Raw genomic sequence first — 115343 nt, 5'->3', positions numbered from 1 at the left:
CTAAGCTCTTACCTGATGCGATTACATGGAGAGAATCTACTCGATCTTCCCAAGCGTGGAGAATTCGATGATCAAGCATTTGAGTCCTATATTTGTACTTGCCGCTACCATCTGTCTTGGTGGTGCGTCCTGTCACGACCAAAAAGAAGAGGATAATTTGCAAAACAAGCAAAGGATGGAGGGCAGCCCAGCTCGCACGGGAATGGGAATTATACCCCGACAACAAATTCAACCACGAACGAACAGAATGTAGTGTCGACGTATAGACTTGCGCATAGCGTGCGGTTGGCGCATACCCTCGATAATGGTTCGCAGTATCAAGGCGCCTCTTTGCTCTGGTCTTTCAATGTCTGCGCAGCCTCGGCTTTCGCCGCGTTGGCTTGAATGATCCACTGATAGGCTATGTAGTACTTGTAGATATTGCTGACGTAGGTAACCGTCTCCGCACCGATCTTCTCGGCGGCCACGTACTCAACATTGTGAAACCAGACGTTTGGATCCAGTCCACGAAGGGCGGCTTCTTTGCGAAGTTTCGAGATCCTTGCCCGCACCTGCATTGTAAGAGGCGAATGCGAACAAGGCCTTGTCCAGGTTGGTCATGGGTCCTTGCCATAATACTGGTCGATCATCCAACGCATGTACTTGATCCCGGCGTTAATGTTTGGCTCGACTTCAGCAATGTTGCCGACCCCGAGTTCCTTGCCGGTGGCGGGCATGACTTGCATGACGCCAATGGCCCCCACCTTGCTCTTGGCTGCCTGATTCAGTTGGGATTCTTGGCATCCCTGGGCGACCATCAGCAACCAGTCCACGTCATATTTGTCCCCGTACCGCTGAAAGTACTGAACCAATGCGATAAATTTCTTGCGTTCGGACTCGGAGACAGACGCCTTTACATATTTTTCGCTTCTAAAGAAACGCGTCAGGATCATGTTCCCGATGGCGGTTCCCTGACCGTGACGTGCAATGAAATCATTGGTGAAGGCCTGCGATCGAGCATCCCGTCGAGATCGCCAGTCCACGGTTTCATTGCGCTATCGGTCGAGAGGGTCAGTTGCTCACGTTGCGGTGACTCCGGGGGTGCCATTGCTTCGGTTGCGGCATAGCGCGGGCCGGTGAAAAGAGTGAATGCGAGCGCCGCAACGGAGTTGAAGATGAGCGCTGAGCGTGCGAAGGAATGAACCGTAAGGCGTCTGACCCAATCGCGGATTCCCAGCAGGGTCGGTGCTTCACACGTTGTTTTCGTCTGACTTGTTCCAGCGGCTCCATCCCGGACTTCAACCGTGCCAGGATGGCCAAGACCCTGCATCCGCAAGCACACGGAAAAGCTTAGTTCAGACTTGCCTGTCAGTGTCCGGTTTTACGGAAATAGGTTTGATGGGATAAAGCCGATCATCGAATTGACTCAAGCGCGGGTACTCAATCGACTCATCCGCATCGATGTTCTCCAGGCGCTGGCGATAGCTGAGCAAAAAATCTTGTCGAGCCTCAGCACTGATGTACGGCACATGCCAACTGATAAAAGGCCTCAGCACCTCCAGCCCGACATATGCCAGAGTCCCTCGCAAGAGCGGGCGCAACATGTCTTCCAGCGAACCATGGATCGCGCCCTCACCGAACATATGTTCCCGCCCGCCCAGTGTCACGGATACCAGAGCTTTTTTGCCGCTCAGGCCTCCCTGGTCGTAGAACCGTTTACCGCCATAGCAGATGCCGGACACCAATACCCGATCTATCCAGCCTTTGAGAATGGCCGGTGTCGAGAACCAGTAAATCGGAAAATTGAGGATCAGCAGGTCTGCCCATAACAACTTATCAAGCTCCTGCTGTATATCAGCGGCGAGGGTTTGTTCTTTGCTGTTCCGTCGCTGTTCGAGCGCGTAAACCAGATACTCGGGATTCTCTCTGATGGAGAAATCCTCGGCACTGGCCACCGGGTTCCAGTCCATCTGGTAAAGGTCGGATACCCGTACCTGATGCCCTTGGGCCTGCAAGGTCTCAACGGCCTGGTCGCGCAGCGCAGCGGTAAAGGATTTTGGCTCGGGATGGGCATGCACGATTAAAACGTTCATGGTAATTCCTTGATATTCAGATGGCGTGATACGTGCCGCATCAAAACTGATCGGCATTTAGGATGTACAGGCTTTCGCTACCGGCCTTCACAGAAGCGCTCAACGAGTGAATCCGCGGCAGCAGGCGAGCGAAATAGAACCGCGCAGTGCCCAGTTTGCTCGCGTAGAAATCGTCCTGGGTTTCCTTGCCCAGGGCCGCCTTGGCCATCAGTGCCCACATGTAGGCGTAAGCGACGTAACCGAAAGTCTGCAGGTACTCGACCGACGCCGCGCCGATTTCATTCGGGTTGGATTTGGCCCGATCCAGCAGCCATGCAGTCAGTTCGTCGAGGGTGGTGACGGCGTCATTCAGCGGCTTGGTGAACTCCGCCAGATCAGCGCTGGCGGTGGCGGTGAAGTGACGAATCTCGTCGGCAAACAGGTTGTAGAACGCCCCGCCGCTGCCGACGATCTTGCGCCCCACCAGGTCCAGCGCCTGGATGCCGTTGGTGCCTTCGTAGATCTGGGTGATGCGCACGTCGCGCACCAGTTGTTCCTGGCCCCACTCACGAATGTAACCGTGACCGCCGAACACTTGCTGGCCGTGCACGGTGGTTTCCAGCCCCAGGTCGGTCAGGAACGCCTTGGCCACTGGCGTCAGCAAGGCCACCAGATCTTCCGCGCGTTTGCGGGTGGTGGCGTCTTCGCTGAACTTGGCGGTGTCCAGCTGCATGGCCACGTAAGTCGAGAAGGCACGACCGCCTTCGTTCGAGGCTTTCATGGTCAGCAGCATGCGACGCACGTCCGGGTGGACGATGATCGGGTCAGCCACTTTGTCCTTGTTCTGCGCGCCGGTCGGTGAACGGCTTTGCAGACGATCGCGAGCGTATTCAACAGCGTTCTGATACGAGCGCTCGCCGGTGGCCAGGCCCTGGATACCGACACCCAAACGCTCGTAGTTCATCATGGTGAACATCGCCGCCAGGCCTTTGTTCGGCTCGCTGACCAGGTAACCCACAGCTTCGTCGAAGTTCATCACGCAGGTCGCGGACGCCTGGATACCCATCTTGTGTTCGATCGAACCGCAGTTGGCCGGGTTACGCGCACCCAGGCTGCCATCGGCATTGACCATGAACTTCGGCACCAGGAACAGCGAAATCCCTTTCGGCCCCGCTGGCGCGTCCGGCAGTTTGGCCAGCACCAGGTGAATGATGTTTTCGGTCAGGTCGTGCTCGCCGCCGGTGATGAAGATCTTGGTGCCGCTGACCTTATAGGAACCGTCGGCCTGAGGTTCGGCCTTGGTGCGGATGATGCCCAGGTCGGTGCCGGCGTGCGGCTCGGTCAGGCACATGGAACCAGCCCAGACACCGGCGTACATATTCGGCAGGTAGGCAGCCTTCAGTTCTTCGCTGGCGTGGGCGTTGATCGACAGACAAGCGCCTGCGGTCAGCATCGGATACAGACCGAACGACAGGCTGGCCGAGTTGACCATCTCTTCGACTTGAGCCGAAACCGCCTTGGGCATGCCCATGCCGCCGTAGGCTGGATCGCCACCGACGCCGACCCAGCCGCCTTCAGCATAAGTCTGATAAGCCTGTGGGAAACCTGCCGGAGTCGTGACGGCACCGTCCGCCCAGTGGCAACCTTCTTCGTCAGCCGCGCGGCTCAAAGGCGCGATGCTTTTGCTGGTGACCTTGCCGGCTTCTTCGAGAATGGCTTCGACAGTTTCCGCATCAACGGTCTCAGCCATTGCAGGCAACTCGGCCCAGAGTTTGGCGACCTCAAAAACTTCATTGAGGACGAAGCGCATATCGCGCAGGGGTGCTTTGTAGTCAGCCATGATGAAATCGCTCGCTTGGAGATTGGACATTACACATTCAGGATTCGCCAGTATCGACAGAGAAGGCTGCGGCTTGACCTTGCGGGACAACCGTTTCTTTGCTGCGTCGTTCACCGTTCAGAAGGAAGTACGACAGCGCCGGAATCAGGATCAGCGCCCCGAGCATGTTCCACAGGAACATGAAGGTCAGCAGGATGCCCATGTCGGCTTGGAACTTGATGGGCGACCACGTCCAGCAGATGACCCCGGCCGCCAAGGTAATACCGACGAGCCCAACCACCCGCCCGGTAAATGCCACTGCATTACGGTAGGCCTCCGATAGCGACAAACCCTGGCGTTGGTACTGCAGCTGTACGCTGAGCAAGTACAAGGCGTAGTCGACGCCGATCCCCACGCCCAAGGCGATCACCGGCAGGGTCGCGACCTTCACGCCGATGCCCATGACCACCATCAAGGCTTCGCAAAGAATCGAGGTCAGCACCAGCGGCAATAGCGCCACCAGCGTGGCGCGCCAGCTGCGGAAGGTGATCAGGCAGAACAGCGTCACCGCCAGATAGACGTACAGCAGCATGGTGCGGTTGGCCTCGCGCACCACGATATTGGTCGCGGCTTCAATTCCGGCGTTGCCGGCGGCCAGCAGGAACTGGCGATCGTCACTGCTGTTTTCCTTGGCGAACTGGTCGGCAATCGCCACCACCGCGTCGAGGGTTTCGGCCTTGTGATCCTTGAGGTAAGCGATCACCGGCATCAGCGAACAATCGGTGTTGAACAGCTCCGGAGCATTGACCGAGGCCTGTTGTGCGGCGTAGTTCAGCACGTCCTGATTGCGCTGGATGTTGTTCAGCTTGGGGTTGCCTTCGTAGGTGCCCGCGGTAATCTGGCGCACGGCGTTGACCAGTGACACGGTGGTCTGCACGCCCGGATGCTGTTGCAGCTTCCAGGCCAGTCGGTCGGCCAGCACCAGGGTCTTGTAGTTCAGGCAGCCTTCCGGCGAGGTCTTGATCATCACCGCGAACTGATCACTGGACAGCGCGTAATGGCTGGTGATGTAGGCGTTGTCGCGGTTGTAGCGCGAGTCCGCGCGCAGCTCCGGGGCACCGCTGTCGAGGTCACCGATTTTCAGTTGCAGGCTGACCACGAATCCACCGACACCCAGCATCAGCGCCACCAGCACGGTCCCGGTGGCCCATTTTCGCGTGGTGAAACGGTCGAGCAAATCCCACAGTTTGCCGAAGCCTTTGTGGTGTTCGGCGCGGTTGTCGATTTTCAGCGCACGCTCGGCAGCCTTGCGCCCGACGCCGATGTAGGACAGCGCTACGGGCATCAGCAACAGCGAAGTGAAGATCAGCACCGCGACACCGATGCTGGCAGTGATCGCCAGGTCCTGGATCACCGGAATATCGATCAGCATCAGCACGGCGAAGCCTACGGCGTCGGCCAACAGTGCGGTGACGCCAGCGATAAACAAACGGCGGAAGGTGTAGCGCGCGGCGATCAATTTGTGCGTGCCACGAGCGATGTCCTGCATGATGCCGTTCATCTTCTGCGCCGCGTGGGACACACCGATGGCGAAAATCAGGAACGGCACCAGCACCGAGTACGGATCGATGGCATAACCCAGCCAGGCAACAATACCCAGTTGCCAGACCACCGCGATCAACGAGCAGCCGACCACCAACAGGGTGCTGCGCACGCAACGGGTGTAGGCGTAGATGATCAGCAACGAGGTGATGACCGCGAGGCCGAAGAACATCATCACCTGAATCAAGCCATCGATCAGGTCGCCCATCAACTTGGCGAAACCGATCACCCGGACCTTGTACTGACCCGTACCCTCCTCCCCGGCCTTGTGTACGGCGCCGTTGGCGAACTCGAATTTGTCACGCAAGCGCTCTTCGAGCAGGCGGGAAAACTGGTGGTAATTGATGCTCTGGCCGGTGGCCGAGGTTTTGTCCAGCAGCGGCACGATCAGCATGCTCGACTTGAAATCACTGGCCACCAGGCTGCCGACGATGCCGGCACGGCTGATGTTCTGCCGCAGTTGTTCGATGTCCGATGGCGAGCCCTTATAGCTGTCCGGCATCACCGCGCCGCCTTGGAAGCCTTGCTCGGTGACTTCGGTCCAGCGCACGGCCGAACTCCACAGCGATTTCATCCAGGCGCGATCGACGCCCTGCATGAGGAACAGTTCGTCATTGACCTGCTTGAGAACCGTCAGGTAGTCCGGATCGAAAATATCGCCCTGGGTGTTCTCCACCACCACGCGCACCGTGTTGCCCAAACCTCGCAGCGACTGGCGGTTCTCCAGGTAGTTCTGGATGTAGGGCTGGCTCTGCGGAATCATTTTTTCGAAGCTGGGGCGCAGCTCCAGGCGTGTCACAGCCATGAAGCCCAGCACCACGGTGGCCAGCGCCATGAGCAGCATGAACAGCGGGCGATGGTTGAATACCAGTCGTTCCAGCAGATTGCCGGAGTGCCGGTCGAAGTCCGGCAGTTCGCGGATCACCGGCATGGTGTCTTGCTTCAAATTGCCCATGTCTGGGTACTCACTCTGATTCTTATAATTATTCGACGGACAGCGTACGCACACCGTGGCCGCCGACCAGCACCAGCGCACCATTGCCGGCCAATGCTGCACCGGCGACCGGCGTTTGCCCGGCCTGCGGCATCAATTGCAGCGCGGCATTGCCGCCTCGGCTCATGAGCATGTGCCCGGCCTGGGTGAACAGGCGGAAATGGCCATCGGCATCCAGCGTGGCAGCGGTGACGCTGACCTGTAGGCCGCTATCGAGCCGGGCCCAGCTCAGTCCGCCATCGGTGCTGCGAAACACATGCCCGCGCAGGCCATAGGTGAGTACTTCGCCAGGTTGGCCCACTACACCGAAAAAACTGCCTTGATAGGGTGTCGGCACGGCCGCGAAACGTTGGGCGTTGTCATCCCATTTGAGCAACAGGCCTTGCTCGCCGGCGATGTAGAGCGCATCGCCCGTGGAGGTGATGGCGTTGAGGTGAAACCCTTGCGGGTTGTCGGTGCGATCCTGGAACGGGACCCAGTGCTGGCCGCCATCCTCGGTACGCAAAATCAGGTTGAAAACCCCGACCGCATAACCGAGTTTGTCGTTGGCAAACCAGACGTCGAGAAACGGTTTGTCGGCGCCCTCCTCAATCCAACGTTGACCGTCGGCAGCCAACACGGCCCATTGTTCGTTGTCCGGTTCAGCCTCCGCCAGCGCGGTGTAATGCTTGAACATCAACTCGCCGATCTGGCGACCATCGAGTTGCCGGGTCCAGGAGGCGCCGGTATCGCTGCTGTGCACCACCACGCCATCGTTGCCCACCGCCCAGCCTTGAGTGGCGGTCGGAAAACTCACCGCCGTGAGATCCGAGCTGACCGGTACGGCGGCCTGCTGCCAGTGCTGTCCGGCGTCATCGGAATAAAGAATGTGGCCGCGCTGCCCTACTGTGACCAGACGATGCCCCGCCTGGGCAACACCCAGCAAGGGGCTGCTCGCTGCCAGTGCACTCGTCTGGGCCGGCAGATCCAGCACGTCCACGTAGATCGATGCCTGCGCGCCGCCCTGCAGCAACCCCAGCAGCATTCCCAGCACCAGTGGCGCGATCTTCTTGTTACAGGAGCCCATGTTGCGCCCTCTTGGCAAAAAGGCGCCGGGAGGTACGTACGTACCTCCCGGCGCAAAAACTGCTCGATCAACAATCGGCAGTAGCGACGAAGGTGTTAACGGATACCGGCACCTGCCAGCGATTCCGGTGCCCATTGGGTCTTGCTCAGTGCCTCGCTGTACTTGATACCGCCGTATGGGCCTGGGAAGCCGACGGCGCTGTAGGTGCCGCCGACCAGGTCGTAAATCAGATAAGGCGAGGCATCCGGCACCTGTTGGTCGTAGCTTTGGCTAAGGAAGCTGTAGACGCCGCGGTAAAGCTGGCCGTTGGCATCGTATTGGTCGGATGCCAGAGCGACCCAAGTGTCTTCATCCAGATAGAAGCGGCGCTTGGCGTAAATGTGCCGTGCCCCCGGTTTGAGCGTCGCCTCGACCACCCACACCCGATGTTTTTCCCAACGAACGAACTCGGGGGCCAAATGGTTGGGGGTCATTACCGGTTTCAAATCGCTCTGGTACGTCACACGGTAAGTGTTGTACGGAACGATCACTTCCTGTTTGCCCACCAGTTTCCAGTCAAAGCGATCCAGCGCACCGTTGAACACAAAGGAGTCGTCCCACGTTGAGGCCCCGGCGCTGCCCGGGTTAGGCGTGTCGTAGGCCAGGCTCGGTGCCAGTTTCACGCGGCGTTGCCCCGGCAGGTATTGCCAGCCACGGCGCGGTTGCACCAGCGGGTTGACCGAGTCGCGCAGCATCACAGCCTCACCGGCACGACGGGCCGGGCCGGTGAAGGTCAATTTGGTCTGGTAATAAGTGTCCGCGGCCGCCAGCTGTTTGGACAGGTCGTCATAGGCGGCGTAGTTGATCTGCGCGATACCGGTCGTGGCCAGACTGGCAACACCCGCGGAGTCGACGTTCCAGTTGTCATACTTGACCTGGAGATTGACGCCCTGGTAGCGCAGCAAGTGGTTCCAGATGGCTTCAGCGCCTGTCTTCGGGATCGGAAATGGAATGCCTGGCAGCGCATTTTCGATTGAGTTGCCGCCTTCGGTGGAGCGCGCCGCAGTGGCATTTTTTACTGTGTTGTCCAGCACGCCTTTAGGCAACGCGGCCGTGCGGTGGGTCGGGAACACCTCGACACGGAAGCTCGGATAACGCTTGACCAGTTCGGCGGTCACTGCGGTCAACTGGCCCTTGTATTGATCCACGTTCTTGCCATCGATCACCACCACTGGCTTTTCAGAAGCGAACGGATCGGGGCGCGATTTGTCGCCCGTCTTGAAGCTGGCCGGCGGGGTAGTCAAGCCACCCTGATAGGCAGGAATGGAACCGTCGGCATTACCGGCTTTTTCAGCGCCGACCTGGGTCAACTGAGCACCCAGTTTCGCCGCTTCCGAGGCATCGACAGCAGCGTGGGTTGGCCCGGCGAGGGCCATGGCCAGGGAAGCGGCCATCAGGGTATAGGCGAATTTCATCTTGGTGTTCTCCTGCTTTCGCGAGGCTGGGTGAATCAAAAGGTGGTTTTCAGGGTCAGGTAAAGCGCACCCCGATCCTCGGTGGCACCGGAACCGGAGGCCGAAGCCAGACCGCCCGCGTAGCAGGTGTAGCGCTGTGTACCGTCAAGGGCGTTAGGGGTCGAACCATCGTTTGCGCCGTCGTCGCAGTCAGTGGTTTTGCCGAAGGCGTCGACGTACTTGAGGTCGACGTAATACTTGTTGTAGATCGCAGCGCTCACCCCGACGGCGTAGTTGCCGGCATCTTCCGCGCCGCCTGCTACCACAGGTGAAACACCGTCGATACCCACGTTGACCGACATCGGAGCGCTCAGGTCCACACCGGGGAACACCTGGTACCAGGTCGGTGTGAAGTTGACGGCAATACCCCAGTTATCACGGGTGGGTTTGTCGATACCGCGATAGGTGTCTTCGCCCTTGTAGAGCGCCTTGTTTTTGCTATCGAGGCTCAGCAGATTGCTGTAGTACAGCTCGCCCAGCAGCGTGGCGGAATCGAACAGCGGCGTGTCGGCGATTGCCACCAGGCCATTGACGGTCCAGTGCAGCGTGTCGCCCGTGGCGGCCAGGCTGTCACCGTCCCGTGGCACATCGGTGATGACGCCGGTACCCGCGCTACGCGCCGGGAGCAAGCCAAGACCCGCCTGCAAGCCGCCAGGCCCCGGAGCACTGATGATCGCCGGAATACTGGCCAGCGGCATGTTGTGGCGAATGTTCAAATCACTGCCAACGCTGACCCCGCCCACTTCCTTGGACAGGCTCAGGCCGTAGATATCGATGTCATCGCCATAGGCGAATTCATAGGTGGCGGTGCTGATCGAGTTACGCAACCCCGCTACCCCGCCCACGCTGGTCAGGCCCCGAGTATCGAGGACCGCTTGCGGGAGAATGTCCGAGGTCTTGCGGTAGTACGCACTCAGCGTCCCGTCTAGCCATTCGGGCGACCATTTGAGCATCAGGCCCCAGTCACCGCGATTGTCCGGCGTGTAGTCATGTCCGCGCCGAACGGTGGTCAGGGTGCCATTCGGCCCCGCCAGCCCCGCGCCGCCGGTATGCCCCAGCAGGAACGACTGCGCACCGAAGCCGACCACGTCGGAACCGCTGTAGAACGTACCTGCCTCAGGCAGGCGAGCACCTTCCCAATCCAGGAAATACTGGGCGCCGAAGGTCAGTTCGGGAGTGAGGGTGAAGGTGCTGGAAATCTGATTGCGCGGAACGAACAGTTCCTTGGCTTCGGTACCGGGCGATGCCGCTGCCTTGGCGAGGTCGAGGGACGCCTGGCCATAGCTCAGCGAGTGCACCGGATTGAGTACCGTCTCGCCCCAGAACACGTTGTGCTGGCCTGCTTTGATACTGAGTTGGGAATCGTCGCCCACCTGGGTGTTGTAGAACACGAAGGCATCGAGGACTTCGCCGGACGGCCCGCTGTAGTAGCGCTGGGCATAGTTGCTCAGGTGCGGGCTGCCGAAAATGGCCGGCGCCGCCGGACGTCCGCCAAACCCGGAAATCGACGAGTATTCATCGTTGCCGTTTACGAACGGGTTGGAGTTCGAACCGGTATTGTCATAAGCCTTGTCGTACCAACTGGCGGTGCTGACACGAAAGCCGGTTTTGTTTTGGTAGATCACATCCAGTTCGGTCAGCAGGTCGACACGGTTGGTGATGTTGGTGCCGGCCTTGCGGAAGTTGTAATCACCGTCGTTGCTGTTGGGCGTCCCCAGAATGCGCCTGTCGGCACTCTCCGTACGCACGCCATAGTTGTACTTGACAGTGTTGTCGAAACGAATGGACCAGTCCTCGCTGCCCATATCCAACTCGACAGCGTGGGCGGCCGGCAGACTCGAGGCCAGGATAGCGGTGGCGAGCAGTTGGCGCCGCGCGCAGAGATTACGACTCTTCATCGGGTGATACACCTTTATTGTTTTTGTTGTGGCTTGCCGTCAGACCTGGCGGCTAACGACGGGTAAATGGGGTTCAGGCTTCGGATGGATAAGCGCTAGTCCCGGAACTCACTTTAAGAGCAGCGCTGTGATCGGGATTGACTTATCGGGGCATCGGTTTGACATTTCGGGACGTCCGACAGACCGTCCCGAAAACTCAGATGTAGGTGCCGCCACCGGCGTTGATGATCGAACCGACCAGGTAACACTCGTCCGACGCCAGGTGGGACACCAGCGCCGCGTACTCCTCGCCCTTGCCCAAACGCCCCAGCGGCATGACCTGTTTGAACACACTGAGTTGCTCGGGCGATTGCTGTTCCAGGTAGCGCTCGAAGGCTGGCGTCTGGACGCCACCCGGACAGATCGCATTGACCTGCACATTGGCGCCGGCGACCTCGTAGGCCACCGCACGGGTGAAGGCGATAACCGCACCTTTGGCTGCCGAGTAATGCGGGCTATGCGCGCCCATGGCGGAAATGCCAGCAATGCTGGCGATGTTGATGATCTTGCCGTAGCCCCGGGGCTCCATGCGCTGCAAGGCGGCGCGGGTGCAATAGAAAACGCCGTCGACGTTTACCGTCCAGAAGCGCTTCCATTCTGCATCGTCCATGTTGCGAGTGATCTCCAGCGACTGACGGGGCAGCGGTTGGGTCACCAGCGCGTAATGGCGCTTGCGTCGCTCGTCATCATGGGGTTTGTCCGGCACCAACGCAGCATTGTTGACGAGGATGTGCAGCGTGCCGAATCGCGCATCGATCCGGTCGAACATAGCGTTCACTTCAGCGCTCGATGAGACATCACATCGCACTGCCAGGCATTGCGCGCCCAGCTCCTCGATCATGCCGCGTGTGGTTTCAAGCGCCGCCTCGTTGATATCGCAAATCACCACATTGGACCCTTCGCTGGCCATGCGCAGGGCAATCGCCTGGCCCAACCCACCTGCACCACCGGTGATCAACGCAACTCGACCATTCATTTTCATGAGGCAACACTCCGTCTTATGGAAGACGCAGTGTCGCCCAACCTTGGGGCTTGAGCCTTGACCTGGCGGGACATCGACCGTTCAGGTGGATGAATCGTTGCCAGCCTGCTTGCTGCGGTTGCGCCATGCCCGTGGCGAACAACCGAATTCAGTGCAAAACCAGCGCGTAAACGACGTCGGAACCGCGTAACCGATCATCATGCCGACACGCTGCAGGGAATAATTTTTGTTTGCCATGTAATGCAAGGCGAGTTCGCGACGCACAGTGTTCAGAAGCTCGGAAAATGTGCGGCCGGCTTCATCGAGTTCTCGTTGCAGGGTTCGCACGCTGACGCCTTTGGCATAGGCAACCTGATTGATGGTGGCGCGCCCGACCGGCATCAGCAAATAGATTGCCTTGCGCACATCGAAAATCACCGAGTGCTCGCTGGCGTCTGCGATCGAGTCCATGAACTGGCGAGCGTAAACAGCCATCGCCGGGTCGGCCTGGGGATTGAGTTGATCAATATCCTCCGCGTCGCAAACGATGCCATCGAACTCGGCGTCGAACACCACCCGGCAACGAAAGAATCGCGTGTGCTCCTGCTGGCTTGCCGGGGCCTCATGGCTGAAATGAATGCTATGCGGATGCCATTGACTGCCCATCAGCGATTTGCACGTGCGGTGCAGGATGCCGATCGCCAGTTCGGCGGCTTGACGCTTGGGTACGCCCGCTTCGGCCATGATTTCGTCGCGGATCAGCACCGTGTTTCCCACCGTTTCCAGGTTCATGGCCAGTGTTCGGTTGAGCAGGTGTCGATACTCGATGCTGGTGAGCAGCATGTCGCGCAGTGTGCGCTGATGACTGAATAGCAAGCTGATGGCGCCGAGATCCGAGAGGCGTCGAGCCTCTGCCATGCGCAGGCCAAAGGCCGGGCAGGATGAGCGAGCCGCAGAGGACTCCAGCAGCTTGAGCGCCGCCTCCAGCGGCAGCATGCATTCCGGGTCGTTCAACATGACGGGAGTCAGGCCGACACCACGCAGCATCTCGCCCGGATTCAGGCCGAGGCTCTGGGCAACCTCCGTGTAGTTCTTGAGGGTTGCAGCCCGTACAAACGCGTCCATCGCACCTCCTCCCTTGATGTCGACTGCCTTCTTCGATGAAGCATGCAATCGATTATATGGGCACCGATTGAACACTGGTATTGGCACGTAATGAAAGGTTTTTGGCACGTGATGAGAGGTTTACATTCGCCGGCTGCCCCAAAGTACAAGCCATGCACCACCGATAACGACACCCTCAAAGCATAAAAACAACAACCGATTGGAGACATGCATGAACTTTCTTGACGGATCCCTGCACCCCGAAAATCAACAGAAACTCGTCATTACCGTTGCTCCCTACGCGCCTGAGTGGATGCCTTCGGACTTCCCGGAAGACATCCCCGTCACCATGGCCGAGCAGGTGCAGATGGCGGTCGACTGCTACAACGCCGGCGCCACTGTGCTTCACTTGCATGTACGCGAGCTGGATGGCAAGGGCTCCAAGCGACTGTCCAAGTTCAATGAACTGATCGCCGGTGTACGCGAGGCGGTACCGGACATGATCATTCAGGTCGGCGGCTCGATTTCCTTCGCTCCGGAAGATGACAGCGATGTCGCCAAATGGCTGTCCGATGACACACGTCACATGCTTGCCGAGCTGTCACCCAAACCGGATCAGGTGACGATCGCCATCAACAGCAACCAGATGAACATCGTCGAGCAGATGTGCGAAGCCGATCTTGCCGGCACCAGCATTGCCACGCCCGAGATCTATCGCGCCTACCGCGAAATGACCATTCCGGCCGGCCCTGAATGGGTCGAAGAGCACATCAAGCGACTCTCGGCCAGTGGCATTCAAACGCAATTTCAACTTGGCAACATCCCTTCGTTCGAAACGGTCGAGCGCATGATGCGCCGCGGTGTCTGCAATGTGCCGTTGGTCCTGACCTGGGTGGCGATTGGCGGCGGCTCTGATGCGCCCAACCTCTACAACCTGGCGAACTTCGTGCGTGCCTGCCCGGACGGCGCCGTGCTGACCCTGGAAACCGCCATGCTCAACGTCTTGCCGCTGAACGTAATGGCAATTGCCATGGGCATGCATGTGCGTTGCGGCACCGAGGACAACCTTTGGACTCAGGGCCGCGATCGCAAGATGAGCAATGTCGAGCAGATCGAGCAACTGGTGCGCATTTCCCGGGAAATGGGTCGCGAAGTTGCCAACGGCAAAGAGGCTCGCGAGATCTACAAGATCGGCACGTTCTACAAGGACGCTGATGAGACGCTGGCCGAGAACGGCTTCGCGCCTAACCGCAAAACCGGTCAGAAAGGTTTTACCCAATTCGGCTAAGTCGAACCTTGCGGGGCACACGCTAGCAGTACCTGCGTGCGTCCCGCGAGTCCCGCTACACATCATTTCAAGAGCTGCGAATGAACGCGGCCGTAACAAGAGGAAAGACTCCGTGACTTTGCATGCTCCAATGGAAGTACGCAGTGACACCTGGCGACGTGTCGCACGACCCTACGCCTGGGTGGTCTTCGCCCTGACCTTCGGCCTGTTGCTGTCAGACTTCATGTCCCGACAGGTACTGACGGTGGTTTTCCCGCAGCTGAAAGCTGAGTGGGGTCTCTCCGATTCCGAACTCGGCGCCCTCTCCGGCGTCGTCGCCATCGCCGTCGGCGTGCTGGCCTTCCCACTGTCCGTCGTCGCTGATCGCCTCGGTCGCATCCGCAGCCTGATCCTCATGGCCGCGATCTGGAGCTTTGCCACCCTGATGTGTGGTTTTGCCTCCGACTATCAAGAAATGTTCGTGGCGCGCTTCTTCATCGGCGTCGGCGAAGCGGCCTACGGCAGCGTCGGCCTTGCCGTGGTTCTGAGCATTTTTCCGCCGCAGCAAAGGTCCACAATCACCGGCGCGTTCCTGGCCGGGAGCATGGTCGGTTCTGTGCTTGGCATTGGCCTCGGTGGCGTCCTGGCGACCCATTTCGGCTGGCGCGCGTCCTTCGTTGGCATGGCAATTTATGGTATCGGCCTGACGGCGGTGTATGCGCTGGTCGTCAGGCCTGGCCGCCTTGAATCGCCGCGCCCGGCTGCCGGCTCGGATCAGCGTCAGGTTCTTCCCCCGCTCAGGAGCCTGTTCTCGACGTCTTCAGTGCTGAGTGTCTACATCGGCAGCGGCCTGCAATTGTTCGCCATCGCCGCCCTGTTGACCTGGCTGCCCAGCTACTTGAATCGCTTCTACGACATGCCGCTGACGAACGCCGGTGCGGTCGCGGCTATTTTTATGCTCTGCACGGCGGTCGGCATGCCTCTGTGTGGCGCCATCGCCGACCGCTTGTGCCACGGTTCGCCCACGCGAAAAATCAGGTTGACCATGGGCTATTGCCTGCTCTGCAGTGCGCTGTTGACCGTGGCCTTTCAACTACCGGTGGGCATGGCACAACTGGTCATGATCGGCCTGGCCATGTTCATTGGCGGTGGCATCGTCGGCCCGTCCGGCACCATGGTCGCCGACCTGACGCCGCCGGCCTTGCACAGCACCGCGATGGCCACGCTGGCCATTGCCAACAACCTGCTGGGCATGGCTCCTGGCCCCTTCGTCACCGGTTTGCTCGCCGATCGCATCGGCCTGGCCTCAGCGCTGCAACTGCTGCCATTGGCGGGCGTTGCCGCCGCGCTGGTCCTGATGGTGGGCGTGCGCAACTACCAGCAGGATCTTCAGCGCGTCTGTGTTCAACCCTGTACCTGAGGCAGGCGCGATGACACGTAGCGACAAACGTCGAAGCATCCTCACCCTCTGCGAGACCTCGTCATGAACAACACCCTGGAACTGCCTGTCTCTTCCGATCCGGGTATCGGCAAACGCGCGCGCGTGCAGGCCGACGGTCGCTACATCGCGTTGTTCAACGTCGATGGCCGGATGTACGCCATCGACGACAGCTGCCCGCACAACGGCGCCTCATTGTTGTTCGGTCAACTCGATGGCTGCTGGGTGCAGTGCCCCGCCCATGGCCTGCGTTTCGACCTGGCCACCGGCTGCATGCGCGGTGGCGGGTTGAGTGTACGCACCTATCCCGTCGAGATCGCCGAGGACTGCATTCGAATCACCTTAACCACCCCAATCACCCGCCACCAATAACTTCAATAGCAGGTTGATCATGACCCAATCATTCACCACCGCCCGTCATTGGCAGCAGAGTTACGACGCCCGCGTACCGGCGGATATCAACCCCGACACCTGGCCTTCGGTGGTCGCGATGGCCGAAGATGCCATGCTACGTTACGCCAGCCACACGGCATTCCACTGCTTCGACCGTTCACTCAGTTATGCAGATGTCGACGCGCAATCAGGCGCGTTTGCCGCCTACCTGCAGCACCTTGGCGTGCAACGTGGGGACCGTATTGCGGTGATGCTGCCGAACATCCCGGCGTTTCCCGTCGCCATGTTCGGCGTCCTCCGGGCCGGCGCCGCCCAGGTCAATGTCAACCCGACGTACACACCGCAGGAACTCTTGCATCAGCTCAACGATGCCGGGGCCCAGATCATTGTCATCATTGCCAGCGCCCTCCCTGCACTGGAAGCGATCCTGGTCAGCACGACCATCAAGAAAGTCATCGTGGTACAGCCGCGCGACACCCTGGACGGACACGTCGGAACCGGCGATTTCGACATCCCGTCACCGTCGGCATTTCCGATGACGCGTTTCACCGATGCCCTGCACGAGGGCGGTATGTTGCAGCTGACACCGGTCGAACTGACGGGCGATGACTTGCTCTTTCTGCAATACACCGGCGGAACCACCGGCCCCTCGAAAGGCGCGGCGCTGTCCCACCGCAACCTCATCGCCAACATCATGCAGGCGCGGGCGTTTCTTCCCGACATGTTTGACCCCGACGGTGACAACGTGGTGGTCACGGCGCTGCCGCTGTTCCACGTGTTTGCCCTGACGATCAACCTGCTGATCGGCTTTTCGGCCGGTGCCGAGAACTGGCTCGTACCCGATGCGCGCAACAGTGATGACCTGGTCGGTACATTGATCAAGGCCCGCCCGACGCTGCTGACCGGGGTCAATACCCTGTACGGCGCGCTAGTTCGCCACCCGCGCATCGGCGAAGTGGATTTCTCGCGTCTGCGCCTGGCCATCGGCGGCGGCGCAGCGGTATTGCCGGCCACCTCGACGCTGTGGAAAAACATCACCGGTCAGGAAATCCTCGAAGGCTACGGCCTCTCAGAGACGTCGGCCATCCTGTGCCTGAATGTCATGGGACGCAGTCAGTTCTCGGCGGCCGTCGGGCTACCGTTGCCTTCGACCGACATCGTGCTGCTCAAGGACGACGATCAACCCGCCGCGCCAGGCGAGGCGGGAGAAATTTGCGCCAAGGGGCCGCAGATCATGTCCGGTTACTGGCAAAAGCCCACGGCCAATGCCCACGCGTTCACCGCCGAGGGTTACTTCCGCACCGGCGACATCGGCATCTTTTCCGCCAATGGCCTGCTCAAGATCGTCGATCGCAAAAAGGATTTGATCATAGTCTCGGGTTTCAACGTTTACCCCAACGAAGTCGAGGTGGTTGTCGCCAGTTGCTCAGGCGTCAGCGAATGCGCCGTGATCGGCATGCCGGATGAGCGCAGCGGAGAGTCCGTGTGCCTGTACGTCGTCAAGGCCGCCAATGCCGCGCTTGATGAGGCCCTGCTGATCGAGCACTGCCGTGCGCATCTGGCGGCCTACAAAGTACCTCGCCAGGTGCGGTTCCTGTCGGCGCTGCCCAAGTCCACGGTGGGCAAGATATTACGAAAGGACTTGCGCGTACTTGCGATTGCGGGCAGTTCCTCTGAACTAACGGCGGTCAGTTGAACGACGTTACGTCAGGGCATTAACCCTCTTCCCAACCCAGCGACCCGAATGGCGAATGAAGGCCTTGTCCCGTTTTCATTCGCCATTCTCTTAGGCACATAAGCGACGGCATTTGGCACCAAATGAAAGGTGGCTGGCACCAAATGAGAAGTGCTCAAACCACCATCGCTCTAGAGTGAATCAACTGCCACACCGATGCCACATCCCCATGGTTCCGCCTGCGAGGACTTCACTTCATGAGCTCAATTGCTCTCGTCAATATTCACTCTCGCGTCCTCGAACTGGCACCGGGATTTTTCGTCAGCGTGATCGTTGCCACCGCGGCGGCCTTCCTTTCCGAGCACTATGGTGCGCCGGTTATGTTGTTCGCGTTGCTGCTCGGTATTGCGCTGAATTTTCTCGCCGGCGAAGGCAAGTGCAAGGCCGGTATCGAGTTCACCGCGCGCACTGTCCTGCGCCTGGGTGTAGCCCTGTTGGGGATGCGCATCACCCTGGATCAGATTGCGACCCTGGGCTGGAGGCCTGTGGCCTTGGTGGTGATTGTTGTGGTGGTGACCATTGCCTTTTCTGTTCTGGCGGCCAAGCTTTTGGGCTTCAATCGCCTCTTCGGCATGCTCACCGGCGGTGCCACGGCAATCTGCGGCGCCTCGGCGGCACTGGCCCTGGCTGCCGCGCTGCCCAATCACCCGCAGAAGGAACGCGCCACGCTGTTTACCGTGATCGGCGTGTCGGCGCTGTCCACGCTAGCGATGATTCTCTACCCGATGATCGCCGAGTGGTTTGCCTTGTCGCCGCAGGTGGCCGGGGTGTTCCTCGGTGCGACCATCCATGACGTGGCGCAAGTCGTCGGCGCCGGTTACAGCATGTCTACCGAGACCGGTGACACCGCCACCGTGGTCAAGCTGATGCGGGTGGCGATGCTGCTGCCGGTGATTCTTTGCGCAACGCTGATCACTCGTGCTCAGGGTGCGGACCCAACGGGAAAGCGCCCTCCGCTGCTGCCCATGTTCGCTGTCGGCTTCCTGGTCCTGGCGTGTATCAACAGCACCGGTTGGATAGCACCGGCGGTGCAGGGATTCGTCAATGAGTTGTCGCGTTGGTGCCTGGTGATTTCCATCAGTGCCCTGGGGATGAAAACCCAACTGAAGGAACTCGCCTCAATCGGCATCAAACCGATCCTGTTGATGGTCGGCGAAACCGTGTTTCTCGTGGGTTTGGTTCTTCTATTGCTGCACTGGGGGCTGTAAAGCGCGGGTTTGCGAAGGCCGCCCCGGCCTTCGCATCAGAGCAAGAGGTGACGTGATGATTTCAAAAGGTGCCTGCGACCGGCCCCTCGTCGGCCAGTTTTTTGGCTTCCTCAATGAGGATCGGGGCGCCGAGCGCCATGCTGTGGATGCCCAGAATCGAGGTGAGCTGCAGCACCGCCAGGATTTCCTCGACGGTGACGCCCAGTTCCAGCGCCTTGCGAATGTGCCGACGCACACCGGGCGCATACAGATGAGTGCAGGAAGCATCGACGGCGATGGCGATCAGTTCGAAGGTCTTGGGGTCCAGAATCCCCTTGCGTATCGGGTGCGTGGCCATGCCGAAAAACTTTTCCACCCATTGCGCGTCCAGCTCGGCCAGCGGGTCCCAGGCGGGATTCCAGCTGCCGGCGTCACGCATGGCATCGCAGGTTGGGGTGCCAGGGTTGGTCTGTTCTTCATTCATTTGCAGTTCCTCAAGGTTGAGTGGTTGCTTTCAACTCTAACGCTGCCGGTGCCCTCTGGCTTGACTCCAGGGGGCAGCGGCGTGACATCTCGGGACACGTGCAACGTATGGGTAATCGCTCAATGAAAGGTCTTGTTCGCAGTGCCAGCCTCACCAACTACGCGGAAATTGCCCGCTCGTTGAACGTCGATCCCATGCAGCAGTTGCGTCTTGTCGGACTTGACCCACGCTGCTTGCTGCAACCGGACCTGAAAATTTCCATCGAAGCCGTAGCACAGTTGCTCGACAGCTCGGCGCGAGAGGCGGGCGTGGAAGATTTTGGCCTGCGCATGGCGGAAAGTCGCAAACCCTCCAACCTCGGCCCCCTGGCGTTGTTATGGCGCGAACCAACCCTGCGCTCAGCCTTGAAGGCGCTCCAGCAATTCCTCCATCTGCACAATCAGGGGCTGGTGCTGGACATCGAGGAAAGCGGCGGTGTGGCGGTGCTACGGCTGGAACTGGTGTCGGTCAACCACTTGTTTGTACGCCAATCAGTAGAGCTGGCGGTAGCGGTGACCCACCGAATGCTCAAGACTTTGCTCGGCAACCATTGGCATCCATCCGCGATCTGTTTCCGTCACTGCAACGCGCTGGACGATAGCCGGCATCAGCGTTTGTTCGGTACAACGGTACAGTTCAACTGCTTGATGGACGGCATCGTCTGCCGCACCAGCGATCTCGACCGCGCCCTGCCCAGTGCCGATCCGGAAATGGCCCGCTACGTACAACAGTACCTGAACAGCATTCGCGAAGATTCCCGAACAGCATTGCTGGAGCAGGTGCATCAAATGATCTGGATGCTGCTGCCGACTGGGCGCTGCTCGGTGGAACAGGTCGCCGCGCACTTGGGACGCGACAGACGGACGTTGCATCGACAGCTGACGCGAGAGGGTGAGACGTTTTCCTCGCTGCTGGATCAAGTCCGCAAGGAACTTGCATCACGTTACCTGGCAAACCCTCACCATCCTTTGAGCGAAATTGCCGGCGTTCTCGGTTTTTCCGAACTGAGCGCCTTCTCCCGATGGTTCAGCCGGCTGTTCGACTGCAGTCCATCATCCTGGAGAACCCAGCCCTCCCCGATCCCCCCAAGAAAGTCGTCTCTTGGGTTATTCAGTTAGAGGCTGTCGCAACGAACAGCCCATATAAAGCACCAGCTAGCGTGCGCCAGAAAGCAATGGCTTCAGAATTCACAAGACCAATCGGCCGCTGCTCGAAACTAGCCAATTGCGACAGGCAGCAGTCGGCCAAAAAAAGGCTTTCCTGAAGGTCAGCTTTGGATCGGTTTCAGCCGGTCGTGACAGGCAGAAATCGGCCAATAGCGGACGTTTGGGTCTGAGTCTCGATTGGCTCAGACTCCGGAGTTGAACCTGCTGCGCTAAGCGAAAAAGGCCCCAAATGGCGCCTTAACGTTATTAGGCGATTTTGATCACAACCTTTCCAAATGCTCCCCTCGCGAGATGCTCGTAAGCTTCTCGTGCTTTCTCGAACGGATATACCTGATCAATAACGGGACGGATCTTGTGTTCGTTGAGGAACGCGTTCATCCGATCAAATGATGAGCGCGGCGCCACGGCGATACCGCGAATGGTCGTCTGGCGGAATATGAGTGGTATCAGATTGAGTTCAACGGTTTGCCCTGTCAAAAAGCCGATCTGCGCAATACGCCCCGATGCCTTGGTTGGTGCGACCGATTGATTGATGCCGCTAGTCGCATGATGGCGTCCGTGATGCCTTGAGCATTCGTGTCCAGTGTTTCCATGGCCGCAATTGCGTTAGCGGCGGTACTCCCCACTCCATTCTCAGAGAGCCACTTAGTCACCTCTTCAATGGCCGCACAAATGGCGTGCAGTCGCAGCGTGAGAGCGTCGGCTGTGGCTCGTACTGGCGCGGCTGCCGACGCAGAAGATGAGTCAGATTGACGAGTTGCTGCCGCTTAAGTGGCAACCAGCGTAATCAGGCGAGGTGGGTTCGCCAGCCGCTTACGGGTGCCCGGAAGGTTACCCATTAGCTTTACCGCTGACCACTCAACAGTAAGAGCAGTTGTCATATCGCCGATTAATTCCGGTTTTTTGGTGAATATCAGTGCAAGTTTAACCCAGAGATAGCTATTTTACGGCCTGACTTTTTTCATGATTTCTTCTATCATTTTAAGCGTGTCCGAGCCACGCCCCTCGATAAGCTCAACATAAAAATTGCTGTAAGCATCCGAAAGCTCCCGATATTTCCGAAGGTTTGATTCATCCATGATGCGATGGCCTGGTATATCCCTTGCTTCAACTTGGGTATTGATCTCACCACGCTCAGCTGCGGATATCAAATGCTCCATTTGCCCGTACAAAGCCAGTGCTGCCGGTTCTTTTTCTTTATACAATTCGAGTTGTTTTCGCAATTCGATTGCGGTCTGTTTTAACGCTAGAATGTCCATGCTAATTCCTAATTGTCAATTTCGCCAATGAGTTTTGCTGCAGACCACTCTTGCCGATTAGGCACCAGATATTGTACCGCCTCTCCCGTTCTCGTGATTCTACCCCCAAATTCTACCGTTGGCGCGACCTTGCTAACGAAAACTTCAGTAGGCTCAAGTGGCTTAATTTCAAAAATAGAATATCTGGCATTTTCACTGATGACCGGCAAACCGAGTGAATCCGCTAGAGTTTTATCGGACTTAGCTGCCGCCTGCAATTCTTCCATTGTAGTGAAAAATGGTGAGTAGTCGGAAATGCCTTTTTCACCCACAGGTACGATCTTCACAAGCGGCGTTCTTATGCTAGTGGTAACGGGTACAGTACTTCCTGATGCCACTTGGCCAAAAGCTCTCTCTAAGAGACTTGCAGATGATGCCTTAGGGTCTGCCAATGCGAGTTTAGCGATGTATTTTTGCCCGTCCGCACTCTGGAGATAATTATGGATTTCCTGGTTACTTAAGCCCCTTGGCTCAAATGTCTTTACCGACTTTCGTTTGTTTTCGGCTGAAACGAATTCAGTATCTTGCTTCGCGTAAAACTCGCGCATCTGATTTTCCCGCGCCAGCTTCTCAACTGAAGTGACCCCCCTAATCTGTAGCTCCGGATGCTCCAAAAGTAGTTTTTCGTTTTTCGTGAGCCATACAGCGAACGGCTTATTGGATATCTCTGATCGAAGCTTGGCACTTCTCGTCGCAATACTTTCCACGCTGTTGACCACACCCGCTTTCATCTGCCCTCGGGTGAGATAGGTGACAATTGCCGTCAGTAGCAGCAACACCAATTGCTCTTGCCCTTGGGCCAACTGTCTGGCTGCGCGTTCTTTGCGTTCCTGGATCATCGCCGCTGAACCGCCAGCCGGGTCGAGGCCTGGATTTTTCAAGCCGTCTTCCGCTTGCCACGCGGTACAAAGACCTTCAAATATCGTTGATAGGCAGGGCCCTATTCCCGCCGAGAAATAACCGGTGATGGCGTACAACCCCAGCGCTGCCATGATCAAGTTACCGACCTGCAATCCGACACCGGCGCCGATTGCTGCGCCAGGCACGGCGCCAGCACCAAAGCCAAGGGAGCCGACCGCTCCACCCAGAGCGGCGCCGATCGTCACGCTACCGCCCACGATCATCACAACTTCCTGCAACAGTTTGAGCAACACCGGCAGAATTTCGTTGATATTGATCGACGCCCATTTGCGGCTGATGTTCATCTGCATGATGGGGACAGATAGGGCCATCGCGTGGCGGACGTTATCGATCCGATGCCCGCCCACGTACCCGTAGGCTTGAGTGGCGCCGTTGCTGACGCGGCGGGTAAAGCCGTTCCAGCCGTCGTGGGCGCTTTGGAAGCCGTCATCAATGCCCTCATTCAACGCATTGAATTTCTGGTCGAAATTTCGTTCGATGTCGTCCCAGCTGGGCAGGTTGGTTAAAAGATCCATTTACTCGTGAAGTCCTTGAGAGGAGGCGGGGCTGCCACACTTGGTGAAAGCTCGGCCGGATACTGGCAGGTTGCCCATTTATGACCGCGAATGCTCGAAAACATTTTCAAACGGGGGCTATTTTTTTCATCGCCGTTACAAAGGGCACTAATGTCAAACAGACATTGTTGGTATTTACTTAATGCTCAATTGCTCGCAACCCTGTGCGGCAGGGGTTCAAGGCTGTTCTGATGCGCACGTTTCTTTTGAATTTCCTCGAAAGGGGGGAATTGGGCGGATGATCGTGATCCGCTGGTGAGCGTAATGTCGGCTGCTCTTATAAAGCGGTGTAAGTAAAATGCGCATAGATGATTTGTTCGATATGCACATAACAAAGGGTGTCCTCACGCACCTGCCGACGCAGCGGGCGAGTGAAATTGAGCAGTTGCTGCCGCATAGGTGGCAACCGGTTTAATCACGCAAGGCGTGACGCCCTGATGCATACCTTGACCAGACACGCCGTAGTGACGACCGGCAGAATTGGGGGGGCTTGAGCTTTCCCCTAGGGCAAGGAATAAGCTACGTTTTCACCAGTAGAAACAGGAGTTTCCATGCTTACCATCGGACAAATGGCACGTTGTCACGGGCTTACTACCAAGACGCTTCGCCACTATGACAGCATTGGCTTGTTCACCCCGGCCCTGACCGGGCGCGACAACGGCTATCGTTATTACCAGCCCGAACAGATCATTACCCTGGGCCGAATTGTCTGGCTAAAGCAACTCGGTATGCCACTGGAGGATATCCGCATACTGGCGAACAGTGGCGGGCTGGACAGTGTCGTAAGCCACCGTGAGTCCCTGGAAGCGCATGCCCGCAAGCTCAAAGGTGCCATCGCCCGCGACCAGCAGGTGCTCGACCAACTCACTCGCTACCTGGCTCAGCCAGAACGTTCCATGCCGGCGATGCAAACACCTGAGCGAATCTATTATCCATCGCTGCGAATCATGGGGATGAGCTGGCAACAACAGGACGAAGGCACTATTGGCCAGATGTGGGAACGCTTCTTTCCACGGGAGAAGGAAATCGATCGTTTGCAGGATCCAGTCGGAACCTTCGGTGTCTGCCAGCCATTGGATGACGGCCAATGGCGTTATGTCGCAGGTTTGCCGGTGAATGCCGATGCACCACTGGTGCCAGGGATGGTGGAATTGCAGATACCCGCTCGCTATTACGCAAAGGTAGAGCATCACGGCACAGTCACTACGTTGCCGGAAACCTTCCGCGCCGCTTACAGTGAATGGCTGCCTGCTGCCGGCATGGAGCCAGACGAAGGGGTGGAGTTCGAATACAGCGGTGAGCGTTTCCTAGGCCCCATGCACCCGGACAGCGTGACCGAAATGTACATCCCGCTCAAAAACTGACGGCCACATAGAGGCAGGCTCCACTGCCTCTTTGACGCAGCAAACAGCGAACATTGGACAGCATCAGCTTTTGCAAATGGCACCTCCCTCATAATTACTGAGTGAAATGACGAGTCAGGAAAAGTCATCGTCCTTACACGTGTGCGCGGGGCAAACCTTATTTCATGAGCGGCCGCTCCGGGTCGATTGTCGCCCTTTGGGATGGGCAACAATCGGCCAGGAGCAGACATTCATGGTGGCCGGGATCAACTGCTGAATCAGACGCTGACCAAGGTGGTCTTCACACCGCTTGATCTGGGAACAAACAAGACCGCCAGTGCGACCTTGCTTACTCCTTACATCTCAACCTGTGTGCCCAGTTCTATCACTCGATTCAACGGCAACTTGAAGTACTTAAGGTTGCTGTTGGCGTTCTTGAGCAAAAAGGCGAAAAGGCTTTCTCGCCAACGGGCCATACCGATGCGCTTGGTCGGGATCACCGTTTCCCGGCTCAGGAAATAGGTGGTACGCATCGGGCTGAAGTCCAGTTCGGCCAAGTGACAGAGACTCAACGCCAAGGGGACATCGGGCTCCTCGATAAAGCCAAAGTGCAGACTGACCCGGAAGAACCCTTCGCCGTACGCTTCAACCTCAAACCGTCGATCAGCACTCACACGAGGGCTATCTTCAGACACCACAGTGAGCAATACCACTTGCTCATGCAAAACCTGGTTATGCAGCAGGTTGTGCAGCAGCGCATGCGGAACGGCATCGGACCTGGCTGTCAGAAATACCGCTGTACCTTGTACCCGATGAGGAGGCTGCATGCGGATGCTACCGATGAACAGTGGTAGAGGCAGCGCGGTTTCGTCCAGCCGTTCAACAATGATCTTGCGGCCCCGTTTCCAGGTGGTCATCAAAATGAACAGGCCAATACCAGCAATCACCGGGAACGCACCGCCCTGGAAGATCTTCGGAGCATTGGCCGCGAAGTACAGGCTGTCTACCAGCAGAAAACCGAGCAGCATCGGAACGGCCAACCAGCGCGGGGTTTTCCATAGCAGCAGGACGACGGCCGAGGACAGGATGGTGGTGATCAGCATCGTGCCCGTTACAGCAACCCCATAAGCAGCGGCCAAAGCACTGGAAGACTCGAAACCAAGTACCAGCAGCACAACACCAACCATCAGCGCCCAGTTAACAGTACCGATGTAAATCTGTCCCTGCTCCTGGCTGGAGGTATGCTGGATAAACATGCGAGGGACATACCCAAGCTGGATGGCTTGGTGTGTCAGGGAAAATGCGCCGGAGATCACGGCTTGAGAAGCGATGATGGTCGCCAGTGTGGAGAGCGCGACCATCGGCAGCAGTGCCCAGCCCGGCGCGAGCAAATAAAATGGATTGCGCACCGCCTCAGGGTTTTCCAGGATCAAGGCACCTTGGCCAAAATAATTGAGTACAAGTCCTGGTAATACCAAAATGAACCAAGCGCGGGCAATGGGTTTGCGACCGAAGTGACCCATGTCTGCATACAGTGCTTCGGCGCCCGTCAGCGCGAGTACCACTGCACCAAGGATGGCCACACCGATTCCCGGATGAGCGATAAAAAAATGCGCCCCCCAGTATGGATTGAGCGCTTGCAGTACTTCCGGGCGCTGCAAAATTCCGTAGATCCCTAGCGCGCCCAAAACGACAAACCACAACACCATGACCGGACCAAACAGGATGCCGATGCGAGCCGTACCGTGCTTCTGTATCAGGAACAGCGCCACCAGCACGATCACTGACAAGGGCACAACCCAGTGCTCGATTCCGTCAAACGCCAACTGTAGCCCTTCAACCGCAGAGAGCACCGAAATAGCCGGGGTGATCATGCTGTCCCCGTAAAAAAGTGCCGCACCAAACAGGCCGAGCAGTACCAGTACCTTGCTCATGTGCGGGTAAGGTGCGGCCGCGCGGCGGGCTAAAGCCGTCAATGCCATGATGCCGCCTTCACCCTGGTTGTTGGCACGCAGGATGAACAGTACATATTTGATCGAAACGACCCAAATCAGTGACCAGAAGACCAACGACAGAATACCCAGCACGCCGTCGTGGTTGGCCTGAACACCGTAGTGGCCAGAAAATACTTCTTTCAGCGTGTAGAGGGGGCTGGTGCCAATGTCGCCGTAAACCACCCCGACAGCAGCGACGAGCAAGCCCAGTCCTGACGTTTTGGATTGCGGGATTTCATGTACTCCGACTGCTGTTTCACTCAAGGGTCGCTTCTCTCGAATTACGGGGAGGAAGTGCATGCCATCCTTGGGCAAAACGATATGCCCAGGCCACTGAGGCCTCAAGGCGCATGGACGTTCTAGAAAGTCTCGGCCAGTATCTTTGAGGGCGGAAACAGCAGTCGTAAAGAAAGCGTAAAAAATTTACGGCAGATATTCGAAACATCAGATCAGATCTAGCGGCTTGGGTCTGTTCGACATTGCCGGACTAACAGACCGAGTCGATTGCTGCCTTGCGCGACAGGCAGAAACCGGCCAGGCGCTGTCAGTCGGTATCAATGAAATACATGGGTGATTCCGATTCTAAATAAACACTGGGAAACACTCGGTTTCGTCTAGGCTTGAATGAAGTCACGCGAGAGAAAAAACACCATGTCCCTGGCTCCCAGAAATCTATTGGTTATCTCTTTAGGTGTCTTTTTTTGCACAGCCGTGTGTGGACTAGCGGTAGCAGACACCGATACCCCAGCGGCAATACTTCCACTGGAATCAGAGACTGCGCCAAAACTCATTGCATATCCGCCGCTTGCCGAGCCGCTTGCCCGCGGTGTTGTCATTATCCAGTATCGAATGGAACACGCCAGGATCATGCCAGTATTTGGCAAAGCGGCTGCTGATGTATCACCACGTCTCGGTCACCTCCACGTGACCGTCGATGACTGGAAAGGAACATGGGCGCACACCAGCGAAGACCCCATTATCCTGGTTGGATTAGCGCCTGGAACTCACAAGATTCTTCTTGAAGTGGCCGACCCGACCCACAAAATCCTCGCCAGTACGACAGTGAGTTTTATGGTTCCGTAGAAGAAACCAGCGGACGCTCCCCACCTTGACGATGATCACGCAGTAAAACCATAACTGTCTTCATAGCTGACTGCGCTGGTGTGAGTCGACCCTGTTTTCGAAAACATATCTGACTGACCACTCAGCCAATATCTGCCTTTCGTCACCGTCAGCTATGGGTCGAACTGCGACCACCGCTCGTTCTGAATGATCCACCCTTGTCCTCCATCAATATGGAGGACACGCCATGAATACCGCTACTAGATCCCGCCATCAGCCTTGGAACAGGGGAAAGCTTGTCGGGCAGAAAGCCCCGCTCCGAGTCAGAGATATCTGGGCCATCCGGATCAGACTCCAGCTCGCAGAGAAGACACGTGATTTGGCTCTTTTCAACTTGGCCATCGACAGCAAACTGCGTGCCTGTGACTTAACCAACCTGCGAGTCCGAGACATCGCCCATGGGGAGCATGTGTCGTCACGGGCCATCGTGATGCAGCAGAAAACACAGCACCCAGTGCAATTTGAAATCACTGAGCAAACCCGAACGCTATTGGAAGCTTGGATGCATCGGGCGCGTCTGCGAAGCGAGGACTTTTTGTTTCCGAGCCGATTGCACGACTCAGACCATCTTTCCACCAGACAGTACGCTCGAATAGTCAAAGCGTGGGTGACGGCCATTGGCCTTGACCCAACGATGTACGGTACTCACATGCTACGGCGAACCAAGGCATCGTTGATCTATCGCAGGACGAAGAATCTGAGAGCTGTCCAACTCCTGCTTGGTCATACGAAACTCGAAAGCACTGTCAGGTACTTGGGCATCGAGGTCGATGATGCTTTGGAAATGGCAGAGCAGACGGAGGTTTAACCAATACTGCGACGGTCTGAGCCAGACCGTCGCTATCCGGCCAAAGGCAGCCGTTCACTTAAGTAGATCGAAGCGACAAAGCAACACAACACCTCCGGACTTTGATTGGCATAATTCGGTGGCGCCGTCCCGAACTCGCGGAGCTGCGACTTCGGGGTCTTCCAATTCACCACGGATAGCGACGACCTTCAGACAGGCGCAGATATAAAGCAGAGCCCCTCTTGTGGAGAGTGCACCGACAGCAAAGCGCTTGGTAAAGCACCTCGATTAGGCATGGCTACTAACGCCGTGGAACGCGTAGCGTCCGCCCGCTGTAAAGAGCGCCCAGAACAGGTTCAATCATGGGCGCTGAAAAACTTCTCAATCCATTCGTAGTGCAAATGCTTTGCGGCAGATCGACTAGTACCGATAGGTCGCCTGAATCGAAACTCCATTCGCACTGTTGTCGTAACTGGCGCTGTATGCAGGTTGAAGGCCGGAGTCATTCGACTGTTTCACCGAGACTTTGGAGTCCCAGAGATAACCATACGCAAAGTCGATCGTCAGATCGGAATTCGGCGAATAAGCACCGCCCAAGGTCACGGCTTGGCGATTCCCCACCGGGATGCGCACGCTGCGATCGGCATTCCTGATGGGCGACGGATCATAGGCGTAGCCTGCGCGCAGCAGCCATTGCTGGTTCAATTGATAGGAGGCGCCAACGGCGGTGCTCCAGGTGTCGCGCCAGTTCATTTCTTCAATTACATGTCCCATGCCAGCGGCCTGGCCCACGGGGGAAAGACCGCTGTTGACTGCCTCGACCTTCTGGATCCGGCTCCACCGTTTCCAGGTGGTCCCCAGGTAGCCGGTCCAGCGACTGTTGAAATGATGGGTGATGGACGTGTCCACGGATTCGGGCATTGTGAGTTCTATCTTGTTGTCATACTTTCCGTCCAGCGGAATAGCGCTCGGGGAGCCAGACACCTCGGTATGCCCTTTGAGCTCATAATCCACCTTCGAGTGATAGTTAATCCCCCAACGGGTCGCATCACTCAGGTCAAACAACACCCCGATGTTGTAACCAAGCGCCGTGTCATCGCCTTTGATGGTGACCAGTGTGTCCTGTCCGTTATTCAGGGCGCCGGTGGCCAGGTAATTCTGAAGCTTCGCATTGAAACGGTTGATGGTCGGCCCGCCACCAATGGACACGTAATCATTGATCCGCCAGGCAATGGTGGGCTGAAGGGTGATCTCCTTGGTCGTACTATAGGAGCCATGGTAGCGGCCTTGGAAAGTGCTCTCGTAATCATTGATCAGACCACTCGGAGCATACAGGCCCAGGCCAATCGAAAAACGATCGTCTAGCGGGGTCGACATATAGGCGAAAGGCACCACCCCCAACGGTACCGAGTCTCCTTTGTTCGTGCCTGCAGCACTGCTCTGCGCATCACTGATGTCGTCACTCACCGAGACGACCGCGGCCCCGCCGGAAATTTCACTGCGCTTCAATTTGGTCAAGCCCGCAGGGTTGCCAAAGATGGTGCTGGCATCCAGTGCGGAAGACGATCTTCCCGCATAAGCCGTTCCCGCGCTGCTGGCACTTTGTTCGTTCAAGGCAATGCCATTGGCCGCCGCACCTGTGGAGGCGCTGAGTATGGCCGCGGCACTTGCGAATTTGATCCAGGAAGACACTTCTCGCACGGTTGAGAGACACGGGGTTGCACGGTTGCTCAGTTTCATTTCCCACCTCGTATTGTTGTTATTGATTGGTGCGCAGGCAAAGCTTCGCCCTCCGGTGCACTGGGAAGTGCCGGTTGGTGCTCATCGAAGTTGTGAAAGGCCCTGGCTGACGACTACCAGGGCCGAGGTTCGGAACTTATGAGGTGAGGATCATTCGAGCCACTCCACTTGAAAGCTGTAGCGACCAAGAAGGAGGGCCAGAGACTCTTGTTCTCTCCCGGCCCGGATACGTGCGACTAACCCACGTTGCTCATGCTGAATCACCTCAATGGCAATGTCCTTCAGGCACATGCGCCCCACTTCCTGCTGAACGACTCGGGCGACCTCGCGTTGCTGCAAGGCGGGCTTGAAGATCTTGCCAACCGCCGTCAACGGCAGTGCTTCGAGGATTTCGATCCGCTTGGGAATGGCCGCCCGCTCACTGATGTGTCGCTGGGCAAACTGCCCAAGTTCTTCGACGGTGCAGTTGTGGTCTGGTCGCAGTTGCACGTACGCGATTGGCACTTCACCCGAATAGACGTCCGGGCTGCCGATGGCTGCTGCCAATGCCACGGCGGGATGGGCTTGCAGAGCCTCCTCGATTTGCTTGGGATCGATATTGTGGCCACCGCGGATGATCAGTTCCTTTTTGCGCCCGGTCAGCCAGAAGTAGCCATTTTCATCCTGGCGCCCCAGATCGCCCGTATTCAGCCAACGCTGACCATTGATCTCGATCCACAGACCGCGGTTATGGCTTTCTTCAACGTAGCCCTCGAACAGGTTCGGACCCGTGATGGTGATCAGGCCAATTTCGTCGGTGTCGGCGTCGCGCAGATACGCTCCAGTGTCATCGAGCATGACTGCACGCATGTCCTGGTAGGCAATCCGTATACCGATGGAGCCGATGTAACGCTCGCCATGGGGTGGATTGACCGAGGAGACGCATGCGCCTTCCGTGAGTCCATAGCCTTCGAGGATTTTCACCCCGGTCCGGCCTTCAAACGCCCGGAATAGCTCCACCGGCATCGGCGCGGCACCACACATGGCATAGCGAAGGCTGGACAGGTCACGGCCTTCCAGTTCGTTTTGCAACAGTGCGGAATAAACGGTTGGGACGCCGGAAAAGAAGTTGATGCCGAAGTGCTCGACCATCTCCCAGAAGCGTGGGAGTACCCCCTCACCGCGGTAACCCTGCGGAGTGCCGAGGATGACATGATCACCCTGGGTCCAGGGCATCAGGCCGGTCACCAACTGAGCATTGACATGGAACAGCGGCAACCCACAAAAAATGACCTGGCCACTCCCACGGGGTTGCATGTGCGTGGCCATCGCCCATGCGTTGAAGACCTCCGCCCCGTGGCTACGCATCGCAATCTTGGGCAACCCGGTGGTACCGCCGGTGCAGAAGTAAGAGGAACGATCCTCAGGACGAAATTGCCGGTCGCTTTTCAGGTGCGAGCCGGGCTGAGCATCCATCAACGTACGTAGTTCGTGAATCGTGGCCCCACGGTGCAACTCATGTTCTTTCTCAGCCAGGGATGCGAGGGATTCACGCTGAACTTCATCAACATAGGGGCCCATACCCACCCAAACGACGTGCTTGATCTCGGGAAGTTGATCCAGCTGCGAGGCCAACTTGGGCCATAGGTCGCTGCCCGGTGTCGGGGCGAGCGTTACCACTACGCTGGCCTTGGCGGCCCGTAGCAAGGCCGCTATCTGTTTGGCTTCTTGCAGCGGATTGATCGCCATGACGACACCCGCCGCTTCACCGCCCCAGATGGTGAAGTGGGTTTCCGGCAGGTTGGGCAGGATGAAGGCCAGCACTTCACCCGGAGTAATGCCCAAGTCGTGGAAGGCATTGGCCGCGCGAGTGATGTCTTCGACGAGTTCGGTATAGCTCCAATGGTGGGTGTTCCTGAAGCTGGCAGCGTCGGCGAAGAAACTCAGTGCAGGCGCATTGGGAGAAAGCCCGGCGGTACGCACCAGTGCTTCATAGGTGCTGGAAGCCAAGCCACGCTCCGACAACGGAACCTGCTCGATACGTTCAATGTCGCTCAGAGATCGCACCATCATTGTCAGGCTTCCTCTACCACTCGGTTGCGTTGCACACCCAGGTCAATCACCCCATCGGCACTGCGAATGCGCGCTTCGACGACGTCTCCTGCCTTGAGATACTGCGTCCGCCCTTCCTGCGCCTTGAGGAAAAGCTTCCACTTGGTGGCTTCCGGCATCAGGGCTGCAATGCGCTGTTTGGCGGGCGAAGGGATGGTCAGCGCGCATCCCGCCGGGGTGCCGGTGGCGATCAGGTCGCCGGGTTCGAGATTTTGCACGGAGGAGAGTTCGGTCAGGGTTTCAGCCGGGCCATACACCAGGTTGGCCGTGCTGTCGCTTTGGCGGACTTCGCCGTTAACCGTCAGGCGCAACTGCAATGCTTTGAGGTAATGCATGTCCTGGGCATCCAGCAGGCAAAGGTACGGGCCGACCGGGCCAAAGGTGCGGAAACTCTTGCCCTTGTAGAACTGCATCTGCGGGATCTGAATGTCTCGTGCCGAGTAGTCATTGACAATGACCACGCCGGCGATGAACTCGTGCAGGTTGGCGTCAGTGACGGTCACTGCGCTGCTGATGACGCGCTTCATCACCAGCCCGAGTTCGATTTCATAATCAAGGAAACGGACGCTGCTCGGCTTGATCAGGACGCTGTCTGCGGCCACCAGGCAACTGGTCGCCTTGGTGAAGATCATGTTGTATTTCTTTGCATCCGGGTCCATGCCCGACTCGATCATGTGCTGTCGGTAGTTGGCCCCTTGGCAAACGAACTGTTGATTGCGGGTCACCGGCGACAACAGTTTCACTTTGTGCGCCTCCAACTGAGTACCATTCAGTTGAGCGAGGTCCGCAACAGTGTTCTGGCGGATAAAGTCGCCCGTGGTCTCAAAGGTGCCTGGGACAACGGTGATACGGTCTTGGCGTAGCACGCCCCAGTGGATACCGTTCTCAAACTCAAAGCGGACTACGTGTACAGCAGACATTGAAGGTACTCCTGGAGCAGCGTTTGTCCCGCGCTCGATGGCGCGAGAACTGTGGTGTTGTTCTGTGGGTGGACTGGAGACGCTGTAGATCAACGAGCCGCCGGCGATCAAGGCGCCGACTTTGAGCACGTCACGCCGGCCATACCCTGTAGCGTTACCCGACATGGCGGCCGCTCTACCCGAAAATCCGCATCAGCGTGATCAACTTGCGAATGGTCAGGTCCGGGCTGCGTCGCAGGTTGCGGATCAGCGCTCGCACATTGCCGAAGCTCATCTTGGGTTTGGTAAAACTCTTGGGCATGCGCTGCCCCCACTGCGCCATGGCTTCAGGGCTCACGGGATGGATGCCCGTAGGCTGCATGGCGGTAAAAATATCCCCGTCGCAGTAATGCTCGTGCTTATCGCCCCAAGGGTCTTGCCAGTAGTCGAAGATCTGACTACCCAGGATGTGCCGGCCGATTCCCCACGAATGTTCCCAACCCCGCTCGCGCAGGACCCGCTGCCCCATTCCCACCGCGTCGGCATCGACGACCTCATAGGCGCTGTGGCTGTAGGTCGCCATGAAGCCCTGCGCGATTGCGAGCGTATGGTGGTCTGCCGGTCTATCACCGAGATCCAGGCGCATGAAGGCGACGATGGGGGTGCCATCGGGGAGTACCTGTATATCGCTGGGAATGAAACCGAAATGCTGGGTGTACCAGGCACAGGTCGACTGATAGTCGGCCACTTCAATGACGATGTGCCCCAGTTTGATCACTTCAGGCGGTGCTATCGGTGGGCGCTGCGTGGTGTTGATTCGCGGTTGCTCTTGCGCCAGATTCCAGGGAAGCGGTGCCCGGTGTTCTAGGGGATTACTCGGCGTCTGATCGAAAATTGCTTCGACGATAAAACCGGAAGGATCGGTGAGTCTGACGCAGTGGCCGCCACCAGGATGTATCGAGGTCTCGACCGAGGATGCGCCAGGAATTTTCGTCAGCTTTTCCAAATCCTTGAGCGACCGGACGGCCAGGCCGAACCCGATAAAGCCGGCCGTTTCTGCACGGTGCACACGGTAGCAATAGGGAGCCGACGCTGTGCCGCGCAGATAGACCGTATCGGCTTTCTGATGACTGACGGTCAGGCCGAAGTCAGTCAGGAAATGCGCCGCCTCATTCAAGTCCGGCCTTTGAAAAATCAGGTGTGTCAGACCTTGGCCCTTCACCGTCGGTTGCGGATGCCTGGCAGGCTGTTGCGTTGCCAACCGCGGGATTTCATTTTTGCTATTCATTGTTCTTGTTTTCCAGTTTTTCAGGGCAAAGCGATCCCCGAACCCCTGAAAATGCCAGGGGTTTGTTCGTAGAGACGGTTAGCGCGCTTAGTCGATCGGAGGAAGCGTCGGCAACTCTACGGTCGCCAGCGCTTTCGCCTCCTCAAGAGGCACGCCCAAGGCCCGCAGCACGAGTTCGGCCGTCTCGGATCCCGATTCGCGCCACGTTTTGTGCCCTTCCAGAACCAGGAAAATGGAGCCGAGGACGCTGCTCGATATCAGCGTCAGGACTGAGAGCAATTGCTCTTGCTGAAACAGGTACCGACCGGTGGACAGTCCACTCAGAAGGTCCGTCGTCGCCTGGCTGGAGAACATTTCACGCAGCGAAGCATTGCTCATGGCGAACTTATGGATGAATGCCCCCCAGTGAGAGTCTTCGTGAGCCCGACGGATGAAGAATCGGATGCCATTGGCCAGGCGCTGAGCGGGATCGGTGAGGGAGTTGAAGCTCTTGTTGACCCGTTCATGCATCTCTTTGGCGAGCTGACTGGCGACCGCTTCGAAAAGGGTCTCCATGCTCTCGATGTTGCTGTAGACCGTGCCGCGCGCCACCCCTGCTTCCTGCGCAAGGTCGAGAATGTTCACTTGCAAGGTGCCCTTTTCTGCGAACAGGCGAAATGCAGCCTGGTGAATGCGGCGCTGTGTTGGATTTAGGGATTGCACAATTTATCTCCAGACTCATCTGAGCATTGATTGAACACTCGTGTTCAACTTGTGTCAACGTGTTTTTGGGATGAGAATACCCTTCCCTTTCCTATATCTGACAAAAGGCCAGATGAGCTTGGGTAGGCAAATGAAGCGCCTGGTTTCCCAGAGGCTTGCCAATTCACCGTTTTCAGTGGCATCGCTGAACACGAGTGTTCAATAACCATTCAAACTCAAAACTCCTGACCCAGCTTGCTTGATACGGGTTTAGCCTGGTGAACACGCCTTTGGCATGGCGAGGAACGGTGTACAGGTGAAATGAAGAGCCGGATCAGTACTGCGGTCTGGGGATGAGCCCTAGTCGCCTGCAAGACAAGTTCAAATGGATCACGCAATGAAGGGGCAGACGCGCGACGGCAGCACTATGGCCCGAGAGGCCTATTTTCTCGAATTCGCGGAGAGGATAGGAAAAATCGCGAACATGCCGCTGATGTTTACGGGTGGCGTACGCAGGAAGGACGTCGCGGAGCGCGTGGTGAGCGGCTCGGTGTCGATGGTCGGGCTTGCCACGGCGTTGGCCATCGAGCCGACCCTGCCCAGTCAGTGGATGGAAGGCCAGAATACGGAAGTGGAGCCCATCGTCGTGCGCTGGAAGAACAAGGCGCTGGCGTCACTTGCTGTGGCGTCGCTGATCAAGAAACAGCTTGGCCTGCTGAGCCAAGGGAAGCGGACACGACCCGGGATGTCACCGCTTATGGCACTGATGAGCAGTCAGCTGAAATCTCGACGTCAGGCGAAGCGCAATCGGCAATGGATTGATAACGCCTGACAGATTCAAATCAAGAAAGACATCAGGTCACGCGGGTAGTGGCTTGGCGGCGATTTTCCGGGCTTTGGCAGGCGTTACGCCCAGCGCCTGGAGAATCATTGCGGCGACCCGCACATCATGCTCCACCACTGCACGTCCCTCGACAACTGAGCGCATCGCTCCGGTTGTGCACGATAAGACCAGATCAAGGGCGACCCCCTCCTCCTCATAAGCCAAAGTTCCTGCACGCAGCCCGTCACGCAGATCGCCAAGTACATGGGCAGCCAGACGCGAGCGCATGGCCTGGTCGAAATGAATGATGCGTAGCAGCGCATTCGCCCATTGGTGGTCAGCCGCAGCCCGACATACAAACATGCGTACGCCAATTGAAAGCCGTTGTGCTCCGCAGAGCACGTCCGCGTTCAGGACAGAAATGGCATCAGAAAAATCCGCGGCCATGGCAATGCCCACTGCTTCGAAGACTTCGTCGCGCGTTCGGAAATAGTTGTAGATGGTGCCGTTGGATACCTCTGCCTCCGCGGCCACCTCGAGCAGTGTGATTTCCCCCGCCTCCTTACGTGCGACAAGGCGCAATGCCGCGTCCATCAGGCAACGACGGGTGCGTTCACGCTTCTTGTGCCCCCGGGTGAGAGGTTCTGGTGCAGCAACTTCTAAAGGAGATGTGGGGGAATGCATGATCAGGCTCGTAATCTAATCGGCTCGTTGATGGTACTGGAAACCCTGTCAGGGGTGGCTTGATCACTCATCAGCAGGCTCTGGCATTCTCGCAGGAGTCTACCGGCCTCTGTACCAGGGGCATGGTGCATGATGATACGGTCAGGACGAACGGCGACCAGTGTGCCTTTCGCAGCCAGCGGCAGGATCTCATGGTTCATGTCTTCGATGAAGTCACAACGGCTGTCGGAGCGCTGACCGCGAGGTCTGACCTCCAGGAAGTGCCCCCCCATTTTTTCCCAGGCAACGATCTGATCAGTGGTGAGCAATGACAACGGGTCACCACCGAATCCCACCAGGGTCAGGTTGTCTCCCAGTGCATCGTCGCTCAGCTTGATCTGCTTTTGCAGGGTGCGAATCCAGGCTTGGGGAAACAGGCTGCCACGTACCAGCTTGTCACCCCGGCGATGCTGCACGAACAGGCCGTGCTTGAAGGTATTTTTCGGCTTGATGTCCAACTGCTCGAAGTACCTTCTGGTCGCAGGAGTCAACCCCAGCATGCGCATAAAGCCGTGGATAAAGAACGCTGCGATCTTGCTTTTGGGCATCACAAGGCTACCCATGAGTTTCGCCAGATTGATCATCGCCTGAGCGTGCGGACGACGCTCTACGTCATAGGTATCGAGGATCGCCGGCGCGGCATGGCCACGAATGACCCAAGCCAGCTTCCAGGCCAGGTTAGCTCCATCACGAAGGCCCGCTACAAGGCCCTGCCCGACGAAGGGAGGGGTGATGTGTGCGGCGTCGCCAACAAGAAAAGTACGCCCCTTGCTGAATCGGTTGCAGCAACGCGCGTGGAAGCGATACACCGCCTTACGCTCGATTTCCAGTTCCTGTGGATTGACCCATGGCGCAATGAGCCGGGCGATGCTTTCCGGGCTTTCCAGCTCCTCACGTGATTCGCCGGGTTGCAGCATGAACTCCCAGCGTTCCCTGCCACCGGGGGCGGGCATGTGCGGCGTGGGCCGCCGCGGATCACAGATAAATTCAATGTGATCAATGGCTGACTGATGCCGATTCTTGGCATCGACAATCAACCAGTCCTCTGCGTAGGTTTGGCCTTCGAACTCCTGGCCGATCAGCGCCCTGACCCTGGAACTGGCGCCGTCCGCACCGATCAGGTACTGGGCACGAACAGAATGCGAGTGCCCACTTTGATCCCGCACGGTGGCGACCACGCCCCCCGCCTCCTCGACCAGACTCTCCAGCTCGAAACCACCCAGGCTGGTCACTGATTTCAGTCGGGAAACCTGGCCACGCATCGCCCGCTCGAGGTCGGGTTGATAGAACGTTACGAGTTTGGGATGGCCATCGATGCACCCTTCAGTATTGGCTCGCCCGAATTGCCCGAGAACCGGCGAGTGCATCTTCACTTCAGGGATCACGATCTTCTCGAAAGCGTCCTCCGACAATCCGGCCAGTTGCAGGATGCGCAAGGCCTCGTTGTCCAGAGCAATGGCACGAGGCATCAGTACGATGTCATGGAGCTTATCCAGTACCAGGGTCCTAACCCCGTAGCGGCCGAGCAGTGCCGCGATTGTCGCACCTACTGGGCCGTTACCGACGACCAGCACATCGACGGCGGAGGAAGGTAATTCAGAAACATTTTTATTGTTGTTCATCTTGAGCCCTTGGGTGATTGAAGTCGTGAGGCGCACAGGTCTCATCGTTAGGTATCACCAAGGTATTCAATATTGAGACATATTTCAATATTGATGTTTCAGTCATTAATATTTCAAATCATCGCCAAGTCACAGGCACAACCATTCTGGGGTGCCAGGGGCTTGTGAATCGAGCCCCGTCCGAAGCGATGAATGCCGCAGGCGTGAAGAGTGAGGTATCCATTCGGACACTTTAAAACCCACGGGCGCTCTCTGATTGTGGCGGGAAATCAGTGAGGTTCTACCTTGTGCCGACGGTCCGCTTTGGGTCGATTTCTGCCCATCGTGACAGACAGTAATCGGCCAGAAACGGTCACACGACAGCACCGTGGACGAAATGCCCTTTCACCCTCGCCCTGGATCGGGCCTCCCCTCCGCAAGGTCAAGGAGTCAACTGATAGGTAGACTGCACCAGACCCGAAGGAAAGCTCCGGCTGGTTACCAGCCTCAATTCAATGTCCTGCGCAAGGGCCCCGAACAATGGTCTGCCCGACCCGATCAGCACGGGAACAGTGGTGATCACCATATCGGCGACTAACCCTTCACGCAGGAATGATTGCACCAACTGCCCGCCATCGACATAGACTCGACGCACGCCTTGCCTCGCCAGTTCCGCCAACAGGTCTGATGGCGTGAGGCTGGAAAAACGCACCTTGCCCTCCAGCGCCTCAGGCACCTGCGAATCGGCCAACTGTTGAGACAACACCACTACTGGCCGGTCGTAGAACCAGGTGTCGAAGGTCTGCACTTTCTCGTAGCTCCCCCGCCCCATCACGATCGCATCCTTGTCGGCGATGAAGGCCTGGTAGCCGTGATCCTCGCTCTGATCATCGCGCTGCAATAGCCAGTCGATGTCACCATCGGACCGGGCAATGAAGCCATCCAGACTGGTGGCGATGAAAACATGTGCAGTGGTCATTGGAGTCTCCCTATTTAGACGACGCATGGCTGACCGCAATGAGGACAGCGAAACCACTCTATAGATAAATGTCCTGGCTGGTTATCCAGGCTGCGGATAGAAACCCGCAAGCGTTACAGACGCAAATTGACTATTTACGAGCGGTTGAATCACAACATTGAGTTCGCTGCGGGAACGCCGGCAGCCCGTACGTCAACGCAAGTTCCAAGGCTGGCTACAAGGGGTATAACTGTCAGTACAACAGCCGGGTCACACAGGACAGGCCCTCCAGAGACAGCGCCCGGGCCAGGCGCCCTCGACGCGGAGCGATGTGATGAGTTGCAGAGCATGGCGATGGGCTCGCAAGAGCCTTCATGGCGGCATCGGGTTGACCTTGCTGGTCGCGCCACTGTGCGCCAGCGCCCTGTTCAGATGCCAGGACAGGGACGGCGCCATCAGCTACCACAGCCAGGCCATCGCCAGTGCCCGCTGCGCTCGCGTGAATGGCATGGCGAGCACCGGTGCCGGTGCCGGTGCCGGTGCCAAGGCTACGGCCCTGCCACGGCTTGTGCAGCGCGACGACTCGGGCGCGATGCGGATTCGGGTCTTCACCTTCATGCACAAGGGTGTTCGTCAATACGTGAGCCGGCGCCCCGTCGGGATCTCCGCACGGGTCGATGTGCTTGAGGTGTATTACATCAAGGGCTGCTACCTGTGCACGGCGCCGAAGGATTTCAAGGTCGCCTCGCTGCGCCTGGACACCCGCTCCTATCAGCGCGAGATCGAAGCCGCTTCGGGTCAGTATGGTGTCGACAGGGCGCTGGTGCGCGCGGTGATCCATGCCGAATCGGCGTTTCACCCCAACGCCATTTCCGAAGCCGGCGCCCAGGGACTGATGCAGTTGATGCCCGCCACCGCCGAGCGCTTCGCCGTGGACGACCCGTTCGACGCACGACAGAACATTCGTGGCGGCGTGCGTTACCTGGCCTGGCTGCTCAAGCGCTTCAACGGCAACCAGATGCTGGCGCTGGCAGGTTACAACGCCGGCGAAGCGTCCGTGGACGAGTACAACGGGGTGCCGCCCTACGCCGAGACGCAATCCTACGTCACCCTCGTGCAATCCTTGACCGAACGCTATCACAACCATCGCTAGTACCGCAGGGCGCATGCCTGCAATAGCCAATACGCCGGCCCCTACGTGATGGGCGGAAACCGCCCAGTCCTGATGATCCCGTCTATCTCCCCCCCTTCCCCACCGCGCCCGACAGGTCTCACTTGATTCTGAAGTGAAAGGTGTTGCGCACCGACGGCACTGCGACGGCCACACCATCGACGATGCGCGGCTGGTATCGGAAGGTTTGCGCGGCCGCCAGCGACGGACGAATGAACAAGGGGTGACACCCGTCCAGCACTTTAGGGTTTTCGATCTGGCCCTTCGTGTTGACGGTGTATTCGACGGAACAGTCGCCCTCGATATTTTTATCCAGAGCCCGTGCCGGATACTCTGGCGCTTCCTTGCTCAGTGGCAGGTACTGACGGCTGTCCGCTGCGGCTTGTTGGCGGGCGCGCTCGGTGCTCAGTCGGGACTGCTCTGCCTGTTGCGCTTGTTGTTGCGCCTGGCGCTGTCGTTCTGCGGCTTGCTCGCGCGCTCGAGAGGCCTGTTGCTGGCGTTGCTGTTCGGCCTGTTGTTCGCGCTGGCGTTCTTCGACCCGTTTGCGCGCCAGGGCAGCCTGTTCGATCTTGCGTGCCTGAATCTGCGGGTCGATCAGCGGTTTGGTCGGCTCGACCGGAACACTCGGTGTCACGGTTGCTGCAGCCGCGACCACAGGCTCGGCCACTGGCATGGGTGCTGGTGCTGACACAGGCGGCTGGACCGTCGGCGCCAACATCACCCACTGCGTGGTCATGACTTTCGCTGGTTTTACCGCTGGCACTTCGGGGGTCCAGTTGTTGATCAACAACAGCACAACGACGCCATGCAGCGCCACCGCCAGACCCGCCGCAAAGCTGTGCTGCCATAAGTCGCTGCGCTTCATCGAGGTCCATCTCCCGGTCGCCAGCGGTGCAGTGTCGTGCAGGATCATCGTGGTCATTGCGCAGCCTCGGTCACCAGCCCGAGGTTGCTGACGCCGCCCTGTTGCAACGCCGCCATGGCGGCCACGACACTGCCGTAACCTGCGTCGTTGTCCGCTCGGATATACACCTGCGTGTCCTGTCGCCGGGCGATGATCTGCTCGACCTTGGCGCGCAGTTCATCAAGACCCACGGCGCTGTCGGTCTGGTGCTCGGTGTCGAGTTCACCGCCGAGGTTCCAGTAATAACTGCCCTCGGCTTTCACCGACAGCGTGAGGATCTGCTGGCGCGTATCGTTGGCCAAGGCCTCACTGGCGACCTTGGGCAGCTCGATTTTCACGCCTTGGGTCAGCATCGGCGCGGTCACCATGAAGATCACCAACAGCACCAGCATCACGTCGATGTAAGGCACTACGTTCATCTCGGCCTTCGGCCCATGCTTGCGTTGCGGCCTGACTAGCATCTTGCCTCTCCTTGAAGTCCGTTCAGGCCGCTGTGGCCAGGTTCAACGGCGCGCCGTGCAACGTGCGGTGCAGGCGCACTTGCAGCTCATTGCCGAAGGCGTAATAACGCGTAAGCAGTGTCTGGCTGCGCGCCGCGAAGCGGTTGTAGGCGATCACTGCCGGGATCGCCGCGAACAGGCCAATCGCCGTGGCGATCAATGCCTCGGCGATACCGGGCGCGACTGTCGAGAGCGTCGCCTGCTGCACCTGCGACAGGCCGATGAACGAATTCATGATCCCCCACACCGTGCCGAACAGGCCGATGTAAGGACTCACCGAGCCGACCGTGGCGAGGAACTGCAGACCCTTTTCCAGACGCACTTCTTCTTCGCTGATGGCGACGTACAGCGCCCGCTCGACGCCTTCCTGCACCGCATCGGCGTGGTGACCGGCTTGCTGTTTCAGGTGGCAAAATTCTTGAAAACCTGCGCGAAAAACAGCTTCGATCCCGGCCTCCACATCCTTGACCTGTGCAGTTCCACGCAGCAACGACAGCAATTCCGGTGCACTGCGAAAGCGCTGCATGAAGCTGTTCAACCCGCGCTCGCGGCGGCGCAGCACACGGCTACGCTGGATGATCAGGTACCAGCTGAGCAACGAGGCCAGCAACAGCGTGAGCATCACGGCTTTGACCAATAGGCTGGCGTCGCTGATCAGCCCCCAGATCGTCATGTGTTCGAGCGTGGCCTGCATGGTGAAACTCCTTGTGGGTTGCGGCGCGACCGTTGATGCGCAACGGTCGCGAGGCTATTCGATGGAAATTTGATGACCGAGTGATGACGGTCCGGATCAGGGCAGCTTCAGGGCTTGGGCGACCTCGGCCCAGGGCACGAATTTAAAGTTCTGGGCTTGCTCGGGCATGCGTTTGCGGCCGTCCTGAACCACCAACATGCCGTGACTCCAGGGGCCACCGAGGTTGACCGAGGTCACCTCCAGACCATCGGTTTCCGACGCGCCGTCGATGCCCGCCGCCGCGTTCAAACCGACCCGGAACGCGCCGTGACTGGCGAACGGCGGCTCAGCGTCGAGCACCAGGTAGCTGTCGTTGCCCTGGCTGGACACCACCAGATAGTCCCGCCCCGCGCTTTGATACAGCGCCAGGCCTTCGACATCCGCCTGCAACTGCGCGCCGACCTTGATCACGCTGGTCAAAGTCGCCGGTTGATCGGCGCGCGCGTCCACGGCCCAGACCCCGACATCCTCTTCACCGAGAAACAGTCGTTGGCGCTGGTCGTCGGCGACACAGCCTTCCGGCTGGCTGTCGACCTTGAACTGGCGCACCAACTCTCCCTGGGCCCGGCCATTGACCGCACTGAGTCGGTATTGCAGGAAGGTGCCGTCCTTGTCGTTGGCAATCGCGTAGATCTCACCGCTGGCCGGTTGAAACAGGCAGATGCCGTAGATGTCTTTGAGCGGCGTGGCCACTTCGCCGATATCGCCCAGCTCGCCGGTGCTACGGTCGATGGTGAACAGGCTGAGGCTGTTGTGATCGCGGTGACTGGCCACCGCCAGGTCCACGGTTTGCTCGCCAAGCTTGAAGTTCGGTCGTACATCGACGTTGTTCAAACGCCCGACGGGCAACTCCTGGAGCAGTTTGCCTTGCAGGTCATACGCCAACAGGCCCTGTTTTTTATTGGTGCCAAGCACACGGCTCAGGGACGGTTGTTGCGGATGAATCCAGATCGCCGGATCGTCCGCAGCATCACCCTGACGGGCCACCGGATCGGTCTGGACACGCGCTGCCACGCTCGGCAACACCGGCGCCAGCGGAACCGGTCTGGCTTGCCAGTCGATCTGGCCCTGGTACACACGCCCGTCGGCATCGTCGCGAATCAACACCTGCAAACCTTGGTCGGTGTTACGCAGGGCGAGGCCTTCCGGTTCCTTGAGTCCGGACAATGGCAAGGTTGCCTGGGCCGTCCAGCGCTCGCCCTGCTGCTGGTACAGTTTCAGTTGCGCCGCTTCCGGGTCGAGCCCGACAACGCCACCGGGGACCAACGCCAGCGCACCGGCAGCGCCTTTGATATCGCCGAAGGGGTCACGCATCGCCACGGGCGTGCGGGTCACATCGGCTTCTGCGTGAGCCGGGTACGCCCACCAACCGACGTTTTCTTCGTTGACGACCAGTTGGTGCGCAGCGTCATCGACCTGACAAAACTGTGCCGACGGCGGCAGCGGCACGGTGCGGACCTTTTGTGCCCCGGCGTTCAGAACGTTGCCGTTGCCCAGCAGCCATTGCTCACCCTTGCCCTCCTCACCCACCAAAAATACAAACAGGTTGCTGGCGTCGTCGCGGTACAGGCACAGGCCATTCACCCCGAAGTCTCGCGTCGGCAAGTACAGCGGCGTGCCCCACGTGCGCCTGGCCGTATCGAGGCCGACCACCAATGCTTGCTGGCGACGGGTGTCGAGGCTGGCGACAAACGCCTGCTGCGCGGTGGCGCGGCTGTCGAGGCTGCTGAATGAACCCTTCATGCGTGCCAGTTCGGCGCCTTTGGCATCCAGCAGCAGCAAGCCATCACGAGGGCTGACCGCCAGGCGTTGATCGGCGGACAGGAACGCCAGTTCCTCGACCTTGAGGTTCGGCGCCCAAGGCGTGAGCGTCAGGCCAGGCGTCGCCGCCAGGGCCTGGTCAGCGGCCAGGCTTATCATTGCAGCCAGCAGCCAATGTGTGTGTCGCAAAGAAATAGTCATGAACAGGCAAAGTCCTTGTCGTGCGTCCATCGCGACGGCAGCACCGGGCTGCCGTCCCGGCGTTTAGAAATGGGTGAAAGTCAGGCCGAGCTTGTAGGTCGGGCCGTACTCTTCGTATTGGCCGTTGTAGGAGCGGTGGCCGGTGTAGACGAAGTACGACTCGTCGGTGAGGTTTTGCGCCTCGAAGCTCACTTGCAGGTTTTTCGTCAGCGAGTAGCGCGCACTGAAATCCACGAAGGTCTGGGAATCGACGTGCAGGTCGTGGGCCTTGTCGTTGATAGGGGCCAACTCGTAGAGGTAGTCCGACTTGTAGTTGGCCGACAGGCGCAGGCTGATTGTGTCGTTTTCCCAACCGAGCATCAGGTTGCCGACCGTGTCCGACTGATTCGGCAGATCGATGCTGCGCTTGAGGTTCGTACCACTGGTGGCGTCGAAGCCCTTGATCTCGGCGTCGGAACGACTGAAGGTGGCGTTAGCCCCGACCAGCAAGCCGTTCCAGGGCGCCGGCAGCCAGTCGAACTGCTGCGAATAAGCCAGTTCCAGCCCGTACAGTTTTGCGCTGTCACCGTTGGCAAAGGTGTGGGCTTCGGCAAAGTCCACCCAGGCGCCGGTGCCTGCCAGATCGGTGTTGTAGACGAAGTTCTTGATGTCCTTGTAGAACACGAAGGCCGAGACCGTGCCCGCACGTCCCATGAAGTGCTCGATACCGAGGTCGAGGTTGCTCGCCTCCAGCGGATTGAGATCAGGATTGCCAAACGTCGCCTCGTCGCCGTCGATGACAAAGCCCGGCGCCAATTGACCGAAGGTCGGGCGCACCACGGTCTTGGTCCAGGCCGCACGCACCTGAGTGTTCCTGTCCAGTTGGTAACGCGCATGCAAGCCCGGCAACCAGTGGTGATATTTACGCTTGGTGTCGGTGGCCTCGAACTCGCCATCGTTGACGCCGGTGCCTTTGGCATCGAAATCGGTGCCCTCGTAGCGCAAACCGGCAATGAACCGCCAGTCGTCGATGTCGAAGGTGTTCATCAGGTAACCGGCGTTGATGTCCTCGCTCATCTTGAAGTCGTTGACCGCCGATTCGACTGGATCGTAGAAGTCGTCCCGGTCCAGCCCGCCGATCAACTGCTTGATCGCACTGCCACTGATGCCCGGCCCGAACTCGCCGAGGCGGTAATCCACCGAGCCTTTGCGGAACTGGCTGAGGTTGAGCTGTTCATCGTTGAACCCCAGGTCGTCGAAGTCTTCGTAGACCCAGGCGTCGAGGTCGTTGTCCTTGTTGCGTCGGCTGACCTTGCCGCCGAACTTGACCTGCGCGGCGTACCCGTTGAGGTCGTAATCCCGGGCCAGGTCCAGGCGCAGGTTTTTCTCGGTGTCGGTGGTGTTCTGTTTTTCCCAGTCGACTTTATCGAGGGTGAAACTGTTCGGGTCGTAGAAACCTTGCCCAATGATCGGCCGTGGCTCGCCGTTGCTATAAAAGCCGCTATCGGTGAAATCGTCATTGGCATCGAACGCCGCGTTGGCGATGTGGCCGGGGCTGTCTTCACTGGAGCGGCTGTAACCAGCCTGGCCGCTGAGGGTCCAGAGACCGAACAGGCGTTCACCGCCCAACACGTAGGACTGGATTTGCTGGGTCTCTTCACGCTGCTTGAGCTTGCGCTTGCCTTGCGCTTCGCCCAATTCACCGGGCGCCTGCGGGTCGGCGAACTCGATGCTGGTGGCGTTGCGGGTCTCGCTGTCCTTGTAACGGCTGTACAAGGTGCGCAGGTAATAGCTGCTCAGGTCATCGGGCTTGTAGTCAAAGTTCAGGCCGCCGCCGGTGCGTTCCCGGCTGATGTCGTAGTCGCGTTGTTCGAACTCTTCCAGGCGGGCACCGCGCTGGAAATCCCAGGCACCGCCGGTTTCGACGTTGTCCGAACCGAAGTCACGCTTCTGCCAGCTCAGGGCTGCCGCCACGCCGAAGTTATCGATACCGTCGCCCAGGCTGAAACGGTCGCTGGCCGCGCCGGAGAATTTCGGGCTGGTCTGGTGGGTGTTCTTGTCGTAACTGGCTTCACTGCTGCCGGTGTAAAACAGCCCCGGGTGATCGAAGGCCGACAGGCTGCGGACATCGACCGTACCGCCCAGGGAGTTGGCATCCATGTCCGGCGTCAGGGTCTTGATCACCGACAGCGATTGCACCAGTTCCGACGGCAACACATCGAGGGCCACGGCGCGGCGTTCACTTTCCGGCGAAGGCACCAGCGTGCCGTTGATGGTGACGCTGTTCAGGTCCGGGCCCAAACCACGCACGCTGACAAACCGCCCTTCGCCCTGATCACGCTCGACACTGACCCCCGGCAGGCGCTGCGCCGCTTCGGCGACGTTCTCGTCGGGCAACTGCGCCATGCCATCGGCATGCACCACACTTTCGATGTTATCCGAGCGGCGCTGTTCCTTGAGCGCCGAATCGATGCTCGCCGCCTGACCGATCACTTCGACATGCTCGACATTGGCCGTGGCGTCTGCCGCGCTCAACCGTTCACTGACCAACGCCATGGTCAACGCCGTGAGCGTGAAACTGAAGATTGCGCCGGTGCCGCGGCGCGGATGACTGCTGCGCTGGTACATGAATGCCCTTCCCCAAAGAGTCCCTCAACGCCAGGCAAGTGGCCCGGCAAGTGGGAGGGCAAGCTAGGCACGGGGCGTGACGGTTCTGTGACAGCACCGGGCGACAAGCCCTTTAAACCGCCTGTTTGCCGGGAATCGGGGGTGGGAATGAGCTGAAATGACCTGCTGGCAATACAGTGAGTCAGCCTGACCTGCTGTTGGATGTGCCCACACCCTTGCAGGAACGCCGTTCGAAACACGCAAGCGCTCATGGGAACGCGCGGCGCAGCGCTGAAAACACAATTCACGGTGAGCTGATTCGACCTCCCCCTTACTTTCGTGCCTCGTCACCCGACTGTCATAAACATCTGCTGTGCTGGCGCGCATCGCTTCCTCATCCAAGGACCGCCGTCATGTTCTCAGTGCTCAAGCCCCACCGTTGGAAACTCACCGTCCTGCTGCTGGCGGCCAACCTCGGGTTGCTGCTGCACCTGGCATGCGGCGATCTGAAAGCCGTCAGTGAGTGGGTCTGGCTGGACATCATTGGCGAAGGCGGCTCGGCGCTGCTGGCCTTGGTCTGGCTGGGGCTGGTGCTCAAAAGTCGCCCCGCTGGACGGGTCACCAACTACCTGGCGCTCGGGCTCAGTTGCATCTTTTTCTCCTGGTGGATCGACAGCCTCGACGAGTTCATCCGCCTGCCCGACAGCATCACCTGGGACCACTGGCTGGAGTCCGGACCGATGCCGGTGGGCATGATTCTGTTGACCATCGGCATCTATCACTGGCATCGCGAACAACTGGCGATCAGCGCACAGATGGAGAAACGCGAGCGGCTGTTTCGCGAACACCGACTGTTCGACAAACTCACGCCGCTGGGCAGTGCCGACTACCTCAAACGGCAACTGGTCGACAGCCTTGGCGAAAGCATCAGGCAACAACAACCGCTGTCGCTGCTGGTACTGGATCTGGACAACTTTGCCTCAATCAACCAGAACTTCGGACACGCCGAGGGCGACGCCGTGCTGCAGGCCCTGAGTCATTTGCTGCTGCTCAATCTGCGCCGTCAGGACCTGCTCTGCCGTCTGGCCGGCGACCGTTTTGTGGTGCTGCTGCCCAACACCGGCGAGCGTCAGGCGCAGCTCCTGGCGCAGGAGCTGCAACACGCCGTGCACCGCCTGGCGCACAAGACCCGCCAACATGGCGAACGCCTGCAACTCGCGGCCAGTACGGCGGTGGTGATGGCCCTCGACGAGACGCCCGAAGCCCTGCTTAAACGCCTGAACCTGGCACTGTCGCGGGCCAGGCAACCGCTCGCCAAAAGCGCCTGAGGCCCGGCGATGACCGTCAAAACCACCTGGTACGAAGCCGACAGCCGTTTCATTCCCGGGCATTACCAACCCGCCACCCTGATCGATCTGGCGTTGTCCCGGGATATCGACAGCCATCGCCTGCTACGCGGCACAGGGTTGTTCCATGTCGATATTCTGGCGGGCCAGACTCGCCTCAGCCCGCAGCAGTTTCTGCAACTGATCGGCAACAGCCGGCGCCTGCTGGATGCCGACGACAGCAGCTTCCTGTTCGGCCAACGGTTATTGCCTGGGCACTATGGCGCCGTCAGCCACGCCTTGCGCCACGCGCAAAACCTGCACCAGGCCCTCGACTCGCTAGTGCAGCAACAGGCGTTGCTCAGCCCGTTGGCCACGCCGCGCCTGTTGCTCGATGAACAGTTCGCCTATGTCTATTGGCTGGACAGTTGCGGCGCGGGCGAGCAATGGCGATTCCTGCTGGAAGCGAGCATGACCTCGCTGGTGGCCATGAGTCAGTGGCTCAGCGGCCGCCGCCTGCCGTGGGTGTGCAGCCTCAGCCATGCCGAGCCGCGATACGTCGAACAGTATTGGGTGCACCTGGGCGAAGACACCCAGTTCAAACGGCCGCTGGACCTGATGCGCATCCCGAGGGAATACCTCGCCCAACCCTGGCCCAATGCCTCAGCCACCGCCGGCCAGGTCGCCCGCCTGGAAGCCATGGGGCAAATCGAACAGCTTGGTTTTGCGCAGAGCTTCACCGACTGCCTCTACAACTACTTGCTGGAAAAGGTGCGCCAACCGCCGAGCCTGGAACAAGCCGCCCAGTCCTTCGCCATGAGCCCCGCCACCCTCAAGCGCAAACTGCAAAAACACGACACCGGGTTTCAGCAGCAAGTGGATCGCGTGCGCAAACAGGTGGCGCTCTATCTCTATCAAGTCAAAGGACTCAGCAACGAAGAAGTGGCCGACTACCTGAGCTTCAGCGATGCAGCCAACTTTCGTCGCTCATTCAAACGCTGGACCGGCAGCACACCGAACCTGATCCGCCAGTTGTTCAGCATGGGTTGACCCGCGGTTTTTACCTCTTTGATGTTTTTGTCCGTTGCCGTGGCATAGCGGTTAAGCCAAGCCGATTGACCGCTTTGGGTCGACTTCTGCCTCTCGCGACGGGTAGAAAACGGCTGATTCTGTTGAAAAAGTCGGATTTTCAGCTCGCTTGAACTCAGGCACGACCGCCACCGGAGAACCTACTCACCACATTGAGTGGTTTCTCGGCCTTTCGTTGACCTTTGCTGCTCTGTTAATGGGTTAGTTTGAGGTTTTTTGCTTCGTGCAGGCGCACCTATCCCATAGAAGGTGGCCCTTCAAATGCAAGTTTGGCCAGCCGTCGCAGGTTCTGTACCGCGGCCGCCAGCGTGAACTCATCGGACGCGCCACTCATGCCACGTAGTCGCAAGCGATCCAGTTTCAGGATGCGCTTGAGGTGGGCAAACAACATTTCGACCTTCTTACGTTCGTGGCGAGAGCGCACGTACTCAGGCGTCGCCGCGACGCGTCGAGCCACATCACGCGCGGCTTCATGGACGCTGCGGACGATCTTGCGAATCGAAGTGTTCGGGCAGCACTTGGCTTTCATCGGACAGGCTACGCAGTCGGTCTGCCCGGAGCGGAAGATGATGGTGTTAGCTTTTGTGACGTGCGAACGCTCGTTCTTGAAGGCTCGCCATTCGCTGCGTAATACGTTGCCGGCTGGGCAGCGGTATTCCTCAGCCTCTTCATTCCAGTGGAAATCGTTACTCGAAAAGCTGTCGTTCTTGCGCTCAGTTTTGTCCCACACCGGCACATGCGGTTCGATGTCTTTTTCCTCCACCATCCAGGCCAGCATCGGCGCTGTACCGTAAGCAGTGTCGCCAATGAGGCGTTCCGGCTTGATGTCGAACTGCGCTTCGACCCGATCAATCATCGTCTTGGTGCTCTCGACTTCTGCGGTTCTATGAGCCGGTGTGGGTTCCACCTCCATGATCACGCCGTGCTCGGTATCGATGAGGTAATTCGTAGAGTAAGCGTAGAAAGCTGGGCCGCCTGGAGCAGCGGTCCAGCGGTCCAGCGGTCCAGCGGTCCAGCGGGCCTGAGGATCCGTCAGCGACAGGCGCTTGGGTAGCGTTTCGGCCAAAGCCTCTTCATCGAGGGCTTCAAGGTACTCACGCACGGCGCGGGTGCTCAGGGTCGGATCGCTCCAGTTGACCTGTTCATCACCCGGTACGCCGCGCTGCCGACTCGCATCCGCTTTGATGATGCTGGTGTCCACGGCGAAGCCTTCGCCCTTGATCAGGCCTGCGTCCATGCAACGACGCAGCACTTCATTGAACAGCCAGCGAAACAGATCGCTGTCCCGAAAACGGCGGTGTCTATTTTTGGAAAAGGTCGAGTGATTGGGGACTTCATCTTCAAGGCTCAACCGGCAGAACCAGCGATACGCCAGGTTCAAATGGGCCTCTTCGCACAGCCGCCGCTCTGAGCGAATGCCGTAGCAATAGCCCACGATCAGCATGCGGTTCATCAGTTCGGGATCAATCGACGGACGCCCAATCGGGCTGTAAAAATCGGCGAGGTAATGGCGCAAGTCGCTCAGATCGAGACACCGATCAATGCTACGCAGAAGGTGATTGGCGGGGATGTGATCTTCAAGGTTAAACGAGTAAAACAGCCGTTCCTGCCCACTCGATAACTGTCCCATCATGCTGCGTGCTTCCCTGCTGGCCAATGTAGAGATTTTGCCGCAGGCCAGATAGCAGAGCTACTTTTTCAATAAAATCAGACGAAAACGGTCAGTCAAAAAACTCCATACCTGCATACGGATGGCGCCGACATTGCTCAAGCCTTGAAGCGAGGCTGCCTACATGCACTTCCAGACGATGCCCATCGGGATCCGAAAAATAAAACGAGTTACCTTCGCTCGAATTGGACTTCCACTCAATAACGTTACGAAGCCGCAAGTAAGCGGTGACTTCTTCAAAATCATCCTGCCCCACCGAAAACGCATAGTGGGTGTAATCAGGCTGTTTTTCCGCCACACGGCTCTCATCGAGAGACAGACAAAGCCAGAGATCACCGAGGGAAAGATAAGCCCCCGTCTCCCAGCGGGCAGCCAATCTAAACCCGGGTAGAGCCACATAAAACTCAATGCTGCGAGAGAGGTTCACAACCGCCAACGTAAAATGATTCAAGCCAGTCAACATGAGCATCTATCCAGAATCAGTCCACGAGAACGGTTGAGGATATCAACATCGACTTTTTCAACACAATCGGCCAAAAGCAGTCATTCACCTGCGTGACGAGGCAATGCAATCGAAATCAAAGCTGCAAGCAGCACAAATGCACTCGATATCCATAAACACGCACCCAGCCCATACAACTGATAAACCCAGCCAGAGAGCACTGTGCCGATAAGTCGCCCCAGGGCGTTCGACATGTAATAAAAACCCACATCAAGCGACACTCCATCCTCCTTGGCGTAGGACACGATCAGGTAGCTGTGCAGCGACGAGTTCACCGCGAACAGCGCGCCAAAGACCATCAAACCGCCGAGCAGCACCATCTGCTGCGACAAACCAGTGTTCAGCCCGAGAGCGATTGCCGCAGGCAAGCCTGCCAGTGCTAGTGCCCACAAAAATGCCGCACGACCATCCGGTACGCGTCCACGTTTCTTACCGGTGATGTTGGGCGCGAAGGACTGCACGATGCCGTAGCCAATCACCCAGGCCGCAAGGAAGCCGCCAACCTCCCAGAAGTCCCAGCCGAACACGCTGCTCAGGTACACCGGCAAGGCCACCACAAACCAGACATCGCGGGCACCGAACAGGAACATCCGCGCCGCTGAGAGGATATTGATTGCCCGGCTCTTGGACAGGATGTCGCGAAATTTGGGCTTGGCTTTGGCCTTGCCCAGGTCCTTCTTCAACAGAATCAAGCTGCTGATCCAGATCAGCGCCAGGACACCCGCCATTGCCAACAAGGCGCCTTTGAAGCCGATCAGTGCCAGCAAGGCCCCGCCAAGAAAGAAGCCGACACCCTTGAGCGCGTTCTTCGAGCCGGTGAGGATTGCCACCCACTTGTAGAGCTTTCCCTGTTGCCCATCCGGAACAAGAAGCTTGATGGAGCTTTTGGCGCTCATCTTGTTCAGGTCTTTTGCAATCCCCGACAGCGCCTGTGCGCCCATCACCCATGGGATGGTTAGCCAAGCGACAGGAACCGTCAGCATCAGCAGCGCCGCGACTTGGATGCCCAGCCCGATGTTCATGGTTCGGTTCAGGCCCAGCCGGGCGCCGAGGTAGCCACCCACCAGGTTGGTGATCACGCCAAAGATTTCGTAGAACAGAAACAACGCCGCGATTTGCAGTGGGCTGTAGCCCAACGCGTGAAAGTGCAACACCACCAACATGCGCAAGGCACCGTCGGTGAGGGTGAAGGCCCAATAGTTGCCCGTGACGAGCAAGTACTGCCGCACTTCCGGAGCGAGGGCTGACAACGCTTTCATGACCGCTCCTTAGTCCGCCAGACTGACCAGTTTGGCCAGTTCGACGGCGCGATTGGCATAGCCCCATTCGTTGTCGTACCAGGCATAGATCTTCACTTGAGTGCCATTGATCACCATCGTCGACAGTGCATCGATGATCGATGAGCGCGGGTCGGTGCGGTAGTCGATGGACACCAACGGACGCTCCTCAAAACCGAGGATGTCTTTCAGCTCGTTCTCGGAGGCGTCCTTGAGGAGTTGATTCACCTCCTCAACAGTGGTGGCACGCTCGACTTCAAAGACGCAGTCAGTCAGTGAAGCGTTGGCCAGCGGCACGCGTACGGCGTGGCCGTTCAGGCGCCCACGCAGCTCTGGGAAGATTTCGGCAATCGCGGTGGCCGAGCCGGTGCTGGTCGGGATCAGGCTCATGCCCGAAGCACGCGCACGACGCAGATCCTTGTGCGGTTGATCGAGAATGCTTTGGGTGTTCGTCAGGTCGTGGATAGTGGTGATCGAGCCATGACGAATGCCCAGTTTCTCGTGGATGACTTTCACCACGGGCGCTAGACAGTTAGTGGTGCACGAAGCGGCGGTAACGATGCGATGTTCAGCCGGTTTGAACAACTGATGGTTGACGCCCATGACGACGTTCAACGCCCCTTTTTCCTTCACCGGCGCGCAAACCACCACACGCTTAACGCCCTGATCCAGGTAGGCTTGCAACACCGCCACGGTTTTCATCTTGCCGCTGGCCTCGATCACCAGATCGCAACCTGACCAGTCGGTGTCGGCAATCGCTTTGTTAGCGGTCACCTTGATGCGCTTGCCGCCAATCACCACCTGATCGCCTTCTGCGCTGGCTTCGTGGTGCCAACGGCCATGCACCGAGTCGAAGTTCAGCAGGTGCGCATGGGTCGTCGCGTCACCCGCTGGATCGTTGATCTGCACGAATTCGAATTCTGGCCAGCCCCAGGCTGCTCGCAACGCGAGGCGACCGATCCGACCGAAACCATTGATGCCAACTTTGATAGTCATGTTGTTGTGCTCTGTATCTGTTGTCAGTGGGAGTTCGACTGAGTGTCGAACTGGCCGATGTATTCGATATGGGCAGGATGCTGGATGGCCCGCGGACGCAACGACTGAACATCGCGGATGGCATCGCTGAATGGCACACCGCTCTCGATCAACAGTTGAGCCGCGATCAAACCGGTACGACCCGATCCGCCCTTGCAATGGATGGCAATGGTTTTTCCTTCGGCCAGCAGCTGCTTAAGTCGTGGATGGTGTTGTTCCCATGCGGCTTTAAATGCTTCGCCAGGCGCTTGATCATCTTCTACTGGCAGGTGAAACCACTCGATGCCGAGCATTTGGCACTCTTCGGGCAGCAGGTCGATCTCGTTCTGAAGCAACTCCTCGGTCGGCATCAGCGTCAGCAACGCCGATGCGCCCGCATCCTTAAGTGTTTGCAACGCCTCGAAAGGCCTGGTGCCCTTCGTGCCTGGGCACGGGGTGAAGATCAATTGGCCATTGAACTGAGCCAGCGGCAGTACGGAATAAGGGTGTTGTTGCACGGTGAAAAATCCTCAAATGGAGCGCTGATTGACACGTCTCATGAGTTCTTCCGCTGACTCTTTGCGTTCGGAATAACGATCCACCAGGTAGTCCTGGCGGTCGCGAAGCAGCAGCGTGAATTTCACCAACTCTTCCATCACATCAACGACACGGTCGTAGAACGGAGAAGGTTTCATCCGGCCGTTATCGTCGAACTCCATATAGGCCTTCGGCACGGAGGACTGATTGGGGATGGTGAACATGCGCATCCAACGTCCCAGCACGCGCAGCTGATTGACCACGTTGAACGACTGCGAGCCACCGCATACCTGCATGACCGCGAGGGTTTTGCCCTGGGTCGGGCGTACCGCGCCCATCGCCAGTGGCACCCAGTCGATCTGCGCCTTGAAGACCGCGCTCATCGAGCCGTGACGTTCCGGGGAACACCAAACCTGCCCCTCGGACCACAGCATCAGCTCGCGCAGTTCCTTCACACGGGGGTGATCGTCGGGAGCGTCGTCTGGCAGCGGCAAACCGGACGGATTGAAAATCCGCGCCTCGGCGCCGAAGTGCTCCAGCAACCGAGCGGCTTCCTCTACCAGCAACCGACTGAAGGAGCGCTCACGGGTCGATCCGTACAGCAGCAAAATGCGCGGCTTGTGGATGGAGGTCTTTTCGATACCGAGTTTGTCTGTCGATGGGAGATCAACCAGTTCGGTAGCGAGTTGGGGGATATGGTCATCAAACATAGTCATTGTCCTGCGCAATGGCGCTCTTGGATTCATCGAACCAGCGGCGTTTCAGCCAAAGGGCCACACCGACCAGGGAAATCAGTACCGGTACTTCCACCAGCGGACCAATCACCGTGGCGAAAGCGACCGGGGAAGCCAGGCCGAAGGTGGCAATGGCCACGGCAATCGCCAGTTCGAAGTTGTTGCTTGCGGCTGTGAAAGCCAGTGCGGTGGTGCGCGGGTAATCCGCCTTGAGCAGCTTGCCCATCCAGAAACTGATGAAAAACATCACAACGAAGTAGATTGTGAGCGGGATCGCGATACGCAATACATCCAGCGGCAATTGCAATACCACGTCACCCTTTAGGCTGAACATGGCCACGATGGTCAACAGAAGTGCCACCAGCGTTAGCGGGCTGATTTTTGGAATGAAGCGCTCCTGGAACCAAGCTTCGCCTTTACGGGCGATGAGGATCTTGCGGGTCAAGAAGCCGGCCAGGAACGGCACACCCAGGTAGATCAAAACCGACTCGGCAATGCTGACGAAGCTGGTCTCAATCACACTACCTTCCAGCCCGAACAGCGGCGGCAACAGCCCAAGGAAGACCCAGGCATACACGCTGAAAAACAGGATCTGGAAGATGCTGTTGAACGCCACCAGCCCGGCGACATATTGATTGTTGCCACCTGCGATCTGATTCCAGACCAGCACCATCGCGATGCAACGCGCCAACCCGATCAGGATCAGGCCCGTCATGTATTCCGGCTGGTCCCGCAAGAAAATGATCGCCAGCGCGAACATTAGTACCGGTCCGATGACCCAGTTCTGCACCAAAGACAAAACAAGGATGCGCTTGTCCTTGAAGACTTCCGGCAGCTCCTCATAACGAACCTTAGCCAGAGGCGGATACATCATCACGATCAAGCCGATAGCGATGGGGATGTTGGTTGTGCCCACAGAAAGACTGTTGAGCCACTGCGGCCAGCCTTCGAACAGGCTCCCCAAACCGATGCCCAACGCCATGGCGAGAAAAATCCATAGAGTCAGGTAACGGTCCAGGAAGGAAAGGCGGCTTTTACTCATGATCATTGCTCCTGTGATTACAGCGTGCCAATCAGGGCCAGCTCTGCCTTGAGCTGCTCGGCACTCAGTTGGGATAGCGGTAAAGCCAGGAAGGCTTCAATACGGGTTTTGATCTGCTCCAAAGTGGCTTCAAAAGCCGCCTCAATCTCTTCTTGAGTTCCGTGGTATTCAGAAGGGTCAGCCAGCCCCCAGTGGGCTTTGGTGGCGGGTCCAAAAAATACCGGGCAGGCCTCACTGGCAGCCTTGTCGCACACCGTGATGACGAAATCAGGAGCCAGGTTCACATGGACATCGCTGGACTTACTGAACAGCCCGAGCGTCGACATACCAGCGTTTTCCAACGTCTTGAGACTCAACGGATGCACTTCACCTTTGGGCTGACTGCCCGCGCTGTAGGCTTTCATGTCTTCCGGTGCCAAGTGATTGAAGACCGCTTCATAGAGGATGCTGCGACAGCAATTGGCAGTGCAGAGGAACAGGATTTTCATCGAGCGTTCTCGTAGTCGAAGGCGGAATCAGGCGATTTTGCTTTCACAGCACACGACTGCCCGTTCAGGACGGTCACCCATTTCATCAAGGCGTTTGGCATCAGGGCTCAACCAGTGCTTGTTGCTTTCCAGCACGGTGGTCAGCACTTGATGAACCCAATCAGGGAGATTCGGGTGCAGTCGGTAATACACCCATTGGCCTTGCCGACGGTCCGACAACAGGCCGCAAGTACGCAGTTGCGCCAGGTGCCTGGAGATTTTTGGCTGACTCTCGTTCAACGCGCAGGTCAGCTCGCAAACACAAAGCTCTCCTTCACGAGTGATGAGCATCATCGTGCGGACCCGAGTGTCGTCAGCCAGGCATTTGAAAACAGTGGTCGGTGTCAGATGGTCAGCCATATCGTTTCTCAATGTTTGTTTTTGACCAAGACGAACATCTTGATGCGCTCATGAATTTCGTGAAGGGTGTGACGGAAGGCATCGGGTTTGGTGCTGGTGACCGGGTCTTCAAAACTCCAGGCCAATGCCTCACCCGCTCCAGGTAAAGACAGGCATTCCGCTGCGGCTTTATCACACAAGGTGATGACGTAATCGAAACGCTCACCACCGAACTCGTCTATCGACTTGCTACGTAATCCTTCGGTGCTCACACCGATGTGTGAAAGCGACTCGAAGGTGCGCGGATCTACCTGAGTTGGGGTTGTGCCGGCGCTGAACGCCTCGAAATGCTCCGAATCGGTATGCCTCAGCAACGCTTGGGCCAACTGGGAGCGTGCAGCGTTGGCAGTACAGACGAACAGGACACGGGCTTTGCTGGCCATTGTGAAGCCTCAGCTCATATGCGGTTTAACGAATATATGTTTTTCCGCATGCAAGGTAAAGAGCCAGCGACCCATGAATCCATCAAAACGATTGGACCCCGCCAAGCACCTTCAATGAAAGCTGTGTATTACGGCGCTAGCCAGCCTTCCGTGTCTCTTCAAATATCTGCGGCGGTGTATATATGGTTTCTGTAATGAATCTGTCACTCACGCAGAAATAGGTCGCTCCTTGGTTCAAGGACTACCTGGACGTGCAAAAGAAAATAAGAAGGTCGCCCCTAACCAGCCCCGGTCATCGAGGGCGGGTTCGGTTGCTGCGCACTAGGCTTTGCAACAACCCGGCGAGGTACGAGGCGCGGCCTCAAGGATTGTCTCTCCGGTGCCACAATAAGACGTCTGACTTGCCGAAGCCTTCAAGCGATCATCGACTTCATCGAAATCCGAGTTGCAAATGCCCGTTTCCGGGAGGATCAGCTCAACCCTTTTGGCCGCACCCCAATCACCCGCCAGCGCCGCGATGACAGAGCGAACTTGCTCATACCCAGTCATCAACAAGAACGTAGGCGCCCGACCATAGCTCTTCATTCCAACAATGAACAAACCTTCCTCAGGATGGGCAAGTTCTATCGCGCCATGAGGTCTGACCGTACCGCAGCTGTGCTCGTTGGGATCGATCATTGGAGCGAGCAACACTGCGCTTTGAGTTGCGGGATCAAGTGCGATTCGCAACTCGGCGAGCAGGCTCATGTCAGGTCGGAATCCAGTCGCCACAATGATTTGGTCCACAGGTGGAAGTATCTGGTCTCCCGCCTTCACAACCAACCCTTGGCCATTGCCTACAACCTGATCGATAGCGACGTTTTTGAACAGCTCGATCACGCCGTCACTTAGCAATTGGCGAATCTTCAGGCCGAGCTTTCCGCGCTCTTCCAATTGATCATTCGCACCACCACCCAGAATGCGCTCAAGAGAATTACCCCGGATCGCCCAGAGCACTTTGGTTTGCGGTGCCTCCTGAATCAGACGCACCAGATCCTGTAGGGCGTTAAACGCGGAGTGACCACCACCCACCACCAGCACTCTTTTGTTGGCATAGCGATTCCGCGCACGACCCAGCACCTGCGCAATGCCATACTCGATGTGTTCCGCATGCTCGATCTCGCCCAAGGCTGGGATGCCATGGGCGCCCATCCAGTTTGGTGTCAGGTAGGTGCCCGAGGCATCAATGACAGCACTGGCCAGCACATTTTGTTCACCCGCTGACCCTGAGACACGCAGTAAAAAAGGAGCTGCTGATCTGCCCTGAGTCTTCATCACATCCTGACCGACGCGAGTGGCTGCCAGAACACGGGTATTGAGCTGCAAGTGACGCTTGATCTGATCGAGGTCCGCGAGAGGTCGAACAAAGCAATCCAGCAGTTCACGGCCCGTTGGATACTCGCTCTCCGGTGGTGGAGTCCAACCATCGGCCAGCAAAAGTTTGGCCGCCTCCTTGTCCACATTGAACTGCCACGGAGAGAACATCTTCACATGCGCCCATTTTTCAATGCTGGACCCCGCTTTCGGGCCCGCTTCCAGAATCAGCGGCGTGAGACCTCGCGCCAGCAGGTGAGCAGCTGCCGCCAGGCCCACTGGACCGGCACCGATTATGGCGACGGGAAGGTGAGCGTTTTCCATGATCAACTCCTTCTTCAGGTTGGCTGATTGTTCGGGAACAGACGCTCGACAATCGCGCAGTCGAGCCAGCGTCCTTCAAGGCAGGCGTGTTTTTCATACACCCCAACTTGGCGGAAACCGCAGGTTTCGCACAATGCGAGGCTGGCGTGATTGAAGGTGAAGATGCGTGAAAGGACTTTCCAGAATCCGCGAACTTCGGCTTCTTTCAGCAGTGACTGAAGTAACTGTTTGCCGAGTCCCTGGCCGCGAACGCTGCGGTCCAGGTAAATAGAAAAATCCGCAATGCCGTCGTAACAGGCACGAGCGCGATAACTACTGAGCCCAGCCCAGCCAACAACCTGATCTGTCTCGTCGACCATGACCAACACTGGAAAACGCTCCATTGTTTTGATGCGATCAAGCATGTCTGCCGGGCTTCGAGGAGTCGTTTCAAACGTAGAACTGCGCTCCTCGATCCCCCTGTTGTAGATGGCAGCTATCGAAACAGTGTCTTTCGGTTCAGCTAAACGAACTCGCATCGTTGGAGCCCCATTACGTTGGCAGTAACAACATTATTGGCAAAAAAGGGAAATTTTTCCCTTTCAATCCTTACTCTTCACGGCTGGGCAGCACTCACTCACGAGCCCGCAGCGAATCTCCGTGGCCCGCGTAATCTGCCTCAGCAAACTCAGTGCTCCCTGCCTGGCTTCAGCTGACAGGTTCTCAATCATCGCTCGCTCCTCAGCTATCAGGTCCGCTCTGATTTTCGCGTATAGCTCACGTCCAGAATCCGTTGCCTGAATTCGCACCGCACGCCGATCCTCATCATCCTCAACGCGGGACACATACCCTTTGCGCTCCAGGGTATCTATCACTCGACTCGCCGTACTCTTGTCCAAGAACATTTCTTGCGCCAAGACCTGAAGGCGCAATGCGCCCCTTTTAACCAGCGTTTCGACGGCATAGCACTGGGTCACCGACACGTCGTAACAGCAGATCCGATCTCGATCACGGAACTGATGGACGCGAACCAACTGGTTCAACGCCTCGTACAAGTCCTCGGAATCCTGAGTGAGCTGATCGATTTTTCGCTTCGTCATAACCGTCACAAATTAGTTGTTAGGTGCAACAGTAATCCTGATTTCCCGAAATCGTCAACACCGATCTCTCGATTGACGATAGCCAAAGGAAGGCGTTAGCTTGTTGTCACTGACAACAAAAAATGGACGCACCGGTTGTGACACTTCCAGAGCAGATTCATCCTCCGATCAATCGCTCCAGGCTCGTATGGGCCATGGGTTTCACCCAGATTCTGCATCAAGCGAACACTGGGGCCGATGCATTGTGAATGAAGCGCATCAAGCCAGGAATGATGTGAGAAGCATCCGGCCCAACGCCTCTAAGGGTTGCCGAAGCAAAGTTGCGCTGCTTCGGTAATCCCACAAAATACAAACCCGGTACATGCTCCGCTTTCCCGTTGCGTTGGGTGAGGCTTTCATTGCCCGCCACGTGCAGACCTGCCAAAAAACCAAGGTTCGGACGAAACCCGGTCGCGAAAACCAAACTATCCACGTCAGTGTGCTGCCCATCAGCCCAGATCACGCCCGTTGACGTTACCTCCGTGAACATCGGCTTGCGCTCAAAAAGTCCCTGCTTCATGGCTCGACGATAGTTACCATCATCCAGTACAGGGGTACTTTGATCATTCAGCCAACGAGTCTTCTCCATCCCTGTCCACTTGAGCCAAGCATGAAAATCCACACCGAGGATCTTTTGCGGAAAAAACCGAATCGATTCCCTTGTCGCCAATACGACGCTGCTGACTTGAGCCAACTCATGGGCAATTTGTACAGCTGAGTTGGCAGCACCTATGACCACTACTCGTTGATCACTGAAGCCGTCGACATTTCGGTAATCAGCACTGTGTAAACGTTGCCCGCGAAAACTCCCCAGCCCCTGAATGTCAGGGATGAACGGCTGGTTGAATCCGCCAGTGCAAACGATCAACGCTCTTGAGCAGAAACGCTGACCATCAGATGCCTGAAGCAAAAAGAGTCCATCCTCCCTACTCACTCTCTGGACTCGTATGTTCTGCCGAATGGGTAGCTGGAAAGCGTCCGCGTAATGCTCCAAATAACGTACGACTTCATCGCGTAGCGGATAGTGCTGAGCTTCCGCTGGAAAGGGCATCCCAGGTAAAGACGAGTAAGCAGCAGGAGAAAATAATCTCAGGTTGTCGGAGTAATTGCGCCAGTTTCCACCTGGCTGGCTCTCAGCATCCAATATGAGAAAACTGAGATTCTGCTGCCGCAGATGCCAACCGCACGCGAGCCCAGCTTGGCCCGCACCAATAACGATGACATCCGTGGGCTCATTAATTATGTTCATGCGTGCGCACTCATGCATATATTGAGATGATAAAAAAACTACTCAGATACACCAGGGCAGCAAAACGGAGCCAGACTCTTCATGTGCTGAAGCATGGCTTCGAGCCGTGCCAACACCGCCGGCCCATCCACCTCGTAGAACATCTGCCTACTGACCTTGGTAGCGCGGACAATGCCCGCCTCTAATAGCACTTGCAGATGACGGGACACCACTGAACGCTCTTGAGGTAATCCTTCAGCGATCTCGCCGATATCCGCACGCCCCAGTTGCATGACTCGCTTGAGCACAGCTACCCGCGACGGCTCGCACAGAGCTTTGAAGAAGGCTCCATCGAGAGAGTCGATTGCAGCATCAATTGCACGGGAACGTGTAGAGATTCGGTTTGTCATGCGGAGGACTATATGTGCATATCCATGCACGCGTCAATTGCCCGAATGAGCGTCAACAACAGATATCAATAGCGCCTGATCAATGCCTGCAAGCTCCAGAATGATGAATTCGAACGTCAGCTTTGGGTCCAGAGTGTGTAAAAACACTTTCGTATCAGGGACGCCTAAGCCCAGCGCTCTTGGGCGAGGCGATTACCTAAACATTTGCCATGATTAGCACCGGTAGCGCTGCAAAGCGTTTATTAAGCGCTTTAGCGCCTCTTGGAGCAGCATGCTGGGGCTTTTACGTCGCCATCGCTTTCAATAAGCCTTCTGTACCGATGATTTTCATGACTCGTTTCATATTGTAGGCGAGCACGTTGAGGCTCATCTCCGCGCTGACTCCGACCAACTTACGAGTCAGGAAGTGCGTCGAGCCCATCCATTGTTTGAGCGTCCCGAAGGGATGCTCAACAGTCCTTTTTCGAACTCGCATCATGTCAGGTGCATGATTCATTCGACGCTGCATTTCCTCCAGCACGGCCTCGTGTTCCCAGCGACGGACTCGCCGATCCGTACTCGGTGTGCACTGGGGTTTTAGCGCGCAACTCTGGCAACGTGAACTCCAGTAGCAGTGCATATTCATGCCTTTTTCGACGCTTGAGAAGCGCCAGATCAGCGCTTCTCCCGCCGGACAGACATATTCGTTTTTCGTCGGGTCATAAACGAAGGCATCTTTATTGAATCGTCCTTCCGCCTTGGCATTGGAGGTCATTGGCTTTGGTACATAGGCGGTGATGTTTGCGTCGTGACAGGCAAGGATTTCCTCGCCCTTGAAGTAGCCTCGATCAGCCAGTACCGATAGCGTTTCTGAGGCCATCGCTTCCCGAGCCTGCTTCGCCATCGAGCTGAGTTGGTCTCGGTCAGAACCAGCGTTGGTGACCTCGTGAACCACGATCAAATGGTGCTGGGTATCGACCGCTGTTTGCACGTTGTAGCCGACGATTCCGTTGCCGCGTGTCTTCATCGAACGGGCGTCAGGATCGGTCAGTGAGACCTGTTTGTCAGGCGACTCGTTGAGCTGAACCTCGATCACCAGAAGCTCTTTCATTTGAGTTTCAAGTTTCGCGATTTTCTCTTCCAGACGCGTGGCATCTAGCACGGAGGCAGTTGGAACCTTCCGATCAGCCGCATCAAGCGCAGTCAGGTAACGGTTGATGCTCGACTCAATTTCTTCCATTCGCCGTTTTAGTTTGGCGCTGGTGAAGTTGCGGTCACGATTGTTCACCGCCTTGAATTTACTGCCGTCGATGGCGATCAGGTTTTCCTCGAAAAGCCCCAACTGCTGGCACAGGACAACGAACTGGCGGCAGACCCCACGAATGCCTTTGCTGTTGTCTTTTCGGAAGTTGGCGATGGTTTTGAAGTCGGGCATCAAACGCCCGGTTAACCACATCAGCTCGACGTTGCGCTGGGCTTCTCGCTCAAGGCGTCGGCTCGACTGAATGCGGTTGAGGTAACCGTAGATATAGATCTTCAGCAGGATCGCAGGGTGGTATGCAGGTTTCGGCTGGAATGACGCCATCAAAACCCAGCTTGGCCAGGTTGAGTTCATCGACGAAAACGTCAACCATGCGTACCGGATGGGTATCGCTGACATAGTCGTCGAGGCTTTCGGGAAGTAAGGTGTTTTGACCTCGGTGTTCACCCTGGATAAACCGTTTCATGGGTTCCCTTGCGATGAAATTCTCAGAAATCATAGCAAGGGTTTGTCCGGGCGTTTTTACACACTCTGGGCCAGAAGCCGCCATTCCACACTGCGCCTGTCCGTCGTTCAAATTGGCAGGTCTACGCTACGACTTTTTCTCCACAGATATTTTTTCAATCAGGTGCATCCAGATAATCCTCCCGCGGGTAGTAAAGGTAGTAGCCATAGCTGCTGAACTGACCACTTTCTGGAGAGACTTGCATGAACGCGAAACGATTCCTGTGCACTGTTAGTACTACGCTTGCAGCTACCTGCCTGTTGGTCACTGTGCCAGCTGCCTATGCGCAAACAGACCTGCCCGACACCATCAGGGTCCCGGACGGTCATAAGATCGCGCTGGAGACCGTGGGGACGGGCGAAATCACGTATGAGTGTCGCGACAAGGCTAACGCCATTGGCCAGACTGAGTGGACTTTCGTCGGCCCCAAAGCGGTACTCAATGATCGCAACGGCATACAGGTTGGCACTTACTTCGGACCGCCTGCTACCTGGCAAGCTAAGGACGGCTCTAAAATCACAGGGACACAACTGGCAGTGGCCCCCTTGGGTACCGGCGACCTCCCTTATCAATTGGTCAAGGCCAACCCTGCTGAAGGTAAAGGCGCGATGAACGGTGTCAGTTACATCCAGCGGGTGGCCATTAAGGGAGGCGTAGCGCCCATGACCGAATGCTCCGCCGCAAACAGAGGCAAACGGGAGGTAGTGAAATATCAGGCTGACTATATTTTTTGGGCAGCCAATTAAGCCAACGATCCAGACCAGGTTGTCGGCGCACAAGTCGTCTACTCTGTTTCGATGCAACCCCAGCCCTGTGGCTGGGGTATTTACCACCTGCTGATGGCTGAAAACCTTGTCCTTGCCTGAGCCCTTTTTTGACTATGAAGCCTGCCTGATTGCTTGCGCCCGAGGCGAGCAGCAGGCACTGCGGGACTTGTATGAGCAGGAAAGTGCTCGTCTTTTGGGTGTTGCCAAGCGCATCGCTCGTGATAACGCCCTGGCCGAAGACATCGTGCACGATGTCTTTATCAAGATTTGGACCCGTGCCGCCAGTTTCGATCCGGCGAGAGGCTCTGCCCGTGGTTGGATTTTCTGCGTAACGCGGCATATGGCGCTCAACTTCATGCGTGATAGCGCCAGGGAGGTACAAGTCAGTGAGCAACGGGAAACAGCACTGCAAGATTCAGCGTCCATGGAGGCATCGCTGGAGGATGTGGATGCCTTCGATTATCGAGCCCGTTCAGGGCGTATTTATGTGTGCCTCGAGCAACTGGAGCCGGCACGTCGCAACTGCATCCTTCATGCGTATGTCGACGGCTATTCGCACTCAGAAATTTCACAGAAACTGGGCGCACCGCTGGGGACCGTCAAAGCCTGGATCAAACGCAGTCTGGTGGCATTGCGCGAGTGCATGAGATGACCATGAGCCCACAGGATGAAAGCCCCGACAACATTGAAGAGCTGGCGAGTGAGTATGTGTTAGGCACGTTGTCGGCAGAGCGTCGTAGCGAAGTACAAAAGCGTCTCGCTCATGACGCCGATTTGCGAGCGGTTGTGGATGCGTGGGAACAACGTTTGCTTGCGTTGACCGAACTGGCTGAACCGCAAACACCTACTGCATTACTCTGGGGGCGTATCGAGCGCAGCTTGAACGGCATTGACCGACGAGCACCACGAGTGACGGCCACCGCGCAGCGAATCTCATGGTGGAACCTTCTGCCGCTATGGCGTGGGCTGGCGGGGACAGGTCTGGCCGCAGCGTTGTTGCTCGGAACAATGCTGCTGACACAAACAGCGCCGGTGAATCCGACCACCTACCTGGTCGTTCTGGTGGCTCCCCAGAATCAGGCGCCCGGCTGGGTGATACAGGCCAGCAGCCCAAGAGAAATCCAACTGATACCATTAGGGGTCGCGCAAGTCCCAATCGACAAAGCACTTGAGTTCTGGACCAAGGGTGACGGCTGGCAAGGTCCGGTATCCCTTGGACTGGTCAAACCTGGACAAACGCTTTCTGTACCCCTGGATAGATTGCCACCGCTGGAACCCAACCAACTTTTTGAGTTGACGCTGGAAAACCCCAATGGATCGCCGACTGGCAAACCCACAGGACCGATTCAGTTCATAGGACGGGCCGTTAAAGTGATCTGAGCGAGCGCTGTGGATGAAAAGGCCGCTGTGCAGACGGCGAATGTGTGCTTGAGAGGACTGAAGAAAGCACACCGATAACCAAGTTCCCAAGATGCTGCTTGCTGCGTATCAGCGCATTAATGTTCGCTACGACAAGTCAAATTAATCGATAAGGCGTTTCAAGTTCTGATCAGTTCCAGCACGGACGATAAAAGCTCTCCCCTATACCCTTGAATGGCTCCCCTAAACCATTCACTCAAAAGCAATGACATTTTTCTCAATGGATACGGCAACGATACGGCGCAAAATTTTAGCGCGCCCTCTTGCATACCGCCCAAGAAAGAAGAGGAAGCAGGTCAGGCATCGCCCTCAAAACACCTCCAATTCAAGAATGATCTGAACTGTCTCATCTCAGTTGACAGTTAAACGCATTTCACCTGCTTTTTCCCCACCCTCCAGATCCTTAATCTGAGCCCATGTTGAACGACAACATTCACTCACTTCAAAAGGACTTCATCATGAGCAACGCTACCTACAACCGCTTGAACAAAGACGACGCAGTAGTGCTGTTGGTCGATCACCAGACCGGCCTGATTTCTCTGGTTCAGGACTTTTCACCCAACGAGTTCAAGAACAACGTGCTGGCCCTGGCAGACGTAGCCAGGTTTTTCGAGCTGCCGACCATTCTCACCACCAGCTTCGAGCAAGGCCCAAATGGTCCATTGGTGCCGGAGCTGAAAGAGATGTTTCCTGACGCGCCTTATATCGCCCGCCCAGGCCAAATCAACGCGTGGGATAACGAAGATTTCGTCAAGGCAATCAAGGCCACCGGTCGCAAGCAGTTGATCATTGCCGGTGTGGTCACTGACGTCTGTGTAGCCTTTCCGACCTTGTCGGCACTGGCAGAGGGTTTTGACGTGTTCGTAGTAACCGACTCTTCCGGTACGTTCAACACTACTGTGCAACAGGCAGCCTGGAACCGTATGACACAGGCGGGTGCGCAAATGATGAACTGGTTCTCGGTGGCCTGTGAGCTACAGCGCGACTGGCGCAACGACATCGAAGGCCTGGGTAATCTCTTGTCCCAGCGCATTCCAAACTATCGCAACTTGATGAACAGCTACTCGGCGTTGACTGCACGCCAATCGTAATTCCGGTTTGCAACCCAAGGCCCGCTTTTGCGGGCTTTAGGCATGGTTTCATGTGGACTCGCTTCATTTCGCTTAATGAAATGGGCCCCTCAAAGGGCCCTTTCGACGAATTCGCCGGTGTTCGGGCTTTAATAGCCCTCTCCTTAACCGCCGGGAGTCAACAGTTCACAGCCGGAATGAAAACCGAATAACTCTCCGGGAGCTTCCACTAGCAACGACCGCATAATCTGAGTCGAACACTCCAGCGCTTGAAACTGCTCCACCACCGTACCGAAACCAATGCTGTCTTCATGCTGGGTGTGTGGCCAATCGCTGCCCCAAACCAAACGGCGCACACCGAAACCCTGCAACAGTAGTGGTAAGGCAATCCGAGCAAATTTCAGGTTCTGTTGATCCGTTCCTTCCAATCGATAGATGCCGGAAACTTTCATCCATACCTGCCCGCTTACCCCCAGTTCTAGCATCTCGCGAAAGCCTGGTTGATCAACACTCAAACGGGCATCCGGACGACCGAAGTGATCGATCACGAGTTTGATGCCAAATGGCATCAGCTGACGGATCAATTTCGGTAAATCCTCCACGTGGCGGTGTAACTCCACATGCCAATCCAGTTCAGCGATGTGGCCAAAGAAGTCCTTCCAAGCAGCGTCGCGAAAGTCAGGCAAGACTTTCCCCATAAGGTTCAAGCGAACGCCCACCACACCAATCCGAGCCATGTCGTTCAATGCATCGCGACTGATGTCACGATCCAGCACCACGACCCCTCTTAACGCCTCCGGCGCCTGGCGCAACGCGTCTAGCAGGTAGCTGTTGTCGGTACCCAGAAAACTTGGCTGCACCAACACACCATGACTCAGACCATGGGCTCGCAAATGCGCCAGGTAGTTCTTGAGCGTGGCGTCGTAGCCAGGGGTATAACGCCGCACGGCGGCCAGGTTCAGCTCACGATTGAACACGTGAGCATGGGAATCGATGCCGGTGATCGGCGTATTACAGGTATCAGGCATGGCTTTCATCATTCGAAGGTAAGGGTCATCAGGCCCGCGCACTCTCGTTACCGTTGACCGTGGATTGCACCAAAGTATTCGAGGCTTCGAGGGCACGACCACGGGTTTCCGGTAGACAAAGCGCCGCGATCACCGCTACACCATAGGCAATTCCTGCGTCGATACCGATCGCAGACCCCAAGGACATGGAGTCGCTCATGTGACCGACCAGGAATGGGAAGACCGCGGAGAGCACCCGGCCAAAGTTGTAGCAGAAACCCACACCGGCGCCGCGCACGTCAGCGGGGTACAGTTCGTTGAACAATGCCCCGAGGCTGGCTGGAATGCCTGCCGCGAAGAATCCGAGCGGGAATCCCAGGAACAGCATCTGGGTATTGGTCAGTGGCAGGAACACATAGCACTGCACAGTGACGACACAGCACAACGCAAACAGCACGATGTTTTTACGACGGCCAATGCGGTCGATCAAAAATCCACTGACCACACACCCGCACCAGAAGGCGAAGATGATCACCGCCAGGTAACCACCAGAGTTCAACACCGAAAGGTTACGCTCAGTCTTGAGGAACGTCGGCAGCCAGGTCATCACCGCGTGGTAACCACCGTGCGCGCCCAAGCCCAACAGGCCACCGAATAGTGTCACGCGGATCAGTTCGGGACGGAAAATACCTGCCAGGGACTTGAAGAAACTTTGCGGGATGGCTTTTTCTTTTTGCAGACGTTGGAAACTGTCAGGCTCCTCAACATTGCGCCGTACCCAGATAATCAGGAACGACGGCAGCAAGCCAACGATAAACATCACACGCCAGGCCATATCCTGCGGCACGAACGAGTAAATCAACGCAAATACACCGACCGCCAGCCCCCAACCCACAGCCCAGGCGCTCTGCACTGTGCCCATCACCTTGCCACGAAATTTAGGGTTGATGGTCTCGGCCATCAGTACTGCGCCGGCGGCCCATTCTCCACCAATACCGAAGCCTTGCAGTGCCTTGACGACCAGCAACTGATGGAATCCGGTGACGAACGCGGAAAGAAAAGTGAAGAAAGAGAACCACAAAATCATCCACTGCAGCGTGCGCACACGGCCGTAACGGTCGGACAATGTCCCCCCTACCCAACCGCCGATGGCTGATGTCACCAGCGTAACTCCGCTGATCAGCCCCGCATCGCCCTTGGTCAGTGCGAAAGCGGCGATCAGCGCTGGAATCGCCAGGCCGAACATTTGTACTTCCAATGCGTCGAGCGACCATCCGCCGAAGCAGGCCCAAAACGTTTTGCGCTCCCGAGGAGTGACTTGGCGATACCAGCTAAACATGATTCTTATCCTTATAAGTAGAACGTAAGGCAGCCGAGAGCGAACCGCACCGCTACAGGGCCAGTTTTGGCAAACAATCAGGAAACCAGCGACGACCTGGGCGTCGCTGAACAATTCGCTACACGGGCAGGCGCTAGCGAATATCCACGCTGTAGCGGAAGTGCTCTGCGTGCCCGCGAGAACGGCGCCACTCCAGTGGCGTACCGGCGTAATCCCGGGCCAGACGCTCAATCACCACCACCGGACTGTTTACGGGTACTTGCAGCAATCGAGCATGCAGGTCATTCACTGATTCAGCGGTCAGCGTTTCTTCGGCCGATGCGACAACCTGTCCGCACACCTCTTCGTAAATCGGATAAAGCAGCGGCCCTTTGCGACTCAGGTCGATCTCCAGAAGCGGCTGAAAGCGGTTGCGGGGCAACCAGATTTCTTCAGCGAGCACTGGCTTAACATCGAGCAGACGCACACGGACAATACGAATTACCGGCGCATCGACCGGCAATCCTAGCGCTTGCGCTACGGCCGAGGGTGCGGCAACTGGCTCGATCGAGAGGATGCGGCTCTCCGGTACCTGGCGCTCACCGGAAGCAGTTTGGAAACGAAAGAAGCGGAACAAAGAGGATTGAAACTGCGGTCGGCGAATGAAAGTCCCTCGCCCCTGCTGACGCTCCAGAATGCCCTCACTGACCAACGCATCAATTGCTTTTCGCACCGTGCCGGTAGACAGCTGGTACTCCGCTGAAAGCACAGCCTCGGTAGGAATCGCCTCACCAGGACGCCAGCGATTGTTGGCGATCTGCTCAGCCAATTGGTCACGCAGGCGTTGGTAGAGCGGCAGGCGAGTATCACTGGGGAGAGAACTCATGGACTTTATTCACCTTGTTATATAGTCATCTATATGAATTTTGCGTCGAGTATTTCCCCAGACGACTCGGCTGTCAAGAAGGGTCGAGTCGTCTTGCAGACGAATGGCTGCCATGTCTGAAGGCTAGTCAAAGCCATGCAAGCTATGAACCTCGCAAGCTGTTTGGCGGCGAGCATGTCTGAACGTAACAACACGCCGCGCAAAATCGCCAAATCGCCCGTTTCAATCACTGGGCTAGGTACAGTGATGCCGATGTGGGCGAAAAACGCATCCATTGCCCTGCTAGTCCGAGGCACGATGCACTCACCATACTCAGTCAGACGCATACCATCGACGTGTCGCTCAAACAGCGAAATACCGAGCCGTTTCTCTAAAGAATGGATGGATTGCGTCACAACAGGCTGACCACGAAAAAGGACAGCGGATGCCTTGGAAACACTGTGTATTCGACGACACGAAGGAACGCCCGAATCTGCATGAGATTCGGTAGTTCAAGACTGTGCATGTGCATCTACCGAATTTTCGAGGAAGCAGATGCACAACATGCAGAACCCATCGCGATAAGTAAAACGTATACCCACTACCGCCGAACGCATTATTCAACTCCCTCCTCAAATGCGAACGTGGGCTCTATCAAACAACCGCAAAAGGAGCCCTCCAATGATCGAAAAAACAAAAACCGCACTGGTTGTCAGCGCCCACTCTGCCGACTTCGTTTGGCGCGCTGGTGGCGCCATAGCCCTGCATGCTCAACAAGGTCACGCTGTTCACATCGTGTGCCTTTCCTATGGAGAGAGAGGTGAGTCGGCCAAGCTCTGGCGCAAAGGCGATATGTCTGAAGACAAGGTCAAAACAGCGCGTCGCAGCGAGGCTGAAGCCGCAGCGGAGATCCTTGGCGCGAGCGTGGAGTTTTTCGATATCGGCGACTACCCGATGCGGGCCGACAAAGAAACGCTGTTTCGCTTAGCCGATGTATTTCGTCGCGTTCAACCGGAGTTTGTCCTCAGTCACTCGATCAAAGACCCCTACAACTATGATCACCCGCTAGCGATGAACCTGACGCAGGAAGCCCGCATCATCGCCCAGGCTGAAGGCTACAAACCTGGCGAGAAAATTGTGGGGGCCCCGCCTGTCTACAGTTTCGAACCCCATCAGCCTGAGCAATGTGAATGGCGCCCGGATGTACTGCTGGATATCACTGAGGTCTGGGACAAAAAATATGCCGCCATCCAGTGCATGGCAGGCCAGGAACATCTCTGGGAGTACTACACCCGTGTTGCGCTGCAACGTGGAGTGCAGGCCAAACGCAACGTGGGCATCGCCTCCACCCGCAACATCGTTTACGCAGAGGGCTACCAAAGCATCTTCCCACGGGTAACGGAGAACTTGGCATGAGCACATTGATCGGAAAAACCGGCATTGTCGTACGCAATATTCCCCGTGCTGACTCGGCGTTGATCGACGAACTGGATCGCTTTGGGGTTGCCACCGTGCATGAAGCCCAGGGGCGTAAAGGCCTGCTAGATTGCGCCATTCGCCCGATCCAGCAAAACCAGAGCATTAGCGGAACAGCGGTAACCGTGTTGGTCGCGCCTGGTGACAACTGGATGTTTCACGTAGCAGTCGAACAATGCCAACCCGACGATATTCTTGTGGTCGCGACATCGTCGCCCTGCTCCGATGGCTACTTCGGCGACTTGCTCGCCACCTCGTTAATGGCCAGGGGAGTACGCGCCCTGATCATTGACGCCGGTGTACGCGATACCCGAACACTACGCGACATGGGCTTCAAGGTATGGTCGCGGGCAGTTCATGCCCAGGGTACCGTCAAGGAAACCCTGGGCTCAGTCAATGTGCCAATCATCTGCGCTGGCCAATTGGTCGAGCCCGGAGACGTTATCGTGGCAGACGATGATGGCGTAGTCGTTGTCCGCCGAGACGAGTTACCCGAAGTGTTTGAAACCAGCCGAAAACGCGCTCGGCTCGAAGAAGAGAAACGCGTACGCCTGGCAGCGGGTGAATTGGGGCTGGATATCTACGAGATGCGTCAGAAGCTCGCTGACCGAGGCCTGAGATACCACGACAGTCTCACTGACCTGCAAGGATAACCTTCATGCACCAGACTCGTATTCCGTGTCTCTTGATGCGTGGAGGTACCTCCAAGGGTGCTTACTTCATGGCCGACGACCTGCCGCCCGAAGGCAAGCTGCGTGACCGAGTACTTTTGGCCGTCATGGGATCTCCCGATGCACGCCAGATCGACGGCATCGGTGGGGCAAACTCTCTGACCAGCAAAGTCGCAATCATCAGTCGCTCAGATCGTCCGGATGCGGATGTCGATTACCTGTTTGCCCAGGTCTCAGTCGATCAAGCTCAAGTTGATTACGGCCAGAACTGTGGAAACATCCTCGCTGGCGTCGGCCCATTTTCGATTGAGCGTGGGCTGATAAACACCGACAAATCGCAGACAAGCGTGCGGATTTTCATGGTCAATACCGGCCAGATCGCTGTAGCTAATGTACCCACGCCAGGCGGCATCATTGAGTACGCTGGTGAGACTCGAATCGACGGTGTTCCAGGCACCAGTGCCCCACTGATTGTCGAGTTTGAAAACATTGCCGGCTCCAGTTGCGGAACACTGCTACCGACTGGTCACGCCATTGATCGCATCGACGGTATCGAAGTCACGTGTATCGACAACGGGATGCCTGTTGTACTGATCAGGGCCGCTGATGTGGGTTGCACGGGTTACGAGCTCCCCGAGCAATTGGACGCCAACATCGAGCTCAAAGCGTTATTGGAATCAATCCGACTGCAAGCGGGCCCTTTGATGAATCTGGGGGATGTCCGCGAGCGCACAGTACCGAAAATGTCATTGATAGCTGCCCCTCGCAATGGTGGCGCAATTTGCAGCCGTACCTTCATTCCTCATCGCTGTCACACATCGATCGGGGTGTTCGGCGCTGTCAGTGTCGCCTCTGCTTGCCAGGTTGGGGGGACAGTCGCAAGCAACCTAGCCCAAGTGGAAACAGCTGATCGAGTGCAATTGTCTGTTGAGCATCCAACGGGAGAGTTTACGGTCGAGCTTCGTTTGATTGCCGGTCAGGTAGCCGGGTGCGGATTGGTGCGCACGGCCCGACTTCTGTTCGACGGTAACGTTCTCATCCCTGGCGATATCTGGCAAAACTCGGTGAAATCATAATGACCACAACCTTGTCTCTAATCGGTTTCGGCGAAGCAGGCGCTATTTTCGGCCAAGACCTCGCCGCGCTGGATGTAAAAATCTACGCCTATGATCGACTCCTTGAAGATCCTGCTCAACGAACTGCACTGCGTGTTCGCTCTCAACGGTGTGGCGTTCAACTATGTGAAAGTGCGGCTCAGGCGATAGCCCTTGGCGAGTGGGTAATATCAGCAGTCACGGCGGATAACGCACTCGAAGTCGCACTGAACGCGGCGCCACTGATGAGGCGTGGACAACTGTTCATCGACATCAACTCGGTCGCCCCCTCTACGAAGCGTGCAGCGGCTACGGCCATGCAGCAATACGGCATCGATTACATCGATGCGGCTGTCATGGCACCAGTCCCCCCCCAGCGCTTGAAAACCCCCATTCTTTTGGGCGGCGAACGTGCTGACCAGGTTGCCGAACGATTGGGCGAGCTAGGAATGAACGTGCGGGTAGTGGCCAACGTGATCGGCGTAGCATCAGCAATCAAGATGTGTCGAAGCATCATGATTAAAGGCCTGGAAGCGCTCACAACCGAATGCCTGAGTACTGCTCGCCAGTACCATGCCGAGGATGAGGTGCTGGCGTCGTTGCACGAAAGTTTCCCGCAAATGGGTTGGGACGACACTCTGCCTCACTACTTGATAAGTCGTGTGGCCGAACATGGTCGGCGTCGATCTGAGGAAATGAAGGAGGTGGCGAAAACTTCTCGCGACGTAGACGTTGTTCCGAACATGAGTCTTGCCATCGTCGATGCTCAAAAAGGGCTCGTCGACGCCATGCGTGACGCTGATATCGGTTACCCAAGTCTTGAGCCATTCGACTGGCCAAACCTAATCGACACGTTGTATGGCAGTCCAGTAGCCCGTGAAAGCGCTATATAGGAAAAGCGGTAACATAGCCTTTTACCAGAGTCGCGCTCATGGATCTAAAACAGCTCGAATGTTTCGTAAGGGTGGCCGAGTTCGGAAGTTTCACCAAGGCGGCGGCTGTACTGAACATTTCCCAGTCGGTTGTCAGCCGTCAAGTTAGGCAACTTGAGGTCGAACTGCAGGAGCATCTACTGCTGCGAAATGGTCGAGGGGTATTGCTTACCGCTTCCGGACAACGCTTGTTCGATCATGGCAAAGGAATCTTGCGTCAAGTGCAAGTGGCTCGTGAGGATCTCCGCGAACAACGCGATACCTTGTCGGGCAAAGTGGTCGTCGGGCTTCCTCCCAGCATTTCCCGACGACACACCGTGGCACTGGTATCGGCCTTTCGCGAACGCTTTCCCGACTGCATATTAGGGATCAAAGAGGGTCTGACTCACTCGATGCGCGAGTGGCTGCTACTCGGTCGCCTGGATTTCGCCCTACTCTTCAATCCTGGCCACAGCGCTCAATTGCAGTATGAGCACATCCATTCAGAGCCACTGATGCTCATCGGTGGCCAGCACTCGAACCTTCCCGCCCAGGTAGCGATGAAAGACTTGGGTCAATACCCTTTGATCACTCCCAGCGAACCTCACTCCATACGTCGTCTCATCGAAAGTGAAGCCTCACGTCACGAAGTGCACCTCAACGTATGTCTGGAAATCGATAGCATTCCGTCACTGCTGGAACTCATCAACCTCAACATGGGCTACGGTGTGCTTTTTCGCTCGGCTCTCGCTAATAGCGACGGGAAACTGGAGGGGCTCAAAGCTGCGCAGATCGTTGATCCATCTATCCAGACACATCTATTCATCGGCACGTTTGAGCAACGCCCCTTGTCTCGCTTGGCAGTAGAGACAATGGCTCTGGTTCGTGAAATCTGCATAGCCTAAGCAAGCGCATGCTAAATCAGCATAACTGCTAGAGCCCGCATCTGGTTGTTGTCGAGCGTAGAGACCGCCACCATCGGGGCTATCGCTTCCGCTAACAATGACCAAAGGACACGAGATGAAAACCTGCCTCGCACCTGATTCCCATCCTACAAAACCTATGCAGTCACTTCCTGTGGGTGCTTGGGATGCCCACTGCCATGTATTTGGCCCCGGGGCTGAATTTCCCTATGCCGAAGATCGCAGCTATACACCGCCCGACGCACCTTTTGAAACTTTGCGGGCGTTGCACGACCACCTGGGGTTCACTCGTGGTGTGATTGTCCAAGCCAGCTGTCATGGCAGCGACAATCGCGCGATGTTGGACGCTATCGCTCGTAGCGAAGGGCGGTATCGAGGGATAGCCATCGTGGACGGCAGTGAAACCGATAAGCAGCTTGCCGAGATGGACGCTGGAGGTGTTCGTGGGGTGCGATTCAACTTCGTTGCACATCTGGGTGGCGCGCCAGACCTGGATGTCTTTGACAGCACTGTTGATCGCCTGGCTGATCTGGGATGGCATGTAGTCCTACACCTTGATGCGCAAGACATCCTGACCTACTCGGAAAGACTCGCGCGTATCCCCGTACCTTTCATCATCGATCACATGGGGCGGGTCAAAGCTCAGGATGGCATTGAGCAGCAGTCCTTCATTGCCTTGCAGCAACTGATGGAGAATCCATTGGCGTGGGTGAAGGTATGTGGCGCGGAAAGGGTATCAGTGGGCCGTCGCCCATTCGAAGACGCGGTTCCCTTTGCAGAGAGACTGATTGAAATCGCTCCAGACCGCGTGCTGTGGGGCACTGACTGGCCGCATCCGAACATTAGCAAAGATATGCCCAACGACGGGGAGTTAGTAGATCTGATGTTCAAGTTCTGTACCGACCCTCAGTTGCGTCAAAAGCTATTGGTCGAGAACCCCATGAAGCTTTACGGACGATAACCGCAACAGCCTTCGCTGCACCTCCAAAAATAAGACTTTCAGTGAGTGACCGCCATGAATCCTAGCCCAGCAACCGCTCAGGTCGAAGTAACCGTTCCGATCAAGGTGAAGACCAAGCCGCCCTTCTATCGCGCAATGTACTTTCAAGTACTTCTAGGGATTATCGCAGGCGTCGCCGTCGGCCACTTTTGGCCCACCTTTGCCGCTGACCTTAAGCCGCTGGGTGATGCTTTCATCAAGCTAATCAAGATGATCATCGGCCCAGTAGTTTTCTGCACAGTCGTCACTGGCATCGCAGGAATGCGCGATTTGAAAAAGGTTGGTCGAGTAGGTGGCAAAGCACTGCTCTACTTCGAAGTGATTTCGACCGTTTCGCTGCTGATTGGCCTTATCGGTGGTCACCTTTTCAATCCAGGTGGTGGCTTCAATGTGGACGTCAATACCCTGGATGCATCGGCGGTCACCGGATTCGCTGAAAAAGCACAACACATGCATATGGTCGAATTCCTGATGGGAATCATCCCCTCGACATTTGTGCAGGCATTTGCCGAGGGCAACGTCCTTTGCATATTGCTGGTCTCAGTGCTTTTCGGATGCTCGTTGTCAGCTATGGGTGAAAAGGGCCGGCCGGTCTACGACATGATCGAAGGTCTCTCCGGCGTGTTCTTTCGCATCGTACACATCATTGCCAAGCTCTCCGCTGTCGGCGCATTCGGCGCCATCGCTTTCACCGTAGGTACTTACGGAGTTGGCTCACTGCTGCCACTGATGAAACTGGTAGGCAGCTTCTACGTGCTTTGCGCATTGTTTGTGATCGTCGTTTTGGGCGGTGTGGCGAGAGTCTGTGGGTTTAGTATTCTTCGCTTCATCTCCTACATCAAAGAGGAACTGTTGGTCGTTCTCGGAACCAGCTCCTCTGAAGTGGTACTGCCACAAATTATGGAAAAGATGGAGCGTCTGGGCTGCTCAAAACCCGTTGTTGGCTTGGTCATTCCTACGGGTTACTCATTCAACCTCGACGGCACTAACATCTACCTGACGATGGCGGTTCTTTTTATCGCACAAGCGCTGAACATCGACCTGTCACTTTCGCAGCAACTGACATTGGTTATCGTGGCCATGCTCACCTCCAAGGGTGCCAGCGGTGTCTCAGGTGCTGCCTTTGTCATGTTAACCAGCACCTTGATGGTGGTCCCACTTGTCCCTGTAGCAGGCATGGTGCTGATTCTGGGAATCCACCGTTTCATGGGTACCGGCCTTGCCATGACTAACCTGGTTGGCAACGGTGTCGCGGCACTGGTTGTATCAGCTTGGGAGAAGGAGCTAGATCGCGACAAACTCGCCAAGGAACTTGGTACTAAGCAGTAACCCTTCTGCCTTATCGATCACAACATCCCTAGAAAGTCTCTGTTCGGTCTACTACCGAGCAGCGACTCCCTGCGTCAGGAAAATAATAAAAATGAACCGCGCCTTATATGTAGCTGTGCTTGCATCCGTATCGTTCTACATCGACACCTCTATGGCCGACAGCTTCATCGCTGATAGTAAAATTCGTTTAGAAGCCCGAAACTTCTATTACAACGGTGATTATCGCCAGGGAGCTGGCGTATCGAAAAAAGAAGAATGGGCTCAGGGATTTTTGCTCAACTATGAATCAGGATACACACCAGGAATCATTGGCTTCGGCGCTGACGCGTTGATCTTTGCAGGCTACAAGCTGGATTCGAGTCCAGATCGCTCTGGTAGCGGCCTCCTCCCCAAACGAGCTTCCGGTGAGGCCGCTGACGAATACTCAAAAGCAGGTTATGGCGCAAAACTCAAGATATCCGAGACTTCGTTGCGCTACGGGATGTCATTGCCAAAGGTACCGGTGCTGCAATACAACAATAGCCGGCTGCTCCCCCAGACGTTTCAAGGTTGGCAGATTACCTCTACTGACGTCGACCGCCTTACCATAAACTTGGCCCAGTTCGATAAGACGATCACACCTGACTCAACCGATCTTCAGGACATCAACCTTGCGGTAAAGGACGGACGATATCGTGCAACTGGCATCGGCGACTACTACCGATATGGCGGCGGCACATACAAGCTGACACCCGAGCTGAGTGCGACGTACTTTTATGGCGAACTTGATGATGTTTACCGTCAGCAGTTCGCTGGATTGATACACAGCACGCGAATCGGAACAGGCACGTTGACTACTGATCTGCGTGCTTTCGCAAGCAGTGATGTTGGCGCAGCCAAAGCCGGAGAAGTTGATAACCGTGCATACGCTGCTTCGCTGGGCTACACCTTAGGCAATGGGCATAGCGTCTTAGCGGCCTATCAGGTTATGGAGGGCGCAACCGGCTTTCCTTACATCAATAACCCCTACCTACCGAACTACGTGCAATACCACGATTTCGCAAGTGCAGGCGAACGTAGCTGGCAGCTTCGGTACGGGTACGACTTTGCAGCCATGGGTGTTCCTGGGCTGAACTTTTTTACCGCGTACACCCATGGAGATGGATTGAAGAAAGTCGGCACTGAAAAGGAATGGGAGCGCGATGTGGATGTGAGCTATGCCTTCCAGGGAAAGCTTAAAGGCTTTTCTGTACGGTTGAGAAACGCAACCTATCGTAGTGACGACGCCAGAGATATCGACGAGACACGCTTAATAGCAACTTACCTCTTCACATCGTTTTAATAATCTGAGGTGTGGCCTCCCCACTCAGGCGAGTTACCGCTTTTGCAGACATTCCTGACTGCCGGCAATGGGTTGGATGCGCGAACAAGTGGACGGATTTATTCTATCGCCACCTTGTGGAAAATAGATCCGTCCCCGTTCTCACGGTCCCCGTTCTCACGTTCTCACGTGGTGCAATGCTCACGTCGTCAACAGTTCAGGCACCTGGTAACCGAACAGGATCGGGCTGCCACGTCATTCCCTGACACCTCCATACAACCCCTCCCGCCGATCCCGATGCAAATCATTGCGTGCACTGATTCGCTTATTGCGCGCCTCACCAAGATTCAGTGCTGCCAATAAAATCTGCTCACTCCCCTGCTCCGCCGGCCCTGCCAAGGGATAACCATCCGCATCGACAATCACCGAACCCTGCACCCAACCAACACCGCGTTCATGCCCATGCCGATCACACGCAGCAATAAACATCCGATTAACCGAAGCATTCGCCTGAACCCGCACCACTTCCGCCGGACGTTCAGTAGGTGGCCGCGGTCCATCCGGCCAATTAACCGGCGCGCAAAGCAATTCAGCACCCGCCAATGCCGGAAGTCGCACCCACTCGGGGAACTCCAGGTCGTAGCAAATCAACATCCCGATTCGTCCATGAACCGTTTCGACTACCGGTGGAGCGGCGTTACCCACACTGAAAATTTCAGACTCAGCATCCCAAAGGTGCGCTTTGCGGTACACGGCACGCAAACCCTTTGCGTCGATCATCGCCGCGCTGTTGGCCAGTTCATCACCTTCCAGCCGCTCGCAAAAACCGCCGACCACGACCAGGTTCAGTTCACGGGCGAGCGCCGTCCATAGACGCAAGGTCGGTCCTTCGGTTGTTTCTGCCAAGGAAAAGGCTTCGTCACGGTCGTTGAACACGTAGCCGCTTTGCACCAGTTCAGGCAGCACCACGATTTGCGCTCCTTGACGCGCCGCCGAACGAATAATGCGTTCGGTGAGTGTGCGGTTGAACGCGAGGTCGCCGATTTTCGGCGCCACCTGGCAGCAAGCAACTACAGTATTTTTTGCAGTGTTCAACGCACCTCCTCCACAGTGAGTTTGGTCATGGAGATGATGTCGCCCTCGGTAATTGAATCGATGACCCGACGTTCCGCCGCGAGGTCCAGCGATCGACTGAGGATAAAGTACGTCAGGCCCGACACCATCAAGCCCACCAGCCAAGCGATGTCCACGCCTTCGAGCATGCGTGCCAGCGGGCCAACAAATACTTCTTTGTTGGCCGCGGCATCGAAGATGTAGAAGAACGGCACCATCGCGGCGAAGCCGATCAGGTACGAGACGATGCCGCGAAATTGCCAGGCGCCGTAAATGCCCTTCGGCGTGAAAAAGTGCGGGATCGCGTAGCGGCCTTTGCGCACGAAGAAGTAGTCGACCAGATTGACGGCGGTCCAGGGCACGAGGAAGTACAGGAGCAGTACAAGGAAGGTGTTCAGCAACGCGATGCCGTCGCCTTTGATCGACAGCACGCAGGTCAGCAGCACCACGCTAATCGCAGTGATGGACAGGATCCGGGCGCGGGGTGTCGGGGTGATTTTTTTGATTGAGTCGACGCCAGTCAGCAGCGTCAACATGGCGCTGTAGGTGTTGAGCGCGATGATCGGCAGGAACCCCGCCACCGAGACGATCACCAGCACATTGCCCAACCCAGGAATCATCGAAGACCCGACCTGGCTCAACGCCACCAGCGCGTCCACCGCTTTAAGCTGCTGCGCCAGCCAAGCGCCGAGGCCGATCATCCAGCTGCCGGACAGCGAGGCTCCGATGAACACGGCAGCGATCAGTTTTGGTCTGCTGGTGTTTTTCGGCAGGTAGCGGGAGTAGTCGGAGACATAGGGCGCATAGGAAATGTTGTAGCTGGCGCCGATGGCAAACAGCGTGGCGAACGCTACCCAGTTGAAACCGAGGTCCGCCGCTGGGGTGACGCCCTCTTGGCCAGCGCCGAACATCAGGGCGATGGTGACCAGCGCGTACAGCGGCAACGTGGCCAGCAACGCCCATTTGAAGGCTTTGTGCATCAGGTCGTGGCCGTAGATCGACAGCAATGCGCCGATCAGCACGACCGCCACCGCGACAATGGTCGGGTCGATGCCGAACACATGTTCGAGGCCGTTCATGATCAGCGAGATGTTCACCACATTGAAGCCGACGAACACAAACATCGTCGCCATCAGGGCCAGTATCACGCCGCGATAACCGAATTGTGCACGGGACTGGATCATTTGCGGCAGGCCCATTTCCGGACCTTGCGAACCGTGGAAGGCCATGAAGATGGTGCCGAACATGATGCCCAGTGCGCCGGCCAACATAGTCCACAGCGCCGACAGGCCGAGGCTTGGGCCGACGAAACCGATCGAGATGGTGAAGAAGTGGAAGTTGCCCAGAAACCAGAAAGGTCCCTGGCTGCTGAGTTTGGCGTGACGTTCGTTTTCCGGAATGTAATCGATCGAGTGGCCTTCGATGGCCAACCCGCCGCTCGCTTCAAGGGCGTGCGCAGACTGTGGGGACCCTGACATATGAATGTTCCTATGCTGGCAATTGTTGTTTTTCTGGGCAATGCGCCGGTTTCATTGCAATGTAGGAGGTTGGTCTGGGCGGTAAAATATCGCAGGCGCACTGTTTACATAGATTCGCGCCTATGTAGCGAAACTCGGAGGCATACATGCTGGGCACTGTATCGGAACTGGATTTGCGTCTAATCCGGGTCTTTCTGACTGTAGTTGAGGCGGGCGGTATCTCGGCCGCGCAGACAGCGCTCAATACCACGCAACCCACCATCAGCGCGCAATTGGCGACGCTGGAAGCGCGGGTGGGATTTCGCCTGTGCGAGCGTGGGCGCGGCGGATTTTCGGTGACACCCAAGGGTGGGCAATTTATCGACGCGGCGCGTCGGTTAGTGGCGGCGGCCGAGGGCTTTCGGGTTGAGGTTCAGCACATCAATCGCAAGGTATCGGGCAATATCAACATCGGCTTGCTTGGTCAAATCGATCCGTCCGCCAACAAAAACATCGCCCTCGCCATTGCCCGTTTGCGATCACGACATGAGGGGTTGTACTTCCACTTCACTGAATTGTCGTCCTCCTTGCTGGAAGAGAAAATCATCAACGGCCACATCGACCTGGCCATCGGTTACTTTTGGCACCGCTTGCCCAACATCGATTACTACCCCTTGTTCAAGGAAACCCAAATCGCCTACTGCGCCCCTGCGCACCCGCTGTTCGCCCACGTGGGTGCACTGACCCGCGATGACGTGCGCGATTACGACTGGGTCTGGCCCAGTCATCCTTTGCCGGAAATGCCCCCACCCACCAGCATCGAACGCTTGACGGTGCTCACTGACAGCATGGACGGCGCGGCTCTGCTGATCCTGTCGGGCCAGCATGTGGGCTTTTTGCCCCAGCACTACGCGGCCAAACATGAACAACTGGGGCAATTGCATCCGCTCAATCCTGAGCTGTTGCGCTATGAAGTCGGCTTTCATGCGGCCGTTCGCCATTCGGCGCGGCAACGGGAGTTGGTGGGTGCATTCCTGGCGGAGCTGATCGAGATTTTCGCAGAAGGGTGAGTCCAGAAACAGTCCGAACGCCAGCGTCGAGATCGACATTAGTTTCAGCTGCGGATTTCACCCACAGGCCTGATATCGATCTGCTGCGTCGCTGCATCGACGCCGGCCTGGTCAAGGGCGAGGATTATTCACTCACCAATTGGATTACCGTCTTGCCCTTGCCGCGGCCTTGCGCGACCTGGCGAAATGCCTCGTTGACTTCTGACAGCTCAAAGTGCTGTTGATCCACGCGGATCGTCAGTTGACCGGCATTGGCCAACGCGGCGGCCTCGCGCAGAATAGCGCCATGGTGTTCGCGTCCTTTGCCGGTGAGCAAAGGCGCCAGGGTGAATACACCCGAGTAGGTTGCACTTTTGAACGACAACGGCGCCAGGCTGTGCTGCCCCCAACCCAGGCAGCTCAGCACGTGCCCGGTATAAGGCTTCACGGCCTTGAATGACGCATCCAGCGTGCTACCGCCTACGGTGTCGTAGACGATGTCGAAACCTTCACCAGCCGTATAGTGCTCGACATAGTCCTCTACGCTCTGCGCCTGATAGTCGATGGCCGTAGCCCCCAGCGAGCGAATGAAGTCGAGACTCGCCGCCGAACCGGTGGCGTAGACGTCGGCACCGCGAGCCTTGGCCAGTTGCACAGCCACCTGGCCGACCCCACCTGCGCCGCCATGAATCAGCACACGCTGACCGGCACGGACATTGGCACGATCTACCAAACCTTCCCATGCGGTAATGAATACCAAAGGCAATGCAGCCGCCTCACGCATGTCGAGAGTGGACGGCTTTGACGCGATCAGCCGGGCATCCACGGCAATGTATTCGGCCATAGTACCCTGGGCACCGCCGATCCCGCCGGGCATACCGAAGACTTCCTGGCCCAGGGTGAAACCTTCAACCGCCTCGCCCAACTCGATAACCGTGCCGGCGAGATCCAGGCCGAGCACTGCGGGTAGTGCCTGACGGGCGTGAGCCCCTGCGCCGGCGGCGATCTTGGTATCGAGAGGGTTGACCCCTGCCGCGTGAACCCTGACCAGCACCTGCCCCTTACCGGGTACAGGGCGATCGATTTGGCGGACAGCCAGAGGGGCCTGAGCGGACTCGGCGATAGCAGCAAGCATGGAGTGATTCATGATGGGCAACCTCTGATCAAGTGGACGCTTACAGATTGCCGCGCGTTCATCATTCCGATAAGAGACTAAATTGGCATATAACTTATTCCACAAAGAGGTCTAATCGCCGATGGACTTGTTCGACAGCATGCACATCTTTGTACGGGTCGTGGAACGCGGGTCGTTTTCTGCAGTTGCTCGCGAGCTGAACATGGGGCAGCCGGCAGTGAGCAAGCAGGTGCGCGCTCTGGAGCAGTATCTGGGCGGGCCATTGTTCGCCCGCAGCACCCGGCACCTGGCCCTGACCGACGAAGGGCAACGCTTCTACAGCCACTGCCAGGAGATTCTCGGCCACCTCGAAACCGCCACACGCAGCTTTACCAGCGGTCAGGAGCAGATCGCCGGCCCTCTGCGAGTCGCTGCACCGGTCAGCTATGGGAGGTTGTGCATAGCACCGCTCATAGGGACTTTCCTGCAGCGCCATCCAGATGTCCGGATCGACCTGCGGCTGAGCGATCACAACGAAGATCTGCTCAAGGAAAATATCGACCTGGCCATCCGGATTGGCGCGGTGAAGAACGAGGGATTGGTGGCCGTGCCACTGGGTACCAGCACGCGGCGGGTCTATGCCGCGCCCACCTATCTGGATCGACACGGACTGCCACGCGAGCCCAATGAGCTGACAGGCCACAACTGCATCGGTTTCACATTGCTGGAGCATTACGACAGTTGGCATTTCACGCACATCGGGCAAGAGCTCGATGTAGCCATCAAAGGCAACGTCACCAGCAATAGCAGCGAGGCCATCCGTGAAATGGTTCTCTGCGGCTTGGGTATTTCCCTTTCTCCAGAATGGTTGTTTGCAGCTGACGTCGAACAGGGCAGCGTTCGTATCGTGCTCGACGATTATCAGACCACCGCACTGCCTGTCAGCGCTGTGCTCAGTCGTGAGCGACGACGTTCAGCGCGGACGATGGCATTCATCGATTTTCTCCGCGAGCGCTTATCGTAAAACCGCCTATCACCAGGCTTCTGTCGAGCGTGCGCGTTGGCTCGCGATTGAGTTGCTGGTCGGCCAGCCGAAGCCGTGGCGCGGCCTGATCGCCCTGCGGCCAGCGCGTGCCACACAGGCCATGGCCAGATCAGTGTTCTGGTCGAGGTCGCGCGACAGGCGCACGATCAGTTCGGCCTCGATCCCCAAAGGCATCGCCCTGCGGAACCTGCCAACTCGACGGGTGTATCGCCATTGCCGATACCCCGGCGGCACTGATCAGCCCTCCCGGAGCGCCGTCCAGGCCGCTGGCGGCCCGGAGGCGAACCAGCCGAGGACATCCGCTACCTGGTGCTGCACGGCATAGGCTTCGGCTTCGCTAGCCAGCTCCAGGGTTGGCGGTTGTTGGCGCCCCTCACGCCAACCGCGAATCAGGATGGCGGCCACCTGCGCGACCGCACTCACAATTGCAACTCAGTCTTACGTCGGCGCAGTTGCGCGGGCGCCGGGCGCTCGCACGGCAGAAACCGGCCGCGACCTGCCTGACCGCGCGGCTCGCCGTCCCAGACCACCTCACCGCGAGACAGGGTCATGGCCGGCCAGGCGCTCAGCGTCATGCCGGCGTAAGGCGTGTAATCGACGTTGTGGTGCAGCATTTCGTTGCACAGGTGTACCGACTCACCTTCGTTCCAGATCACCAGGTCGGCATCGGCACCAATAGCGATGCTGCCCTTGCGCGGATACAACCCATACATCTTGGCGGCATTAGTGGAGGTCAGCGCAACAAAGCTTTGCGCGGTGATGCGCCCACTGCGCACGCCTTCGGACCAGAGCAGTGCCATGCGGGTTTCGACACCGGGAATGCCGTTGGCGATCTGGTCGAACGACACCTCTTCACCGTGGGCCTTCTTGCCATTCGGGCCATCGAAGCGAAAGGGTGCGTGGTCTGACGAGAAAATCTGAAACAAGCCGTTCTCCAAGCCATCCCAGATTACCTGCTGGTTTGCGGCATCGCGCGGCGGCGGGCTGCAGATGCACTTGGCACCTTCGAAGCTGTCGTCACACCCCAGCGAGTCGGCGGTCAGGAACAGGTACTGCGGGCAGGTTTCGGCGTACACCTTCAACCCCTGGCTTTGGGCCCAGCGTATCTGCTCCACGGCCTCGCGACCCGACACGTGCACGATCAGGATCGGCACGTCCACCAGCTCGGCAAGGGCGATGGCACGATGGGTCGCTTCGCGCTCCACCAGCATCGGCCGCGACGCGCTGTGGTAGCGCGGCGCAGTCAGCCCGGCCGCCAGTAGTCGCTCGGTAAGCCAGGCGATGCAATCGCTGTTCTCGGCATGGAGCATCACCATGGCACCCTCGCGACGCGCGACCGACAACGTCTCGAGTATCTCCCGGTCGCCCAGCTTCAGCGCATCGTAGGTCATGTAGATCTTGAACGATGTATAGCCTTCAGCAATCAAGGCCGGCAGTTCTTCACGCAGCAACTGCGGGGTGGGGTCGGTGACGATCAAGTGGAAGGCATAATCGATCACCGGCTTGGTACCCGCCCGACGATGGTAGTCATCGACGGCAGAGCGCAGGCTTTCGCCCTTCTGCTGGCAGGCAAACGGGATGACGGTGGTGGTGCCGCCGCAGGCCGCCGAGACCGTGCCGCTGAAGAAGTCATCGGCCATCACCGAGCCGTCGCCAGTCGGCTGGTCAAGGTGCACGTGGCTGTCGATGCCACCGGGGGTGACATGCCGGCCTGCCGCGTCGATCTCCTGGTGACCTTGCGCCAGGTCCAGGCCAAGGGAGACGATGCGCCCATCACGAATACCAATATCGCTGGTGAACGTGTCCGCGGCGGTTACCACGCGGGCGTTGCGAATCACCGTATCAAAAGGTTGCATATCAGGCCTCTTCCAGAAGTAACCCCCAGCCGATCAGGCGGCGCGTGTCTTCAATCAAGTTCGTTCAAGCCAGGCACGGGCGATTTCTTCGCGCGTAGCAAACCAGACACCGCCGTGTTGCCTGGCATACTCGATGAATTGCTTGATCGCCCTTACCCGCCCGGGACGGCCCACCATGCGTGGATGCAGCCCGATCGACATCATGCGCGGCCCTTCAGCCGACTCTTCATAAAGGACCTCAAAGCTTTCTTTCATGTACTCGAAAAAGTCCGATGCCTGGGAAAGACCCGGAGAATTCCAGTAGCGGAAATCGTTCACGTCGGCGGTGTAAGGCACCACGAGATGACGCTTGCCCTCGACCTCGACAAAGTAGGGAACATCGTCGTTGTAGGCATCGGAGTCGTAGAGAAAACCGCCCTCTTCAGCGACCAGGCGACGGGTGTTGACGCTGGCGCCATAGCGGCAATACCAGCCAACGGGACGCTTACCACAGGTGCGCTCGAACGATTCGATTGCCAGGCGTATGTGCTCACGCTCCTGTTCCTCGGTCAGGCGAAACACTTCCTCCCAGCGATAACCGTGACTGCAAATCTCATGGCCACCCGCGACCGCGGCGCGAGCCACATCAGGGTTCTGCTCAAAGGCCACTGCGCATGCATGAAAAGTTGCGCGAACCGATTGCTGATCGAGAATATCCAGGATTCGCCAGATACCGACTCGAGAGCCGTACTCATACATCGATTCCATGGCCAGATTGCGTGTGCCGTCTGGTATTGAATAGCTACCCCATTCAGTCATGGACTCCTGGTCCGGGTCGCCCATGGCCAGCGAGCGTTCGGAACCTTCTTCGTAGTTGATCACCAGGCTGATGGCCAAACGTGCGCCATTCGGCCAGGTGCCTTGCGGTCGCTGTCTTGCGTAACCCACTAAATCGCGTGCAGGTGAAACCATCGGGATATTCTCCTGAAGTGACTGGTTAAATAAGTACCTGGCGAAAGTCGCGACTTAGCAGTCGATATCTTTCAGCCGGTCATGGCTAAAGGTGCTGTCCGATTGCCACTCGCTGAAGGCCAGCCCCATGGCCAGGGTTTGCGCAATACAGAACGAAGCGGTGAGCGAGCGAAACCCCAATAACTCGGCGTCATTGACCTCGATCACGGTGTCAGCCATCTGCCCGATTGGGCTCAGAACGCTGTCGGTGATCGCTACCAGCGTGACGCCTGCGGCCCGCGCCAGACGACAAGCCTCAACGGTGTCATGGGCGTACGGCGGGAAGCTGACGGCTATCAATAAATCATCATCGGCAATGGCGCTGACCTGCTCCGGCAACGTGCCGCCCGCACCGCTGATGTGCACGGTGCGCCGGCCCACACGACTCAATGCGTAGCTCAGATAGGCGGCAACCGGAAAGGCACGGCGCATGCCGATGACGAAGGTAGTGCGCGCGACTTGCAGATGGGCGATGGCGGCTTCGATATTGGCCTGCTCGCCGCCCTCGGCCAGGTGTTCCAGTGACACAATATTGGCCTGACTGAATTCACGCAGAATCCCGCCGACGTCGCTCGGGTCCTCCAGCAACGTCTCACCGCCATAGTGCCGAATGCGCTCGCTATGAGTGTCGGCAACCTGTTGCAATGGTGCGCGAAACAACCGCTGCAAATCCTTGAACCCTGCAAAGCCAAGGGCCTGAGCCAGCCGAATATAAGCGGAAGGCGCGATGCTCGAACGCTTACCCAGTTCGGCCACCGTGTTGAGTGCGATCTCATGCGGATTGTCTATCAGGTAACGAGCGGCATCGCGCAGACGACCGGTCAGTTGTTCGTGCTGGGCCGATATACAGTCACGCAGCTCTGCAAGGGTTTCAGGTAAGGCCATAGTGAAGGCTCGTAAAATTAGAAGTGTGTGCGCCTGTCAACGCAACGCAGTGATTGCTTGATCCAGCGCAGAGATGAGACGGTCGACTTCTTCCAACGTGTTGTAATGCGCCAACGACACCCGCACTACCCCGCCAAATCGGTCAAGCCCAAGGGCTTCGATAAGGCGCCGCGCATAGAAGTCACCAAAGCGAATGCCGATCCGGTGCTCATCGACCCTGCGCACAATAGCCTCGGACTGAACGCCATCGACCACGAAACTGATCGTTGGCACTCGATCTCGAGTATGCGCCTTGCCAATGATCCGAACGCCCTCACGCTGGCGCAAAAATGCCAGCAGCCGCTCGGCGAGCAAATCTTCCTGCACCTCGAAGGCGTCGAACGCAGCTTGCATGCACTGGCGCTCGCTGCCTTGCACGTCAAGCCGGGTACTGATGTCGAGCAGGTAATCGGTGATACCGATGCAGCCGAATGACAACTCGTAGTTGACGTTGCCCGGCTGCAATTTGTAGGGCACCACTTCCTGACCGATAAAGAAATGGTTAAGGCTCGGCAACTCCAGCAACAGATAACGACGACCCCAGAGCACAGCAAAGTGTGGACCGAAGGTTTTGTAGAAGCTGTAGACGTAGAAATCGGCACCGCTGGCCTGGACATCAACCAGTCGGTGTGGCGCATAAGCGACGGCGTCCACGCAGAGCTTGGCGCCCACCGCATGGACACGTCGTGCTACTTCGGCGACGGGATTGATAGAGCCGAGGATATTCGAGGTGTGGGTCATGGCCACATAACGGGTTTTGTCATTGAGCAAGACCTGCAGGTCATCCAGCTCCAGCTCACAACTATCCTGGTTGACCTGCCAAACGCGCAGGGTCGCGCCGCGGCTTTCGCAAAGATTGACCCAAGGGCCGATATTCGCTTCGTGATCGCAATTGGTCACGATGATTTCATCGCCCGCAACGATTGACGGCGCGATGGCACGACACAGTATTTGCAACAAGTGGGTGGTCGAACCGCCCATGATCACTTCTTCGGGATGCTCGGCGTTGATCAACTGCATAACCGAGTGACGTGCCTGCATCACTCGCTCGCCAGCGTCGACGGAAGGTTGGTAGGACGCACCCAGTTGCACGCTGCTGTTGAGCATGTAATTAACGACACGCTCCGCTACGGCGCTCAGCACCATCGAACCACCGGCGTTATCCATGTAGGCATAGTCATCGGCCAGACCTGGAAATTGCTTGCGAACGTAATCAACATCGAGAGATTTCACTCTACTTTCTCCAGCCGGATTCAATGATGCAAGATGGCCTGCAGGAACGCTTTTGTGCGAGGTTCCTGAGGTGCGGTAAAAAACGGTTCAGGAATGTTCTGCTCAACAATGCGTCCGCTTTCCATGAAGATCACCCGGTCGGCAACCCGACGGGCAAAGCCCATTTCATGAGTGACCACGACCATCGTGACGCCGGAGCGAGCGAGGTTTTGCATGACATCGAGTACCTCGCCAACCATTTCCGGGTCCAGCGCCGAAGTCGGTTCATCGAACAGAATCGCGCGAGGTTCCATAGCCATGGTGCGGGCAATGGCAACACGCTGCTGTTGGCCGCCAGACAATTGGCTGGGGTATTTGTGCGCGTGATCGCCCATGCCGACCTTCACTAATAATTCCTTGGCCCGCGCATGCGCGTCACGCCGGCTCAGACCGCGAACACGGATCGGCGCCAGCGACACATTGTCGAGAACGGAGAGGTGCGGATAGAGGTTGAAACTCTGAAACACCATGCCTACTTCACTGCGGATCGCGGCCAGTCGCGGACCGTTTTCAACCCGCTCACCCGCCACGCGGATATGGCCTTGCTGGTAGTCTTCAAGCAGATTGATGCAGCGGATCAAGGTCGACTTCCCCGAGCCGGACGGGCCAAGTATGACCACCACTTCACCTTCTTCAACCTGCAGATTGATATCACTCAACGCTTTGAAATTGCCGTAGTACTTGTCGAGTTTTTCGATGTCGATCAACGTGCTCATGCGGTTTTTCCTCCAGAGGCGTTACGACGCTCAACCCAACTGACCATCTGCACCAGCGGCAACAGCAGCAACAAGTACAGCAAGGCAGCCCCCACCAGCGGTGTCGGGTTGGCAGCAAGTGCCTGTGCCTGGGTCGCCTGCTTTAGCAAGTCAGGCATCGCTACCACCGAGGCGAGCGCAGTGTCTTTCATGACGTTTATGCAATTGCTCGTCATGGGCGGCATTACGATGCGGATGGCTTGCGGCAAAACAACGTCGCGCATGGTGTTGAAAAAGCTCATGCCTTGAGAAGCCGATGCTTCGAACTGGCCACGGGGAATGGCCTCGATGCCCGACCGAAAAATCTCCGCACTGTAGGCGCAGGAGACCAGCGAAAGCGCACTGGCAGCGGCCGCAAAAGAGGACAGTCGGATACCCACAAAAGGCAGCGCGTAATAGATGAGTACCAGCAGGACCAGCAATGGAATGGAGCGCATGATATCGATGTAGACTCGTGCAAGCGCTCGAACAGGTGCGTAGGAGTACAACCGCAACAACGCCAGCAAAAGCCCACCCACCAAGCCCAGGGCGATACTCACCACCCCCAGCAAAATGGTGACGCCCAGACCACGCATCATCAGCGGAAGCGACTCGACGAGCACGTTCCAATTAAAAAATGTCTGCAAAAGATCCATGGGATACCTCGGTCAATACAAGTGGCGACCGGGCGTCGCCACTTGCATGTATCAGCAGCAGGACTTACTTGAGAACAGCGGCGACCTTCATGGTGCTCGAATCCTTATCGGCTTCGGCGCCAAACCACTGTTTGTGGATTGTTCCAAGCGTGCCGTCTTCTTTCATCTTGCTGATTATGTCGTTGACCTGGTCGCTCATCCCCCAGCCTTTGGCGTGCATCAACGAGTAGCGTTCACCGGTAGGAATACGCGCCACGATGGAATATTGCGGCTTGTCCTTGATGTAGTAGAGCACTGCGGGAATGTCGCTGATGTAGCCGTCGATTCTCCCGGAAGCCAGATCGAGCATGGCCGGCGATAGTCCTTCATAACGCGAGACATCGGCGAATTTGTACTCGCCCTTGTGTTGGCCAATCCACATGTCACCGGTCGAGCCAGTGTCGACGCCAACGACCTTGTCGGCCATATCGGCCAGGCTCTTGACCTTGGATGTGGTCAGCGCGGTAAGAGACTGGTCGCTGTCGAAATAAGGCTGTGCGAAGGCGACCGACTCCAGTCGCTTAGGGGTGATGGTGATCGACGAAATAGCGATATCGACGCGTTTGGATTGCACGGCACTGAACAGGCCGTTGAAAGGAATGTTGACGAACTCGACGCTTTTTCCGGCGCGCTTGGCCACTTCTTTGACAACATCGACTTCGAAGCCGACAAATTCACCTTTGGCGTCCTGAAACTCCCAAGGCACGTTGCCAACGTTAGCACCTACCGTCCAGTCAGCTGACCAGGCTGGTAGTGCAACTGCGGCGGTCATGAACAATCCCAACATCACTTTCGCTTTCATGTTTGCTCCCGATTGTTTGTTTTTTTAGGTGCTAACAGCGGTTGATCTCGTACAACGTGGGATCGAGAGTAAATCAATGGATTATTTATTTCAATACCACTTGTCAATGGATTTTTTACTCCACAGACTTATCCCAAGCAATGGCAGCCTGCTCGGACTGTTTGACGCGGCGTTCCCTTCGCCGGTTGCCTACTTCGTTTGTCCTAAAGGAATTGAATCGCAGGCACAGGTCGCCAGCTTTCGCTTTAGTCAAGGTGCCCAATTGCTCAGGATGGCGCATGCCCTATCACATCAACTTGCTCATACTTTTCGCAGCGCTCTTGCATGCCAGCTGGAATGCCGCGTTGCGCGGTGGCGCCGACAGACTTTGGTCGATGACGATCATGTGTGTAGCGGTAGCCATCGCGAGCGTCGCAATAGCCTTTTTTTGGAGGCTCCGGCCAAAGCCAGCTGGTTCTACGCGGTTCTTTCCGCGGTCCTGCACGTCGTCTCCCATGCCTACAGCGTCATGATCGGCCGTAGCAGTGCCTGCCCTTCATACAATGCCGACAGATAACGCTCGCGCATTTGCTCGACAGTCATTCGCGACGCATGGGTAGTGAGCGTCAACGTGGCCTGCAACTCTCCTTCCCGATCAATCAACGGCACGCTCAGCACCCGCATGCCCACCTCATATTCCTGGTCCACCAGTACGTAGCCACGCTGCGCCGCCAAGGCGATTTCGGCGCGGATCCGGTTTTCGTCGGTGAGGGTGTAAGGCGTGATCGCCTGTAGCGGGTTGCGTGCGAAATACGCGTCGAGCGCCTGCGCCGATAGGCTCGCCAGCCAGAGCCGGCCGCTGCCGGTGCAATACATCGGCACACGTGAGCCCGGCCGAATCGACATCGAGGTAATGTGGCTATAGCGGCTGCGCACCACATGCACGATGTCATCCCCGTCGCGAATGCCCACCGATACATGCTCCTGAGTCGTTCGCGCCACCTGCTCGACGATCGGCCGCAGCATGCGCGGCAACACGGCCGAATCGACATAGGCCTGGCCAATGCGCAAGGTCTTGGCGGTCAGCCAGTAGAAGCGACCATCGGTTTGCGCGAAATCGTCGTGCACCAGCGTCAGCAAAAAACGCCGGGCGGCGCTCTGGGTCATGTCGGCCATGCGCGCCACCTCGGGCACACTCAGACGCGGATGTTCCTGGGAAAACAGCTGTAACAGCGCCAGTCCCTTTTGCAGACCGACGATCAAATCCCGTTGATGGATGGTGGGTTGCTTCATGGCTGCGACTCTTATTCAGGCAAACAATGCGATTATCGCATTGACCATGCGATTATCAACTTGAAAACCCAGTACCTTGATTGTCCACCTCCCTCCTCGCTTGCACTATCGGCCCCACAACACAGCCAATAAGCGGGAGCATCAAATGATCCAGGGTTCGACTGAACTGGTCGCCATCGTCGGCTCACCTGTCAGCCAGGTGAAATCGCCGGAAAACTTCAACTGCTGGTTTGGTGAACACCAGCACAACGTTGCCATGCTGGCCATCGACCTTGCGCCGAGCGCCCTGCAGAACTTCATCGAGACCTTGCGCGGCTGGCAAAACCTGCGCGGTTGCGTGGTCACCGTCCCCTACAAACAGCTGCTGACCGGCCGCCTGGACAGCGTCAGTGAGCGCTCGGCGGCGCTCGGCTCGGTCAACGTGATCCGGCGCGAGGCCGACGGCCGGCTGGTGGGCGATATCGTCGACGGCGAAGGTTTTCTCGCAGCTGCGCGCCAGCAGGGTTTCAATCCGCAGGACAAGCAGGCGTTGGTGATCGGCACCGGCGGAGTCGGCAGTGCGATTGCTTATTCACTGTGTCAGGCCGGGATCAGTCATCTGGTCATCAGCGACTTGAGCGCAGAGCGCGTCGAGATGCTCGGCGAACTGTTGCGCGATACTTTTCCCGAGATCGAAATCAGTGCCAACCCTGCCTCGCTTGAGCACTTCGATCTGGTGGTGAACGCCTCGCCAGTCGGCATGGGCGCCACCAACGAGGAAGGCCCGCTGCCGTTGCCGCACGCCCTGATGCAAACCTTGCAAACTTCGACGTTGGTGGCCGATGTCGTGACTTCGCCGGCCGTGACGCCGTTTCTCGCCTTCGCTCAAAGCCGTGGTTGCCCGATTCAGACCGGCCCGGAAATGGCCTTGGCGCAACTGGGCAACCTCGGCCACTTCATGGGCGTCACACCGCTGCAGATCTGACCTGCGGCCGTGTCTTCGACAGGCGATAGACAATGAACATGACTACCCCCCTCCCTGCGGCTGCGGACCAGGCCTACGACGTGATAGTCCTGGGCAGCGGTGCCGCCGGTTTCGCGGCGGCAGTGACCGCCTCTTGCCGCGGGCTCAAGGTCTTGCTGGTGGAAAAGACCGAAGCCTTTGGCGGCACCTCGGCGATCTCGGGCGGCGCGATCTGGCTGCACGACACCGATCAGGCCCGGGTCGCCGGGCATCACCTGAGCGCAGACCAGATGCGCTGCTATCTCAAGCAAGTGATCGGTGCCGGCTATAACCCACAGTTGATCGACTCCTTCATCGAAAACGGTCGCGAAGCCTTGAGTTTTCTCGAGACCTACAGCGAGCTCAAATACAGCCTGCGGCCGCTGTCGCCCGACTATTACCCGGACTTGCCCGGCGGCACGCAAACCGGTCGCGCCCTGGAAATCGACGAGTACGACGGACGCAAGCTGGGTGAGCACTTCAAGGACCTGAAGCGGCCTCCGGACGGCATGCTGCTGTTCGGCGGCATGATGGTTAATCGTGTCGACATCCAGCACTTCCTCAGCTTCAAGCGCTCGCCCCATTCGCTCTGGCATTGCCTGAAACTGATGGGCCGATATGCCCTGGATCGCCTCTACCATCCGAGGGGCACACGCCTGACCGTGGGCAATGCCTTGATCGCACGACTGGCAACCACCGCCTTCGCCAATGGCGTCGACTTGTGGCTGCAGGCGGCCCCCGAAACGCTGCTTGTCGAGCAGGGCACCGTAACGGGTGTGCAAATCACCTGGCGCGGGCAAACCCGCAAGGTATTTGCCAAAGGCGGCGTGGTCTTGGCCATGGGAGGATTTGCCGCAGGCGCCAAAGCCGCTGGACAACGGCCAGCGACCGACTCGGAACACTGGAGCATGTCGCCACCGGCCAACGTGGGTGATGGACAACGACTGGCCGCTTCGGTCGACGCGGCCATTGGCGACAAACTTTCGGCAAATTTTTTCTGGGCGCCGGTTTCGGTACTGCAAAAAGCCGACGGCAGCCTCGAGCGTTTTCCGCACCTGGTGACTGATCGGGCCAAACCCGGCGTGATCGCGGTCAACCGTGCCGGGCGACGTTTCGTCAATGAGTCGGACTCCTACCACTGCTTCGTCGAAGGCATGTTCGCCAACGGCGGCGCCAACGCGCCCTGCTGGCTTGTCTGCGACAGCGAAGCATTGAACCGATACGGCATGGGCCTGGCCCGTCCGCGACCGGTCGATAACAGCGCGTTGATCGACGCCGGTTACCTGTTGCGCGCAGACAACCTCGTCGAACTGGCCCTCCTCGCTGGCATCGATGCTTCGGCCCTGGTGCAGACCGTGGCGCAGTTCAACGCCGATGCAGCTCTTGGCGTCGATCGTCAGTTCGGTAAAGGCAGCAACCCCTACAACCGCTACATGGGCGACCCGCTTCACAGACCAAACCCGTGCCTGAAGCCACTGCACAAGGCACCGTTCTACGCGATCCGGCTGTTTACCGGTGACCTCGGCTCCGCCCGCGGACTGGTCACCAACGGCCAGGCCAACGTGCTCGACTGCAGCGGCGCGCCGATCCCCGGCCTGTACGCCGCCGGCAACGATATGAACTCAATCATGGATGGCACCTACCCAGGTCCCGGCATCACCCTTGGCCCCGGCATCACCTTCGGTTACCTCGCCGCCAGTGATATCGCTGCCCGTCTGGACCGCAACACAACCCAACAACCCCACACTGGAGAACAGCATGTACTACGAACTGCGCACCTACACGATTAAACCGACCCGCCTGGGTGACTGGCTGGCCCTGTACAAGAACGCAGCATTGGCCGTGCAGCAGGAGCACCTGGGCAACCTGGTCGGTTTCTTCACCACCGAAATCGGTGAGGTCAACCAAGTGGTGCACGTCTGGGCCTATGCCAGTCTCGACGATCGCATGACCCGGCGTAACGCCATGGCAGCCGATCCGCGCTGGCAGGACTTTGCCCGGCAGAACAAGGCGCTCGACGCAGTGGTGACGCTGGAGTCGCGCTTGCTGCGCCCCACCGACTTTTCACCGTTGCAGTAACCATCGTTCTGTTGCGCCGTTTCCACAGGGGAGCGGCCAGCCCCAACGACAAAAACAATAATGGAGGTCGCCATGAGCGTCTTGCCGTCGACCAATGTCGACGACCTTATCTGTGATGTCCTGGTCATCGGTTCAGGCGCCTCGGGCCTGGCCTGTGCCGTCACCTGCGCCGAGCTTGGCCTCGACGTCATCGTTGTGGAAAAAGAGCCGGTACTCGGCGGCACCAGTGCCTGGTCGGGCGGCTGGCTGTGGATCCCCCGCAACCCGTTGGCAGTCGCCGAGGGGATAGTGGAAGAGCTTGAGCAGGCGAAGATCTACCTGCGCAACGAACTGCACAGTGATGTGCTCGACCCTCGCATGGAGATGTTCCTCGAACAAGGCCCGAAGATGGTCGAATTTTTCCAGCTCCATACCGAAGTGCAATTTTTCTCCGGCAGCAGGATGCCTGACTTTCATGCCAGCGAAGGCCATGCCAGAGGCGGTCGCTCGCTCTGCGCCCTGCCGTACGATGGTCGTCGGCTGGGTCCCTGGATTAACAAGCTGCGGCGTCCTCTTGACCTCATCAGCCTAGGCGGAATGGGTATTGGCGGTGGCGCCGATCTCAACCATTTGCTTAATGCGACCCGATCTGCACCCTCGATGCTCTATGCCGGCAGGCGCCTGTTGCGCCATGCCCGTGACCTGCTGTGCCACAGCCGCAGCATGCACCTGGTAAACGGTAATGCATTGGTCGCCCGGCTAATGAAAAGCGCACTGGACCGCAACGTCCGCCTGTTGACCGATACGCCGGTACACCAGTTGCTGCAGGAGGATCAGCGTGTGGTTGGCGCATGTATCGAGAGCGGCGCACGCCTGTTCGACATTCGCGCACGACGTGGGGTGGTCATGGCCTGCGGCGGTTTTCCCCATGATCGACAGCGGATTGCCCGGCAGTTCGCCCATGCCCCGGATGGCGCCGGACACTTGAGCGCTGCGCCCAAAGGCAATACCGGCGACGGTTTACGCTTGGGTGAAAGCGTCGGAGCGCGCGTTGCATCCGACTTACCCCATGCCGCTGCCTGGGCACCTGTCTCTCGCGTGCCGCGAGAGGACGGAGGTTTCAGTGGCTTCCCCCATCTGATGGAACGGGCCAAACCAGGTTTTCTCGCGGTGCGTCAGGATGGTCGACGCTTCGTCAACGAGGCAGACTCCTACCATGACTATATGTGCGCACTGTTCGATGCCTGCGGACCGGGAGAATTCCCGGTGTCCTGGTTGATCTGCGACCACCGGGCCCAGCGGCGCTATGGCCTGGGCTGGTCCAGACCCTATCCATTCCCGACCGCGTCCTATGTTCGCAAGGGCTATCTGTTCAAGGACCCGACCCTGACGGGACTGGCGCGCCAATGCGGGATTGATGCGCAGCAACTGGAAGCCACCGTCACCACGTTCAATCAGTATGCCGAGAAAGGCTGCGATCCGCAGTTCCGGCGCGGTGAGTCGCTGTACAACCAGAACCAGGGGGAGATTCTCCACGGCCCCAACCCTTCCCTTGGCAGCCTGCGGCAAGGACCGTACTACGCCGTGAAGCTGGTGCCTGGCAGCCTCGGCACCTTCGCCGGGCTGCACACGGACGCCTTTGCCCGGGCATTGGACCATAACGAAGCGCCGATTCCCGGATTATTCGCCGTGGGTAACGACATGAACAGCATCATGAACGGTTTCTACCCCAGCGGTGGCATCACCCTCGGGCCGGGCATGACGTTCGGTTACATCGCAGGAAGGACACTTGCAGGGCTGTCAGAATGGGAAAAAAGGGACGAAGGTTGAACGCCCCGACTGTATTGCAGGGCCTCAACTTGGGTCGGTCGCGACAGGCCGTTAATCGGCCAGGAGTTGCCACCCAGATCGCCGCTCAGACTGTTTTACACGTTAACCAGGCACCCCAGAACAGGCTGCTGAAAAAACGGGTAGCGTCCCCAAAACCCGCATCATGCAAAAGCTTCTGAACAGCCGCCTCAGAATGTGGAGGGTCAGCGCCTTGAAGAATTTTCCCAAGTTTAACTTCCACTTCATCCGGGCTGGCTCCGTGCTGCCGCCAACGTTGCCCCCAGGCAGCGAGGAGTAAGGGCTGGCTGGCATAAGCATATTGATTGCCGGCGACAATCAGCGCAGCCCCCGGTTTGAGTCGAGCCCGAATGGATCGCAGAATTTCTCTCTTGGCATCATCCCCATCGAGATGATGGAGTACACCGATCAAAGTGGCTGCGTCGTAGGACTCATCGGCGGGCAAGTCTTCAACGTGCCCAAGGTGCACGTCCGTTCTTTCAAGCAGGTTGTATACGGCTAACTGCTGTTTCGCGGTTTGCAGCATCGGCTCAGATGGATCAACGGCGGTGAAGCGCCAGCCCGGCTCAAGCCTGGCCATCGCGATGATCTCCTGCGCCGTACCGCCAGCGCCGACGACCAGTATTTTGGCCGAGCCGACATTTTCAAGGCTTGCCGCGAGCATGCACGCCACCAAATCCTGGCAGGCGTCATAACCGGCCAGTGCAATACGGCTCTGTCGTCCGTACTCATTGGCCCGAGCGCTATCAAACTTTTCAGCTGATTCAAGTGGTGATTTCAAGGCGGTTCTCCATGTCCTTGAATTAACTTAGGTCATAAAGATCGATAATAAAAATTCATTAATTTTATCCACTGCATTCCCACCAGGAATGTCAAAGCACCGCGGCAGGCCTTTGATCAGGTGCAGGCCTGGTCCTCAAATTGCAGGTGCGCCCACGCAATGCAAGTGGTCACTGCGTGTGCCAAACAAATGCAGATGCGCTACAACTCATAGAACGTCGGAGTCCTCACAGAAAGCGAGCGAATGTGGATGAAACGCAATCTCTGCGTCGTCAGGTGTGTCCGGTTCGCATCCGCTTCGCTCGTCATGCTGGCCACCGGTGCAGTGGCAGAGGATCTCGAACCCAGGTCCTACACCAATACACCGGTCGGTATCAATTTCCTGCTCATGGGCTACAGCGATCTCCATGGCAACGTGACGGCCAATCCCTCGATCCCGCTTGAGGATGCCAAGCTCAACATCCAGACAGTCGTGTTTGCCTACGCCAGGTCCCTGGATGTCTGGGGCCGCTCGGGAAAGTTCGATATCGTCGTGCCCGAGGCGAAATTGACCGGCTCAGCCTTGCTGGCCGGTGAACCCAGGAAACGTGATGTCACCGGGTTGATCGATCCAAGATTTCGCTTCTCGGTCAACCTGTATGGCGCCCCGGCGATGTCCCTGGCCGAGTTCCCCAGTTACCAACAGGATGTGATTATCGGCACCAGCCTGGCGATCACGGCGCCATTGGGCCAATACGACGACAGCAGGCTGATCAATCTCGGCAACAATCGCTGGTCATTCAAGCCTGAACTCGGGGTGTCCAAGCGTGTGGGGCAAGTGACCCTGGAGTTGTCCGGTGCGGGAACCTTTTTCACCGACAATGACGAGCTGCTCGGCAACCACGTACTGTCCCAGGACCCGATTTACCAAGTACAGGGGCATCTTATCTATGCGTTTGAAAACGGGATCTGGGCTTCGCTGGATGCGACCTGGTTCGAAGGTGGGAAAAGCGCTGTCGATGGGGTCAGTAACCACGATTATCAGGAAAACTCCCGCTACGGCTGTACCCTCACGCTGCCCTTGAACCGCAACCATTCCATAAAGCTCAACGCGAGCAAGGGGGGCTATACCCGCACGGGCAGCGATTTCGATGCGGTTGGCATGGTCTGGCAGTATCGCTTCGGCGGTGGGCTTTGACGCTGTTCATGGGCCTTTAGCCTGGGACAAAGGCCTGGCCACCTGCTCCAACGCCCGACGCTCAGCCGCCACGCCCCACACCGCTTGCACCAGCGCCGCCACACACATCAGCGCCGCGCCGATCAGATAACCGATCAACAGACTGCTGCGCTGCTGGGTCTGGATCAGTTGGCCAAACAGCATCGGCCCGATGATGCCGCCCAGGCCCGTGCCAAACGCATAGAACACGGCGATGGCCAGGGCGCGGATTTCCAGTGGGAAGGTTTCTGCAACGGTCAGGTAGGCCGAGCTGGCCGCCGCAGAAGCGAAAAAGAAGATCACCATCCATGCCGCGGCTTGCTGGGTAACATCCAGCCAACCCTGCTGGAAGGCATAGCCACTGAGCGCCAGCAGAACTCCCGATGTCGCGTAGGTGAAGCTGATCATCACCCGTCGGCCGATCAGGTCGAACAGACGCCCAAGCAGCAGCGGCCCGCAGAAATTGCCCAGTGCCAGGGGCAAGACGTACCAACCGACCTGCTCGGCGGGCACCTGGTAAAAATCGGTGAGCACCAGCGCATAGGTGAAGAAGATCGCGTTGTAGAAAAAGGCCTGCGCGGCCATCAGGGTCATCCCCACCAGCGCCCGGCGCCGGAAGCTGACGAACAGGGTATGGAAGATCTCCGCCAGCGGCGTATGGTCCCGCGCGTGCAGGCGCAGGGGTTGATGGGTTACGGCCGGCAACTCATGGTCTTGTTCGCGCAGACGCGCTTCGATGCCTTCGACGATGAGTTGCGCTTCATCGTGTCGACCATGGATCAGCAGCCAGCGCGGGCTTTCCGGTAGCCACAGGCGCATCACCAGGATCACCAGGCCCAGCATGGCACCGATGCCAAAGCACAGGCGCCAGCCCAGTTCGCCGCCGACCACCTGCGGGTCCAGCAGGACGATGGCCCCGCCGGCGCCCAGCGCGGCGCCTAACCAAAAGGTACCGTTGATGGTCAGGTCGACCCAGCCGCGGTAGCGTGCCGGGGTGAATTCCTGGATGGTCGAATTGATCGCCGTGTATTCGCCCCCGATGCCCATGCCCGTCAAGAAGCGCAGCAGCAGGAAGCTTTCCAGGTTGAAGGAGAACGCCGTGGCCGCCGTGGCGCCCACGTACAGCCATAAGGTGATGAAGAACAATTTGCGCCGCCCCAGGCGATCGGTCAGCCAGCCGAACAGCAGCGCGCCGATCACCGCGCCGGCGATGTAGATGCCGCCGGCCAGGCCGATATCGAAGTTGCTCATGCGCAGGTCGGGGCTGTTTTTCAGCGCGCCGGACACCGAGCCAGCCAGCGTCACTTCCAGGCCGTCGAGCAACCAGGTGATGCCCAGCGCGACCACCAGCAGGGTATGAAAGCGGCCCCACGGCAAGCGGTCCAGGCGGGCTGGAAGATCGGTTTCGAATATCGTGCCGGCTTGTTGGTGGGTCATCGCCACAACGGGTCATGTGCAGTGCGTTGTGAGTTAGGAGTCAGCCCCAGGATCGGGAGTTCAAAATTCCACTGCCGCACAAGGCAGGGGCAGGATTGATTCTGTAAGGGCTGGCTTGCCAGCGATGGCGATCCCAACGACGCCATCGCCGGCAAACCGGCTCCTGCAGATCCGTGTTGCTTAACTTCTGACGAAAGCCAGCAGGTCGGCGTTGATGGTATCGGCGTGGGTGGTCGGCATGCCGTGGGGGTAGCCGGAGTAGGTTTTCAGCGTGCCGTTTTGCAACAGCTTGGCTGACAACGGCCCGGAGTCTTCATAAGGCACGATCTGGTCATCATCGCCATGCATCACCAGCACCGGGATCGTGATGCTCTTCAGATCCTCGGTGAAGTCGGTCTGGGAGAAGGCCACGATCCCGTCATAATGGGCAATGGCACAGCCCATCATGCCTTGTCGCCACCAGTTCTGGATGTTGCCCTCGGACGGTTTCGCACCCGGGCGGTTATACCCGTAGAAAGGCCCCGCCGGAATGTCACGGTAGAATTGTGCGCGGTTGGCCTTGAGCTGCGCCTGCAGGTCATCGAACACCGACTTGGGCAAGCCGCCCGGATTGCCTGGGGTTTGCACCATCAAAGGTGGCACGGCGCTGATGATGACCGCCTTCGACACGCGGCTTTCGCCGTGGCGGGCAATGTAATGGATGACTTCCCCACCGCCGGTGGAGTGCCCCACATGCACGGCCCCTTTCACGCCAAGATGGTCGACCACGGCGGCGACGTCATCGGCATAGTGATCCATGTCGTGCCCATCCCATACCTGACTGGAGCGCCCATGGCCGCGCCGGTCGTGGGCAATCACCCGGTAGCCGTTCGCCAGGAAAAACAGCATCTGGGCATCCCAGTCGTCGGCACTCAATGGCCATCCGTGATGAAACCAGATCACCGGGGCATCGCGCGGCCCCCAATCCTTGTAAAAGATCTCGACACCGTCCTGCGTTGTGACATACCCCATGTTCGCGTCTCCTCAATGAAAGGTTACACCGCTTGACCGCCAAAACACCTTGGGACTAACGACAACTTCAAGGTCAATGGGTTTTGGCTGGAGTGTGAGAATAGGCGAACTGGCGAAAAACAGCAGATGTTCAAACCATTGAGAATCACGACTGCCGGACAGTCGCTCGATGTGCTCGGCATCGGAAACAATGAATTATGCGTTGCTGCCGACCTCTACTTCCAAGCACTGCACAGAGAGCGGCTTTCACGAAATTAAGCGAGTCGTTGTTAGTGGAAACCACTAGTCCAGCCCCCGCCAAAACCATGATCTGACAGGCCATGTCGTTCTCGAAATTTCTTTGAATTTTTTCTGACACCGCCACTCCTTTGTCTATGAGCGAATGGAGGGGGATCTCATGAACACGGGTCTTTTTGTCATTGAATACAAGCTTCATGGGGAGCCCAAGTCATTCATTATCAGGACGACGATCAAGCGCAGCGCTGATGCATGGCACTGGGCAAGTTGTGATGCAGGAGTGGCACCCATACCCAAACCGGGAAGGCCGCCGCTTAAGGTCGTCTCCAAGCCTCAAGCCGAGAAGTACGGGATCAGTGACGTGACATGGCGCAAGACAGCAACCTTGAACTGGACAGAGGTGGCAACTTGATGGGCAGACTTTTTTACGGCAGGTATTGATGAACTGCCTATTTTGCGAACAAACCAGGTGTCAGGAGGTTTTATGAGCGCGCAGTCAATTGAGTACCATTTCGAGGTCTACGAGGAGTCTTTCACCAATGCCCCTGTTTGGAGCGTTGAAGCATCAACGCCCTTCCCCGCTGTGTCGATAGGTGATCGTTTCAATCACGTAGGTCTTGACGTTGCCTGGGGCAGGACGGCCACCGACGAAGAGGAATATCGAGTGGTAGACATCGACCACTATTTTTCGCAAAGCGAGGGCAAGCTTGCGTACAAGACCATGGTGAAACTGATGCTGAAACACCGCAACCAGATCTATTGAGGTTTTCGCTCCCGTTTGGTCAGTGAACTACCCAATGACTTTGAAGTGTTCGACGTTGCCAGCCTCGCCTCCTTGTGCTTTGTATTGAGTGAGGCCAGATCACTGAGAAGCCTGCCACACGGCAGGCTTCTTTTGGGGGCTCAGTTCAGATGCGTTTTGAGCTCCAGTGCTGCCTGACGCACCGCAGCCTTGACCTCGGGAATCGAACTCAGCGGATTGAGCAGGCCGAAGTCATGGATCATGCCGTTGTAGCGCACTGAGGTGACCGGCACACCCGCCGCATCCAGATGGCGGGCATAACCTTCACCTTCATCACGCAATACATCGAACTCGGCTGTTTGCACCAGGGCTGCCGGCAGCCCTTCAAGTTGTTCGGCGCTGGCGTTGAGCGGTGAGGCGTGAATCTGTGCGCGCTCGGCCGGGTGGGTGGTGTAGTTGTCCCAGAACCACTGCATCATGCCCTTCGTCAGGAAGTGGCCCTCGGCAAATTGCTGATACGAGCCACTGTCGAAGCCGGCATTGGTCACCGGCCACATCAGTAACTGAAAGCGCAGGGCGGGGGCTTTCTGTTCCTTGGCCATCAGCGCCACGACCGCCGCCATATTACCGCCGACACTGTTGCCGGCTACCGCCAGCCGCTTACCGTCGACACCGATGTCCCTGCCATGTTCGGCCACCCAGCGGGTCGCGGCATAGGCCTGATTGATCGCGGTCGGGTACTGCGCCTCTGGGGACGGCGTGTAATCGACGTACACCGCGACGGCACCGGAGCCTACCACCAGGTCGCGAATCAGGCGTTGGTGTGTTGGGAAGTCGCCCAAGACCCAGCCACCGCCATGAAAAAACATGAACACCGGCAACTCACCCTTGACCTTGGCCGGGCGGACGACTTTCAGCTTGATGATTTGCTCTCCCACCGCGATTGAGCGGTCGCTGACTTCGACCCCGGACAGATCAACCTTCACCGAGGCCTGTGCACCGGTCAGAACCGCACGGGCGTCCTTCGGGCTCAGTTGCTCCAGCGGTTTTCCGCCACCGGCCGCCAGGGCTTCAAGGAAGGCTTGGGTATTGTGCTCGACGCCAGGGCTACCTGCGGCAAAGGCATTGTCCAGGGAAAGAGCCAAGAGGGTGGTGGCCAGAGTTTTCTGGATGGTGCCCATGGGTAATCCTTTTTAGTTGTTTGAGTTTGAATGATCCAACGATGGCGCCGGCAAGTTCGGCCGGCGCTATTTATTGATTTGTTACTCGATCAGCGGAACGTTGGCGGCTCGTTTGTACGGTCCGTACTCCAACGGCACCCACTCGAAATGCTTGTCCACGGCGCTGATATGACCGATACCGGGGAACGGCAAGTGCGCGGCCGCCACCCAGGTTTTGTTCGCGGCAGCGGCACTGAACACCTGGTTGCGACTCTTGATCGCTTGCTGATTGTTGACGTCGAACCCGATCGACACCTCCGGGTGCAGGAACTGCACGGCGAGGTTGTGCACCAGGTCCCCCATGAACAGGATGCTCTGCCCCTGGGAGGTGAAGCGGTAAGTGCTGCTGCCCGGCGTGTGTCCGGTCTCCAGTTGGGCCTCGACCACACCCGGCAAAGGCGACTGACCCGGGGAGAAGGTTTTGAAGCGCCCCGCAGCGATGTAAGGTGCGGTGGAGTCCTGCGCGATCTTGAAGAAGCCTTTGGCCGCCTCCGCAGCTTTAGCCAGCGCCTGCGGGTCCAGCCAGTAATCGGCTTCGGCCTTGGCGGCGTACACCGTGGCATTGGCGAAGATCGGCTGCTGCTGACCATCCACCAGACCGCAGACATGATCCAGATGCAGGTGCGTAAGCAGGATGGCATCGACCTGCTCCGGCTTGTAGCCGGCGGCTTGCATGTTGGCCGAGAGCTGGCCGGCGGTGGCACCGATGCACTGCCCGGCCCCGGTGTCGACCAGAATCAGTTGTTTGCCCGTATTGATCAGGAAAGCGTTGAACGCCGTCTGCACGCCCGGTGTTTCAATCGCACGACGGGCGAGCAGCGCGCGGATCTGACCCTGGCTCATGCCCTGCAGCAGCTTCGGTGAAAGATCGTTGTAACCGTCGAACAGCGCCGTCACTTCGTAATCGCCCACCGCCAACCGGTAGTAGCCGGGGACCTGAGTGGCCTGAATCGGCGCCTGAGCCTGGGCGCCAGCCGAAGTCAGCACCAATGCCAGGCCAAATCCACGCAGTGTGCAAACCAGAGAATGCTTCATGCCTCACCTTTGATCGAGTCAGAAAGCGGCTGATCACGTCAGCCGAGTAAACTCGATCATGCACCTGCCCAACACCTTGAAAATTGCAGCGATGTGCTAATTTTGCGCAGGGGTATGACACGGCATATGAATGGACGTCGACCATCGGATCTGTCGAAAATCCGCAACGGTTCACCCGCCTGTAGCGGTGTGCTGTCCAACGCCTGTGACAAGGCTCACTTCATAACTCTTAAGGTTTGCTTAAGGACTTTAAATGTCGCCGGCGGACAGACTTTCCTGAACGATCAGGAGAGCCACCATGAACCCGCAATCGGTGAATACAAACCATCCATGCCCTGGTGTACGGCCGTTGGGCGCCCTGTCCGGCTGGCAGGAGCGCCGGGCCAAGGAACTGATGCTGCGTGACATGGGCAGCTGCGTTCGCATCAGCGCGATTGCCGAACACTGCAACCTGTCCCGTAGCCATTTTTCCCGGGCGTTCAAAAAGGTTACCGGCCACTCGCCGCAAGGCTGGCTGGTGATGATGAAAATCGAAAAAGCCAAACGCCTGCTGATCACCTCGATGCCGATCACCGATGTCGTCTATGAATGCGGTTTCGCGGACCACTCGCATTTCACCCGCACCTTCAGCCGCCTGGAAGGGATAACACCCAAGGCATGGCGCCGGGCCTGTGATCAAGCAACGAGCCACCCTGCCCCGCCACCCGTAATTGATCGAGACATACCCCACTGGAGCATTCGCGATAGCCTGGTCGACGGGCGAGAACTACACGCGTGAAATGATCGAGATCAACTAAAACGAACACCTCCCCTTGGCCGCTCATGCGGCCTTTTTTCATCCGGCGCTGGCCGGTGCCAGGGGCAGGTTGAAGCAAATCCGTGCGCCCTGCTCGCTGTCCTGAACCACCAATGTCCCGCCGTGTGCACCGATCACCGACCTGCAGATGGCCAGTCCCATCCCCATGCCGCTGCCTTTGGTGGTGTAGAACGCATCGAAAATCTGCTCGCGCTGGTGAGCATCAATTCCGGGGCCATTGTCCTGGAAGCAGACCTGGACATGAGCGTCCTTCACAACAGAGCCGATGATGATGCGTCCATCGGACAACCCTGCTCCGGCGATGGCCTCCAGCGCATTGGTAATCAGGTTGAACACCACCTGCTGGATCTGCACCTCGTCCGCCGGCACCTGGCATTGCGCATCGAGCCGGGTTTCCAGGCGCACTTTGCGGTTAGCCAGATCGGTGGCGCTCAAGCGCACGACCTCTGCGATCAAGCTGTCTATTTGTACCGGCAACCGCTGCAACGGCGCCTGCTTGGCGAGAACGCGAAGCGCCTGGACAATGTCCGCGGCGCGGGCGCTGTCTGAGCGAATGTCTTCCAGCCCCTGAATCGCCTCCTCCAGATCGGGCTGATCACGCTTGAGCCAACGCAGGCTGGCCGAGGCATTGGACACAATGCCCAGCAGCGGCTGGCTGATTTCGTGGGCAATCGAAGCAGAAAGCTCGCCCATGACCTTGAGGTGCGAGCTACGCGCCAGTTCCGCGCGGGAGCTGCGCAAGTCCGCCTCCATTTGCGCGTGTAGCCGGTTATCCTCGACCAGCTGTTCATACAGCTTGGCGGTTTGCAGTGACACGGCGGCCTGAGAGGCGAGAATTTCCAGCATGGTCAGGCGCTGGGCGTTGAACAGTTTGGGGACCAGGCTATTTTCCAGATAGACCAAGCCGATCAACAGGCCTTGTTTGAGCAACGGCAGGCATAACACCGACCGCACCTGGCGCTGTTGCAGATCGGTGCTGTAGGCCTCGGGACAATCGGCCTGGGCGTCGTCGAGCACCAGGGTCGTGCGCGTGCGCATCGTGGCGTTGAGCACCGAGGCCGGCGCCATCAGTTCGAGCGGTTGCGCGCAGGCCAGAGTGACCCGCACATTGCCGGCTTCGACCGAAGCTGTCGCAGCCAGTTGCAGTTCGGCGCCGCTGACCATCATCAGCATGCCATTGTCGGCACCGGCCTGAATCATCAAGTGATTCATCAGGGTTTCGACCAGTCGCTCGAGCAGAACCTCCTGCGACAGTGCTCGCGCCGCTTCGATCCCCACTTCAAGATCGAGGCGGACCTGAGTCATGGGCCGGACCGGTTCAAACGATGGCTGCGCACTCAGGAACGGGTGCAAGGTTTCCAATAGGTGTGCCTTGCTGTTGGCGCCCCACAGGTTGTAGCAATCGCGCGCGACACGCAGGTGGTGGTTGGCACCCGACACCAGCCCGTTGGATAGGCAGATATCGGCCAGCTGTTCATGGGCCAGCGCCTGCTCATGGATGAAACCTGCCGCCGCCGCAGCGATCTGAGACTGATCGAAACAGCGGATGGCTTCCAGCTCCTGACCGCGCAAACGGGCGATGACACCCTCGATCAGCAGCAGTTTATTGCGGAAGGTTATCGGGTTGAGTTCGATCCACGGCAGGAACCGCAGGCGTTGCCGCTCAAGTTTTTCCAGTTTTGCCGCCACCTCGCCCGGCGCTTGCGCACTGCCCAGCGCCAGGCTGTAGAACAGGTAGTAATCGGCGAGATTGATATGCGCCGGAATGGACCAGGCGAGCGCGGCGGCTTCTTCGAAACGTCTTAATGCGTAAGGGATATCGCCAAAATAAAACGCCGACATGCCTGAATACAGCCACGACCAGAACAGCGTCGGCTGCGACACACGGGTACGGTCGATGGGGCCGAAACGGTCATGTTCGACGCCATCCAGTTCGGCCAACGGCCGGTGCAGGCGCCCGTCACGCAGATCGGTGGCGAATGCCTGCTGCGCCAGCAGGATACGCTCGATATCGATGTAGTGAAATTGCCGCACCCACGCCAATCCATGCTCCAGTTCGCTCAACACCCCTGGCAAGGGTTCGCCCATGAACAGCAGGTCGGAACCGACGTGGTTGCAGGCGTAGCAGGACATGCCCAGGTCGCCGCCGGCCTGGCCGCACTCGAATGCGGCGAAGGCCTTCTGTCGAGCGTACGCCATCGGTCGCGTCCACGGGCTGACCTGATCGAGCGCCACCAGCGTGCCTGTGCGCCCTGCTTCGTAGCCGTGCTTGTCGGTGAGTTCAAGCGCCACTTCGGCGAAGGCCTGCCCGTCCACATATTCGCCATAGCGTTCGGCAATCATCACGCCAAACCAGGCAAAACCGTAACCGCTGCTTGGCGTGGTGCCATGCAACAGTGTGAGTTCGACCATTTTTGCCAGATGCAGAAAACGAATGTCGTCGTCGACGAAGAACGAAGAAATCAACGTACTGAGCAGCTCCATGGCCGCTTCGACAGACGGGTCATCGGCCTTGGGCAGATGCACCAGATCGGCGATGCGGCGCGCGCCGACAAAGTCGCGAACCTGGGTGAATGCCAGGGTCAAATCGTTCTGCGAGGGCCTGCGCTGAAGGGGAATATCCAGCAAGGCCAGACCGCTCAACGCCTCGGTGATCGCCCCCTCGTAATCGGAGTGCAGCGTGCGCAAGGTGGCCCGTAACCGATAGGTCTTCGCGCGGTCGAGCACTGTGGTGGCCTGGGCCAGGCACTCGTCGAGGCGGCACTGGGCGCCTTCCAGGTCGGCCAGGAGCATGTCGCACTCGGCAGCCAGCCATTGGGTGGCAAACGCCTGGCTGTAGAGGCTTGACCAACCTGTCTGGCCGAGCAGACGCTCGGCCGTGCGAAGATAGCCCATGGCCTGCTCGACAGCGGCGGTGTCGCGGGCGCGTTCGGCGGCCTCGACCAGCAGCTCGACGAACGCGGCGCGGCGATGCGCCTCCAGTTCATCGACGTCAATGCGCTGGACCTGGCTGGCGATTTCAAACACACGCTCATGGATCTGCTCGCCCCAATGATCCAGCATGGCGCCAGCGATACGCGCATGCTCGGCGGCGCGTCCCGCTGAAGCCACAAGCTGACAGGCCGCCTCAAGCACACGGTCGTGGGGAAACACCAGTTGCTCGCGTTCACGCAACAGAAAACCTGCATCGACCAGGCTTTGCACATCACGGGTGATTGGTTGCGCCTCACACGGCAACAGCCGATGCAGCAGTGATTCGTCACAGCGTCCGCCGACATAACCGGCCGTGCGCAGCACTTCGCGCTCCATCGGTGACAGGCGTTCGAGTCGCAATACCATCAAGTCCGCGACATTGTCGGCGTAGCGATAACCGTCGACCTCCTGTTGATTCCAGACCCAACGGCGCCCCTGCACGTCAAAGCGCACCAGTCGTTCATCGATCAATGCGCGCAACACTTGGCTGACGAACAGAGGGTTGCCGGCCGTCTTGTAATGCACGACTTGCGCGAGCGCTGCAATCTCCCTGGTATCGGTGCCCAGTTCTGCGCCGATCATCTGTGCGACCGCGGCGACCGACAATGGCCCCAGCATGACACTTGCACAAGGCAACGATTGCTCGCGGCCCAGCACCTCCAGCACTCCCCCCTTACGCTTGAGGGCCTGCGTCTGCGCCTCGCGGTACGCCAGGATCAGTACCAGATGCCGGGGCCGCCGGTCGACGAAGGCCTGCAAAAACGACAGCGTCGAATCGTCTGCCCATTGCACGTCATCCACGAACAGCACCAGGGGGCATCCCGGCTGGGCGAAGACTTCCAATACATCCAGCAAGGTGCGGTTGGCGCGCTCGAGCGCATGTCGGGCCGGCATGTTCGGCAGCTCAGCTGTGACCCCGATGACCAGCTCGGCCTCGGGCGCCAGTTCCACCAGAAGCCTGCCCCGCCCCTTGAGCCGTTCCACCAGTTGCTCGCCCAGCGTCTGCAGCTCCAGGGCCGGCTTGCCCAGCAACTGCGTCAACAGCGACTTGAAGATCTGTGCCAAGGGTGCAAATGGAATTTCCTGCTGCAACAGATTGCTTTTGCCGCTGGCCCAGTAGCCTGGCGCCAGGGGCCGGACCCCCTGATGTATCAACGTCGACTTTCCGGCGCCCGGCGCGCCACCGACCAGCAGGACCCGAGCAATGCCATCGCTGCCCACCTGATCCATCAGCTCGACCAACTGTGTGCGTTCGGCCTCTCGACCAAACAGCACATCGCCGCGGGCCGAGGAAGGCAACACATCGAAAGCGCCCAGGCGGAACGCGTCGATACGCTTATTTTCCAGCCACTGCTGTTGGCACCAGGCCAGATCGACGGCCATTGATTCGGCGCTCTGGTAGCGGGCACCCGGCTCTTTCGCCAGGCCTTTGAGCAGCACTTGGCAGATGCCTTCCGGCAGATCGGTGATACGAATCGCCGGTGATTCAGGCTGGACAGCGGAATGCACGTGCAGCCATTGGGAAGGGTCACGGGCGGTGAGCGGCAGGTGGCCGGTCAGTGCCTGATAAAGAATCGCAGTCAGCGCGTAGATATCGCTGCGCGCATCAAAACTGGCGGCATCGCGTCGAACCTGCTCGGGGGCCAGGTAAGGCCATTGCTCCAAAGGGGGCAGTTCAACGGCGGGCGCCTCCCCGGCATGGCTGTGAACACTCAATAGTCTGACCGAGTCGCCCGCACCCACCACCAAGTGGTGAGGAAGCAGGCTGGCATGTCGTACACCCCTCTTCTGGGCGCTTGCCAGCGCGTTGGCCGCCGCTACGGCGATGGCCAGCAAGCGTGCCAGTGGCAGCCCTGTTTCACTGATCAAATCAGTCAGCGGTACCCCGGATACGGGATAAATCAACAAAGGCCCCTCGGCCGAGCGGATGAAGGCGACAGGGGCAATCGCCCAGGCCGGATCCAGGCGCAAGTGAAAATCGCGCTCCAGCCGCTGACATAGGGAAGGCCGCTGAATCGGCGCCCGGGCGGCGAGCCAGCGTGTGTCCGATGCACGATCCTGGAGCGTGAACCAGGTCAGGTCGTTTTCCCGGCGCAGCAGGGTGAAGGCGCAACGCTCCAGCCAGGCTTCATCGTGTACGACATCAAGATTGTGCAAACCGGATGCTGAGAGAGAGCTGCTGGGCATGAACAATCACCGCTGAAGATTCGTTTCGGGCTGAGCGGGTGAGTATACGCAAGGCTCTGGCCCGATGGCTGCGCTCGAGCAATCCTGTCCGTTATCGGCACCAGGATGGCAGTTGAGGGCCGCGCCGGCCTGTAGTCTTTGCGCACTGAAATCGCTGCGTGTTATCCCTCGGGATAATTGCATTATGCGAGGCCGTCCCCTAGCGTGTAGCCCTGATGAAACGACGTTTGGGCGTCACTACCGGTCAACGCAGTGCAGAGGAACGTATGATCCGACTCGGCCAAGCCACTATTTCCCTGGAACGGCGTGAAGCCTTTCTGGATGGACGGCCGCTGCGTGTCGGGGGCCGGGCATTCGAAATTCTCTCGGTGCTGTTGCAGGCCGATGGCCGAATCGTCAGTAAAGATGAATTGATCACACAGGTCTGGCCTGACACCGTCGTCGAAGAAAACAATCTCCAGGTGCAGATTTCCTCGCTGCGCAAGTTGCTTGGAGAAAAAGAGTTCATCCAGACGGTCCCGCGCCGAGGTTACCGATTATTGAAAGAACGTGAATCGCCCCTGCCCCTGTTCCATCCGGTATCACCCGGCACCTACGCATCCGAGGATCAGGAGGCGATCGATCCTGACAGCGTGCCGGTGTACATCGTGGATGATGAAGCGTCCGTACGCACAGCACTCAGTCGTTTGCTGCGGGCCGAAGGCATCGCGCACCGGATATTCAGCTCGGCCGAAGAATTGCTCAACGCTGACCTCGACATTGGTCCCGCTTGCCTGTTGCTGGACATCAGCCTGCCCGAGGCGACAGGTCTGGAACTGCAATCGGCACTCGGACAACGCGGGCATCCGTGGCCGGTGATTTTCATGACAGGGTTCGGCACCATCCCGATGTCGGTGCAGGCCATGAAAGCGGGCGCGGTCGAGTTCATGACCAAACCATTCAACGACGAGCAACTACTCGACACCCTGCGCACCACCCGTCAGCGTGCAGCGATGGCATTCGAGCTATGGCGGCGCACTCAGGCCGCCCGTAAAAAAGCCGCTCTGTTGACCCCCCGTGAGTGCGAAGTGCTGCCACTGATCGTGGAGGGCCTGTCCAACAAACACATCGCCAACCGGCTGGGTACCAGCGAAATCACCGCCAAGGTCCATCGCAAACACATCATGGAGAAAATGCAAACGCGCTCGCTGGTGAGCCTGGTCAACCTGTATGGGTTGATTAGCTCGGAGCCGACGTTTGGCTCGCAGAGTCCTGCATGACTACCCACAATGACTGCGCCGCGCCAGGGTCATCCGCCAGCGCCATGATCATCGTCTGTATCGTGGACGATGATGCCTCCGTTCGCAAAAGCCTGGCCAATCTGCTGCGGTCGGCGGGATACCACTCTCGGGTATTCATTTCGGGAGAGGAGTTCCTGGCCCTCGAAAACTTCGATGACATCGCGTGTCTGCTACTGGATTTGAAGATGAACGGACTGTCAGGGATCGAGGTCATGCACGCGCTGACGCTCAAGGACAGAAGATTTCCAGTGATTTGCATGTCGGCACACTGGGATGACGCAACGCTGGCCCAAACCAGCCGCTATGAGCCCATCGAATGTTTGCGTAAACCCTTCAGCGGCGAAGCTTTGCTGAGCGCTGTGGAGTCTGCGCTTCGTCGATACGACTGAAGTCCACGCAATGCCCTTGGCCATCCAGTTTTCGATTTGCAACAGCTGGGTCGGCGCTTCGTATTGCACTTTTCCCTTCGCCGGGCGTCCCTTGTTTAAGACAGGCCGACATGGCCTGCCTACCCCGGACAACTGACCCTCAGCCAAGGACTCGTGATGACTTTTTTCATTTTTCTGCTCGCCTGCGCGGCGGCCGCCAGCACTGGCATCCTGTTCAAACCGGGACAGTGGTACCAATCCCTGGTCAAACCCGGTTTCACACCGCCCAATTGGGTGTTTCCACTCGCCTGGACGACCATCTACCTGCTGCTCGCCTGGGGTGGGTACCGGATGACCCTGATTCCTGGCAGTCAGGTGGTGCTGGCGTTATGGGCGGCACAGATCGCGCTCAATACGCTGTGGACGCCGGTGTTCTTCGGCGCGCACCACCTTCTCGCCGCCCTGCTGATCCTGGCGTTGCTCTGGGTGGTGGCCGTGGTGATGGTGGTGATGGCCATGCGGCTCGATGTCATCACAGGTCTGATCTTCTTTCCTTACGTCGTCTGGCTGTGTGTGGCGGCCGCGTTGAATTTTTCCATTTGGCGCAATAACCGCTGAGGCCACCTAGCCCACTGAAGTCGCCCTGGCAGCCTGTGCAGGGTGACGGGATGTCACCAGGCCGATAAAGGAAATCGCCAGCGCCAGGCCAATGGTCGTGCTCACTTCGGTGCGGTGCTCCGGGGTGATCATCATCACCGCCAACGCTGCGCAGATGAACCCGATCACCAGCCAGGTCAGCCAGGGAAACAGCCACATGCGAAAGGTCAGCTCGACCTTCTGGCGCCGCAACATCCGCCGCATGCGCAACTGCGACACGGCAATGGCCAGGTACACCAGCAAGGCAATCGCGCCCGAACTGGCAAGCAGGAATTCAAACAGGCCGGCGGGCATGAAGTAGCTCCACACGGTGATCGCCGCACCCAGCACGGTGCTGGCGATGACCGCTGCCCGCGGCACGCCTTCGCTGGAGGTCGCCTTCAGCGCCTTCGGCGCATCGCCACGACGTCCCAGCGAGTACAGCATGCGCGAGGCGATGTAGATTGAGGAGTTCATACAACTGGCCACGGCGATCAGCACCACCACGTCCACCATGAACTTGGCGTGGGGGATGTTCATGATTTCCAGTGCGCGCTGGTAGGAGCCTACAGAAGCGAGCAACGGATCGTTCCAGGGCACCACGGAGATGACCACGAAAATCGACAGCAGGTAGAACACGCCGATGCGCCAGATCACCGAACGGGTGGCCTTGGCAATGTTCTGCGAGGGGTTGTCGGATTCGGCGGCGGCGATGGTCACGGCCTCGGTGCCGATGAAGCTGAACATGATGGTGATGAAGGCGCCCACCACCGCCGACAGGCCGTTGGGGGCGAACCCGCCGTGGTCGGCCATCAGGCCGCTCAAGCCGCTGACCTGGCGATCGGGCACCCAGCCCATCAACACCGCAAAACCGACGCCGATGAAACCGATGATCGCCACCACCTTGGCCATGGCGAACCAGAATTCGAATTCGCCGTACTTGGAGACACTGAACAGGTTGGTAATCACCAAG

The 115343-nt window shown here is 58.0% G+C and carries 105 protein-coding genes and 3 pseudogenes (1 of these 108 cut by a window edge); 39 read left to right on the top strand and 69 right to left on the bottom strand.

The window, feature by feature from the left end; all coding sequences use genetic code 11:
- Positions 1–317: 317 nt before the first annotated feature.
- The 10 genes from BKX96_RS32980 to BKX96_RS02845 form a co-directional block, all read right to left on the bottom strand.
- Positions 318–467, bottom strand: coding sequence for a hypothetical protein (locus BKX96_RS32980; protein WP_218639270.1), 150 nt, complete (start codon positions 465–467; stop codon positions 318–320).
- Between the two features lie 129 nt (positions 468–596).
- Entirely contained in the window at positions 597–1022 is a 426-nt protein-coding gene (locus BKX96_RS32975) for a transglycosylase SLT domain-containing protein (protein ID WP_218639269.1), read from the bottom strand.
- A gap of 312 nt (positions 1023–1334) precedes the next feature.
- Positions 1335–2072 (bottom strand): NAD(P)H-dependent oxidoreductase, encoded by a 738-nt coding sequence (locus BKX96_RS02880; RefSeq protein ID WP_077182636.1) that lies wholly within the window; start codon positions 2070–2072, stop codon positions 1335–1337.
- A 40-nt stretch (positions 2073–2112) separates the two neighbouring features.
- Positions 2113–3891 carry an acyl-CoA dehydrogenase C-terminal domain-containing protein gene (locus BKX96_RS02875; protein ID WP_077183118.1) on the bottom strand — a complete coding sequence of 593 codons (1779 nt, stop codon included), beginning with the start codon at positions 3889–3891 and terminating at the stop codon, positions 2113–2115.
- 37 nt (positions 3892–3928) lie between these two features.
- Positions 3929–6427, bottom strand: coding sequence for an efflux RND transporter permease subunit (locus BKX96_RS02870; protein WP_077182635.1), 2499 nt, complete (start codon positions 6425–6427; stop codon positions 3929–3931).
- A 28-nt stretch (positions 6428–6455) separates the two neighbouring features.
- On the bottom strand, positions 6456–7532 hold the full coding sequence (locus BKX96_RS02865; RefSeq protein ID WP_077182634.1) for a WD40/YVTN/BNR-like repeat-containing protein: 1077 nt from the start codon (positions 7530–7532) through the stop codon (positions 6456–6458).
- 95 nt (positions 7533–7627) lie between these two features.
- Positions 7628–8986 carry a DUF1329 domain-containing protein gene (locus tag BKX96_RS02860; protein ID WP_077182633.1) on the bottom strand — a complete coding sequence of 453 codons (1359 nt, stop codon included), beginning with the start codon at positions 8984–8986 and terminating at the stop codon, positions 7628–7630.
- Positions 8987–9021: 35 nt separating this feature from the next.
- Positions 9022–10923 (bottom strand): DUF1302 domain-containing protein, encoded by a 1902-nt coding sequence (locus BKX96_RS02855; RefSeq protein WP_077182632.1) that lies wholly within the window; start codon positions 10921–10923, stop codon positions 9022–9024.
- Positions 10924–11119: 196 nt separating this feature from the next.
- Entirely contained in the window at positions 11120–11944 is an 825-nt protein-coding gene (locus BKX96_RS02850) for an SDR family NAD(P)-dependent oxidoreductase (RefSeq protein ID WP_077182631.1), read from the bottom strand.
- A gap of 81 nt (positions 11945–12025) precedes the next feature.
- Positions 12026–13048, bottom strand: coding sequence for an AraC family transcriptional regulator (locus BKX96_RS02845; RefSeq protein WP_077182630.1), 1023 nt, complete (start codon positions 13046–13048; stop codon positions 12026–12028).
- Positions 13049–13259: 211 nt separating this feature from the next.
- On the opposite strand from BKX96_RS02845, the gene BKX96_RS02840 reads away from it, so the two are divergent.
- The 5 genes from BKX96_RS02840 to BKX96_RS02820 all read left to right on the top strand — a co-directional run bounded on the left by BKX96_RS02840 (position 13260) and on the right by BKX96_RS02820 (position 19068).
- Complete coding sequence (locus BKX96_RS02840; protein WP_077182629.1) at positions 13260–14315, top strand: beta-keto acid cleavage family enzyme; 1056 nt, start codon at positions 13260–13262, stop codon at positions 14313–14315.
- 130 nt (positions 14316–14445) lie between these two features.
- The gene (locus BKX96_RS02835; protein WP_077182628.1) at positions 14446–15714 is read left to right on the top strand and encodes an MFS transporter; all 1269 of its coding nucleotides are present in this window, start codon (positions 14446–14448) and stop codon (positions 15712–15714) included.
- A 63-nt stretch (positions 15715–15777) separates the two neighbouring features.
- A complete protein-coding gene (locus tag BKX96_RS02830) occupies positions 15778–16104 on the top strand; it encodes a Rieske (2Fe-2S) protein (RefSeq protein ID WP_077182627.1) in 327 nt (108 codons plus the stop codon).
- A gap of 19 nt (positions 16105–16123) precedes the next feature.
- On the top strand, positions 16124–17821 hold the full coding sequence (locus BKX96_RS02825; protein WP_077182626.1) for an AMP-binding protein: 1698 nt from the start codon (positions 16124–16126) through the stop codon (positions 17819–17821).
- 236 nt (positions 17822–18057) lie between these two features.
- Positions 18058–19068: a YeiH family protein gene (locus BKX96_RS02820; protein WP_077182625.1), complete on the top strand. Its 1011-nt coding sequence runs from the start codon at positions 18058–18060 to the stop codon at positions 19066–19068.
- Positions 19069–19129: 61 nt separating this feature from the next.
- On the opposite strand, the gene BKX96_RS02815 is transcribed toward BKX96_RS02820, so the two are convergent.
- Entirely contained in the window at positions 19130–19531 is a 402-nt protein-coding gene (locus BKX96_RS02815; protein WP_077182624.1) for a carboxymuconolactone decarboxylase family protein, read from the bottom strand.
- A gap of 122 nt (positions 19532–19653) precedes the next feature.
- Here BKX96_RS02815 and BKX96_RS02810 point away from each other — a divergent pair, with 122 nt between their 5' ends.
- Positions 19654–20688 carry an AraC family transcriptional regulator gene (locus tag BKX96_RS02810; RefSeq protein WP_077182623.1) on the top strand — a complete coding sequence of 345 codons (1035 nt, stop codon included), beginning with the start codon at positions 19654–19656 and terminating at the stop codon, positions 20686–20688.
- A gap of 294 nt (positions 20689–20982) precedes the next feature.
- Here BKX96_RS02810 and BKX96_RS02805 read toward each other — a convergent pair.
- The 4 genes and pseudogenes from BKX96_RS02805 to BKX96_RS02790 form a co-directional block, all read right to left on the bottom strand.
- Positions 20983–21273 (bottom strand): annotated as a pseudogene (locus BKX96_RS02805) (zinc-binding dehydrogenase); the annotation flags it as partial.
- Entirely contained in the window at positions 21210–21425 is a 216-nt protein-coding gene (locus tag BKX96_RS33085; RefSeq protein ID WP_143512386.1) for a hypothetical protein, read from the bottom strand. The gene BKX96_RS33085 and the pseudogene BKX96_RS02805, both read right to left, overlap by 64 nt.
- A 255-nt stretch (positions 21426–21680) precedes the next feature.
- A complete protein-coding gene (locus BKX96_RS02795; protein ID WP_046815174.1) occupies positions 21681–21995 on the bottom strand; it encodes a hypothetical protein in 315 nt (104 codons plus the stop codon).
- Between the two features lie 8 nt (positions 21996–22003).
- A complete protein-coding gene (locus BKX96_RS02790) occupies positions 22004–23470 on the bottom strand; it encodes a DUF6861 domain-containing protein (protein WP_077182621.1) in 1467 nt (488 codons plus the stop codon).
- A 590-nt stretch (positions 23471–24060) separates the two neighbouring features.
- Here BKX96_RS02790 and BKX96_RS02785 point away from each other — a divergent pair.
- Positions 24061–24873: a MerR family transcriptional regulator gene (locus tag BKX96_RS02785; protein WP_046815172.1), complete on the top strand. Its 813-nt coding sequence runs from the start codon at positions 24061–24063 to the stop codon at positions 24871–24873.
- A gap of 335 nt (positions 24874–25208) precedes the next feature.
- On the opposite strand, the gene BKX96_RS02780 is transcribed toward BKX96_RS02785, so the two are convergent.
- The gene (locus BKX96_RS02780) at positions 25209–27146 is read right to left on the bottom strand and encodes a potassium transporter Kup (RefSeq protein ID WP_410454513.1); all 1938 of its coding nucleotides are present in this window, start codon (positions 27144–27146) and stop codon (positions 25209–25211) included.
- A gap of 351 nt (positions 27147–27497) precedes the next feature.
- Between BKX96_RS02780 and BKX96_RS02775 the strand changes: the two genes are divergently transcribed.
- Both BKX96_RS02775 and BKX96_RS02770 read left to right on the top strand, forming a co-directional pair.
- A complete protein-coding gene (locus tag BKX96_RS02775) occupies positions 27498–27929 on the top strand; it encodes a DUF6130 family protein (RefSeq protein ID WP_077182619.1) in 432 nt (143 codons plus the stop codon).
- A 226-nt stretch (positions 27930–28155) separates the two neighbouring features.
- A complete protein-coding gene (locus BKX96_RS02770) occupies positions 28156–28776 on the top strand; it encodes a tyrosine-type recombinase/integrase (protein ID WP_077182618.1) in 621 nt (206 codons plus the stop codon).
- Positions 28777–29175: 399 nt separating this feature from the next.
- On the opposite strand, the gene BKX96_RS02765 is transcribed toward BKX96_RS02770, so the two are convergent.
- The 5 genes from BKX96_RS02765 to BKX96_RS02745 all read right to left on the bottom strand — a co-directional run bounded on the left by BKX96_RS02765 (position 29176) and on the right by BKX96_RS02745 (position 35475).
- Complete coding sequence (locus BKX96_RS02765; RefSeq protein WP_077182617.1) at positions 29176–30495, bottom strand: outer membrane protein transport protein; 1320 nt, start codon at positions 30493–30495, stop codon at positions 29176–29178.
- 150 nt (positions 30496–30645) lie between these two features.
- Positions 30646–32547, bottom strand: coding sequence for an acyl-CoA synthetase (locus tag BKX96_RS02760; protein ID WP_077182616.1), 1902 nt, complete (start codon positions 32545–32547; stop codon positions 30646–30648).
- A 2-nt stretch (positions 32548–32549) separates the two neighbouring features.
- The gene (locus BKX96_RS02755) at positions 32550–33506 is read right to left on the bottom strand and encodes a fumarylacetoacetate hydrolase family protein (RefSeq protein ID WP_077182615.1); all 957 of its coding nucleotides are present in this window, start codon (positions 33504–33506) and stop codon (positions 32550–32552) included.
- Positions 33507–33681: 175 nt separating this feature from the next.
- Complete coding sequence (locus BKX96_RS02750; RefSeq protein ID WP_077182614.1) at positions 33682–34773, bottom strand: VOC family protein; 1092 nt, start codon at positions 34771–34773, stop codon at positions 33682–33684.
- Between the two features lie 87 nt (positions 34774–34860).
- On the bottom strand, positions 34861–35475 hold the full coding sequence (locus BKX96_RS02745; protein ID WP_077182613.1) for a TetR/AcrR family transcriptional regulator: 615 nt from the start codon (positions 35473–35475) through the stop codon (positions 34861–34863).
- 364 nt (positions 35476–35839) lie between these two features.
- Here BKX96_RS02745 and BKX96_RS02740 point away from each other — a divergent pair, with 364 nt between their 5' ends.
- Positions 35840–36286 carry a beta/alpha barrel domain-containing protein gene (locus BKX96_RS02740; RefSeq protein WP_256721373.1) on the top strand — a complete coding sequence of 149 codons (447 nt, stop codon included), beginning with the start codon at positions 35840–35842 and terminating at the stop codon, positions 36284–36286.
- A gap of 27 nt (positions 36287–36313) precedes the next feature.
- On the opposite strand, the gene BKX96_RS02735 is transcribed toward BKX96_RS02740, so the two are convergent.
- The 3 genes from BKX96_RS02735 to BKX96_RS02725 all read right to left on the bottom strand — a co-directional run bounded on the left by BKX96_RS02735 (position 36314) and on the right by BKX96_RS02725 (position 39580).
- Positions 36314–36961 carry a TetR/AcrR family transcriptional regulator gene (locus BKX96_RS02735; RefSeq protein ID WP_077182612.1) on the bottom strand — a complete coding sequence of 216 codons (648 nt, stop codon included), beginning with the start codon at positions 36959–36961 and terminating at the stop codon, positions 36314–36316.
- 2 nt (positions 36962–36963) lie between these two features.
- A complete protein-coding gene (gene mhpA, locus BKX96_RS02730; RefSeq protein WP_077183117.1) occupies positions 36964–38622 on the bottom strand; it encodes a bifunctional 3-(3-hydroxy-phenyl)propionate/3-hydroxycinnamic acid hydroxylase MhpA in 1659 nt (552 codons plus the stop codon).
- A gap of 421 nt (positions 38623–39043) precedes the next feature.
- Entirely contained in the window at positions 39044–39580 is a 537-nt protein-coding gene (locus BKX96_RS02725; RefSeq protein WP_077182611.1) for a dihydrofolate reductase family protein, read from the bottom strand.
- A 313-nt stretch (positions 39581–39893) separates the two neighbouring features.
- Here BKX96_RS02725 and BKX96_RS02720 point away from each other — a divergent pair, with 313 nt between their 5' ends.
- Complete coding sequence (locus tag BKX96_RS02720; protein ID WP_077182610.1) at positions 39894–40712, top strand: lytic transglycosylase domain-containing protein; 819 nt, start codon at positions 39894–39896, stop codon at positions 40710–40712.
- Between the two features lie 118 nt (positions 40713–40830).
- On the opposite strand, the gene BKX96_RS02715 is transcribed toward BKX96_RS02720, so the two are convergent.
- From BKX96_RS02715 to BKX96_RS02695, 5 genes are all read right to left on the bottom strand, one after another.
- Positions 40831–41652: an energy transducer TonB gene (locus BKX96_RS02715; protein WP_077182609.1), complete on the bottom strand. Its 822-nt coding sequence runs from the start codon at positions 41650–41652 to the stop codon at positions 40831–40833.
- Positions 41649–42095 carry a protein TolR gene (tolR, locus tag BKX96_RS02710; protein ID WP_077182608.1) on the bottom strand — a complete coding sequence of 149 codons (447 nt, stop codon included), beginning with the start codon at positions 42093–42095 and terminating at the stop codon, positions 41649–41651. Before tolR ends, BKX96_RS02715 begins: the two co-directional genes overlap by 4 nt.
- Before the next feature lie 22 nt (positions 42096–42117).
- Positions 42118–42828: a protein TolQ gene (gene tolQ / locus BKX96_RS02705; RefSeq protein WP_077182607.1), complete on the bottom strand. Its 711-nt coding sequence runs from the start codon at positions 42826–42828 to the stop codon at positions 42118–42120.
- 96 nt (positions 42829–42924) lie between these two features.
- Positions 42925–44787 (bottom strand): phytase, encoded by a 1863-nt coding sequence (locus BKX96_RS02700; protein WP_256721387.1) that lies wholly within the window; start codon positions 44785–44787, stop codon positions 42925–42927.
- Positions 44788–44892: 105 nt separating this feature from the next.
- Complete coding sequence (locus BKX96_RS02695) at positions 44893–47436, bottom strand: TonB-dependent receptor (protein WP_077182605.1); 2544 nt, start codon at positions 47434–47436, stop codon at positions 44893–44895.
- Between the two features lie 392 nt (positions 47437–47828).
- Here BKX96_RS02695 and BKX96_RS02690 point away from each other — a divergent pair, with 392 nt between their 5' ends.
- Positions 47829–48743 carry a GGDEF domain-containing protein gene (locus tag BKX96_RS02690; RefSeq protein WP_077182604.1) on the top strand — a complete coding sequence of 305 codons (915 nt, stop codon included), beginning with the start codon at positions 47829–47831 and terminating at the stop codon, positions 48741–48743.
- Between the two features lie 9 nt (positions 48744–48752).
- Entirely contained in the window at positions 48753–49790 is a 1038-nt protein-coding gene (locus BKX96_RS02685; protein ID WP_077182603.1) for an AraC family transcriptional regulator ligand-binding domain-containing protein, read from the top strand.
- 274 nt (positions 49791–50064) lie between these two features.
- On the opposite strand, the gene BKX96_RS02680 is transcribed toward BKX96_RS02685, so the two are convergent.
- From BKX96_RS02680 to BKX96_RS02605, 16 genes and pseudogenes are all read right to left on the bottom strand, one after another.
- On the bottom strand, positions 50065–51462 hold the full coding sequence (locus BKX96_RS02680; protein WP_077182602.1) for an IS5/IS1182 family transposase: 1398 nt from the start codon (positions 51460–51462) through the stop codon (positions 50065–50067).
- A gap of 88 nt (positions 51463–51550) precedes the next feature.
- Positions 51551–51961: a fosfomycin resistance glutathione transferase gene (gene fos / locus BKX96_RS02675; protein WP_077182601.1), complete on the bottom strand. Its 411-nt coding sequence runs from the start codon at positions 51959–51961 to the stop codon at positions 51551–51553.
- An 80-nt stretch (positions 51962–52041) separates the two neighbouring features.
- Positions 52042–53259: an organoarsenical effux MFS transporter ArsJ gene (gene arsJ / locus BKX96_RS02670; protein ID WP_077182600.1), complete on the bottom strand. Its 1218-nt coding sequence runs from the start codon at positions 53257–53259 to the stop codon at positions 52042–52044.
- A 9-nt stretch (positions 53260–53268) separates the two neighbouring features.
- Positions 53269–54273 (bottom strand): ArsJ-associated glyceraldehyde-3-phosphate dehydrogenase, encoded by a 1005-nt coding sequence (locus tag BKX96_RS02665; RefSeq protein ID WP_077182599.1) that lies wholly within the window; start codon positions 54271–54273, stop codon positions 53269–53271.
- Between the two features lie 23 nt (positions 54274–54296).
- Positions 54297–54809: a cyclin-dependent kinase inhibitor 3 family protein gene (locus BKX96_RS02660; RefSeq protein WP_077182598.1), complete on the bottom strand. Its 513-nt coding sequence runs from the start codon at positions 54807–54809 to the stop codon at positions 54297–54299.
- A 12-nt stretch (positions 54810–54821) separates the two neighbouring features.
- On the bottom strand, positions 54822–55538 hold the full coding sequence (gene arsH, locus BKX96_RS02655; RefSeq protein WP_077182597.1) for an arsenical resistance protein ArsH: 717 nt from the start codon (positions 55536–55538) through the stop codon (positions 54822–54824).
- Positions 55531–56604 (bottom strand): ACR3 family arsenite efflux transporter, encoded by a 1074-nt coding sequence (gene arsB, locus BKX96_RS02650; protein ID WP_077182596.1) that lies wholly within the window; start codon positions 56602–56604, stop codon positions 55531–55533. The genes arsH and arsB overlap by 8 nt, the downstream gene beginning before the upstream one ends.
- Before the next feature lie 17 nt (positions 56605–56621).
- A complete protein-coding gene (locus BKX96_RS02645; RefSeq protein ID WP_077182595.1) occupies positions 56622–57092 on the bottom strand; it encodes an arsenate reductase ArsC in 471 nt (156 codons plus the stop codon).
- A gap of 27 nt (positions 57093–57119) precedes the next feature.
- Positions 57120–57491, bottom strand: coding sequence for a metalloregulator ArsR/SmtB family transcription factor (locus tag BKX96_RS02640; RefSeq protein WP_046815156.1), 372 nt, complete (start codon positions 57489–57491; stop codon positions 57120–57122).
- An 8-nt stretch (positions 57492–57499) separates the two neighbouring features.
- Positions 57500–57913, bottom strand: coding sequence for an arsenate reductase ArsC (locus BKX96_RS02635; protein ID WP_077182594.1), 414 nt, complete (start codon positions 57911–57913; stop codon positions 57500–57502).
- Positions 57914–58234: 321 nt separating this feature from the next.
- Positions 58235–59590, bottom strand: coding sequence for an FAD-dependent oxidoreductase (locus BKX96_RS02630; RefSeq protein ID WP_046815154.1), 1356 nt, complete (start codon positions 59588–59590; stop codon positions 58235–58237).
- A 14-nt stretch (positions 59591–59604) separates the two neighbouring features.
- Positions 59605–60108 (bottom strand): arsinothricin resistance N-acetyltransferase ArsN1 family A, encoded by a 504-nt coding sequence (locus tag BKX96_RS02625; RefSeq protein ID WP_046815153.1) that lies wholly within the window; start codon positions 60106–60108, stop codon positions 59605–59607.
- A 63-nt stretch (positions 60109–60171) separates the two neighbouring features.
- Entirely contained in the window at positions 60172–60669 is a 498-nt protein-coding gene (locus tag BKX96_RS02620) for a MarR family winged helix-turn-helix transcriptional regulator (protein ID WP_046815152.1), read from the bottom strand.
- 217 nt (positions 60670–60886) lie between these two features.
- Positions 60887–61957: a flavin-containing monooxygenase gene (locus BKX96_RS02615; RefSeq protein ID WP_077182593.1), complete on the bottom strand. Its 1071-nt coding sequence runs from the start codon at positions 61955–61957 to the stop codon at positions 60887–60889.
- Positions 61958–61995: 38 nt separating this feature from the next.
- Complete coding sequence (locus BKX96_RS02610) at positions 61996–62346, bottom strand: ArsR/SmtB family transcription factor (RefSeq protein WP_046815150.1); 351 nt, start codon at positions 62344–62346, stop codon at positions 61996–61998.
- A gap of 283 nt (positions 62347–62629) precedes the next feature.
- Positions 62630–64052, bottom strand: a pseudogene (locus tag BKX96_RS02605) (IS1182 family transposase).
- A 242-nt stretch (positions 64053–64294) separates the two neighbouring features.
- Here BKX96_RS02605 and BKX96_RS02600 point away from each other — a divergent pair.
- From BKX96_RS02600 to ycaC, 4 genes are all read left to right on the top strand, one after another.
- Positions 64295–64837, top strand: a complete 543-nt coding sequence (locus BKX96_RS02600) for a DUF3455 domain-containing protein (protein ID WP_077182592.1) — start codon at positions 64295–64297, stop codon at positions 64835–64837.
- A gap of 106 nt (positions 64838–64943) precedes the next feature.
- The gene (locus tag BKX96_RS02595; RefSeq protein ID WP_080956957.1) at positions 64944–65510 is read left to right on the top strand and encodes a sigma-70 family RNA polymerase sigma factor; all 567 of its coding nucleotides are present in this window, start codon (positions 64944–64946) and stop codon (positions 65508–65510) included.
- Positions 65507–66238 (top strand): anti-sigma factor, encoded by a 732-nt coding sequence (locus BKX96_RS02590; protein WP_077182591.1) that lies wholly within the window; start codon positions 65507–65509, stop codon positions 66236–66238. Before BKX96_RS02595 ends, BKX96_RS02590 begins: the two co-directional genes overlap by 4 nt.
- A 497-nt stretch (positions 66239–66735) precedes the next feature.
- Positions 66736–67368, top strand: a complete 633-nt coding sequence (gene ycaC, locus BKX96_RS02585; protein ID WP_046815422.1) for an isochorismate family cysteine hydrolase YcaC — start codon at positions 66736–66738, stop codon at positions 67366–67368.
- A gap of 143 nt (positions 67369–67511) precedes the next feature.
- On the opposite strand, the gene BKX96_RS02580 is transcribed toward ycaC, so the two are convergent.
- From BKX96_RS02580 to BKX96_RS33465, 4 genes are all read right to left on the bottom strand, one after another.
- Positions 67512–68375: an amidohydrolase family protein gene (locus BKX96_RS02580; RefSeq protein WP_077183115.1), complete on the bottom strand. Its 864-nt coding sequence runs from the start codon at positions 68373–68375 to the stop codon at positions 67512–67514.
- Positions 68376–68403: 28 nt separating this feature from the next.
- Positions 68404–69693, bottom strand: coding sequence for an MFS transporter (locus BKX96_RS02575; RefSeq protein WP_046815147.1), 1290 nt, complete (start codon positions 69691–69693; stop codon positions 68404–68406).
- Positions 69694–69826: 133 nt separating this feature from the next.
- The gene (locus tag BKX96_RS02570; protein WP_046815146.1) at positions 69827–70558 is read right to left on the bottom strand and encodes a GntR family transcriptional regulator; all 732 of its coding nucleotides are present in this window, start codon (positions 70556–70558) and stop codon (positions 69827–69829) included.
- 29 nt (positions 70559–70587) lie between these two features.
- Positions 70588–70953: a helix-turn-helix domain-containing protein gene (locus tag BKX96_RS33465; protein ID WP_077182590.1), complete on the bottom strand. Its 366-nt coding sequence runs from the start codon at positions 70951–70953 to the stop codon at positions 70588–70590.
- A gap of 265 nt (positions 70954–71218) precedes the next feature.
- On the opposite strand from BKX96_RS33465, the gene galB reads away from it, so the two are divergent.
- The 8 genes from galB to BKX96_RS02525 all read left to right on the top strand — a co-directional run bounded on the left by galB (position 71219) and on the right by BKX96_RS02525 (position 79262).
- Positions 71219–71953, top strand: a complete 735-nt coding sequence (gene galB / locus BKX96_RS02560; RefSeq protein WP_046815144.1) for a 4-oxalmesaconate hydratase — start codon at positions 71219–71221, stop codon at positions 71951–71953.
- A complete protein-coding gene (locus BKX96_RS02555) occupies positions 71950–72666 on the top strand; it encodes a 4-carboxy-4-hydroxy-2-oxoadipate aldolase/oxaloacetate decarboxylase (RefSeq protein WP_046815143.1) in 717 nt (238 codons plus the stop codon). The genes galB and BKX96_RS02555 overlap by 4 nt, the downstream gene beginning before the upstream one ends.
- A 5-nt stretch (positions 72667–72671) precedes the next feature.
- Positions 72672–73760, top strand: a complete 1089-nt coding sequence (locus tag BKX96_RS02550) for a 4-oxalomesaconate tautomerase (protein WP_046815142.1) — start codon at positions 72672–72674, stop codon at positions 73758–73760.
- Positions 73760–74671 carry an NAD(P)-dependent oxidoreductase gene (locus BKX96_RS02545; RefSeq protein ID WP_046815141.1) on the top strand — a complete coding sequence of 304 codons (912 nt, stop codon included), beginning with the start codon at positions 73760–73762 and terminating at the stop codon, positions 74669–74671. Before BKX96_RS02550 ends, BKX96_RS02545 begins: the two co-directional genes overlap by 1 nt.
- Positions 74672–74709: 38 nt before the next feature.
- Positions 74710–75594, top strand: a complete 885-nt coding sequence (locus BKX96_RS02540; RefSeq protein ID WP_046815140.1) for a LysR substrate-binding domain-containing protein — start codon at positions 74710–74712, stop codon at positions 75592–75594.
- A gap of 115 nt (positions 75595–75709) precedes the next feature.
- A complete protein-coding gene (locus tag BKX96_RS02535; RefSeq protein WP_077182589.1) occupies positions 75710–76573 on the top strand; it encodes an amidohydrolase family protein in 864 nt (287 codons plus the stop codon).
- 54 nt (positions 76574–76627) lie between these two features.
- The gene (locus BKX96_RS02530; RefSeq protein ID WP_046815138.1) at positions 76628–77941 is read left to right on the top strand and encodes a dicarboxylate/amino acid:cation symporter; all 1314 of its coding nucleotides are present in this window, start codon (positions 76628–76630) and stop codon (positions 77939–77941) included.
- A gap of 91 nt (positions 77942–78032) precedes the next feature.
- Positions 78033–79262, top strand: coding sequence for an OprD family porin (locus BKX96_RS02525; protein ID WP_046815137.1), 1230 nt, complete (start codon positions 78033–78035; stop codon positions 79260–79262).
- Between the two features lie 234 nt (positions 79263–79496).
- Here BKX96_RS02525 and BKX96_RS02520 read toward each other — a convergent pair whose 3' ends face one another.
- Positions 79497–80336 carry a nitrilase family protein gene (locus BKX96_RS02520; RefSeq protein WP_077182588.1) on the bottom strand — a complete coding sequence of 280 codons (840 nt, stop codon included), beginning with the start codon at positions 80334–80336 and terminating at the stop codon, positions 79497–79499.
- A complete protein-coding gene (locus BKX96_RS02515) occupies positions 80333–81832 on the bottom strand; it encodes a purine-cytosine permease family protein (RefSeq protein ID WP_046815135.1) in 1500 nt (499 codons plus the stop codon). The genes BKX96_RS02520 and BKX96_RS02515 overlap by 4 nt, the downstream gene beginning before the upstream one ends.
- Before the next feature lie 146 nt (positions 81833–81978).
- Here BKX96_RS02515 and BKX96_RS02510 point away from each other — a divergent pair, with 146 nt between their 5' ends.
- Entirely contained in the window at positions 81979–82881 is a 903-nt protein-coding gene (locus BKX96_RS02510) for a LysR family transcriptional regulator (RefSeq protein ID WP_077182587.1), read from the top strand.
- A 124-nt stretch (positions 82882–83005) separates the two neighbouring features.
- Here BKX96_RS02510 and BKX96_RS02505 read toward each other — a convergent pair whose 3' ends face one another.
- Entirely contained in the window at positions 83006–84007 is a 1002-nt protein-coding gene (locus tag BKX96_RS02505) for a zinc-dependent alcohol dehydrogenase family protein (RefSeq protein WP_077182586.1), read from the bottom strand.
- Between the two features lie 109 nt (positions 84008–84116).
- On the opposite strand from BKX96_RS02505, the gene BKX96_RS02500 reads away from it, so the two are divergent.
- Positions 84117–84998: a LysR family transcriptional regulator gene (locus tag BKX96_RS02500; RefSeq protein WP_046815132.1), complete on the top strand. Its 882-nt coding sequence runs from the start codon at positions 84117–84119 to the stop codon at positions 84996–84998.
- Positions 84999–85007: 9 nt separating this feature from the next.
- Here BKX96_RS02500 and BKX96_RS33075 read toward each other — a convergent pair whose 3' ends face one another.
- From BKX96_RS33075 to BKX96_RS02460, 9 genes are all read right to left on the bottom strand, one after another.
- Positions 85008–85193, bottom strand: a complete 186-nt coding sequence (locus tag BKX96_RS33075; protein ID WP_256721372.1) for a hypothetical protein — start codon at positions 85191–85193, stop codon at positions 85008–85010.
- A gap of 63 nt (positions 85194–85256) precedes the next feature.
- The gene (locus BKX96_RS33070; RefSeq protein WP_256721371.1) at positions 85257–85442 is read right to left on the bottom strand and encodes a hypothetical protein; all 186 of its coding nucleotides are present in this window, start codon (positions 85440–85442) and stop codon (positions 85257–85259) included.
- On the bottom strand, positions 85439–86875 hold the full coding sequence (hydA, locus tag BKX96_RS02490; RefSeq protein ID WP_077182585.1) for a dihydropyrimidinase: 1437 nt from the start codon (positions 86873–86875) through the stop codon (positions 85439–85441). Before hydA ends, BKX96_RS33070 begins: the two co-directional genes overlap by 4 nt.
- A gap of 54 nt (positions 86876–86929) precedes the next feature.
- Entirely contained in the window at positions 86930–87826 is an 897-nt protein-coding gene (locus BKX96_RS02485; RefSeq protein WP_077182584.1) for an allantoinase PuuE, read from the bottom strand.
- A gap of 54 nt (positions 87827–87880) precedes the next feature.
- Positions 87881–88750, bottom strand: coding sequence for a MurR/RpiR family transcriptional regulator (locus BKX96_RS02480; RefSeq protein WP_077182583.1), 870 nt, complete (start codon positions 88748–88750; stop codon positions 87881–87883).
- Between the two features lie 36 nt (positions 88751–88786).
- Positions 88787–90022 (bottom strand): cysteine desulfurase-like protein, encoded by a 1236-nt coding sequence (locus BKX96_RS02475; protein WP_077182582.1) that lies wholly within the window; start codon positions 90020–90022, stop codon positions 88787–88789.
- A 20-nt stretch (positions 90023–90042) separates the two neighbouring features.
- Positions 90043–90777, bottom strand: coding sequence for an amino acid ABC transporter ATP-binding protein (locus tag BKX96_RS02470; RefSeq protein ID WP_077182581.1), 735 nt, complete (start codon positions 90775–90777; stop codon positions 90043–90045).
- Positions 90774–91451, bottom strand: a complete 678-nt coding sequence (locus BKX96_RS02465) for an amino acid ABC transporter permease (protein WP_077182580.1) — start codon at positions 91449–91451, stop codon at positions 90774–90776. Before BKX96_RS02465 ends, BKX96_RS02470 begins: the two co-directional genes overlap by 4 nt.
- 64 nt (positions 91452–91515) lie before the next feature.
- The gene (locus tag BKX96_RS02460) at positions 91516–92292 is read right to left on the bottom strand and encodes a transporter substrate-binding domain-containing protein (RefSeq protein ID WP_077182579.1); all 777 of its coding nucleotides are present in this window, start codon (positions 92290–92292) and stop codon (positions 91516–91518) included.
- 278 nt (positions 92293–92570) lie between these two features.
- Here BKX96_RS02460 and BKX96_RS33060 point away from each other — a divergent pair.
- Positions 92571–92815: pseudogene (locus BKX96_RS33060) on the top strand (EamA family transporter); the annotation flags it as partial.
- On the opposite strand, the gene BKX96_RS02450 reads toward BKX96_RS33060, so the two are convergent.
- Positions 92791–93564 (bottom strand): IclR family transcriptional regulator domain-containing protein, encoded by a 774-nt coding sequence (locus BKX96_RS02450; RefSeq protein WP_077182578.1) that lies wholly within the window; start codon positions 93562–93564, stop codon positions 92791–92793. The pseudogene BKX96_RS33060 and the gene BKX96_RS02450 overlap by 25 nt on opposite strands.
- A 145-nt stretch (positions 93565–93709) precedes the next feature.
- Here BKX96_RS02450 and BKX96_RS02445 point away from each other — a divergent pair, with 145 nt between their 5' ends.
- The 4 genes from BKX96_RS02445 (at position 93710) to BKX96_RS02430 (ending at position 98434) form a co-directional block, all read left to right on the top strand.
- Complete coding sequence (locus BKX96_RS02445; protein WP_179092118.1) at positions 93710–94528, top strand: shikimate dehydrogenase family protein; 819 nt, start codon at positions 93710–93712, stop codon at positions 94526–94528.
- 32 nt (positions 94529–94560) lie between these two features.
- The gene (locus tag BKX96_RS02440; RefSeq protein WP_143512379.1) at positions 94561–96336 is read left to right on the top strand and encodes an FAD-dependent oxidoreductase; all 1776 of its coding nucleotides are present in this window, start codon (positions 94561–94563) and stop codon (positions 96334–96336) included.
- On the top strand, positions 96305–96625 hold the full coding sequence (locus tag BKX96_RS02435) for an NIPSNAP family protein (protein ID WP_077182576.1): 321 nt from the start codon (positions 96305–96307) through the stop codon (positions 96623–96625). The genes BKX96_RS02440 and BKX96_RS02435 overlap by 32 nt, the downstream gene beginning before the upstream one ends.
- A 72-nt stretch (positions 96626–96697) precedes the next feature.
- The gene (locus tag BKX96_RS02430; RefSeq protein ID WP_077182575.1) at positions 96698–98434 is read left to right on the top strand and encodes an FAD-dependent oxidoreductase; all 1737 of its coding nucleotides are present in this window, start codon (positions 96698–96700) and stop codon (positions 98432–98434) included.
- An 85-nt stretch (positions 98435–98519) separates the two neighbouring features.
- Here BKX96_RS02430 and BKX96_RS02425 read toward each other — a convergent pair whose 3' ends face one another.
- Positions 98520–99233 carry a class I SAM-dependent methyltransferase gene (locus BKX96_RS02425; protein ID WP_077182574.1) on the bottom strand — a complete coding sequence of 238 codons (714 nt, stop codon included), beginning with the start codon at positions 99231–99233 and terminating at the stop codon, positions 98520–98522.
- Positions 99234–99482: 249 nt separating this feature from the next.
- Here BKX96_RS02425 and BKX96_RS02420 point away from each other — a divergent pair, with 249 nt between their 5' ends.
- Positions 99483–100409 carry a transporter gene (locus tag BKX96_RS02420; protein WP_256721370.1) on the top strand — a complete coding sequence of 309 codons (927 nt, stop codon included), beginning with the start codon at positions 99483–99485 and terminating at the stop codon, positions 100407–100409.
- A 6-nt stretch (positions 100410–100415) separates the two neighbouring features.
- Here BKX96_RS02420 and BKX96_RS02415 read toward each other — a convergent pair whose 3' ends face one another.
- Both BKX96_RS02415 and BKX96_RS02410 read right to left on the bottom strand, forming a co-directional pair.
- Complete coding sequence (locus tag BKX96_RS02415; protein ID WP_077182572.1) at positions 100416–101864, bottom strand: MFS transporter; 1449 nt, start codon at positions 101862–101864, stop codon at positions 100416–100418.
- Between the two features lie 180 nt (positions 101865–102044).
- Positions 102045–102875: an alpha/beta fold hydrolase gene (locus BKX96_RS02410; protein ID WP_077182571.1), complete on the bottom strand. Its 831-nt coding sequence runs from the start codon at positions 102873–102875 to the stop codon at positions 102045–102047.
- Between the two features lie 397 nt (positions 102876–103272).
- Between BKX96_RS02410 and BKX96_RS02405 the strand changes: the two genes are divergently transcribed.
- Together BKX96_RS02405 and BKX96_RS02400 are read left to right on the top strand one after the other, a co-directional pair.
- Positions 103273–103524 (top strand): DUF6555 family protein, encoded by a 252-nt coding sequence (locus BKX96_RS02405; protein ID WP_077182570.1) that lies wholly within the window; start codon positions 103273–103275, stop codon positions 103522–103524.
- A 72-nt stretch (positions 103525–103596) separates the two neighbouring features.
- Positions 103597–103875: a hypothetical protein gene (locus BKX96_RS02400; RefSeq protein ID WP_046815126.1), complete on the top strand. Its 279-nt coding sequence runs from the start codon at positions 103597–103599 to the stop codon at positions 103873–103875.
- A 140-nt stretch (positions 103876–104015) separates the two neighbouring features.
- Here the strand turns inward: BKX96_RS02400 and BKX96_RS02395 are convergent, their stop codons facing one another.
- Together BKX96_RS02395 and BKX96_RS02390 are read right to left on the bottom strand one after the other, a co-directional pair.
- Entirely contained in the window at positions 104016–105035 is a 1020-nt protein-coding gene (locus BKX96_RS02395) for an alpha/beta hydrolase (RefSeq protein ID WP_046815125.1), read from the bottom strand.
- A gap of 81 nt (positions 105036–105116) precedes the next feature.
- The gene (locus BKX96_RS02390; RefSeq protein WP_077182569.1) at positions 105117–106109 is read right to left on the bottom strand and encodes an MBL fold metallo-hydrolase; all 993 of its coding nucleotides are present in this window, start codon (positions 106107–106109) and stop codon (positions 105117–105119) included.
- A 298-nt stretch (positions 106110–106407) separates the two neighbouring features.
- Between BKX96_RS02390 and BKX96_RS02385 the strand changes: the two genes are divergently transcribed.
- The gene (locus BKX96_RS02385) at positions 106408–106887 is read left to right on the top strand and encodes a helix-turn-helix transcriptional regulator (RefSeq protein WP_046815123.1); all 480 of its coding nucleotides are present in this window, start codon (positions 106408–106410) and stop codon (positions 106885–106887) included.
- 57 nt (positions 106888–106944) lie between these two features.
- Here the strand turns inward: BKX96_RS02385 and BKX96_RS02380 are convergent, their stop codons facing one another.
- On the bottom strand, positions 106945–111999 hold the full coding sequence (locus BKX96_RS02380; protein ID WP_077183113.1) for a trifunctional serine/threonine-protein kinase/ATP-binding protein/sensor histidine kinase: 5055 nt from the start codon (positions 111997–111999) through the stop codon (positions 106945–106947).
- Between the two features lie 353 nt (positions 112000–112352).
- Between BKX96_RS02380 and BKX96_RS02375 the strand changes: the two genes are divergently transcribed.
- The 3 genes from BKX96_RS02375 to tspO all read left to right on the top strand — a co-directional run bounded on the left by BKX96_RS02375 (position 112353) and on the right by tspO (position 114352).
- Complete coding sequence (locus BKX96_RS02375) at positions 112353–113345, top strand: response regulator (RefSeq protein ID WP_077182568.1); 993 nt, start codon at positions 112353–112355, stop codon at positions 113343–113345.
- A gap of 44 nt (positions 113346–113389) precedes the next feature.
- Positions 113390–113755: a response regulator transcription factor gene (locus BKX96_RS02370; protein ID WP_046815419.1), complete on the top strand. Its 366-nt coding sequence runs from the start codon at positions 113390–113392 to the stop codon at positions 113753–113755.
- A 156-nt stretch (positions 113756–113911) separates the two neighbouring features.
- Positions 113912–114352 (top strand): tryptophan-rich sensory protein TspO, encoded by a 441-nt coding sequence (gene tspO / locus BKX96_RS02365; RefSeq protein ID WP_077182567.1) that lies wholly within the window; start codon positions 113912–113914, stop codon positions 114350–114352.
- Positions 114353–114358: 6 nt separating this feature from the next.
- Here tspO and gabP read toward each other — a convergent pair whose 3' ends face one another.
- Positions 114359–115343, bottom strand: the 3' portion of a protein-coding gene (gene gabP / locus BKX96_RS02360) for a GABA permease (RefSeq protein WP_077182566.1). The gene runs 416 nt beyond the window's last position; 985 of the gene's 1401 nt are visible here — the last part of the coding sequence; its start codon lies off the right edge, out of view; the stop codon is at positions 114359–114361.

Origin of the sequence: Pseudomonas putida (assembly GCF_001976065.1) — a bacterium.
Lineage (GTDB): Bacteria > Pseudomonadota > Gammaproteobacteria > Pseudomonadales > Pseudomonadaceae > Aquipseudomonas > Aquipseudomonas serbica.
The sequence above is the reverse complement of the archived record's forward strand: the minus strand, read 5'-3'. Positions and strand labels throughout refer to the sequence as shown.

Excerpts from the sequence above, each read along its gene's own strand:
- BKX96_RS02880 (WP_077182636.1), bottom strand. The coding sequence starts at position 2,072 with ATGAACGTTTTAATCGTGCATGCCCATCCCGAGCCAAAATCCTTTACC.
- BKX96_RS02875 (WP_077183118.1), bottom strand. The coding sequence starts at position 3,891 with ATGGCTGACTACAAAGCACCCCTGCGCGATATGCGCTTCGTCCTCAAT.
- BKX96_RS02870 (WP_077182635.1), bottom strand. The coding sequence starts at position 6,427 with ATGGGCAATTTGAAGCAAGACACCATGCCGGTGATCCGCGAACTGCCG.
- BKX96_RS02865 (WP_077182634.1), bottom strand. The coding sequence starts at position 7,532 with ATGGGCTCCTGTAACAAGAAGATCGCGCCACTGGTGCTGGGAATGCTG.
- BKX96_RS02860 (WP_077182633.1), bottom strand. The coding sequence starts at position 8,986 with ATGAAATTCGCCTATACCCTGATGGCCGCTTCCCTGGCCATGGCCCTC.
- BKX96_RS02855 (WP_077182632.1), bottom strand. The coding sequence starts at position 10,923 with ATGAAGAGTCGTAATCTCTGCGCGCGGCGCCAACTGCTCGCCACCGCT.
- BKX96_RS02850 (WP_077182631.1), bottom strand. The coding sequence starts at position 11,944 with ATGAAAATGAATGGTCGAGTTGCGTTGATCACCGGTGGTGCAGGTGGG.
- BKX96_RS02845 (WP_077182630.1), bottom strand. The coding sequence starts at position 13,048 with ATGGACGCGTTTGTACGGGCTGCAACCCTCAAGAACTACACGGAGGTT.
- BKX96_RS02840 (WP_077182629.1), top strand. The coding sequence starts at position 13,260 with ATGAACTTTCTTGACGGATCCCTGCACCCCGAAAATCAACAGAAACTC.
- BKX96_RS02835 (WP_077182628.1), top strand. The coding sequence starts at position 14,446 with ATGGAAGTACGCAGTGACACCTGGCGACGTGTCGCACGACCCTACGCC.
- BKX96_RS02830 (WP_077182627.1), top strand. The coding sequence starts at position 15,778 with ATGAACAACACCCTGGAACTGCCTGTCTCTTCCGATCCGGGTATCGGC.
- BKX96_RS02825 (WP_077182626.1), top strand. The coding sequence starts at position 16,124 with ATGACCCAATCATTCACCACCGCCCGTCATTGGCAGCAGAGTTACGAC.
- BKX96_RS02820 (WP_077182625.1), top strand. The coding sequence starts at position 18,058 with ATGAGCTCAATTGCTCTCGTCAATATTCACTCTCGCGTCCTCGAACTG.
- BKX96_RS02815 (WP_077182624.1), bottom strand. The coding sequence starts at position 19,531 with ATGAATGAAGAACAGACCAACCCTGGCACCCCAACCTGCGATGCCATG.
- BKX96_RS02810 (WP_077182623.1), top strand. The coding sequence starts at position 19,654 with ATGAAAGGTCTTGTTCGCAGTGCCAGCCTCACCAACTACGCGGAAATT.
- BKX96_RS02795 (WP_046815174.1), bottom strand. The coding sequence starts at position 21,995 with ATGGACATTCTAGCGTTAAAACAGACCGCAATCGAATTGCGAAAACAA.
- BKX96_RS02790 (WP_077182621.1), bottom strand. The coding sequence starts at position 23,470 with ATGGATCTTTTAACCAACCTGCCCAGCTGGGACGACATCGAACGAAAT.
- BKX96_RS02785 (WP_046815172.1), top strand. The coding sequence starts at position 24,061 with ATGCTTACCATCGGACAAATGGCACGTTGTCACGGGCTTACTACCAAG.
- BKX96_RS02780 (WP_410454513.1), bottom strand. The coding sequence starts at position 27,146 with ATGCACTTCCTCCCCGTAATTCGAGAGAAGCGACCCTTGAGTGAAACA.
- BKX96_RS02775 (WP_077182619.1), top strand. The coding sequence starts at position 27,498 with ATGTCCCTGGCTCCCAGAAATCTATTGGTTATCTCTTTAGGTGTCTTT.
- BKX96_RS02770 (WP_077182618.1), top strand. The coding sequence starts at position 28,156 with ATGAATACCGCTACTAGATCCCGCCATCAGCCTTGGAACAGGGGAAAG.
- BKX96_RS02765 (WP_077182617.1), bottom strand. The coding sequence starts at position 30,495 with ATGAAACTGAGCAACCGTGCAACCCCGTGTCTCTCAACCGTGCGAGAA.
- BKX96_RS02760 (WP_077182616.1), bottom strand. The coding sequence starts at position 32,547 with ATGATGGTGCGATCTCTGAGCGACATTGAACGTATCGAGCAGGTTCCG.
- BKX96_RS02755 (WP_077182615.1), bottom strand. The coding sequence starts at position 33,506 with ATGTCTGCTGTACACGTAGTCCGCTTTGAGTTTGAGAACGGTATCCAC.
- BKX96_RS02750 (WP_077182614.1), bottom strand. The coding sequence starts at position 34,773 with ATGAATAGCAAAAATGAAATCCCGCGGTTGGCAACGCAACAGCCTGCC.
- BKX96_RS02740 (WP_256721373.1), top strand. The coding sequence starts at position 35,840 with ATGGATCACGCAATGAAGGGGCAGACGCGCGACGGCAGCACTATGGCC.
- BKX96_RS02735 (WP_077182612.1), bottom strand. The coding sequence starts at position 36,961 with ATGCATTCCCCCACATCTCCTTTAGAAGTTGCTGCACCAGAACCTCTC.
- mhpA (WP_077183117.1), bottom strand. The coding sequence starts at position 38,622 with ATGAACAACAATAAAAATGTTTCTGAATTACCTTCCTCCGCCGTCGAT.
- BKX96_RS02725 (WP_077182611.1), bottom strand. The coding sequence starts at position 39,580 with ATGACCACTGCACATGTTTTCATCGCCACCAGTCTGGATGGCTTCATT.
- BKX96_RS02720 (WP_077182610.1), top strand. The coding sequence starts at position 39,894 with ATGAGTTGCAGAGCATGGCGATGGGCTCGCAAGAGCCTTCATGGCGGC.
- BKX96_RS02715 (WP_077182609.1), bottom strand. The coding sequence starts at position 41,652 with ATGACCACGATGATCCTGCACGACACTGCACCGCTGGCGACCGGGAGA.
- tolR (WP_077182608.1), bottom strand. The coding sequence starts at position 42,095 with ATGCTAGTCAGGCCGCAACGCAAGCATGGGCCGAAGGCCGAGATGAAC.
- tolQ (WP_077182607.1), bottom strand. The coding sequence starts at position 42,828 with ATGCAGGCCACGCTCGAACACATGACGATCTGGGGGCTGATCAGCGAC.
- BKX96_RS02700 (WP_256721387.1), bottom strand. The coding sequence starts at position 44,787 with ATGATAAGCCTGGCCGCTGACCAGGCCCTGGCGGCGACGCCTGGCCTG.
- BKX96_RS02695 (WP_077182605.1), bottom strand. The coding sequence starts at position 47,436 with ATGTACCAGCGCAGCAGTCATCCGCGCCGCGGCACCGGCGCAATCTTC.
- BKX96_RS02690 (WP_077182604.1), top strand. The coding sequence starts at position 47,829 with ATGTTCTCAGTGCTCAAGCCCCACCGTTGGAAACTCACCGTCCTGCTG.
- BKX96_RS02685 (WP_077182603.1), top strand. The coding sequence starts at position 48,753 with ATGACCGTCAAAACCACCTGGTACGAAGCCGACAGCCGTTTCATTCCC.
- BKX96_RS02680 (WP_077182602.1), bottom strand. The coding sequence starts at position 51,462 with ATGATGGGACAGTTATCGAGTGGGCAGGAACGGCTGTTTTACTCGTTT.
- fos (WP_077182601.1), bottom strand. The coding sequence starts at position 51,961 with ATGTTGACTGGCTTGAATCATTTTACGTTGGCGGTTGTGAACCTCTCT.
- arsJ (WP_077182600.1), bottom strand. The coding sequence starts at position 53,259 with ATGAAAGCGTTGTCAGCCCTCGCTCCGGAAGTGCGGCAGTACTTGCTC.
- BKX96_RS02665 (WP_077182599.1), bottom strand. The coding sequence starts at position 54,273 with ATGACTATCAAAGTTGGCATCAATGGTTTCGGTCGGATCGGTCGCCTC.
- arsH (WP_077182597.1), bottom strand. The coding sequence starts at position 55,538 with ATGTTTGATGACCATATCCCCCAACTCGCTACCGAACTGGTTGATCTC.
- arsB (WP_077182596.1), bottom strand. The coding sequence starts at position 56,604 with ATGAGTAAAAGCCGCCTTTCCTTCCTGGACCGTTACCTGACTCTATGG.
- BKX96_RS02645 (WP_077182595.1), bottom strand. The coding sequence starts at position 57,092 with ATGAAAATCCTGTTCCTCTGCACTGCCAATTGCTGTCGCAGCATCCTC.
- BKX96_RS02640 (WP_046815156.1), bottom strand. The coding sequence starts at position 57,491 with ATGGCTGACCATCTGACACCGACCACTGTTTTCAAATGCCTGGCTGAC.
- BKX96_RS02635 (WP_077182594.1), bottom strand. The coding sequence starts at position 57,913 with ATGGCCAGCAAAGCCCGTGTCCTGTTCGTCTGTACTGCCAACGCTGCA.
- BKX96_RS02630 (WP_046815154.1), bottom strand. The coding sequence starts at position 59,590 with ATGGAAAACGCTCACCTTCCCGTCGCCATAATCGGTGCCGGTCCAGTG.
- BKX96_RS02625 (WP_046815153.1), bottom strand. The coding sequence starts at position 60,108 with ATGCGAGTTCGTTTAGCTGAACCGAAAGACACTGTTTCGATAGCTGCC.
- BKX96_RS02620 (WP_046815152.1), bottom strand. The coding sequence starts at position 60,669 with ATGACGAAGCGAAAAATCGATCAGCTCACTCAGGATTCCGAGGACTTG.
- BKX96_RS02615 (WP_077182593.1), bottom strand. The coding sequence starts at position 61,957 with ATGAACATAATTAATGAGCCCACGGATGTCATCGTTATTGGTGCGGGC.
- BKX96_RS02610 (WP_046815150.1), bottom strand. The coding sequence starts at position 62,346 with ATGACAAACCGAATCTCTACACGTTCCCGTGCAATTGATGCTGCAATC.
- BKX96_RS02600 (WP_077182592.1), top strand. The coding sequence starts at position 64,295 with ATGAACGCGAAACGATTCCTGTGCACTGTTAGTACTACGCTTGCAGCT.
- BKX96_RS02590 (WP_077182591.1), top strand. The coding sequence starts at position 65,507 with ATGACCATGAGCCCACAGGATGAAAGCCCCGACAACATTGAAGAGCTG.
- ycaC (WP_046815422.1), top strand. The coding sequence starts at position 66,736 with ATGAGCAACGCTACCTACAACCGCTTGAACAAAGACGACGCAGTAGTG.
- BKX96_RS02580 (WP_077183115.1), bottom strand. The coding sequence starts at position 68,375 with ATGCCTGATACCTGTAATACGCCGATCACCGGCATCGATTCCCATGCT.
- BKX96_RS02575 (WP_046815147.1), bottom strand. The coding sequence starts at position 69,693 with ATGTTTAGCTGGTATCGCCAAGTCACTCCTCGGGAGCGCAAAACGTTT.
- BKX96_RS02570 (WP_046815146.1), bottom strand. The coding sequence starts at position 70,558 with ATGAGTTCTCTCCCCAGTGATACTCGCCTGCCGCTCTACCAACGCCTG.
- galB (WP_046815144.1), top strand. The coding sequence starts at position 71,219 with ATGATCGAAAAAACAAAAACCGCACTGGTTGTCAGCGCCCACTCTGCC.
- BKX96_RS02555 (WP_046815143.1), top strand. The coding sequence starts at position 71,950 with ATGAGCACATTGATCGGAAAAACCGGCATTGTCGTACGCAATATTCCC.
- BKX96_RS02550 (WP_046815142.1), top strand. The coding sequence starts at position 72,672 with ATGCACCAGACTCGTATTCCGTGTCTCTTGATGCGTGGAGGTACCTCC.
- BKX96_RS02545 (WP_046815141.1), top strand. The coding sequence starts at position 73,760 with ATGACCACAACCTTGTCTCTAATCGGTTTCGGCGAAGCAGGCGCTATT.
- BKX96_RS02540 (WP_046815140.1), top strand. The coding sequence starts at position 74,710 with ATGGATCTAAAACAGCTCGAATGTTTCGTAAGGGTGGCCGAGTTCGGA.
- BKX96_RS02535 (WP_077182589.1), top strand. The coding sequence starts at position 75,710 with ATGAAAACCTGCCTCGCACCTGATTCCCATCCTACAAAACCTATGCAG.
- BKX96_RS02530 (WP_046815138.1), top strand. The coding sequence starts at position 76,628 with ATGAATCCTAGCCCAGCAACCGCTCAGGTCGAAGTAACCGTTCCGATC.
- BKX96_RS02525 (WP_046815137.1), top strand. The coding sequence starts at position 78,033 with ATGAACCGCGCCTTATATGTAGCTGTGCTTGCATCCGTATCGTTCTAC.
- BKX96_RS02515 (WP_046815135.1), bottom strand. The coding sequence starts at position 81,832 with ATGTCAGGGTCCCCACAGTCTGCGCACGCCCTTGAAGCGAGCGGCGGG.
- BKX96_RS02510 (WP_077182587.1), top strand. The coding sequence starts at position 81,979 with ATGCTGGGCACTGTATCGGAACTGGATTTGCGTCTAATCCGGGTCTTT.
- BKX96_RS02505 (WP_077182586.1), bottom strand. The coding sequence starts at position 84,007 with ATGAATCACTCCATGCTTGCTGCTATCGCCGAGTCCGCTCAGGCCCCT.
- BKX96_RS02500 (WP_046815132.1), top strand. The coding sequence starts at position 84,117 with ATGGACTTGTTCGACAGCATGCACATCTTTGTACGGGTCGTGGAACGC.
- BKX96_RS33075 (WP_256721372.1), bottom strand. The coding sequence starts at position 85,193 with ATGCCTTTGGGGATCGAGGCCGAACTGATCGTGCGCCTGTCGCGCGAC.
- hydA (WP_077182585.1), bottom strand. The coding sequence starts at position 86,875 with ATGCAACCTTTTGATACGGTGATTCGCAACGCCCGCGTGGTAACCGCC.
- BKX96_RS02485 (WP_077182584.1), bottom strand. The coding sequence starts at position 87,826 with ATGGTTTCACCTGCACGCGATTTAGTGGGTTACGCAAGACAGCGACCG.
- BKX96_RS02480 (WP_077182583.1), bottom strand. The coding sequence starts at position 88,750 with ATGGCCTTACCTGAAACCCTTGCAGAGCTGCGTGACTGTATATCGGCC.
- BKX96_RS02470 (WP_077182581.1), bottom strand. The coding sequence starts at position 90,777 with ATGAGCACGTTGATCGACATCGAAAAACTCGACAAGTACTACGGCAAT.
- BKX96_RS02465 (WP_077182580.1), bottom strand. The coding sequence starts at position 91,451 with ATGGATCTTTTGCAGACATTTTTTAATTGGAACGTGCTCGTCGAGTCG.
- BKX96_RS02460 (WP_077182579.1), bottom strand. The coding sequence starts at position 92,292 with ATGAAAGCGAAAGTGATGTTGGGATTGTTCATGACCGCCGCAGTTGCA.
- BKX96_RS02450 (WP_077182578.1), bottom strand. The coding sequence starts at position 93,564 with ATGAAGCAACCCACCATCCATCAACGGGATTTGATCGTCGGTCTGCAA.
- BKX96_RS02445 (WP_179092118.1), top strand. The coding sequence starts at position 93,710 with ATGATCCAGGGTTCGACTGAACTGGTCGCCATCGTCGGCTCACCTGTC.
- BKX96_RS02440 (WP_143512379.1), top strand. The coding sequence starts at position 94,561 with ATGAACATGACTACCCCCCTCCCTGCGGCTGCGGACCAGGCCTACGAC.
- BKX96_RS02435 (WP_077182576.1), top strand. The coding sequence starts at position 96,305 with ATGTACTACGAACTGCGCACCTACACGATTAAACCGACCCGCCTGGGT.
- BKX96_RS02430 (WP_077182575.1), top strand. The coding sequence starts at position 96,698 with ATGAGCGTCTTGCCGTCGACCAATGTCGACGACCTTATCTGTGATGTC.
- BKX96_RS02420 (WP_256721370.1), top strand. The coding sequence starts at position 99,483 with ATGAAACGCAATCTCTGCGTCGTCAGGTGTGTCCGGTTCGCATCCGCT.
- BKX96_RS02415 (WP_077182572.1), bottom strand. The coding sequence starts at position 101,864 with ATGACCCACCAACAAGCCGGCACGATATTCGAAACCGATCTTCCAGCC.
- BKX96_RS02410 (WP_077182571.1), bottom strand. The coding sequence starts at position 102,875 with ATGGGGTATGTCACAACGCAGGACGGTGTCGAGATCTTTTACAAGGAT.
- BKX96_RS02405 (WP_077182570.1), top strand. The coding sequence starts at position 103,273 with ATGAACACGGGTCTTTTTGTCATTGAATACAAGCTTCATGGGGAGCCC.
- BKX96_RS02400 (WP_046815126.1), top strand. The coding sequence starts at position 103,597 with ATGAGCGCGCAGTCAATTGAGTACCATTTCGAGGTCTACGAGGAGTCT.
- BKX96_RS02395 (WP_046815125.1), bottom strand. The coding sequence starts at position 105,035 with ATGGGCACCATCCAGAAAACTCTGGCCACCACCCTCTTGGCTCTTTCC.
- BKX96_RS02390 (WP_077182569.1), bottom strand. The coding sequence starts at position 106,109 with ATGAAGCATTCTCTGGTTTGCACACTGCGTGGATTTGGCCTGGCATTG.
- BKX96_RS02385 (WP_046815123.1), top strand. The coding sequence starts at position 106,408 with ATGAACCCGCAATCGGTGAATACAAACCATCCATGCCCTGGTGTACGG.
- BKX96_RS02375 (WP_077182568.1), top strand. The coding sequence starts at position 112,353 with ATGATCCGACTCGGCCAAGCCACTATTTCCCTGGAACGGCGTGAAGCC.
- BKX96_RS02370 (WP_046815419.1), top strand. The coding sequence starts at position 113,390 with ATGATCATCGTCTGTATCGTGGACGATGATGCCTCCGTTCGCAAAAGC.
- tspO (WP_077182567.1), top strand. The coding sequence starts at position 113,912 with ATGACTTTTTTCATTTTTCTGCTCGCCTGCGCGGCGGCCGCCAGCACT.